Source organism: Streptomyces bugieae (assembly GCF_036352915.1).
GTDB classification, from domain to species: domain Bacteria; phylum Actinomycetota; class Actinomycetes; order Streptomycetales; family Streptomycetaceae; genus Streptomyces; species Streptomyces endophytica.
The window spans coordinates 452,763-567,845 of the sequence record NZ_JAZBJP010000002.1 but is presented as its reverse complement, the minus strand read 5'-3'; the positions used below and the strand labels follow the sequence as shown (position 1 = coordinate 567,845).

General features: G+C 71.8%; 98 protein-coding genes and 2 pseudogenes (1 of these 100 cut by a window edge). 52 read left to right on the top strand and 48 right to left on the bottom strand.

All coding sequences use genetic code 11. The features are described from left to right. From V2J85_RS07710 to V2J85_RS07695, 4 genes and pseudogenes are all read left to right on the top strand, one after another. Positions 1–19,119, top strand: partial view of a non-ribosomal peptide synthase/polyketide synthase gene (locus V2J85_RS07710; RefSeq protein ID WP_330821021.1) — the 3' portion only. It extends 960 nt beyond the left edge of the window; only the last 19,119 of its 20,079 coding nucleotides appear in the window; its start codon lies beyond the left edge, outside the window; it ends in the stop codon at positions 19,117–19,119. 98 nt (positions 19,120–19,217) lie between these two features. Further along, the gene (locus V2J85_RS07705; RefSeq protein WP_261957632.1) at positions 19,218–19,421 is read left to right on the top strand and encodes an MbtH family protein; all 204 of its coding nucleotides are present in this window, start codon (positions 19,218–19,220) and stop codon (positions 19,419–19,421) included. Positions 19,422–19,566: 145 nt separating this feature from the next. Beyond that, positions 19,567–20,091: a GNAT family N-acetyltransferase gene (locus tag V2J85_RS07700; RefSeq protein WP_261957633.1), complete on the top strand. Its 525-nt coding sequence runs from the start codon at positions 19,567–19,569 to the stop codon at positions 20,089–20,091. 29 nt (positions 20,092–20,120) lie between these two features. Then, a pseudogene (locus tag V2J85_RS07695) lies at positions 20,121–20,351 on the top strand (pyridoxamine 5'-phosphate oxidase family protein); the annotation flags it as partial. A 59-nt stretch (positions 20,352–20,410) separates the two neighbouring features. Here the strand turns inward: V2J85_RS07695 and V2J85_RS07690 are convergent. Together V2J85_RS07690 and V2J85_RS07685 are read right to left on the bottom strand one after the other, a co-directional pair. After that, positions 20,411–20,800, bottom strand: a complete 390-nt coding sequence (locus V2J85_RS07690) for a VOC family protein (RefSeq protein WP_261957634.1) — start codon at positions 20,798–20,800, stop codon at positions 20,411–20,413. Positions 20,801–20,903: 103 nt separating this feature from the next. Beyond that, positions 20,904–21,707, bottom strand: coding sequence for an amidohydrolase family protein (locus V2J85_RS07685; RefSeq protein WP_330821020.1), 804 nt, complete (start codon positions 21,705–21,707; stop codon positions 20,904–20,906). Positions 21,708–21,805: 98 nt separating this feature from the next. On the opposite strand from V2J85_RS07685, the gene V2J85_RS07680 reads away from it, so the two are divergent. Beyond that, positions 21,806–22,180, top strand: coding sequence for a MerR family transcriptional regulator (locus V2J85_RS07680; RefSeq protein ID WP_261957636.1), 375 nt, complete (start codon positions 21,806–21,808; stop codon positions 22,178–22,180). A gap of 5 nt (positions 22,181–22,185) precedes the next feature. Here the strand turns inward: V2J85_RS07680 and V2J85_RS07675 are convergent, their stop codons facing one another. Then, complete coding sequence (locus V2J85_RS07675; protein WP_199816279.1) at positions 22,186–22,338, bottom strand: hypothetical protein; 153 nt, start codon at positions 22,336–22,338, stop codon at positions 22,186–22,188. Positions 22,339–22,499: 161 nt separating this feature from the next. Between V2J85_RS07675 and V2J85_RS07670 the strand changes: the two genes are divergently transcribed. Further along, on the top strand, positions 22,500–22,634 hold the full coding sequence (locus V2J85_RS07670) for a hypothetical protein (protein ID WP_261957637.1): 135 nt from the start codon (positions 22,500–22,502) through the stop codon (positions 22,632–22,634). A gap of 58 nt (positions 22,635–22,692) precedes the next feature. Here the strand turns inward: V2J85_RS07670 and V2J85_RS07665 are convergent, their stop codons facing one another. Further along, positions 22,693–23,250, bottom strand: coding sequence for a TetR/AcrR family transcriptional regulator (locus V2J85_RS07665; RefSeq protein ID WP_261957638.1), 558 nt, complete (start codon positions 23,248–23,250; stop codon positions 22,693–22,695). A 92-nt stretch (positions 23,251–23,342) separates the two neighbouring features. On the opposite strand from V2J85_RS07665, the gene V2J85_RS07660 reads away from it, so the two are divergent. From V2J85_RS07660 to V2J85_RS41240, 3 genes and pseudogenes are all read left to right on the top strand, one after another. After that, positions 23,343–24,500, top strand: coding sequence for an FAD-dependent monooxygenase (locus tag V2J85_RS07660; protein ID WP_330821019.1), 1,158 nt, complete (start codon positions 23,343–23,345; stop codon positions 24,498–24,500). Between the two features lie 198 nt (positions 24,501–24,698). After that, a pseudogene (locus tag V2J85_RS07655) lies at positions 24,699–25,140 on the top strand (MerR family transcriptional regulator); the annotation flags it as partial. Between the two features lie 74 nt (positions 25,141–25,214). Continuing rightward, positions 25,215–25,658: a hypothetical protein gene (locus V2J85_RS41240; protein WP_419836763.1), complete on the top strand. Its 444-nt coding sequence runs from the start codon at positions 25,215–25,217 to the stop codon at positions 25,656–25,658. A 26-nt stretch (positions 25,659–25,684) separates the two neighbouring features. On the opposite strand, the gene V2J85_RS07640 is transcribed toward V2J85_RS41240, so the two are convergent. Continuing rightward, a complete protein-coding gene (locus V2J85_RS07640) occupies positions 25,685–26,083 on the bottom strand; it encodes a hypothetical protein (RefSeq protein WP_261957640.1) in 399 nt (132 codons plus the stop codon). A 442-nt stretch (positions 26,084–26,525) separates the two neighbouring features. Between V2J85_RS07640 and sbnA the strand changes: the two genes are divergently transcribed. From sbnA to V2J85_RS07615, 5 genes are read left to right on the top strand one after another with little or no spacing between them, the layout of a single operon-like run. After that, positions 26,526–27,494, top strand: a complete 969-nt coding sequence (gene sbnA / locus V2J85_RS07635; RefSeq protein WP_261958395.1) for a 2,3-diaminopropionate biosynthesis protein SbnA — start codon at positions 26,526–26,528, stop codon at positions 27,492–27,494. 17 nt (positions 27,495–27,511) lie between these two features. Next, a complete protein-coding gene (gene sbnB, locus V2J85_RS07630; protein WP_330821017.1) occupies positions 27,512–28,513 on the top strand; it encodes a 2,3-diaminopropionate biosynthesis protein SbnB in 1,002 nt (333 codons plus the stop codon). Beyond that, the gene (locus V2J85_RS07625; RefSeq protein ID WP_330821016.1) at positions 28,507–30,450 is read left to right on the top strand and encodes an FAD/NAD(P)-binding protein; all 1,944 of its coding nucleotides are present in this window, start codon (positions 28,507–28,509) and stop codon (positions 30,448–30,450) included. The genes sbnB and V2J85_RS07625 overlap by 7 nt, the downstream gene beginning before the upstream one ends. Then, positions 30,447–31,649, top strand: a complete 1,203-nt coding sequence (locus V2J85_RS07620) for a trans-sulfuration enzyme family protein (protein ID WP_261957643.1) — start codon at positions 30,447–30,449, stop codon at positions 31,647–31,649. The genes V2J85_RS07625 and V2J85_RS07620 overlap by 4 nt, the downstream gene beginning before the upstream one ends. After that, positions 31,646–33,013, top strand: coding sequence for a benzoate/H(+) symporter BenE family transporter (locus tag V2J85_RS07615; RefSeq protein ID WP_419836752.1), 1,368 nt, complete (start codon positions 31,646–31,648; stop codon positions 33,011–33,013). Before V2J85_RS07620 ends, V2J85_RS07615 begins: the two co-directional genes overlap by 4 nt. A 288-nt stretch (positions 33,014–33,301) precedes the next feature. Here the strand turns inward: V2J85_RS07615 and V2J85_RS07610 are convergent, their stop codons facing one another. Then, positions 33,302–34,039, bottom strand: a complete 738-nt coding sequence (locus V2J85_RS07610; protein ID WP_330821015.1) for a hypothetical protein — start codon at positions 34,037–34,039, stop codon at positions 33,302–33,304. A 341-nt stretch (positions 34,040–34,380) separates the two neighbouring features. Between V2J85_RS07610 and V2J85_RS07605 the strand changes: the two genes are divergently transcribed. Continuing rightward, positions 34,381–35,343, top strand: coding sequence for a quinone oxidoreductase family protein (locus tag V2J85_RS07605; RefSeq protein ID WP_261957644.1), 963 nt, complete (start codon positions 34,381–34,383; stop codon positions 35,341–35,343). Positions 35,344–35,515: 172 nt separating this feature from the next. Here V2J85_RS07605 and V2J85_RS07600 read toward each other — a convergent pair whose 3' ends face one another. Continuing rightward, on the bottom strand, positions 35,516–36,109 hold the full coding sequence (locus V2J85_RS07600) for a hypothetical protein (protein WP_330821013.1): 594 nt from the start codon (positions 36,107–36,109) through the stop codon (positions 35,516–35,518). A gap of 143 nt (positions 36,110–36,252) precedes the next feature. Next, positions 36,253–36,897 carry a sigma-70 family RNA polymerase sigma factor gene (locus V2J85_RS07595; protein ID WP_330821012.1) on the bottom strand — a complete coding sequence of 215 codons (645 nt, stop codon included), beginning with the start codon at positions 36,895–36,897 and terminating at the stop codon, positions 36,253–36,255. Positions 36,898–36,974: 77 nt separating this feature from the next. Here V2J85_RS07595 and V2J85_RS07590 point away from each other — a divergent pair, with 77 nt between their 5' ends. Both V2J85_RS07590 and cpt read left to right on the top strand, forming a co-directional pair. After that, complete coding sequence (locus tag V2J85_RS07590; RefSeq protein ID WP_261957647.1) at positions 36,975–37,814, top strand: alpha/beta fold hydrolase; 840 nt, start codon at positions 36,975–36,977, stop codon at positions 37,812–37,814. 57 nt (positions 37,815–37,871) lie between these two features. Next, entirely contained in the window at positions 37,872–38,405 is a 534-nt protein-coding gene (cpt, locus tag V2J85_RS07585; protein ID WP_330821011.1) for a chloramphenicol phosphotransferase CPT, read from the top strand. 52 nt (positions 38,406–38,457) lie between these two features. Here cpt and V2J85_RS07580 read toward each other — a convergent pair whose 3' ends face one another. Further along, positions 38,458–38,778 (bottom strand): hypothetical protein, encoded by a 321-nt coding sequence (locus V2J85_RS07580; protein ID WP_330821010.1) that lies wholly within the window; start codon positions 38,776–38,778, stop codon positions 38,458–38,460. A gap of 97 nt (positions 38,779–38,875) precedes the next feature. After that, entirely contained in the window at positions 38,876–39,319 is a 444-nt protein-coding gene (locus V2J85_RS07575) for a MarR family winged helix-turn-helix transcriptional regulator (RefSeq protein ID WP_330821009.1), read from the bottom strand. Positions 39,320–39,547: 228 nt separating this feature from the next. On the opposite strand from V2J85_RS07575, the gene V2J85_RS07570 reads away from it, so the two are divergent. Further along, positions 39,548–40,591, top strand: a complete 1,044-nt coding sequence (locus tag V2J85_RS07570; RefSeq protein ID WP_330821008.1) for an SMP-30/gluconolactonase/LRE family protein — start codon at positions 39,548–39,550, stop codon at positions 40,589–40,591. 59 nt (positions 40,592–40,650) lie between these two features. Here V2J85_RS07570 and V2J85_RS07565 read toward each other — a convergent pair whose 3' ends face one another. From V2J85_RS07565 to V2J85_RS07525, 9 genes are all read right to left on the bottom strand, one after another. After that, positions 40,651–41,211, bottom strand: a complete 561-nt coding sequence (locus V2J85_RS07565) for a hypothetical protein (protein ID WP_330821007.1) — start codon at positions 41,209–41,211, stop codon at positions 40,651–40,653. 114 nt (positions 41,212–41,325) lie between these two features. Then, positions 41,326–41,529, bottom strand: a complete 204-nt coding sequence (locus V2J85_RS07560; RefSeq protein ID WP_330821006.1) for a cupin domain-containing protein — start codon at positions 41,527–41,529, stop codon at positions 41,326–41,328. Positions 41,530–41,748: 219 nt separating this feature from the next. Next, positions 41,749–44,724: a condensation domain-containing protein gene (locus V2J85_RS07555; RefSeq protein ID WP_330821005.1), complete on the bottom strand. Its 2,976-nt coding sequence runs from the start codon at positions 44,722–44,724 to the stop codon at positions 41,749–41,751. Beyond that, a complete protein-coding gene (locus tag V2J85_RS07550) occupies positions 44,714–46,669 on the bottom strand; it encodes an amino acid adenylation domain-containing protein (RefSeq protein ID WP_419836751.1) in 1,956 nt (651 codons plus the stop codon). Before V2J85_RS07550 ends, V2J85_RS07555 begins: the two co-directional genes overlap by 11 nt. Position 46,670: 1 nt before the next feature. Continuing rightward, the gene (locus V2J85_RS07545; RefSeq protein WP_330821003.1) at positions 46,671–48,677 is read right to left on the bottom strand and encodes a non-ribosomal peptide synthetase; all 2,007 of its coding nucleotides are present in this window, start codon (positions 48,675–48,677) and stop codon (positions 46,671–46,673) included. Then, positions 48,677–51,994: a non-ribosomal peptide synthetase gene (locus tag V2J85_RS07540; protein ID WP_330821002.1), complete on the bottom strand. Its 3,318-nt coding sequence runs from the start codon at positions 51,992–51,994 to the stop codon at positions 48,677–48,679. Before V2J85_RS07540 ends, V2J85_RS07545 begins: the two co-directional genes overlap by 1 nt. Positions 51,995–52,182: 188 nt before the next feature. Further along, positions 52,183–53,508 carry a condensation domain-containing protein gene (locus tag V2J85_RS07535; protein WP_330821001.1) on the bottom strand — a complete coding sequence of 442 codons (1,326 nt, stop codon included), beginning with the start codon at positions 53,506–53,508 and terminating at the stop codon, positions 52,183–52,185. Positions 53,509–53,596: 88 nt separating this feature from the next. Then, positions 53,597–54,889: an MFS transporter gene (locus V2J85_RS07530; protein WP_419836750.1), complete on the bottom strand. Its 1,293-nt coding sequence runs from the start codon at positions 54,887–54,889 to the stop codon at positions 53,597–53,599. A 326-nt stretch (positions 54,890–55,215) separates the two neighbouring features. Next, on the bottom strand, positions 55,216–55,797 hold the full coding sequence (locus V2J85_RS07525) for an ATP-binding protein (protein WP_419836749.1): 582 nt from the start codon (positions 55,795–55,797) through the stop codon (positions 55,216–55,218). Between V2J85_RS07525 and V2J85_RS07520 the strand changes: the two genes are divergently transcribed. Then, on the top strand, positions 55,717–56,307 hold the full coding sequence (locus V2J85_RS07520) for a zinc-binding dehydrogenase (protein ID WP_419836760.1): 591 nt from the start codon (positions 55,717–55,719) through the stop codon (positions 56,305–56,307). The two genes, V2J85_RS07525 and V2J85_RS07520, sit on opposite strands and share 81 nt — an antisense overlap. A 43-nt stretch (positions 56,308–56,350) precedes the next feature. Further along, positions 56,351–57,754, top strand: coding sequence for a xylulokinase (gene xylB / locus V2J85_RS07515; RefSeq protein WP_330821000.1), 1,404 nt, complete (start codon positions 56,351–56,353; stop codon positions 57,752–57,754). Positions 57,755–57,875: 121 nt separating this feature from the next. Here xylB and V2J85_RS07510 read toward each other — a convergent pair whose 3' ends face one another. After that, positions 57,876–58,502 carry a TetR/AcrR family transcriptional regulator C-terminal domain-containing protein gene (locus V2J85_RS07510; RefSeq protein WP_330820999.1) on the bottom strand — a complete coding sequence of 209 codons (627 nt, stop codon included), beginning with the start codon at positions 58,500–58,502 and terminating at the stop codon, positions 57,876–57,878. A gap of 88 nt (positions 58,503–58,590) precedes the next feature. Between V2J85_RS07510 and V2J85_RS07505 the strand changes: the two genes are divergently transcribed. Continuing rightward, positions 58,591–59,268 (top strand): hypothetical protein, encoded by a 678-nt coding sequence (locus tag V2J85_RS07505; protein WP_261957660.1) that lies wholly within the window; start codon positions 58,591–58,593, stop codon positions 59,266–59,268. Between the two features lie 27 nt (positions 59,269–59,295). On the opposite strand, the gene V2J85_RS07500 is transcribed toward V2J85_RS07505, so the two are convergent. Further along, on the bottom strand, positions 59,296–60,231 hold the full coding sequence (locus V2J85_RS07500) for an NADP-dependent oxidoreductase (protein ID WP_410011403.1): 936 nt from the start codon (positions 60,229–60,231) through the stop codon (positions 59,296–59,298). A 121-nt stretch (positions 60,232–60,352) separates the two neighbouring features. Between V2J85_RS07500 and V2J85_RS07495 the strand changes: the two genes are divergently transcribed. After that, positions 60,353–60,796: a winged helix-turn-helix transcriptional regulator gene (locus tag V2J85_RS07495; protein WP_261957661.1), complete on the top strand. Its 444-nt coding sequence runs from the start codon at positions 60,353–60,355 to the stop codon at positions 60,794–60,796. Positions 60,797–60,814: 18 nt separating this feature from the next. Here the strand turns inward: V2J85_RS07495 and mmsB are convergent, their stop codons facing one another. From mmsB to V2J85_RS07465, 6 genes are all read right to left on the bottom strand, one after another. Then, entirely contained in the window at positions 60,815–62,035 is a 1,221-nt protein-coding gene (mmsB, locus tag V2J85_RS07490; RefSeq protein ID WP_330820997.1) for a multiple monosaccharide ABC transporter permease, read from the bottom strand. A 9-nt stretch (positions 62,036–62,044) separates the two neighbouring features. After that, on the bottom strand, positions 62,045–63,685 hold the full coding sequence (gene mmsA / locus V2J85_RS07485) for a multiple monosaccharide ABC transporter ATP-binding protein (RefSeq protein WP_330820996.1): 1,641 nt from the start codon (positions 63,683–63,685) through the stop codon (positions 62,045–62,047). Then, on the bottom strand, positions 63,682–64,785 hold the full coding sequence (gene chvE / locus V2J85_RS07480; RefSeq protein ID WP_330820995.1) for a multiple monosaccharide ABC transporter substrate-binding protein: 1,104 nt from the start codon (positions 64,783–64,785) through the stop codon (positions 63,682–63,684). Before chvE ends, mmsA begins: the two co-directional genes overlap by 4 nt. A 5-nt stretch (positions 64,786–64,790) precedes the next feature. After that, positions 64,791–65,765: a hypothetical protein gene (locus tag V2J85_RS07475; protein ID WP_261957664.1), complete on the bottom strand. Its 975-nt coding sequence runs from the start codon at positions 65,763–65,765 to the stop codon at positions 64,791–64,793. A 195-nt stretch (positions 65,766–65,960) separates the two neighbouring features. Then, complete coding sequence (locus V2J85_RS07470; RefSeq protein ID WP_330820994.1) at positions 65,961–67,019, bottom strand: zinc-dependent alcohol dehydrogenase; 1,059 nt, start codon at positions 67,017–67,019, stop codon at positions 65,961–65,963. Next, positions 67,016–68,170 carry a mandelate racemase/muconate lactonizing enzyme family protein gene (locus V2J85_RS07465; RefSeq protein ID WP_330820993.1) on the bottom strand — a complete coding sequence of 385 codons (1,155 nt, stop codon included), beginning with the start codon at positions 68,168–68,170 and terminating at the stop codon, positions 67,016–67,018. Before V2J85_RS07465 ends, V2J85_RS07470 begins: the two co-directional genes overlap by 4 nt. 205 nt (positions 68,171–68,375) lie before the next feature. On the opposite strand from V2J85_RS07465, the gene V2J85_RS07460 reads away from it, so the two are divergent. Beyond that, positions 68,376–69,152: an IclR family transcriptional regulator gene (locus V2J85_RS07460; protein WP_330820992.1), complete on the top strand. Its 777-nt coding sequence runs from the start codon at positions 68,376–68,378 to the stop codon at positions 69,150–69,152. After that, positions 69,149–69,991 carry an SMP-30/gluconolactonase/LRE family protein gene (locus V2J85_RS07455; RefSeq protein ID WP_330820991.1) on the top strand — a complete coding sequence of 281 codons (843 nt, stop codon included), beginning with the start codon at positions 69,149–69,151 and terminating at the stop codon, positions 69,989–69,991. Before V2J85_RS07460 ends, V2J85_RS07455 begins: the two co-directional genes overlap by 4 nt. A 74-nt stretch (positions 69,992–70,065) precedes the next feature. On the opposite strand, the gene V2J85_RS07450 is transcribed toward V2J85_RS07455, so the two are convergent. Continuing rightward, a complete protein-coding gene (locus tag V2J85_RS07450) occupies positions 70,066–70,287 on the bottom strand; it encodes a hypothetical protein (protein WP_261958401.1) in 222 nt (73 codons plus the stop codon). Between the two features lie 71 nt (positions 70,288–70,358). Then, entirely contained in the window at positions 70,359–71,081 is a 723-nt protein-coding gene (locus tag V2J85_RS07445; protein WP_330821424.1) for an HNH endonuclease family protein, read from the bottom strand. 210 nt (positions 71,082–71,291) lie between these two features. Here V2J85_RS07445 and V2J85_RS07440 point away from each other — a divergent pair, with 210 nt between their 5' ends. After that, entirely contained in the window at positions 71,292–72,494 is a 1,203-nt protein-coding gene (locus V2J85_RS07440; RefSeq protein WP_330820990.1) for a CaiB/BaiF CoA transferase family protein, read from the top strand. 88 nt (positions 72,495–72,582) lie between these two features. Then, positions 72,583–73,752, top strand: coding sequence for an acyl-CoA dehydrogenase family protein (locus tag V2J85_RS07435; RefSeq protein WP_330820989.1), 1,170 nt, complete (start codon positions 72,583–72,585; stop codon positions 73,750–73,752). A 16-nt stretch (positions 73,753–73,768) separates the two neighbouring features. Here the strand turns inward: V2J85_RS07435 and V2J85_RS07430 are convergent, their stop codons facing one another. Next, positions 73,769–74,599: a helix-turn-helix transcriptional regulator gene (locus V2J85_RS07430; RefSeq protein ID WP_330820988.1), complete on the bottom strand. Its 831-nt coding sequence runs from the start codon at positions 74,597–74,599 to the stop codon at positions 73,769–73,771. Between the two features lie 101 nt (positions 74,600–74,700). Between V2J85_RS07430 and V2J85_RS07425 the strand changes: the two genes are divergently transcribed. The 5 genes from V2J85_RS07425 (at position 74,701) to V2J85_RS07405 (ending at position 78,406) form a co-directional block, all read left to right on the top strand. Continuing rightward, positions 74,701–75,408, top strand: coding sequence for an SDR family NAD(P)-dependent oxidoreductase (locus V2J85_RS07425; protein ID WP_261957672.1), 708 nt, complete (start codon positions 74,701–74,703; stop codon positions 75,406–75,408). A gap of 101 nt (positions 75,409–75,509) precedes the next feature. Further along, entirely contained in the window at positions 75,510–75,695 is a 186-nt protein-coding gene (locus V2J85_RS07420) for a hypothetical protein (RefSeq protein ID WP_261957673.1), read from the top strand. A gap of 82 nt (positions 75,696–75,777) precedes the next feature. Beyond that, positions 75,778–76,197 carry a hypothetical protein gene (locus tag V2J85_RS07415; RefSeq protein ID WP_330820987.1) on the top strand — a complete coding sequence of 140 codons (420 nt, stop codon included), beginning with the start codon at positions 75,778–75,780 and terminating at the stop codon, positions 76,195–76,197. Between the two features lie 82 nt (positions 76,198–76,279). Continuing rightward, positions 76,280–77,173 carry a DUF2268 domain-containing putative Zn-dependent protease gene (locus V2J85_RS07410; RefSeq protein WP_261957675.1) on the top strand — a complete coding sequence of 298 codons (894 nt, stop codon included), beginning with the start codon at positions 76,280–76,282 and terminating at the stop codon, positions 77,171–77,173. A gap of 66 nt (positions 77,174–77,239) precedes the next feature. Further along, positions 77,240–78,406 carry a winged helix DNA-binding domain-containing protein gene (locus V2J85_RS07405; RefSeq protein WP_330821423.1) on the top strand — a complete coding sequence of 389 codons (1,167 nt, stop codon included), beginning with the start codon at positions 77,240–77,242 and terminating at the stop codon, positions 78,404–78,406. Positions 78,407–78,448: 42 nt separating this feature from the next. Here the strand turns inward: V2J85_RS07405 and V2J85_RS07400 are convergent, their stop codons facing one another. Continuing rightward, the gene (locus V2J85_RS07400) at positions 78,449–79,336 is read right to left on the bottom strand and encodes a LysR family transcriptional regulator (protein WP_330820986.1); all 888 of its coding nucleotides are present in this window, start codon (positions 79,334–79,336) and stop codon (positions 78,449–78,451) included. 166 nt (positions 79,337–79,502) lie between these two features. Here V2J85_RS07400 and V2J85_RS07395 point away from each other — a divergent pair, with 166 nt between their 5' ends. Continuing rightward, positions 79,503–79,898 carry a tautomerase family protein gene (locus V2J85_RS07395; protein ID WP_261957677.1) on the top strand — a complete coding sequence of 132 codons (396 nt, stop codon included), beginning with the start codon at positions 79,503–79,505 and terminating at the stop codon, positions 79,896–79,898. A gap of 35 nt (positions 79,899–79,933) precedes the next feature. On the opposite strand, the gene V2J85_RS07390 is transcribed toward V2J85_RS07395, so the two are convergent. From V2J85_RS07390 to V2J85_RS07380, 3 genes are read right to left on the bottom strand one after another with little or no spacing between them, the layout of a single operon-like run. Further along, positions 79,934–80,506, bottom strand: coding sequence for a TetR/AcrR family transcriptional regulator (locus V2J85_RS07390; protein ID WP_261957678.1), 573 nt, complete (start codon positions 80,504–80,506; stop codon positions 79,934–79,936). A 9-nt stretch (positions 80,507–80,515) separates the two neighbouring features. After that, complete coding sequence (locus V2J85_RS07385; RefSeq protein ID WP_330820984.1) at positions 80,516–81,955, bottom strand: amidase; 1,440 nt, start codon at positions 81,953–81,955, stop codon at positions 80,516–80,518. Beyond that, positions 81,939–82,178, bottom strand: coding sequence for a hypothetical protein (locus V2J85_RS07380; protein ID WP_261957680.1), 240 nt, complete (start codon positions 82,176–82,178; stop codon positions 81,939–81,941). The genes V2J85_RS07385 and V2J85_RS07380 overlap by 17 nt, the downstream gene beginning before the upstream one ends. 213 nt (positions 82,179–82,391) lie before the next feature. Between V2J85_RS07380 and V2J85_RS07375 the strand changes: the two genes are divergently transcribed. The 4 genes from V2J85_RS07375 to V2J85_RS07360 all read left to right on the top strand — a co-directional run bounded on the left by V2J85_RS07375 (position 82,392) and on the right by V2J85_RS07360 (position 85,897). Continuing rightward, positions 82,392–83,318 carry an MBL fold metallo-hydrolase gene (locus tag V2J85_RS07375; RefSeq protein ID WP_330820983.1) on the top strand — a complete coding sequence of 309 codons (927 nt, stop codon included), beginning with the start codon at positions 82,392–82,394 and terminating at the stop codon, positions 83,316–83,318. Positions 83,319–83,603: 285 nt separating this feature from the next. Next, a complete protein-coding gene (locus tag V2J85_RS07370) occupies positions 83,604–84,515 on the top strand; it encodes a helix-turn-helix transcriptional regulator (protein ID WP_330820982.1) in 912 nt (303 codons plus the stop codon). A 159-nt stretch (positions 84,516–84,674) separates the two neighbouring features. Beyond that, entirely contained in the window at positions 84,675–85,430 is a 756-nt protein-coding gene (locus V2J85_RS07365) for an SDR family oxidoreductase (RefSeq protein ID WP_330821422.1), read from the top strand. 80 nt (positions 85,431–85,510) lie between these two features. Further along, positions 85,511–85,897, top strand: coding sequence for a hypothetical protein (locus V2J85_RS07360; protein WP_261957683.1), 387 nt, complete (start codon positions 85,511–85,513; stop codon positions 85,895–85,897). A 93-nt stretch (positions 85,898–85,990) separates the two neighbouring features. On the opposite strand, the gene V2J85_RS07355 is transcribed toward V2J85_RS07360, so the two are convergent. Then, positions 85,991–87,484, bottom strand: coding sequence for a hypothetical protein (locus V2J85_RS07355; RefSeq protein ID WP_330820980.1), 1,494 nt, complete (start codon positions 87,482–87,484; stop codon positions 85,991–85,993). 420 nt (positions 87,485–87,904) lie between these two features. Here V2J85_RS07355 and V2J85_RS07350 point away from each other — a divergent pair, with 420 nt between their 5' ends. Beyond that, positions 87,905–88,495: a hypothetical protein gene (locus V2J85_RS07350; protein ID WP_330820979.1), complete on the top strand. Its 591-nt coding sequence runs from the start codon at positions 87,905–87,907 to the stop codon at positions 88,493–88,495. A gap of 44 nt (positions 88,496–88,539) precedes the next feature. On the opposite strand, the gene V2J85_RS07345 is transcribed toward V2J85_RS07350, so the two are convergent. From V2J85_RS07345 to V2J85_RS07335, 3 genes are all read right to left on the bottom strand, one after another. Beyond that, complete coding sequence (locus V2J85_RS07345) at positions 88,540–89,697, bottom strand: permease (protein ID WP_330820978.1); 1,158 nt, start codon at positions 89,695–89,697, stop codon at positions 88,540–88,542. A 141-nt stretch (positions 89,698–89,838) separates the two neighbouring features. After that, entirely contained in the window at positions 89,839–90,600 is a 762-nt protein-coding gene (locus V2J85_RS07340) for an SOS response-associated peptidase (RefSeq protein WP_330820977.1), read from the bottom strand. Positions 90,601–90,753: 153 nt separating this feature from the next. Then, a complete protein-coding gene (locus tag V2J85_RS07335; protein ID WP_330820976.1) occupies positions 90,754–91,602 on the bottom strand; it encodes a MerR family transcriptional regulator in 849 nt (282 codons plus the stop codon). Positions 91,603–91,769: 167 nt separating this feature from the next. On the opposite strand from V2J85_RS07335, the gene V2J85_RS07330 reads away from it, so the two are divergent. Then, on the top strand, positions 91,770–92,963 hold the full coding sequence (locus V2J85_RS07330) for a macrolide family glycosyltransferase (protein ID WP_261957689.1): 1,194 nt from the start codon (positions 91,770–91,772) through the stop codon (positions 92,961–92,963). Positions 92,964–93,169: 206 nt separating this feature from the next. On the opposite strand, the gene V2J85_RS07325 is transcribed toward V2J85_RS07330, so the two are convergent. Further along, positions 93,170–93,688 carry a hypothetical protein gene (locus V2J85_RS07325; RefSeq protein ID WP_330820975.1) on the bottom strand — a complete coding sequence of 173 codons (519 nt, stop codon included), beginning with the start codon at positions 93,686–93,688 and terminating at the stop codon, positions 93,170–93,172. A gap of 33 nt (positions 93,689–93,721) precedes the next feature. Between V2J85_RS07325 and V2J85_RS07320 the strand changes: the two genes are divergently transcribed. The 8 genes from V2J85_RS07320 (at position 93,722) to V2J85_RS07285 (ending at position 99,799) form a co-directional block, all read left to right on the top strand. Next, the gene (locus V2J85_RS07320; protein WP_261957691.1) at positions 93,722–94,132 is read left to right on the top strand and encodes a RidA family protein; all 411 of its coding nucleotides are present in this window, start codon (positions 93,722–93,724) and stop codon (positions 94,130–94,132) included. 226 nt (positions 94,133–94,358) lie between these two features. Beyond that, the gene (locus tag V2J85_RS07315; RefSeq protein ID WP_261957692.1) at positions 94,359–94,517 is read left to right on the top strand and encodes a hypothetical protein; all 159 of its coding nucleotides are present in this window, start codon (positions 94,359–94,361) and stop codon (positions 94,515–94,517) included. Positions 94,518–94,637: 120 nt separating this feature from the next. Then, positions 94,638–96,431, top strand: coding sequence for an ABC transporter ATP-binding protein (locus V2J85_RS07310; RefSeq protein WP_330820974.1), 1,794 nt, complete (start codon positions 94,638–94,640; stop codon positions 96,429–96,431). Further along, positions 96,428–97,495, top strand: coding sequence for a serine/threonine-protein kinase (locus V2J85_RS07305; protein ID WP_330820973.1), 1,068 nt, complete (start codon positions 96,428–96,430; stop codon positions 97,493–97,495). The genes V2J85_RS07310 and V2J85_RS07305 overlap by 4 nt, the downstream gene beginning before the upstream one ends. Then, on the top strand, positions 97,476–97,901 hold the full coding sequence (locus V2J85_RS07300; RefSeq protein ID WP_330820972.1) for a hypothetical protein: 426 nt from the start codon (positions 97,476–97,478) through the stop codon (positions 97,899–97,901). The genes V2J85_RS07305 and V2J85_RS07300 overlap by 20 nt, the downstream gene beginning before the upstream one ends. Positions 97,902–98,018: 117 nt before the next feature. Further along, positions 98,019–98,690 (top strand): RNA polymerase sigma factor, encoded by a 672-nt coding sequence (locus tag V2J85_RS07295; RefSeq protein WP_261957696.1) that lies wholly within the window; start codon positions 98,019–98,021, stop codon positions 98,688–98,690. Between the two features lie 7 nt (positions 98,691–98,697). Beyond that, positions 98,698–99,447: a hypothetical protein gene (locus V2J85_RS07290; protein WP_261957697.1), complete on the top strand. Its 750-nt coding sequence runs from the start codon at positions 98,698–98,700 to the stop codon at positions 99,445–99,447. Between the two features lie 157 nt (positions 99,448–99,604). Further along, a complete protein-coding gene (locus tag V2J85_RS07285; RefSeq protein ID WP_261958404.1) occupies positions 99,605–99,799 on the top strand; it encodes a DUF1918 domain-containing protein in 195 nt (64 codons plus the stop codon). Between the two features lie 349 nt (positions 99,800–100,148). Here V2J85_RS07285 and V2J85_RS07280 read toward each other — a convergent pair whose 3' ends face one another. Together V2J85_RS07280 and V2J85_RS07275 are read right to left on the bottom strand one after the other, a co-directional pair. Next, positions 100,149–100,580, bottom strand: coding sequence for a DUF4440 domain-containing protein (locus V2J85_RS07280; RefSeq protein WP_261957698.1), 432 nt, complete (start codon positions 100,578–100,580; stop codon positions 100,149–100,151). Between the two features lie 251 nt (positions 100,581–100,831). Next, complete coding sequence (locus tag V2J85_RS07275; RefSeq protein WP_330820971.1) at positions 100,832–101,833, bottom strand: zinc-dependent alcohol dehydrogenase family protein; 1,002 nt, start codon at positions 101,831–101,833, stop codon at positions 100,832–100,834. A 231-nt stretch (positions 101,834–102,064) separates the two neighbouring features. Between V2J85_RS07275 and V2J85_RS07270 the strand changes: the two genes are divergently transcribed. After that, positions 102,065–102,403, top strand: coding sequence for an ArsR/SmtB family transcription factor (locus V2J85_RS07270; RefSeq protein ID WP_330820970.1), 339 nt, complete (start codon positions 102,065–102,067; stop codon positions 102,401–102,403). A gap of 123 nt (positions 102,404–102,526) precedes the next feature. On the opposite strand, the gene V2J85_RS07265 is transcribed toward V2J85_RS07270, so the two are convergent. From V2J85_RS07265 to V2J85_RS07250, 4 genes are all read right to left on the bottom strand, one after another. Then, positions 102,527–104,521 (bottom strand): hypothetical protein, encoded by a 1,995-nt coding sequence (locus V2J85_RS07265; RefSeq protein WP_330820969.1) that lies wholly within the window; start codon positions 104,519–104,521, stop codon positions 102,527–102,529. Further along, positions 104,518–105,417 carry a leucine-rich repeat domain-containing protein gene (locus V2J85_RS07260; protein WP_330820968.1) on the bottom strand — a complete coding sequence of 300 codons (900 nt, stop codon included), beginning with the start codon at positions 105,415–105,417 and terminating at the stop codon, positions 104,518–104,520. The genes V2J85_RS07265 and V2J85_RS07260 overlap by 4 nt, the downstream gene beginning before the upstream one ends. A gap of 180 nt (positions 105,418–105,597) precedes the next feature. After that, a complete protein-coding gene (locus V2J85_RS07255; protein ID WP_261957703.1) occupies positions 105,598–105,864 on the bottom strand; it encodes a DUF3761 domain-containing protein in 267 nt (88 codons plus the stop codon). Positions 105,865–106,046: 182 nt separating this feature from the next. Continuing rightward, on the bottom strand, positions 106,047–106,913 hold the full coding sequence (locus V2J85_RS07250; protein ID WP_330820967.1) for an alpha/beta fold hydrolase: 867 nt from the start codon (positions 106,911–106,913) through the stop codon (positions 106,047–106,049). Between the two features lie 64 nt (positions 106,914–106,977). Here V2J85_RS07250 and V2J85_RS07245 point away from each other — a divergent pair, with 64 nt between their 5' ends. Beyond that, on the top strand, positions 106,978–107,514 hold the full coding sequence (locus tag V2J85_RS07245) for a helix-turn-helix domain-containing protein (RefSeq protein ID WP_261957705.1): 537 nt from the start codon (positions 106,978–106,980) through the stop codon (positions 107,512–107,514). 34 nt (positions 107,515–107,548) lie between these two features. Here V2J85_RS07245 and V2J85_RS07240 read toward each other — a convergent pair whose 3' ends face one another. From V2J85_RS07240 to V2J85_RS07230, 3 genes are all read right to left on the bottom strand, one after another. After that, on the bottom strand, positions 107,549–107,944 hold the full coding sequence (locus tag V2J85_RS07240; protein ID WP_261957706.1) for a nuclear transport factor 2 family protein: 396 nt from the start codon (positions 107,942–107,944) through the stop codon (positions 107,549–107,551). Between the two features lie 213 nt (positions 107,945–108,157). Then, the gene (locus tag V2J85_RS07235; protein ID WP_261958405.1) at positions 108,158–109,048 is read right to left on the bottom strand and encodes an RNA polymerase sigma-70 factor; all 891 of its coding nucleotides are present in this window, start codon (positions 109,046–109,048) and stop codon (positions 108,158–108,160) included. Between the two features lie 56 nt (positions 109,049–109,104). Continuing rightward, positions 109,105–110,262 carry an NAD(P)/FAD-dependent oxidoreductase gene (locus V2J85_RS07230; RefSeq protein ID WP_261958406.1) on the bottom strand — a complete coding sequence of 386 codons (1,158 nt, stop codon included), beginning with the start codon at positions 110,260–110,262 and terminating at the stop codon, positions 109,105–109,107. A 354-nt stretch (positions 110,263–110,616) separates the two neighbouring features. Here V2J85_RS07230 and V2J85_RS07225 point away from each other — a divergent pair, with 354 nt between their 5' ends. From V2J85_RS07225 to V2J85_RS07210, 4 genes are all read left to right on the top strand, one after another. Further along, entirely contained in the window at positions 110,617–111,405 is a 789-nt protein-coding gene (locus V2J85_RS07225) for a DUF6333 family protein (protein ID WP_261957707.1), read from the top strand. Between the two features lie 146 nt (positions 111,406–111,551). Further along, positions 111,552–112,250 carry a hypothetical protein gene (locus V2J85_RS07220; protein ID WP_261957708.1) on the top strand — a complete coding sequence of 233 codons (699 nt, stop codon included), beginning with the start codon at positions 111,552–111,554 and terminating at the stop codon, positions 112,248–112,250. A 241-nt stretch (positions 112,251–112,491) separates the two neighbouring features. Beyond that, the gene (locus tag V2J85_RS07215; RefSeq protein WP_330820966.1) at positions 112,492–114,033 is read left to right on the top strand and encodes an alpha/beta hydrolase; all 1,542 of its coding nucleotides are present in this window, start codon (positions 112,492–112,494) and stop codon (positions 114,031–114,033) included. A 114-nt stretch (positions 114,034–114,147) separates the two neighbouring features. Next, positions 114,148–115,050, top strand: a complete 903-nt coding sequence (locus V2J85_RS07210; protein ID WP_330820965.1) for a PaaX family transcriptional regulator — start codon at positions 114,148–114,150, stop codon at positions 115,048–115,050. Positions 115,051–115,083: the final 33 nt, after the last annotated feature.

The following is a 115,083-nucleotide window of genomic DNA, read 5'->3' as shown; positions in this document are numbered from 1 at the left end:
GGATCCCTGACCCCCGGGCGCGGCCGCACCGAACTGGAGCGTGCGGTCGGCTTCTTCGTCAACACGGTCGTGCTGCGCTGCCCGGTCGACACCGCCCGCCCCTACCGCGACCTGCTGGACACCGCGGCCGCCACCGTCCTCGACGCCTTCGCGCACGACGACACCCCCTTCGAACGGCTGGTGGAGGCGGTCGGCACGACCCGGGAAGCGGGCCGCAACCCGCTCTTCGACGTCATGGTCCTGCTCCACCCCGCCCCGCCCGCCGCCCCCGGCCTGCGCGGGCTGACCGCCGAGAACGTGCCCGTGCCCCGCCGCTCGGCCACCTTCGACCTCAGCGTGGAATTCGTGCCCGACGGGGACGGCCTCACCGGGCTGCTGGAGTACCGCACCGACCTCTTCGACGCCCCGACCGCGGCGCGGATGGCCGAGCAACTCGTCCTCCTGCTCGACGGGGTGGCCGCCGAACCCGACCGGCCGCTGGGCGAGCTGCCGCTGCTCGCCGAGGACGACCGGCGGCGGCTGACCACCGAGTGGAACGACACCGCCGTGCCGGTCGCCCCCGCCACCTACCCCGGCGTCTTCGAGGCCCGGGCCGCCCGCACCCCGCACCACACGGCACTGGTCGCCGGTGACACCACCCTGGACTACGCCGAACTCAACGCCCGCGCCAACCGGCTGGCCCACCACCTCATCCATCGCGGCGCCGGCCCCGAACGGCTCGTCGCGCTGCGGCTGCCGCGCACCGCCGACCTGGTCGTGGCCCTCCTCGCCGTCCTCAAATCCGGTGCCGGCTACCTGCCCCTCGACCCCGAACTGCCCGCGGAACGCGTGGAGTTCCTGCTCGCCGACGCCCGGCCGATGCTGGTGCTCGACGAGGCCGCGCTGCGCGCCGTACCCGGCGACACGCCCGCGACGAACCCCACCGACGCCGACCGCCGCGCCCCGCTGCACCCCGGCCACCCCGCCTACGTCATCTACACCTCCGGCTCGACCGGCCGTCCCAAGGGCGTCGCCGTCGAGCACCGCTCCCTGATGAACCTGCTGGCCGCACACGAGCACGGCTTCGTCGCCGACGCCGGCGGCGGGCCCCTGCGGGTCGCCCTGACCGCGTCGTTCTCCTTCGACACCTCGCTGGAGGGCGTCCTGCTGATGGCCGGTGGCCATCAGCTGCACCTCGTCGACGAGACCACCCGGCTCGACCCGGCCGCGCTGGTCGAGTACGTCGTCACCCATCGGCTCGACTTCCTCGACCTCACCCCCTCCTACCTGCGGCAACTGCTGCCCGCCGGATTGCTCAGCGACCCCCGCCACCGGCCCCGGGTGCTGATGCTCGGCGGCGAGGCCGTCGGCCCCGCGTTGTGGCGGGAGCTGTCCGCGCTGCCCGACACCGCCGCGTACAACTTCTACGGCCCGACCGAGTGCACCGTCGACGCACTGGCCTGCCGCATCACCGGCACCGGCCGGCCCCTGGTGGGCCGGCCGCTCGCCAACGTGCGCGCCTACGTCCTCGACGACCGGCTGCAGCCGGTGCCGCCCGGTGTCGGAGGCGAGCTCTACCTCGCCGGCGCCCAGATCGCCCGCGGCTATCTGCACCGCCCCGGCCTGACCGCCGCCCGCTTCACCGCCGACCCGTACGGGCCGCCCGGCAGCCGGATGTACCGCACCGGCGACCTCGCCCGTTGGACGGCCGACGGACGGCTCGACTACCTGGGCCGCGCCGACGACCAGGTCAAGATCCGCGGCCACCGCATCGAACCCGGCGAGATCGAGGCGGCCCTGCTGGCCCTGCCGGACGTCGCCGTGGCGGCCGTCCTCGCCGTCGAAAACGACCAGGGCCACTCCCGGCTGGCCGCCTATGTGGCGCCCTCCGCCACCGGACGGCCCACCCCGTCCGGCCTCCGCGACGCCCTCGCCCGCACCCTGCCCGGCCACATGGTGCCCGCAGCCTTCGTCGTCCTCGACGCCCTGCCGCTCAACAGCAGCGGCAAACTGGACCGGCGCGCCCTGCCCGCCCCCGACCTCGACGCGGCCCCGCGCGAGCGGGAGTTCGTCGCACCGCGCACCCCGGCCGAGCGCGAGCTGGCCGCGATCTGGTCCGAGGTCCTCGGCCTCGCCCGGGTGGGCGTGACGGACAACTTCTTCGAGCTGGGCGGCGACTCGATCCTCAGCATCCAGGCGGTCTCCCGGGCCCGCGCCGCCGGCTGGCTGCTGACCTCCCGGGACGTCTTCCGGCACCAGACCGTCGCCGACCTCGCCGCCGCGGTCACCCCGCGCACCGCCCCGGCGACCGCGCCCCGGCCGCAGCAGGACACCGGCCCGGCCCCGCTCACCCCCATCCAGGAATGGTTCTTCGCCACCCACGGGCCGCAGCGGCACTTCACCATGTCGATGCTGCTCGACCTGCCGCACGACCTCGACCAGCCCGCCCTGGAACAGGCCCTGCACGCCGTCGCCGCACACCACCCCGCGCTGCGCACCCGCTTCCTGCGCACCGGCGACACCTGGCGCCAGCACCCCGGAGCCCCCGTGGCCCCGGGCCTGCTGACCCGCCACGACCTCTCCGGAACCAGCGGTACCGCCCGGGACGCCGCCCGCACCGAGGCGGCCGACGCCGCCCGCGCCGCCCTGGACCCGGCCGCCGGCACCCTGCTGCGCGCCGTCCTGTTCCTGCCCGACCCCGGCGACCGCCCCCAGCTTTTCCTGACGGCCCATCACCTCGCCGTCGACAGCGTCTCCTGGCGCATCCTCCTCGCCGATCTGGAAACCGCCTACCGCCAGGCCGCCGCCGGCCGGCCGGTCCAACTGGCGCCCACCGGCACGCCGTTCACCACCTGGGCGGCCTCCCTGGTCCGCCATGTCCAGGACGGCGGTCTCGACGACGACCTCGCGCACTGGAGCGCGCAGAGCGCCGTACCGCGCACCCCGCTGCCGGCCGACCGCGACGGCACCCCGGTCGCCGGCTCGGTCCGCACCGTACGCGCCCGCCTCGACCGCGACACCACCGAGGCCCTGCTCCGCCGGGTCCCCGGCGTGTACCGCACCCAGGTCAACGACGTGCTGCTGAGCGCACTGGGCCGGGTCCTCGCCGACTGGACGGGCACCGACCGGGTGACGGTGGCACTGGAGGGCCACGGCCGGGAGGACCTCGGCGGCACCGAGGGTGACGCGGGCGCCGGTGACGCGGCCGCCGCCGACGCCCCCGACCTGTCCCGGACCGTCGGCTGGTTCACCACCCAGTACCCGGTCACCCTCACCCCGGCCGGCCCGGCGGACGAGCCGGACTGGGGCGGCACGCTCAAGGCGGTCAAGGAACAGCTGCGGGCCGTCCCGCGCCGCGGCCTCGGCTACGAGGCGCTGGCCCGCCTCGGCTCGCCCGACCCGGCCGCCCGCGCCCTGCAGGCCCAGCCGCTGCCCGAGGTCTGCTTCACCTACCACGGCCAGTGGGAGACCCCGCAGGACGCCGACTTCGCGCCCGCCGGCCCGGCCCCCGGCCGCGACCTGGCCGCCGACGCCCGGCTGGACCACCTGCTGGACGTCTCCGCCGTGGTGGCCGACGGCGTGCTGGAACTGACCTGGCACTACAGCGACCAGGTGCACCACGAGCGCACGGTCCGCGACCTGGCCGACGGCACGGTCCGGGCACTGACCGGGATCGTCGCCCACTGCGCCCGGCCCGACGCCGGCGGCCGCACCCCCTCCGACTTCCCCCTCGCCCAACTGGACCAGGCCGGCCTCGACCGCCTCGTCGGCGACGGTCACGGCATCGAAGACCTCTACCCCCTGACGCCCCTTCAGGAAGGCATGCTCTTCCACCGCCTCGTCGGTCAGGACGGCGGGAACGGTGGGGACGGCGGGAGTGGCGACGTCTATCTCGACCAGGCCGCCCTGCTGCTCGACGGGGTGACCGAACCGGAGACCTTCGCCCGGGCCTGGCAGCGGGTGGCCGACCGGAACCCCGTCCTGCGCACCTCCGTCGTCTGGGACGGCGTGCCCGCCCCGCTGCAGATCGTGCACCGCCGCGCCACCGTGCCGGTCGTCCACCTGGACTGGCGCGACCTCGACGACGCCACCCGCGCGGACCGGCTGGCCCGCCTGCGGGCCGACGACCTGGCGCAGGGCCTCGATCTCGGCACCGCACCGCTGATGCGGCTCACCCTGATCCGGCTGCCCGGCGGGCAGCTGCGGCTGCTGTGGACCTCGCACCATCTGATCCTGGACGGCTGGAGCCTGGCGCAGGTGCTGACCGAGGTGTGCGAGGAGTACGCCGCCCTGGCCACCGGCCGGGACGCGACGCCGCCGGTCCGCCGCCCCTTCGCCGACTACGTCCGCTGGCTCGCCACCCGCGACGGCCGCGCCGCCGAGCAGCACTGGCGCACCGTCCTCGCCGGCTTCGCCACCCCCACCCCGCTGCCCTGCGACCGCCCGCCGCGCGAGGCCCACCGGGCCCGCTCCGCCGAGGTCGTGGCCGCCGGCCTGACCCCCGAGCGGTCCCGCGCGCTGGAGGACACCGCCCGGCGCGCCGGCCTGACCCTCAACACCGTGGTGCAAGGCGTCTGGGCCCTGCTGCTGGCGCGCTACAGCGGGGATCCGGACGTGGTGTTCGGCAGCACCGTCTCCGGCCGCCCCGACGAACTGCCCGGCGCCGAAGCCATGGTGGGCATGTTCATCAACACCCTGCCGACCCGGGCACGCGTCGAAGGACACCGCACGGCCGCCGACTGGCTGCGGGACCTCCAGGACGCCCAGTCCGAGTCCCGCCGCTTCGAGACCGTCTCACTGGCCCAGCTGACCTCGCTCAGCGACGTGCCCGCGGGCACCGCGCTCTTCGACAGCATGGTCGCCTTCGAGAACTACCCCTTCGACGAGGCCCGGACCTCCGGCGCCGGCGTGCGCATCCTCGACGTCACCTCCCTGGACGCCACCAACTTCCCGCTGGTGCTCCGCGCCCACCACGGCGACCGCCTCGGCTTCGACCTCGCCTACGACCCGGGCCTGTTCGACGAGGCCACCGTCCGCTCCCTCGCCGACCGGCTGTGCCTGCTGCTCGACGAGATCGCCGCCGGCCCCGAACGGCCGCTGCGCGACCTGGCCTGGACGACCGCCGAGGAACGCCGGCGGATGCTGGTGGACTGGAACGGCTCCGCGCACGGCCGGCCCGAGCGGACGCTGGTCGACCTGTTCGAGGACCAGGCCGCACGCACCCCCGACGCCACCGCCGTGACCTGCGCCGGCGACACCCTGACCTACGCCGAACTCGACGCGCGGGCAGGGTGGTTGGCGCACCGGCTGGCCGCGTCCGGAGCCGGCCCCGAGCGGTTCGTGGCGCTCGCCCTGCCCCGCTCGACGGACATGCTCGTGGCGATCGTGGCGGTGCTCAAGACCGGCGCCGCCTACGTACCCGTCGACCCGGAACTTCCCGGGGACCGCATCACCCACCTGCTCACCGACGCCGCCCCCGCCCTGCTCGTCACCACCACAGCGGCCGCCGGACGCCTGGGCGACACCGCCGTGCCGCGCCTCCTCCTCGACGACCCCGAGGTCCGCGCCGATCTGGCCCGGCGCCCGGCCGCCGCCCTCGCGCCGGAGCACCGCCCGCTGCCGGAGAGCCCCGCCTACGTCATCTACACCTCGGGCTCCACCGGCCGGCCCAAGGGCGTGGTCGTCCCGCACGCCAACGTGGTGCGGCTGTTCTCCGGCACCCGCGACCGGTTCGGCTTCGACGCGCACGACGTGTGGACCCTCTTCCACTCCTACGCCTTCGACTTCTCCGTCTGGGAGATCTGGGGAGCCCTGCTGCACGGCGGCCGCCTGGTCGTCGTCCCGCACGACATCGCCCGTTCGCCGGCGGACTTCCTCCGTCTGCTGGCGGACGAGCGGGTCACGGTGCTCAACCAGACGCCCTCCGCGTTCTACCCGCTGATGCGCGCCGACGCCGAACACCCGGACTTGGGCGGGGAGTTGACGCTCCGCTACGTCATCTTCGGCGGCGAAGCCCTCGACCTCGGCCGGCTCACCGACTGGTACGAGCGGCACCCGGACACCGCCCCGGCCCTGGTCAACATGTACGGCATCACCGAGACCACCGTGCACGTCACCCACGCACCGCTCGACCGCGCCACGGTGGCCGGCGCCACCGGCAGCGCCATCGGCTCCGGCCTGCCCGACCTGCGGCTCCATGTGCTCGACGCCGGTCTCGCCCCGGTGCCGCCCGGTGCCGTCGGCGAACTGTACGTGGCCGGCGAGGGGCTGGCCCGCGGCTATCTGAACCGGCCCGGCCTGACCGCCGCACGGTTCGTCGCCCACCCCTTCGGGCCGCCCGGCAGCCGGATGTACCGCACCGGCGACCGCGTCCGGTGGCGGCGCGACGGCACGCTGGAGTACCTGGGCCGGGCCGACCAGCAGGTCAAGATCCGCGGCTTCCGCATCGAACCCGGCGAGATCGAGGCCGCGCTGAACGCCCACCCCGCGATCGGCGCCTCGGTGGTCTCCGTGCGCGAGGACACCCCCGGCGTGCGGCGGCTGGTCGCCCATGTCGTCGGCACCGGCCCGGACGCCCCGCCGTCCGCCGCCGCACTCCGCGCTCACCTGGAACGGACCCTGCCCGCCCATATGGTCCCCGCCGCCTACGTGCCGCTGGACGCGCTGCCGCTGACCGTCAACGGCAAGCTCGACCACCGGGCGCTGCCCGCCCCCGGTCCGGACGGCTACGCCACAGGCGGGCGGCGCACGGCCCCGCGCACCGCCGCGGAACGCCTGGTCGCCGGTGCCTGGGCCGAGGTCCTGGACACCGAGGAGATCGGCGTCGAGGACAGCTTCTTCGCGCTGGGCGGCGACTCGATCCTCGCCATCCGCGTCACCTCCCGGCTGCGCGCCGCCTTCGGCGTGGACGTCTCGCCGCGGCTGCTGTTCACCCGGCCGACGGTGGCCGCCCTGGCCGCCGCACTGCCCGACCCGGCCGCGGACCGCCGGCCACCGGCCGACCCGATCCCGCCGGCCGACCGCGACCGCGCACTCCCGCTGTCGTTCGCCCAGCAACGCCTCTGGTTCCTCGACCACTTCGAACCCGGCAGCACCGAATACCTGACCTTCTTCGTGCTCCGCCTGCGCGGCCGGCTCGACGAGGCCGCACTGCACACCGCCCTGGACGCCCTGGTGGCCCGGCACGAACCGCTGCGCACCACCTTCGCCGAGCAGGACGGCCGTGCCCGCCAGCAGGTCCACCCGCCCCACCCGGTGGACCTCCCGACGCACGACCTGTCCGCCGTCCCGGCCGACGCGCGGCCGGGCGCCCTCGACGAGCTGCTCGCCGACGAGGCCGCCACCCCCTTCGACCTGGGGCACGGGCCACTGCTGCGCACCCGGCTGATCCGCCTCGCCCCGGACGAGCACGTACTGACCCTGGCCCTGCACCACATCGTCACCGACGGCTGGTCCACCGCCGTCCTCGGCCGGGACCTGGGCGAGCTGTACGCCGCGGCCCTGGAGGACCGCCGGCCCGACCTGCCCCCGCTGCCCGTCCAGTACGCCGACTACGCCGCCTGGCAACGCGCCCGGTCCGCCGACGCCGAGCGGCAACTCGACTACTGGAAGGAGCAGTTGGCGGACGTCGCCCCGCTGGAGCTGCCCACCGACCGGCCCCGGCCCGCGGTGCGCACCAAGAACGGCGCACTGCTGGAGTTCGCGCTGCCCGCCGCGCTGACCGACCGGCTGCGGGAGACCGGCCGGCGCACCGACGCCACCCTCTACATGACCCTGCTCGCGGCCTGCCAGGTGCTCCTCGCCCGCTGGGCCGGCCAGGAGGACATCGCCGTCGGCACCGTGACCGCCGGCCGCGATCGCCCCGAACTGGAGCATCTGGTCGGCATGTTCGTGAACACCCTCGTGCTGCGCGGCCGGGTGCGCACCGATGAGCCGTTCGACGCGCTGCTGTCGCGGGTGCGCGGCACCGTGCTGGACGCCTTCGCCCACCAGGACGTGCCGTTCGAGCGGGTCGTCGACGCGCTCCAGCCGGAACGCGACACCAGCCGCACCCCGCTGTTCCAGGTCATGGTCGCCCTGCACAACCTGGGCGGCCGGGCCCCGCAGCTGCCCGGCCTGGACGTCGAGACGGTCCAGCCGCCGGGCCGGAGCGCCACCTTCGACCTCGGCCTCGACTTCGTCGAGCAGGACGGCGGCGGTCTCACCTGCTTCGTCGAGTACCACACCGACCTGTTCGACCGGGACACCGTCGAGCGGCTGACCGGCCGGCTGCGCCTGCTGCTGGAAGCGGTCGCCGACGACCCCGGGCGCCCGGTGGGCGAACTGCCGCTGCTGTCCGACGCGGAGCGCCACCAGGTCCTGGAGGAGTGGCAGGGCGCCGCACTGCACGTCCCGGACACCACGTTCCCCGAGCTGTTCGAGGCCCAGGCGGCCCGTACCCCGCACGCCACCGCACTGGTGGCACGGGACGCCACCCTCGACTTCGCGGAGCTCAACACCCGCGCCAACCGGCTGGCCCACCACCTCATCGCGCTCGGGGTCGGCCCCGAGCGGGTGGTCGCCGTCCAACTCCCGCGCACCTCCGAGATGTTCGTGGCGCTGCTGGCCGTCCTCAAGGCCGGCGGCACCCAGCTGTCCGTCGACCCGGAGCTGCCCGCTGACCGGGTGGCGTATCTGCTCGCGGACGCCGCACCGCAGACCGTGCTCACCCCCGAGGCGCTGCGCGACGCCCCGCTGGACCGGCAGCCCACCCACAACCCCACGGACGCCGACCGCATCGCCCCGCTGCACCCCGCCCACACCGCTTACCTCACCTACACCTCCGGCTCCACCGGCCGCCCCAAGGGCGTCGCCGTCGAACACCGCCAGCTCGTCAACCTCTGCCACGACCACCGGGACGGGCTGGTCGCCCCGCATACCACGGACGGCACCCCGCTGCGCGCCGCGCTGAGCGCCGCCTTCTCCTTCGACACCTCCTGGGAGGGCCCGCTGCTGCTGGCCCTCGGACAGCAGGTGCACCTGATCGACGAGGACGTGCGGCTGGACCCGGCCGCGTTCGTCGCCCGGATCGCCGCCCACCGCCTGGACTTCCTCAATGTGACGCCGTCCTTCCTGCACGAGCTGCTGGCCGCCGGGCTGTTCACCACCGGCGGCCACCGCCCCCGGATCGTCCTGGTCGGCGGCGAGGCCGTCGGCACCGCCGCCTGGCAGCAGCTCCGCGCGCTGCCCGGCGTCACCGCGTACAACATCTACGGCCCCACCGAGTGCACCGTCGACGCCGTCTACGGACGCTTCACCGACCACGCGACGCACCCGGTCATCGGACGGCCCGGCCGCAACCTGCGCGCCTACGTGCTCGACGGCTCCCTGCGGCCCGTACCCGTCGGCGTGCCCGGTGAGCTGTACTTGGCCGGTGCGCAGGTCGCCCGCGGCTACCGGGGCCGGCCGGGCCTGACCGCCGGGCGGTTCGTCGCCGACCCGTTCGGCCCGCCCGGCACCCGGATGTACCGCACCGGCGACCGTGCCCGCCGGCACCCCGGCGGACTCCTGGAATTCCTCGGCCGCACCGACGACCAGGTCAAGATACGTGGCTTCCGCATCGAGCCCGGCGAGGTCGAGGCGGCCCTCCTCGACCACCCCGAGGTGGGCGACGCGGTCGTCGCGGCCCGCACCCAGGCCGGCCGCACGATGCTGGTGGCCTACGTCGTGCCGCGCGGCGGCCGGCAACCCGCCGCGGACGCACTCCGCGTCCACCTGCGCCGTACGCTGCCCGACTACATGGTCCCCGCGGCGTTCGTCCCGCTCGCGCGGGTGCCGCGGACCAGCAGCGGCAAGACCGACCGGCGCGCCCTGCCCGCACCCCCGCTCCAGCCGGACACCGACACCCCGTACGTGGCCCCGCGCACCGGCACCGAGACCCTGCTCGCCGGCATCTGGGCCGAGGTCCTCGGCACGCCCCGGATCGGCGTCGAGGACAACTTCTTCGCCCTCGGCGGCGACTCGATCCTCAGCATCCAGATCGTCTCCCGGGCCCGTCAGGCCGGACTCGCCCTCACCTCCAAGGACGTCTTCCGCCACCAGACCGTCGCCGAACTCGCCCTGCGCACCGACCAGGTGGCCGCCCCGCCGGCCGCCGACGCCACCGCCCCGGCCGGGCCGGCGCCGCTCACGCCCATTCAGCGCTGGTACCTCGACGGCCGCCGGCCCGGCGACCGGCTGCACTTCACCATGACCCAGCGGCTGGAACTCGCCCCCGGAACCGACCCGGAGGCACTGCGCCGCGCCGTCGACACCCTGATCTCCCACCACCCGGCGCTGCGCACCCGGTTCCGCCGGACCGACGGCACCTGGCACCAGGAGGTGCTGCCCGCCGCACCCGGGGACGCGTTCGCCCACCACGACCTGACCGGCCTCGACGACCGCGCGCAGGAGGACGCCGTCCAGCGCGCGGCCGCCGACGCCCAGACCTCCCTGGATCCCACTGAGGGCCGCGTCCTGCGCGCCCTCCTCTTCGACCGTGGCCCCGGCCGTCCGCCCCAACTCGTCCTCACCGCACACCACTTGGTCGTCGACGGGGTGTCCTGGCGCATCCTGCTCGCCGACCTGGAGGCCGCCCACCGCAACGCCTCCGCCGGCCGCCCGGCCGCCCTGCCCCCGGCGAGCACCGGCTACCCGCAGTGGGCCGACCGTCTGCAACGGCACACCCGCTCCGGCGCCTTCGACGGCGACCTGCCGTACTGGACCCGGGTCTGCGGCACGCCCGCCGACCTCCCCGTCGACCGGCCCGGCGCCCACCCGCGGGGCGCCGCCGCCACCGTGACCGTCCGCCTGGGCCGGGACGCGACCGACGCCCTGCTGCGTCAGGTACCGGACGTCTACCGCACCCAGGTCAACGACGTCCTGCTCAGTGCCCTGGGCCGCACCCTGAGCCGCTGGAGCGGCCGGGACACCGTCCTCCTCGGCATCGAGGGGCACGGCCGCGAGGACCTCTTCGACGACCTGGACCTGTCCCGCACGGTCGGCTGGTTCACCGCGGAATTCCCGCTCGCCCTGACCGTCGACCCGGACGCCGACTGGCGCGACACCGTCCGCTCCGTCAAGGAGCAGCTACGGGCCGTCCCGCTGCGCGGACTGAGCTACGGCGCGCTGCGCCACCTCGCCCCCCAGGCCCCGCTGCCCGACGCGCCGCGGCCGCGCATCGGCTTCAACTACCACGGCCAGTGGGACGTCGCCGCCACGGACCGGCCGGCGGACGACGGGCTCTACCGCGCCGCCCTGCCGCCCGCCGGACAGGACACCGACCCCGACGAGGAACGCAGCTATCTGCTCGACGTGACCGGCGTGGTCCAGGACGGCCGGCTCGAACTCGGCTGGACCTACCCGCCCGCCGTCTACGACGAGGCCACCGTGCGCCGCCTCGCCGAGGACACCCTCGCGGCGCTGGACGAGATCGTCGCGCACTGCGCCCGCCCGGACACCGGCGGCCGCACCCCTTCCGACTTCCCGCTCGCCGGACTCGACCAGCACCAGGTGGACCTGCTCGCCGGCGACGGCCGCGACGTGGTGGACATCCACCCGCTGACCCCGCTCCAGGCCGGCATGCTCTTCCACCAGCTGGTCGACGACGCCGGCGCCTACTTCGACCAGATGGCGGTCCGGATCGCCGGCATCGCCGACCCGCACGCCTTCGCCGCGGCCTGGCAGCGGGTCGCCGACCACACCCCGGCCCTGCGCAGCAGCGTCCACTGGCACGGCCTGCCGCACCCCGTCCAGGTCGTCCACCGGCACGCCGACCTGCCCGTCACCCACCACGACTGGCGGACCCTGACGCCCGGCGAACGCGACCGGGCACAGGAGAAGCTGCTCGCCGAGGAACGCGCCACTGGCGTGGACCTCACCCGCGCCCCGCTCAGCCGGATCGCGGTGGCCGCGCTCCCCGACGACGAGATCGTCCTGGTGTGGTCCTCGCACCACCTGATGCTCGACGGCTGGAGCACCGGCCAGATCTTCACCGACGTGTGCGCGCAGTACGCCGCCGCGGCCCGCGGCACCACGCTCCGCCCGCCGGCCCGCCGCCCGTTCCGGGACTTCCTCCAGTGGCTGGCCGACCAGGACGAGGAGCAGGCCGAGCGGCACTGGGCCGACGCGCTGGGCGGATGCACCGCCCGCACGCCGCTCCCGTACGACCGGCGGCCCGCCGAGGCGCACCGCGCCCGGGCGACCGACAGCGTCGCCGTCGAACTCACCCCCGAGGTCTCCGACCGGCTGCGCACCATGGCCGGACGCCACGGTCTCACCGTCAACACCGTCGTCCAGGGCGCCTGGGCGCTGCTGCTGGCCCGCTCCGGCGGCCGCCGGGACGTGGTGTTCGGCACCACCGTCTCCGGCCGCCCGGCCGAGCTGGCCGGCGTGGCATCCATGGTCGGCATGTTCATCAACACCGTCCCGACCCGGGCCAGGATCGACGGCGCCCGGACCGTGCCGGACTGGCTGCGCGACCTCCAGGAGCAGCAGAGCGACTCCCGCCGCTACGACTTCGTCTCGCTCGCCCGCATCCAGGCACTCAGCGAACTCCCCGCGGGGGAGCCGCTGTTCGACAGCATGGTGGTCTTCGAGAACTACCCCTTCGACGAGACGGCCGCGGCCGACGCCGGCATCCGCATCACCGACGTGCGCGCCGACGACGCCCCCACCTTCCCGCTGTGCCTGCGCGCCTACCTCGCCGATCGCCTCGGCTTCGGCCTCGCCTACGACCCCGCGCTGTTCGACCGCGCCACCGTGGAGCGCACCGCGGACCGGCTGCGGGCCCTGCTCACCGCCGTCGCCGACGGCGCCGCCCGGACCGTGGACGACCTCGACCCGCTCACCGACGCCGACCGCGCCCTGGTGCACCGCTGGAACACCCCGGCACGCCAGACGTCGCCCGGTTCACCGGTGACCCTCTTCGCCGAGCAGGTGCGCCGCACCCCGGACGCCCTCGCCGTCAGCGACGACGAGCAGGAGTTGACGTTCCGTCAACTCGACGAATGGGCCGACAAGTTGGCTCATCGACTGCGCGCCGCGGGGCTGCCCGCCGAGGGGCGGGTGGCGCTGCTCATGGACCGTTCGGTGGCCCTCGTCGTGGCCCAGCTCGCGGTCCTCAAGGCCGGCGGCGCCTACGTCCCGGTGGACGTCCGCGCCCCCGAGGAGCGCCGCCGCACCCTGCTCCGGCAGGCGGGGGTCACGGTCCAGCTGACCGACCGGGACGTGACCGACGCCCGCGCCGACGGCCCGGCCGGCCCACCGCCGGCAGCGGCCACCGACCCCGACTGCCTCGCGTACGTGATGTTCACCTCCGGATCGACCGGTGAGCCCAAGGCCGTCGGCGTGCGCCACCGCGACGTGGCCGCGCTCGCCACCGACAGCCGCTTCCGGGGCCCCGACTGCCAACGCGTCCTGCTGCACTCTCCCGTGGCGTTCGACGCCGCCACCTTCGAGGTCTGGGCGCCGCTGCTGAACGGCGGCCGCATCGTGGTCGCCCCGCCGGGCGCCGTGAACGCGGCCTTGCTGCGGCGGCTGGCCGACGGGGGAGAGGTGACCGCGCTGTGGCTGACGGCCGGGCTGTTCCGGCTGCTGGCACAGGACGCGCCGGACTGCTTCGCGGGACTGCGCCAGGTGTGGACCGGCGGCGACGTGGTCCCGGCCGCGGCCGTGCGCCGGGTCCTCGACGCCTGCCCCGGGCTGACCGTCGTGGACGGCTACGGCCCGACCGAGACCACCACCTTCGCCACCACCCACGCCATGACCGACGCGGCCGCGGTACCCGACCCGGTACCCATCGGACGCCCCCTCGACGACATGCGGGTGCACGTCCTCGACGCCCGGCTCCGGCCCGTACCGCCCGGCACCGTCGGCGAGCTCTACCTGGCCGGCGAGGGCGTCGCCCGCGGCTACCTCGGCCGGCCCGGAGCGAGTGCGGAACGCTTCCTCGCCGACCCCTCCGGCCCGCCCGGCACCCGGATGTACCGCACCGGCGACCTCGCCCGACGGCACCCCGACGGCACCGTCGAGTTCCTCGGCCGCGCCGACGATCAGGTCAAGATCCGCGGCTTCCGCGTCGAACCCGGCGAGGTCGAGGGCGCCCTGGCCGCCCACCCCGCCGTCGCGGACGTGGCCGTGGTGGCCCGCGAAGGACGGTCCGGCGCGAAACAGCTCATCGCCTACGTCGTCGGACACGACGGACTCGACCCCGACGCGCTGCACGCCCACGCCCGCCGCACCCTGCCCGACTACCTCGTGCCCACCGCCGTCGTCCCGCTGGACGCACTGCCGCTCAGCACCAACGGCAAGGTCGACCGGGCCGCCCTGCCGGCCCCCGACGCCCCCACCGGCCGGCCGGAAGCCGTCGCACCGCGCACCGACGCCGAACGCCGCATCGCCGCCATCTGGTCCGACGTACTCGGCGTACCCGAAGTCGGCGTCACGGACGACTTCTTCGCCCTCGGCGGCGACTCCATCCTCAGCATCCGGCTCACCTCGCGGCTCGCGGAGGCGTTCGGCACCGAGCTGACCCCGCGGGCGGTGTTCAGCCACCCGACCCCGGCCGCCCTCGCCGCGCTGCTCACCGCGCCCGGGCAGCCCGCCGGCCGGCCGGGCGCGGCGCTGGTCCCGGTCGGCCGCGACACCCCGCTGCCGCAGTCCTTCGCCCAGCAACGCCTGTGGTTCCTGGACTCGTTCGCGCCGGAGAGCACCGAGTACCTCACCCCGCTCGCGCTGCGGCTGCGCGGCCGACTGGACACCACCGCGCTCGCCGCCGCCCTGACCGCCCTGGCCACCCGGCACGAATCGCTGCGCACCACCTTCGACTCCGTCGACGGCCAGGGCGTCCAGATCGTCCACCCGCCGCAGGACGTCCCGCTGCCGCTGCACGACCTGACGGAGCTGCCGCCCGGCGACCGCCCGGCGCGGCTGACGCAGCTGCTCGCCGAAGAGCGCACCCGCCCCTTCGACCTGCGCCGCGGACCCCTGCTGCGGGCCGGGCTGATCCGGCTCGCGGACGACCACCACGTCCTGACCCTGACCCTGCACCACATCGTCACCGACGGCTGGTCGACCGGCATCCTCACCGGCGACCTGGCCCACCTCTACCGCGCCGCGCTGACCGGCACCCCCGCCACGCTGCCGGCGCTGCCCGTCCAGTACGCCGATGTCGCCCAGTGGCAGCGCACCGCGCTCACCGGCCCGGCCGCCGAGGACCAGCTGCGCTGGTGGAAGGAGCGGCTGACCGGCATCGAACCGCTCCAGCTGCCCACCGACCGGCCCCGGCCGCCGGTCCGCACCCGGCACGGCGCCACGACCGGGTTCGTCCTGCCGCCGGAAACCGCCCGCCGGCTAGCCGAGTTCGGCCGGACCCGGCAGACCACCCTGTTCATGACCCTGGTCGCCGCGGTCCAGACGCTCCTCGCCCGGCTCTCCGGACAGCGGGACATCGCCGTCGGCACGGTCACCTCGGGCCGCGAACGCCCGGAAACCCAGCGCCTGATCGGCTTCTTCGTCAACACCCTGGTGCTGCGCTCCACCGTCGAACCGGAGCGGTCCTTCCCGGACTTCCTCGCCGACGTCCGTGACACCGTGCTGGACGCCTTCGCGCACCAGGACGTGCCGTTCGAGCGGGTCGTGGACGAGGTCCAGCCGGACCGCGACACCAGCCGCACCCCGCTCTTCCAGGCCATGGTGGTGCTGCAGAACGCCCCCGGCGCGCCGATGGACCTGCCCGGCCTCCGGGTCAGCGACATCGAGCCCGAGCGGGACGAGGCCGCCTTCGACGTCACCCTGGAGTTCGCCGAGGCGGACTCCGGCGCCCTGCACGGGCTGCTCACCTACCATTCCGACCTGTTCGACGCGGACACCGCACGCCGGATGGCCGACCAGCTCACCACCCTGCTCACCGCCCTCGCCGACGACCCCGACCGCCCCCTCGGCGCGCTCCCGCTGGCTCCCGCCGAGGAACTGCGGCGCCTGCTCACCGACCGGCAGGGCGACGCGCACCGGGTCCCGCCGGCCACCCTGCCCGAGCTGTTCGCACGGCAGGTCACCCGGCGGCCCGACGCTCCGGCCCTCGCCGAGGGCGACCGCGTGCTGACCTACGCCGAGCTGGACACCGCCGCCAACCGCCTGGCCCACCGGCTGATCTCCCGCGGCGTCGGCCCGGAACGCCTGGTCGCCCTGGCGCTGCCGCGCGGCGCCGACATGGTCGTGGCGCAACTGGCGGTGGCCAAGGCCGGCGGCGCGTTCCTGCCCGTCGACCCCGCCTACCCGGCCGAGCGCCGGGAGTTCATGGTCCGCGACTCCGCGGCGGCCCTGGTCCTCGACGACCCGGCGGACGTGTGGTGCCCCGACGGCCCCGCGACCGCCCCCACCGACGCGGACCGCCCGGCCCCCCTCACCACCGACCACCCCGCCTACGTCATCTACACCTCCGGCTCCACCGGCACCCCCAAGGCCGTGGTCGTGACGCACAGCGGACTCGCCGGCTTCGCCGCGGCCGCCGCCGACCGCTACGACGTACAACCCGGCGACCGGATCCTCCAGTTCGCCTCGCCCAGCTTCGACGCCGCCGTCCTGGAGCTGTGCATCTCCCTGCTCGCCGGCGCCACCCTGATCGCGGGGGAGGAGGGACCGCTGGTCGGCGACCGGCTCGCCCAGGTGCTCGCCGACCGGCGGATCACCCACACCCTGATCCCGCCCGCCGCCCTCGCCACCGTCCCGCCCGAAACGGCCGGCACCCTGCCGGACCTGCGCACCCTCATCGTCGGCGCCGAGGCCTGCCCGGCCGACCTCGTCGACCACTGGGCCCCGGGCCGTCGCATGATCAACTCCTACGGCCCCACCGAGGCCACCGTGGTGGCCACCTGGACCGGACCGCTCACTCCCAGCGCGGGCGCCCCGCCCATCGGCCACACCGTCGACGGCACCCGCGCCTACGTCCTCGACGCCGCCCTGCGCCCCGTACCGGTCGGCGTCACCGGCGAGTTGTACGTGGCCGGCGCCGGCCTCGCCCGCGGCTACCTGGCCCGCCCCGGACTGACCGCCGCCCGCTTCCCGGCCGACCCCTTCGGTCCGCCCGGCAGCCGGATGTACCGCACCGGAGACCTGGTGCGGTGGGGCGCCGATGGCCAACTCCGCTACGCCGGACGCGCCGACGACCAGGTCAAGGTCCGCGGCTACCGCATCGAACCCGGCGAGATCGAGAGCGCACTGCGGCGCGCCCCGCAGGTCCGGGACGCCGCGGTCGTGGTCCGCAGCATCGGCCCGTCCGGCGCCGAACCACCTGCCCCCGGCCGGCTGGTCGCCTACGTCGTCCCCGCCGACGGACCACCCGACGCCCTGGACGTCCAGGAACTGCGCGCGGACCTCGCCCACACCCTCCCGTCCCACATGGTGCCGTCGGTGTTCGTCCCGCTGGCGGAGCTGCCCCTCACCCCCAACGGCAAGACCGACCGCCGGGCGCTGCCCGCTCCCGCCCCGTCCACCGTCCCCACCGCCCACCACATCGCCCCGCGCACGGACACCGAACGCCGTATCGCGCAGATCTGGGCCGAGGTCCTCGGCCTCGACACCGTGGGCGCCGATGACAACTTCTTCGCCCTCGGCGGCGACTCGATCCTCAGCATGCAGGTCGTCTCACGGCTGCGCCGCACCGGACTGCACCTCGCGACCAAGGACCTGTTCACCCACCAGACGGTCGCCGAACTGGCCACCGTGGTCACCACCGGACCCGACCGGGCCGACGACGGCCCGGTCACCGGCGACCTGCCCCTCACCCCCATCCAGCACTGGTTCCTGACCACCCCCCGCGCCAACCACCACCACTTCAACCAGTCCGCACTGCTCGAACTCGACGGCGAACCCGACCCCACCGCACTGGAGGCGGCGCTCACCGCCCTCCTCACCCACCACGACGCCCTCCGCCTGCGCTTCACCGAACAGGACGGCCGCTGGCACCAGCACAACCCGCCCCCGCCCGCCACCCCGGACCGCCTCCTCGTCCGCCACGACCTGACCGGCCTCACCCCCGACCAGACCGACACCGCCCTCCGCACCACCGCCGACACCCTGCACACCGGCCTCGACATCGGCCGGGGCCCGCTGCTCCGCGCCGCACTCCTCACCGGTGGCCGGGACCACCCCGGCTACCTGCTCCTGGTGGCCCACCACCTCGTCATCGACGCGGTGTCCTGGCGGATCCTCCTCGACGACCTGGACACCGCCTACCACCAGGCCGCCCAGGGCCACCCGGTCACGCTCGGCGCCCGCACCACCTCCTTCCGCGACTGGGCCCGCGGCCTCGCCGCACACGTCGCCGCGGGCGCCCTGGACCACGAACTCCCTTACTGGGAAGAGGCATTGAACTCCGCCCCGCTTCCCGTGGACCACACCCCGGAGCCCGCCACCACCGCCGAAACCAGGACCCTGACCCGCACCCTGGACGAGCCCGACACCACCGCACTCCTCCGGGCCGCCCCCACCGCCTACCGCACCCGCATCAACGACGTCCTGCTCGCCGCCCTCGCCCTCGCCCTGGCCCGCTGGACCGATCGGGACCGGGTCTCCGTGGACCTCGAAGGACACGGCCGCGAGGACGTCCTGGACGGCGTCGACCTCTCCCGCACCGTCGGCTGGTTCACCACCGTCCACCCGGTCGGCCTGCACATCCCCGATCGCGCCGACCTCGGCCCCACCCGGGACTGGCGCGCCCTGGTCAAGTCCGTCCGACGCCAACTCCGCACCGTTCCCGGCAACGGCCTCGGCTTCGGCGCCCTGCGCACGTACGGCAGCCCGGACATCCGCCGGCGCCTGGAGCGCACCGGCCACGGCCGGCTCGTCTTCAACTACCTCGGCCAATGGGACTCCCGCCGCACGGGAACCGACACCGGCGGCGGCCTGATCCGCGCCGAGCACGGCAGCTTCGGCCAGGACCACGACCCCCGCGACCCCGGCTCCCACCTCCTGGAGGCGGTCGGCGCCGTCCAGAACGGCCGCCTCACCTTCACCTGGCACTACCGCCCCGACACCCACGAGGAGACCACCGTCCGCGCCGTCGCCGAGGACTTCACCGAGGCCCTCCACCAGATAGCCCGGCACGCCCGCAATAGCCTCTGAACCACAACCACCGGCCCACCAGAACCCTTCAACCCACCTCCACCCACCTCCACCCACCTCAATCCGGCTCAATCCGGCTCAATCCAAGGAGAATCGACATGGACGAGAACGCCCGCTACCAGGTCCTGCGCAACGACGAGGACCAGTACTCGCTCTGGCTCGCCGACCTGGAGATCCCCGCCGGCTGGCACGCCGTCGGCAAGGAGGGCACCCAGGACGAGTGCTCCGCCTACGTCGACGAGGTCTGGACCGACATGCGCCCCCGCAGCCTGCGGGAGCGCATGGAGAACGCCGACGCCTGACCGGCCGTCACCGGCACCGTGGGGGGCGGCAACCGCCGCCCCCCACGCCGACCGAGCGACACGTCCCCCCACACACCCCGCACCCTCGGACATCCCTATGTGGTCCTTCGCCCGCGGCCCTCCCATCGAGACAAGGACGTCTGCCATGACCCCGACCCTGCGTACCGCACGACTGGTCTTCCTCCCCTACCGCCCCGAGGACGAGGACGTCTTCGTCGAGCTCCTCAGCGACGAAGTGGTCTGTCGCTGGATGGGCCAGGAGAGATGCTCCGAACCGGAGATCCGCACCATCTACCGCTCGATCCTCACCGACGTCTACGGCAAGAACCTCTTCGACGTGTGGGGCGTGTGGTCCGACGGCGACTACATCGGCCACGCCGAGATCAAGAAGACCGGCAACGTCGACGGCCACGAGGCCATCGCCGCCCTGGTCAGAAAACACTGGGGCCAGGGCTTCGGCAGGGAGCTCGTCGAGGGCCTGTTGGCCTACGCCGCGGACACCCTCGGCGTCAAAGAGGTCTACGGCATGGTCGGCGCCGAGAACACCGCCAGCCTCGCTCTCTGCGAACGACTCGGCTTCCGCCATGTGCGCGACGTGGTCTCGGACACCGGGACGGTCACGAAGATGCTGGTGGTGTCCACGGTGAACGACACCCCGGGCTTCTCCTGAAGCGACCACCGGAGCCGTTGACCGCCGCGACTCCCTCCGGCCTGACAGGCTCGTTCGCGGTGCTCGACGAACGGCGGGTGGCCTACCTCGACTTCGCCGGCAGCAACGCCGAAACCATCGCCCACCTGCGGGAGAACGGCCGTATCACCCTGATGTGGTGCGCGTTCCAGGGCCCGCCGAACATCGTGCGCGTGCACGGTCACGGCGAGCCGGTCTTCCGCGACGACCCGCGCTTCGAGGAACTGCTCAGGCACGATCCTCCTCAGCCTGCCCGCCGGGGCCGCACCCCCTGCCGGGGTGCGGCCTTCGGCGCAGGTGCTTATGCCGGCCAGCCGCCGTACGGCACGGTGATGAGCTCCATCGCATGACCCGCCGGGTCCAGGAAATACACGCCCCGGCCACCGTCGTTGTGGTTGATCGAGCCGGGGTGCTGCTGGTGCGGATCGGCCCAGTGCTCGATGCCGCGCTGCTCGATCTGCGCGTACGCCTGGCCGAACTCCTCCTCGGAGACCAGGAAGGCGTAGTGCTGCGGGGTGATGTCGTCCGCGGGGATCGTGGCGAAATCCAGCGTGACGCCATTGCTCAGACCGACGGCGATGAACGGGCCCCACTCCGCGGTGATGTCAAGGCCCAGCAGGTCCGCGAAGAAGGTGGCGGACTCCCGGTTGTCCCGGGCGTGGATGATCGTGTGGTTCAACTCGACTGACAAGGAATGCCTCCGAAGGCATCTCCCGACACCTCCATGCCTCACCCAGCCGGTGACCGACACGCGATGTCGCCGCAGAGCGTAGCCGACCTGTCCGCGCAGTGCGTCACAGGCCCAGCAGCTCCGCCAGGTTCCCGCCCAGCACCCGCTCCCGGACCTCGCCGAGCGGCGTGACCCGCTCCACGGTGGCGCGGGACAGGACGGGGTCGCCGTACGGGGCGTCGGAGCCGAAGAGGGTGCGGGTGGGGAGTTCCTGGATGGCCAGGCGGACGGCGAAGACGATGTTCGCGGTGGACAGTTCCAGGTAGAGGTTGGGCGTGGCCCGGGCAAGTTCGATCGCTGCCATCCAGTGCGCCCCGGCCAGTTGGCTGATCACCAACGGCACCTTCGGGTAGCGGGCCGCAAGTTCCGCCAGGGTGCGCACGTCCGCCGACGTCGTGGGGGCGTAGCCGTGGACGACCACGGGGAGCCCGCCGTGGTCGTGGGCGGCCCGGAGCACCGGCTCGACCAGGGCCGCCCCGTCCGGGGGCGGGGTGAGCTCCCCGATGCCGTGCAGTCCGCGACCGGCCACTTCCCGCGCCACCCACGCCGCCGTCCCGGCCTCGTCCAGGCCCAGGGGCACGGAGCCGAAGCCCAGGAATCGGGTGGGGTGGGCGGCCAGCGCCTCGTCCAGCTCCCGCCACGCAGCGGCGTACCCGTCGTCACCGGCCGGGCCCGTACGGCCGTCGGAACCACCGCTCAGCGCGCGTTCCAGCACGCCCATCTCGTGGCGCAGGGAGGCCAGGTCCGTCGCCCGCTCCGGGTGCGGACGCGTGGGGAAGAGGACCGTGCGGTCCACGCCCGCGTCGTCCAGCGCGGCCAGGTGGAGGTCCAGCGGGTCGTGGACGTGGCTGTGGGCATCGATGATCATGTGGGCCTTCCTGAGGTGCCGGCCACCGGCGGAATGCGGGCGGCGGGACCAGTGTTGATCCCTGACACCGTGGGAAGGTCAAGCGAGAGGGGGAGGCCGTGCTGATCGGGGAGCTGGCCGAGCGGACCGGGACCAGCGAGCGGCTGCTGCGCTACTACGAGCGGGCGGGGCTGCTGCGGCCCGAGCGGCTGGCCAACGGCTATCGGGCCTACACGGACTCCGACGCCGCCGCCGTACGGCGCATCCGGGCCCTCCTCGCGGCCGGGCTGCCCACCCGGGTCATCCGCCAGGTGCTGCCCTGCACCACCGACACGGCCGCGGTACAGCCCTGCCCCGGCGTGCTCGACGCGCTCCGGGACCAGCTGCGTGCCCTCGACCGGCGGTCCGCCGAGCTCGCGGCGGCCCGCGAGGTGCTACGGGAGACGATCGCGGGCGCGGAGGGGCGGCGCGGGGCCGCCCCGCTCGGCCCGTGAACTCCTCACTCGTCGTCTTCCGCCCGGCGCTCGCCCTCCGCCTGGGAAGGCTGGGTCCGCATCGTCTCGGGGTGCTGCGGCTGGCCCGGATCCATGTCCTCCTCCAGCCGTTCGCCCTCGGCCTGCGACGGAGTCGTGTATTCGTCGTACTGGCTCATGGCCGCCTCCGCGTACTGGCTCGTGGCCGCCACTGCGGTCGGAACGCCTGCCTGCATCACGAGCGTAACGCTTCCGGTGACCCGCGGCCCGTGCTGGCCGGCGACCCTCGCGACCGGCACCCCGCCGCACACGCGGACGAGGGGAGGAGGAAAATCGGGCCATGGCAAATAGCGCAGGGGCAAAGGCAGTTGTGATCGGAATCGCCGCGCTCGGGGTGGTCGCCGCGCTCGCCGTGCTGTGGGTGCTCAGCCTCTTCGGATCGATCTTCTTCGGCTGGGAGCCCGTGGGGCCCTGAGCGGCCGTGCGGGGCGGCCGCGCAGCATGCCTCCCCGCGACCGCCGCCCTCCGCGGGGCTACCGCAACGCGGTCCCGATCAGCCCCCGGATCTCCTCCTCCAGCACGCCCCCGCCGCCCAGCAGCCGGTCGAAGACCAGCCCGTCCACGCAGGCCAGCAGGGTGAGCGTGCGGCCCTCGGCATCGGCCACACCCTGCGCGGCCAGGAAGTCGCGCACGGTGTCCCGGCCGGCGTTCTCCCGCGGTACCAGGATCTCCCGCAGCTCCGGATGGCGCGCGCTCTCCAGGGCGCACGCATAGCGCGCGAGGGACCGCTGCCGCCCTTCTCCGGTGAGCCGCTGCTCGACGAACGCACTGATCTGAGCGGCCAGTTCGTCGGCGTCGCGCGGCGCAGGCAGCTCTTCCCCCGCCCTTTGCAGTTCCGCCTGGTCGCGTGCGACGAGCCGCCGGACCAGCGCGGTGAGCAGCGCCTGCCGGGTGCGGAAGTACGCGGAGGTGGTGCCCGGCGGCAGGTCCGCCGCGCGGTCCACGGCCCGGTGGGTCAGTCCCCGCATCCCGTCATCGGCGAGTACGTCGATGGCGGCGTCGGCGAGGACCGTACGTCGATCTGTGGTCACCCCTCCTTTCTACACCTGTAGAGGAAGGGGCTACGATCTTCTACATCTGTAGAAGGCCATAAGGGGCCTGCGGGGGAAGAGAGGGGACCGTTGTGGGCAGCAGTGCGGTGGTGGTCGGGGGAGGCATCGGCGGGCTGGCCGCGGCGCTCGGCCTGCGCCGGATCGGCTGGGAGGTGACCGTCGTCGAACGCGCCCCGGTCCTCGACGACGCCGGCGCGGGCATCTCCCTGCACGCCAACGGCATCCGCGCCCTGGACGCCCTCGGCGTCGGCGCAGCGGTACGGGCAGCCGCCCGGCCGCAGTACGTCGGCGGCACCCGCACGCCGGACGGACGCCGGCTGGCCCGTATGGACGGCGTCGCGCTGGAGCGCGAACTGGGCACCCCGATCGTGGGCATCCCGCGCGCGGCGCTCCACCGGGTGCTCCGCGAGGCCTTGCCGGCCGAGTCACTCCTCATCGGCGCCGAGGTGACCTCCGTCGACCGCACCGACCCGGCCCGGGTGCGGATACCCGTGGGGGAGACCGTTCTCGACGCGGATCTGGTCGTGGCCGCCGACGGCATCAACAGCCGGCTGCGCGGCCGGCTCTTCCCCGGTCACCCCGGCCCCGCCTACAGCGGCTCGACCGTACTGCGCGCCATCACCGAGCACCCGGTCGCGCTGCGCACCGACTTCGAACTGACCTGGGGCCCGGGCGCCGAGTTCGGCCACATCGCCTTCACGGACGGCCGCGCCGAATGGCACGCCGTCCTCAACTCGCCCGCCGGCGTGCGCTTTCCCGACCCGCTCGCCGAGATGCGCCGCCGGTTCGCCGACTGGCACGACCCCATCCCGGCACTGCTGGACGCCACCCGTCCCGAGGCCGTCCTGCACCACGACATCAACGAACTGGCCATCCCGCTGCCCGCCTACGCCGTGGGCCGGATCGCCCTGCTCGGCGACGCGGCGCACGCCATGACCCCGAACCTGGGCCAGGGCGCCTGCCAGGCACTGGAGGACGCGGCCACACTCGCCGCCGCCCTGGCCACCGAGCCCGGCGTCGAGGCGGCGCTGACCCGCTACGACGCGGAACGCCGCCCCCGTAGCCAGTCCGTCGCCCGCGCCGCCCGCCAGGCCGGCCGGATGGGACAGCAACTGACCCACCCCGTGGCCCTCGCCCTGCGCAACACGGCCCTCCGACTCGCCCCGCCCCGCGCCACCGTCCGCACCATCCTGCGCCATGCCGACTGGACACCGCCGCGACTGCCCTGACGGGGACGTGGGGAGGTCGGGGGACTGACGGGGTACGTACCGGACGCGCGTCAGGCCGTGACACCTGGTGGACTTGAGCCTCCAGTAAGGGGAGACGCAAAGGTAAGGACATGCACGGCGACACCCTCCGCTCCAATGACTCCGACGGCTCCCCTCTGCGGTCCTGACGTTGACCCCGAACGCCCGGAATTCACGGCGATCGTGCGCTCGATGCCCCCCGAGCTGCCCGACGACCCCGACGCCGAGCAGGTCCGGGCCTGGGTGGAACTCGCCGAACTGTCCCTGGACAGGGACTTCCGGGCCGCGGTGCGCCGGATGGTCGAGGAGTACGCCGCCGAACAGCCCGGTGCCGCCGTGGGCCCGCGCCCCGACCTGGCCGCGGCCGTCCGCGCGCACGTCGGTCCGGCTCTCGCCGCGGGCATCGACCCGGCCGCCGCCCCCGGCCGATCCGGCCGTCGCGGCCCTCACGGCCCACTACGCGGCCGTGCTGGGCGGCCCTGACGCCCCCGAAGACGCCCCCGCAGTCCACCGGCAGCTGCTGCGCCGCCTGGAATCCATGAACGACCCCCGCAGGGACCGCTACTTCCAGCTGCTCGCGGCGATCAACGGCTGGCCGGCCCCGGACGCCCTGGCACCGGTGTCCTCACCTTCGGCGGCCACGGGCTGCAGCGCCTCGAACTCCTCCAGCAACTCGACAACCAGGCGTCGTGCCGCGTGGCGGAGAAGGCCCACTTCGCCTTCGACCGCGTCCTTCCGGCCGCGCCGCCCGGGCAGGCGGTCAACGCCGCCGCCGCGGAGATGGCCGAGTACGTCAAGATCGTCGCAGCGGGCGGCAAGGGCTGGATCGGCTACTGGTTGCATCCCGACGAGCCCGCGGGCCGCCCTTGGCCCGTGATCGAGCTCGACACCGAGTTCTCGTACCGGGGCATGGTGGGCGGCACCCTGGCCGAAGCCTGCCTCGCCGAGCACATCCGCTACCAGGACGAGCCCGACGAACAGCTCGCCTTCTCCCGTCTGTCCGCCCGGCTCGCGGACCTCGGTCTGCGCCTCGGCGTGCAGGACTACGACGCCCTCCACGAGCCCGAGTTGACGGTGGCCCCGGAGGAACTCACCGAGGAACTCCTCGACATCGAGCGCGCGAGGCGCGGCCTGTCCTGAGTGCCGCACCGCCTCGGGCGGCCGGGCTATTCCGGTCGCTGCTCGCCGCGGCGGCCGGACACCGTGTCGAAGAGGCGCCAGCCGTCCATCTCCTCGGTCAGGGGATCGTCGGGCTGCCAGCCCTTGGCCAGGGCCTCGTCGAGGAAGGCGCGTACCGTCCCCGGCTCGTGCAGGTTCAGCAGGGGGCCGTCGGCGGTGCCGACCGCACCGGAGAACATGAGGTAGCCGTCCGGGACGAGCCTGCCGGGGCCGCTCCGGAACACGATGCGCAGCCGGCCGCGCGCCTTGAACGGGCGGATGACAAGGATTTCGCAGCAGCCGTGGTACTGACCGTTGCCCACCGCGTCGTGTGTGTGGTGCAACGACCACAGAAAGGTTTCGCCCTCCACGACGAGGCGGCGTGCTGTCTTTTCCCTGCGGGGCATCGGCAGATGGTAGCCGCATCCGCGTGCCGGCCGGCATGCGACCGGCAAATGGAGACTGGAAATCCACTTCCGCTGTGCATGATGTGTGGCGGAGGGCGTAGCCGGACGCGTGCGACGCGCCTCGGATCTGCATATTGCCACTCCATTCAAAATGTTGAGTTCTGAAGCAGATTTGGAATGTCAAATTCCGGACGATCCGGAACCGGGTGAAACGTCCCTAGTCGAAAAAATGTCCTGTACGAACCGTGCTGGCGTGTGGCACCATTTGAGCGTCGCGGACTCGGGGGACAAGTAGGCGACAAACGGGGGGAAACCATCTTCTGCATGTCTGCGTATTGACCGGGCGCAGTGAGTACGCCCATGGGTTCTCGCAATTTCGGACCGGGCCGCACGTCTGCGTGCCCGCACTCAACAGTGTTGGATTTCCGTGATAGCAGAAGAAATTTATGATCTGGTCTTGGATGACTTGTTCATCCGGGCCGATCATCTCGTACCTGGAAGTTCAGTCTTCCTCAAACTTGAGGGCCTGAATCCGGCAGGCTCGGTCAAGCTCAAGACGGCCATCGCCCTGGTGGCCCAGGCCGAGGACTCGGGGCGTGAATTTCCGCGTACCCGCCTCATCGAATCGACATCGGGGAATCTCGGCGTGGCCCTCGCCATGGTCTGTGCGGCCAAGGGGTACCGCCTGACCTGTGTGACGGATCCCAATGCCAACGCGCAGTCCGTGCGGCTGATGCAGGCGCTCGGCGCAGAGGTCGTCGTCATCGACATCCGCGACGGCAACGGCGGCTATCTGCAGTCCCGTATCAACTACATCCGCGACCGCCTGGCATGCGAGCCCGACACGTACTGGCTGAACCAGTACGCGAATCCGGCCGGCCCCCAGGTGCACCGCGACCGCACCGGGCGCTCCGTCCTCGACGAGATCGGCCACGTCGACTACGCCTTCATCGGGGCCGGCACGACCGGGACCCTGATGGGATGCGCGGAGTACTTCCGGCAGCACAGCCCGGCCACCCGGATCATCGCCGTCGACGCCGTCGGGTCGGTGTCCTTCGGCGGCTCGCCCGGCCGGCGCCACATCCCGGGGCTCGGCACCAGCCGGCGTCCCGAAATCCTCGACGAGCGCCGTATTGACGAAGTCGTCATGGTGCCCGAAGCGGATGCCGTGGAAATGTGCAGAATGCTTGCCGAAGAACGTGGGCTGCTGCTCGGTGGATCCAGCGGGACGGTGCTGTCCGCGGTACGGGCCAAGGCCAAGGAAATCCCCGAGGGAAGCGTCGTGGTCGCCCTTTCACCGGACTTCGGTGAACGCTACCTGGAGACCATCTACAACGACTCCTGGGTGGCCGACCGTTGGCCCGAACTCATCTGCTCGGAAATTTCGGAAGTTTCTCAGGCCGGCGCCTGAGGAGAGGTGTGTTTTTCATGTTCGACTTCGACGTGGTGGCGGGCGAGACCGTACGCGAGATCCTGAGCGACCAACGGGCCGAGGTCCTCGGCATCGTCAGCCAGGCATATCGCAGCCATGAGGCCGGGGAAAGCATCAACCCCGACAGCTATTTCCTCCGGTTCCCGGAGAAGCCCGACTCCCGGATCATCGCGCTGCCCGCCTACCTCGGCGCCGACGTCCAGCTCGCGGGCATCAAGTGGATCGCCAGCTTCCCCAAGAACACCCAGGTCGGGAAGCCCCGCGCCTCGGCCGTGCTCATCCTCAACGACTACGAGACCGGCTACCCGATCGCCTGCCTGGAAGCCGCGAACATCAGCGCCGCCCGCACCGCGGCGTCCGCCGCCGTGGCCGCAACCACCCTGCGCCCGGGCGGATTCGAGGGCACGCGGATCGCGATCGTCGGCGGCGGTGTCATCGCCCGCAACATCTGCGACTACCTCCACGCCGCAGGCGCGACCCCGGACGCCTACCTCGTGCACGACCTCCACGAGGAGTCGGGTCAGGCCCTCGTCGACCACCTGCGCACCACCCAGCAGCGCCCCGCCTCCTTCACCCCCGACCTGGGCACGGCGCTGGAGGCCGAGACCGTGGTCTTCGCCACCACCGCCCTGGAGCCGTACGTCACCACGCCGTTCAAGCCCGGCCAGCTCGTGCTGAACATCTCGCTGCGGGACCTCGCGCCCGAGGTGGTGCTCGCGGCGGACAACGTCCTCGATGACGTCGACCACTGCCTGAAGGCAAACACCTCGCCGCACCTCGCGGAGCAGCTGACCGGCTCGCGGGACTTCGTGACCGGCACGCTCGCCGGCGTCCTGAACGGCGAGGTGACGGTGTCCGAGGAACGCCCGGTGATCTTCTCGCCGTTCGGCCTCGGCGTCCTCGACCTGGCCGTCGGCGCGTACGTCCTGCAGCAGGCCCGGGAGGCCGGCTCGGCCATCGCGGTCCCCAACTTCTTCGGGGAGACCCGCCGGTGGTAACGACGGAGCAGTACGCAGACCACGGGCAGCGCGCGGGGGCCCCGTCGGCCACCCCGGCGGGCACCTGGGACGCCGAACGGCACACCACCCTCGCGATCGTGGGGGCCGGTTCGCGCGGGCTGGGCATCGTGGAGCGGCTCGTCAGCCAGTGCCTGGCGGAGCCCTTCCCGGTCACCGTCCACCTCGTGGACCCCCAGCCCCTCGGCCCCGGTTTCCACCTCCGCGACCAGCCCGACCACCTCCTGCTCAACACGGTGTGCGCGCAGATCACCGCCTTCGCGGACGACGAGATGGTGGACGGCCCCACGCGGATCAGCGGCCCGTCCCTCCACACCTGGTGCCAGGAGAGGGACTTGCGGCTGGGCGCGGACGGATACACCGTACGGGCCGGGGAGGGCCGGGAGATCCGGCCGAACGACTTCCTCCCCCGGAGGCTGCTGAGCGAATACCTCACCTGGGCGGCCGAACGCATCGTCGCCGCCGCACCGCCCTGCTTCGTCCTGATGCGGCACGCCACCACGGCCACCGACATCCGCCCCGGCGAGGACGGCGGTGAGGTCGTCCGCCTCGCCGACGGCACCCACCTGGAGGCCGACGCGGTCTTCGTGACCGTCGGCCACCACACCCTGCACCTCCCGGCCGCCGCGCAGCCCGAACCGCCCGCCGGCCATGGCCTGATCACCCGCCCCTACCCGCTGCCCGGCGCCCTGGACAGCATCGCCCCCGGCGACGACGTCGCCGTGCTGGGCATGGGGCTGACCGCCATGGACGTGATCGCCAGCCTGACGCTGGGACGCGGTGGCCGGCACGAGCCGGCGGACGACGGCGGACGGCTGCGGTACGTACCCAGCGGCCGCGAACCGCGGATCGTGCTGGTCAACCGTTCCGGGATGCCCTCGCGCAGCCGTCCGCACCTCAATCCGGGCCGGGCCCGCCTCGCGCCCCTCGTCCTGACGACGGACCGGATCGAGGCCCTGCGCCGGCAGCGTGCGGACGGTCGGCTCGACTTCCTCGACGACGTACTGCCGTTGGTCGAGGCCGAGATGGAACTGACCTACTACCGCACCGTCCTGGCCCGTAGGACGGGCGATGCCGCGGCCGCGGCCGCGGAGTTCGCCCATCGGGTGGCCACCTCGGGCGGTGACCGGGCGCTGGCCGCCGCACGGGAGGAGTTCGGGCCGTACCCGCTGCACGGCGTGCTGACCGAGGAGCCCGCCGACCGGCAGTGGGCCGACGCGGAGGCGTACGCCGAGTGGTTCGCCGCCCGGGTCGCGGACGATCTGGCCGAGGCTCGCGAAGGACTGGGCGCCAGCCCGGTCAAGGAAGCCCTGGAAGTGCTGCGCGACCACCGCGACGTCCTCCGGGCCGTCATCGACCCGCCGGGTGTCGACGACCCTTCGCTGGACCACTTCTTCGGGGAGTTCAACTCCGCCGTCAACCGCCTGGTGATCGGCCCGCAGTTGGACCGGTCGGCGGAACTGCTGTCGTTGTTGGACGCCGGTGTGCTGCGGCTCGGCCCCGGGCCGCGCCCGAAGGTCATCGCCCCGAGCGGCCAGGGCCCGTGGCGCCTGGAGTCCACCTGCCTGGCCGGCCCGGAGAGCGTCGAGGTCGGGCATGTCGTGCACGCCCATGTCGCCGAGCCGAGCGCGGACCGGCTGCCCACCTCGCTGCTGGGCCGGCTCGTCGCGGCCGGCCGCGTCTCCACCCTGGCCCGGCGCGGCACCCGGGTTGCCGGACTCCACGTCACCCGCGAGGGACAAGGCATCGGTCCCGCCGGGGAGGTCCGGCGCACGCTGTTCTTCCTCGGCCCGCACACCGAGGGGTCCAGCTACTACAACCACTACGTTCCCTCGCCCGGCGCGCCGTCGCGCGCGCTGAAGGACGCCGAACTCGCCCTCCGCACCGCCCTGCCGGCCCTGACCAAGAGGACATCATGAGCAACCGCGAGACCTACACTCCCTGGACCAGGGAGTACCGCGTCGAGACCCGAGCCGCCCAGGGCGACGGCTGGCGCTGCCCGACCACCGGTGCCGTGCCGCCGCCGGTGAGCATGGGGGCGACCTTCGCCCGCGACGACCAGTACCGCACCCCGGCCGGCCTCGCCTATCTGCGGGACCAGGGCACCCCGGGCTACGAGCAGGTCGAGGGCGTCGTCGCCGGGCTGGAGGGCGGTTCCGACGCGCTGGTCTTCTCCTCCGGCATGGCCGCCGCCACCGCCGTCTTCCAGGTCCTGCCCGCCGGGGCCCGGGTCGTGGTGCCGCAGACCATGTACTTCGGCCTCACCAAGTGGCTGCTGGAGTTCGGGCAGCAGCGCGGCCTGGAGGTCGTACGCGTCCCGATGGACGACCTGGACGCGGTGGCCCAGGCGGTCAACGCGGCGCCGACCGCCCTGCTGTGGGCGGAATCCCCGGCCAACCCCACCTGGCTGGTCACCGACCTCGAAGCCTGCGCCGAGATCGCCCACCGGGCCGGCGCGTTGTTCGGCGTGGACAACACCGTCCCCACGCCGGTGCACACCCGGCCCTTCGACCTCGGCGCCGACCTGATCATGCACTCCGGCACGAAGTACCTGAACGGCCACAACGACGTGGTGGCCGGCCTCCTCGTGGCCGCCCCGGACCCGACCGAGGAGCACCAGGCGCTCTGGGAGCGGCTGCGCCTGCACCGCCGTCTGACCGGCCCGATCCTCGGCCCCTGGGAGACGTACCTGCTGCTCCGCGGCATACGGACGCTCTTCCCGCGCATGCGCCAGATATCGGCCTCCGCCATGACCCTGGCCGAGCACTTCTCCGCCCACCCGCTGGTCAGCCGGGTCGCCTACCCGGGCCTGCCCACCGACCCGGGGCACAAGGTCGCCTCCCGGCAGATGACCGGCGGCTACAGCGGCATGCTCTCGCTGCACATCGCCGGGGACTGGACGCGTTCGCTGCGCGCGGCCGAACATTGCGAACTGTTCATTCGCGCCACATCCCTGGGTGGGGTGGAAAGCCTGATCGAACACCGCTACACATTCGAGGGACCGGACAGCACATCACCCAAGGACATGCTCCGGCTGTCCATCGGCGTCGAGGACCCGGCCGACCTCATCGCCGATCTGGAGCAGGCACTGGAACGCGCCGCGAAGGACGCCCCGTGAGCTCAGACACCAGCAACACCAGCACCACCGACAGCACCAGTTCAAGTACCAGCACCACCGGCAACACCAGCACGAGCACCACCAGTAGCGCGAGCACCGGCACGACGGGCGGTACGGGCACCCCGGCACCCACGAATTCCGGCCAACCCGCCGCCCGACGGGGCGTGATGGGCGACCTCTCGCTGTCCGCGGTCCTCGCCGGGTTCGTGGCCGTCGTGGTCTCGTACTCCGGCCCGCTGGTGATCGTGCTCGCCGCCGCCACGGCCGGCCATCTGAACCAGGCACAGACCGGCTCCTGGGTCTGGGCCATCTCCATCGGCAGCGGTCTGACCTGCATCGGGCTCAGCCTGCGGACGAAGATGCCGGTCATCACCGCCTGGTCGACGCCCGGCGCGGCGCTGCTGGTCACCAGCCTGGGCGCCTACTCGTACCCGGAAGCCATCGGCGCGTTCCTCGTCACCGGTGTCGTGATCACCCTGGTGGGACTCACCGGGGTGTTCGGGTGGCTCATCCGGCAGGTCCCCACGGCCGTGGTGTCGGCCATGCTCGCGGGCATCCTGTTCTCCTTCGGCACCGGTCTCTTCACTTCCTTGAAGACCGCGCCGTGGATCGCCGGGCCCGTCCTGCTGGCCTATCTGCTCGGCAAGCGGTGGCTGCCGCGGTACGCCGTGCTGATCGCGCTGGCCACGGGCGTGGTGTGCAGCGCCGTCACCTCGCGACTGCACATCAACCTGCACAGCATCGAGCTGGCCCGCCCCGTGCTGACCACTCCCGAGTTCTCGGTCGCCTCGCTCATCGGCATCGCGGTGCCCATGATCCTGGCCACCCTGGCCTCGCAGAACGCCCCCGGGATGGCGGTCCTCACAGCGTCCGGATACCAGCCCAAGGACCGGCTGCTGATCGGCTCGACCGGCCTGGTGTCCACGCTGCTCGCCCCGTTCGGGTCGCACGCCATCAACCTCGCGGCCATTACCGCGGCGATCTGCACCGGACCCGAATCCCACCGCGACCCCAAGCGCCGCTACATCGCCGGCGTCGCGTGTGGAGCGTTCTACCTCCTGATCGGCGCGTTCGGCACCACCCTCGTGGTCTTCTTCGCGGGCCTGCCCAAGGAACTGGTCGCCGCCATCGCCGGCGTCGCCCTGCTCGGGGCGCTGGCCGGCGGCCTGACCGGAGCGGTCACCGAGGAGAAGGACCGCGAGGCCGCCCTGATCACCTTCCTCACCACCGCATCGGGAGTCACCCTCCTCGGCGTCGGCTCCGCCTTCTGGGGCCTCGTCTTCGGCGTCGTCTCGCACCTCGTCCTCACCCGCTGGCGCAACACCCGCAACGGCGCGAACACCCCGCAACCCGCCACCAAGTAACGGCGCACGTGGCACGGCCCGTTACCGGGACCGACCCGCCACCCGCTGAGCGGCCGCCCCGACCATCCGGTGGGGGCGGCCGTTACGGTTTCATCGCCCGTGCCCGTGCCCGTGCCCGTGCCCGTGCCCGTGCCCGTGCCCGTGCCCGTGCCCGTGCCCGTGCCCGTGCCCGTGCCCGTGCCCGTGCCCGTGCCCGTGCCCGTGCCCGTGCCTGTGCCCGCGCCCCCGGCGTACGCGAGTACCGGGAGTCCACCGCGTCACCCGTACGTCCCCCCCGGCACCCACCGCCTACTCCTCCCTCTCGCTCCCGTAACTCTCGAACCAATGGCTGTCGAAATAGCGGGCCGTGGAGAACGGGTGCTGCCGGTCGGTGAGCATGCGGTAGATGAATTCCGTGGTCGTGCCGTCGAAGCGGACCCATGAGTCGGGGATGTCTTCCGTGATGAGGATGGGCCACCTGTCGGGGTCGGTGCCTTCGGTGAGCCAGAAGAACCCGTCGGCCTGTTCCGTGCTCGCCCACTGCAGGAGCCCGCCGGGTGCGGGGTACAGCTCGTACGGTTCCCACAGGCGGCTGCCTCTCGCGCTTGCCCACTCGCTCAGCCACTCCGTGTGCCGGACGAGGTCAGTGGTCTTGAAGCAGGCGCCGGGAACGTGGAGTTGGAGAAAGTCGTCGAAGGCGCCGTCCCCGAAGAGGTCGACGAGGCGCTTGTAGTCACTGGGCAGCCGGGTCCCGATCCGGTCCTCGATCGCCGCCCAGTCGACCGTACGTGTGCCGGAGACGTCCCATCCCGTCACGGCGACGACCCCGTCCACCCAGGAAGAGCCCTCCGGTACGTCCGCGGCCGGATCCTGCCCTTCCGCGACCAGCACCACGGACCGTATGCCGTCGTCGAAACGGGCGCTACCGCAGCCGATCCACCGGCCCCCGTGCGCCCAAGCGCGCATCTCGACGAGCCGTTCACCGAACGGGGTCAGGAGTGGCAGCCCCGTCCGCAGGGTGACGGTCGGATCGGTGTACCCGTCCATCGCCAGATTGCGCGGCTGCCCGTAGCGTCCGCTGAGCGCCTCCTGGAGTGCGGAGAGGTCGGGCCGGCGCGAATGGTCCGATGGGCGCGAAGATCCCGAAGGGTGCACAGGGGGCGAAGGTGGCCACAGGCATACGTGTCCCGACGGGTGGCCCGCCTCTTCGCACGCCAGGTCGCCGGTGCCCGGCCAGGACAGGCGGTGGATGGCCGAGAGGAGTGCTTCCTGGGCGGCCTGATCTTTCCGTTCGTTCATGGCAGGCAGTGAAGCGGACCCCACTGACATCGGGGCCGTGAGCGACACTGAGGGCAGGCGTGATGATCAGTACGGGGAGAGGTGTGTCCATGCGCGCGATGCAGTACGAGCGGTTCGGTGGCCCCGAGGTCCTGCGGGAGGCCGATGTGCCGGACCCGGTGGCGGGGGCGGGCGAGAGCCTCGTGGTGGTGGAGGCCGCCGGCGTCAATTTCGGCGACATCAAGCAGATCGCCGGCGAGCACACCGAGGGACCGTACGCCCCGGAGGGGCCGTTGCCGCGCATCCCCGGCATGGAGGTCGTCGGCCGGACCCCGGACGGCCGACGGGCGCTCGGCTATGTGGCACAGGGCGGTTACGCCGCGAAGACGGTCGTCGCCGACCGCGACCTGGTCGCGCTACCGGACGGGGTGAGCGCGGGCGAGGCGCTGGCGTTGCTCGTCCAGGGGCTGACGGCCTGGCATCTGCTGCGCTCGGTCGCGCGGATACGGCCCGGTGAGAGCGTGGTGGTCCACGCCGCCGCGGGCGGGACGGGCAGTCTCGCCGTCCAGCTGGCCCGGGAGTTCGGCGCCGGGCGCATCATCGCCACCGCGTCGTCCGACGAGAAGCGTGCCTTCGCCCTGGAACTCGGCGCGGACGTGGCGATCGACGGTGATCCGGAGGGCTACCGGGAGCGCGTCCTCGACGCCAATCACGGACACCCGGTCGACATCATCCTGGACGCCATCGGTGGCCCCGTCCTCGACTCCGCACTGGACGCACTCGGATACCTGGGTCGCCTGGTGACGTACGGCGCCTCCTCCCGGCAGCCCGCCGCGCCCCTCGCCCCCGGCCGGCTCGCGGTGGACAGCATCACCGTCGCCGGCTTCTGGCTCATCCCGCTGATCGCCCGGAAGGGGGCCGGTGGCCCGGCACTGGAGGAACTGCTCGACCTCGTCGCGCGGCGACGCCTGCGGCCGCTGGTGGGTGCCGCATACGACCTCGGGCACGCGCGCGACGCCCAGGAGGACCTGCTGGCCCGCCGCACCAAGGGCAAGTTGATCCTCCTCCCTTGAGGCCGAGGGACTGTCCTTCGGACGGACGGACAGACGAACGGACGGACAGACGAACGGACGGATAGACGAACGGACGGACAGACGGACGGCCGGCTCGCCTCGCAGGGCTGGTTGTATCGCCCCCCCGGCAAGGCTGGTGGCCGGCCGCCCCTCGGCGCGGGCGGCTGTGGCGTCATGCCGCGAGTGATGTGCCGATCGGCTGGTGCGTGGCCGGGCGGCGACGGTACAGCGGGGCGAAGGAGACCAGCAGGAGTGCGGCTCCGAGCGGTATGAGGTCCTTGTCGGCGAAGGGCAGGGTGGTGTCGATGAGGACGAGGACGGGCGCCCAGGGCTTGAGGATGCGCCGCACGGCGAGTTGGGCGACGAGGATGAGCTGGCCGACGAAGAAGAGCAGCGGCCCGAAGTCGTAGAACGCCGGAAGTACTCCCGGTATCGCCTGGATGCGGGCGAAGAGCTCCTGCATGGCGCCGTGGTCGGCAGAGACGAATCCGACGGCGAGGTCGATGAGGAACTGCACCGCGACGGCGACGGCTCCCGCCGTGCCGGTCCAAAGACCCACCGTGGCCAGCCGGTTGCGACCCGCCCACGCGCGCATCATGCCGAAGCCCCGAACGAAGAAGGCGATCCCGCCGAGGAAGCACAGGTGGCCGGCGGTCCATGCGGGGCCCGGTCCGCGGCTGCCGTCGAGGCCGTCGATGATGCGGAGCACGCCGTACGCGCCCATCAGGATGGGGGCGGTGAGGAATGCGGTGCGTGGTGAAGTCATGATCAAAAAGTACGGACTCGGCACCCTGAGCTACATCAGGTACCGGCCCTGAGACATCCCCGAGATCCGGCGCTGAGGTCCACTCGCGCGACCGCCCCGAAGGTCCCCTCCCCAGGTCATGGTGACGGGCGCACGATCCGCGCTCAGGAATCGCCCCGGAGTCGGTCACGCTGGATCTGAGCGGCGAGGGTTCGCCGCGCGGAGGGGGATCCGGGGGAGGTGGCGGCGCCTGTGCCGGACGTGGCCTTTGAGGGGACGTCGAGCGCCCGGCTGATCTGGTCGTAGGCGTCCCGATGGCTGCCGGGCAGCAGCGACCGATGCAGCCTCAGGTCCTCCTCGACGAGGCGACGCAGCTCATCGACGTTCTGCGGAGTGAATCGCTTCCGGCCCCGGGCAAGGGCGTTGACGTAGCGGGTGCAGCGCGCGGTGTCGTAGCAGGCCTCCGAGATCTCCTCCGCGAGGCCCCAGAGGCGTCCTTCGAGCCATGGGGTGTCGCGCTGGTCGAGCGAGAGGTCCATCGGGGGCGGTGAGTCGCTCAGCTTCGACTTCGTCACCTGCTTGGACACGGCGGGCTGGCTCATCTCGGTGAGCTGGGCGATCTTCTCCTGGGTCCAGCCCGATCCGGCCAACATCTTGATCATTTCGGTGCGCAGCTTCCGCATCTCCTCGCCCGCACGAATGACCTCGTTCATGCCGGCGAATATCCGCGCGGCCTGTTCCTCGGTGAGGGTCTGCGAAGGCTGGTGCGCGCTGCTGCCGTTCCGGTGTCCGTTGTCCTTGCCTGCCACAACACGGTTATACACCTGCCCCGTTCGTCGTCATAACCAGGTTGTATAACCTGGTTATGGCTGCAAGGATGCGCATCATGTCTCTCACCTTCTCCGCCTCCGATGGCACCCGACTCGCCTACCGCATACAGGGCGAGGGCCGGCCGGTGGTCTGCCTCCCGGGCGGTCCCGCGGATTCCCGCTATCTCGGCGACCTCGGCGGCCTCTCGGCGCACCACCAGGTGATCTTCCTGGACCTCCGCGGCACCGGTAGGTCCGCGATTCCCGAGGACACCTCCACCTACCGCTGCGACCGCCTCGTCGGCGATGTCGAGGCCCTGCGCGTACACCTCGGACTCGCCCGGATCGATCTGCTGGGCCACTCCGCCGGTGCGAACCTGGCGACGCAATACGTGGCCCGGTACCCGAAGCACGTCAGCAAGCTCGCTCTGATCGCCCCCAGTACTCGCGCCGTCGGCATCGCGATCACCGGGGAGACGCGACGTCAGCTCGCGCAACTACGGGAAAGCGAGACGTGGTTCCCCTCGGCGTTCGCCGCCTTGGAAGCGATCACCGAGGGCTCGGGCGGCGACTGGGAAGCCATCGCGCCCTTCTTCTACGGCCGGTGGGACACCGCCGCGCAGCAGCACCACGTGGCCGGCCGGCCCGACAACCAGGAAGCCGTCGCTCTCTTCGCGGCCGAGGGGGCCTTCGCCCCGGAGGCCACGCGTGCGGCACTCGCCGCCTACGAGGGGCCCGCCCTGCTGCTCGCCGGGGAGTTCGACCTGAACAGCCCGCCGCAGTCGGTCGCGGAGTTCGCGGGGCTGTTCCCCGGCGCCACGCTCTCCGTGCAGCCGGGGGCGGGCCACTACCCCTGGCTCGACGACGCCGACCGGTTTGTGGCGACCACCGCGGCGTTCCTGGGGGAAGCCGCCTGATCGCCGTCCTGCCGATATTGGTTTCGTGCCGTGGAGGAGGCGCCGTACTGTGGCGCGGTGGCGACTCAGGTGATCATTCTCAACGGCGGTTCCAGCTCGGGGAAGTCCGGGATCGTTCGGTGTCTGCAGGCCGTATTGCCGGATCCGTGGCTGGCGTTCGGCTGTGACTCGTTCGTCGACGCCATGCCCGCGAAGATGCGGGCGTCGGGCGAGGGGATCGTGTTCGCGGCGGATGGCGGGGTGAGCGTCGGGGCGGAATTCCGGGCCCTGGAAGTGGCCTGGACGGAGGGCATCGTGGCGATGGCCCGGGCGGGTGCCAGGATCATCGTCGACGATGTCTTCCTCGGCGGCACGGCGTCCCAGCGGCGGTGGCAGAAGGCGCTGGGCGATCTGGCCGTGTTGTGGGTCGGCGTCAGGTGTGAGAGTGCGGTCGCCGCGGGGCGGGAGGTCGCACGAGGAGATCGCACCCAGGGGATGGCCGCGGCGCAGGCGGATGCGGTCCACCAGGGCGTGTACTACGACCTGGAGGTGGACACGACGCGTACCGAGTCCCTGGTCTGCGCGCACACCATCGCCGCCCACGTCGGCTGACCGCCGGACCGGCGTGATGCGTCGCGGAGTGGTCCCGGAGGTCTCCGCATCGTCACCACGACCACGGCACCCGCTCGTCGTTGACTCTCCAGCCGTCGCCCAGCTCCCGCCGTAGGGCTTCCAGTGCCGCGTCCGATTCCTGGTCGAAGAGGTCCATCTCCGCGCTGGACCACGGAGAAGGGCCGGCTGGATTCTTCCAGTCCATGGAGGACTGGAACCGCTCGCACAGTCGCGTCAGTTCGGTGCGGGTGGCCGAGCTGATCGGCAACCGTTGCAGATCGGTGGGGTAGCCGTACGGGCTGTCGATCTCGTGGGGCCACAGCGGGGTGTGCGGGACGCCGGCTTCGAAGAAGAACCGCAGGTGCTTGGACATGCTGCAGCTTCTCACGGCGGATGAGAGACCCCACCCTGGTTTTTCCCGTCGGCGTCCGGTCGGTGGGGCCGTCGGTCCAGGCCGTCAGTCCGGGCCGTCAGTCCGGGCGTACGGAATCCAGGAGCGTGGCGCAGCGGCCGAGCAGAGCCACCAGCGTTGCTCGCTCCTCGTCCGTGAACTCCGCGGCCAGGGCGCGCTCGACGCGGATGGCGCGCGCGTCGGCGTCGTTCATCACGGCCCGGCCCTGGTCGGTGAGCCGGGTTTCCAGGACGTTCCGGTGCCACTCGTGCGGGGTGCGCTCGATGAGGCCGCGCTCCTGGAGGTTCTTGAGCACCGTGTTCATGGTCGGCGGTGTCACTGCGCAGGCCCGCGCCAGCGCGGCCGCGGAGATCCCGGGACTCTCGGCGAGGAAGAGCAGGGCCGCGTACTGCGGAACCGTCAGACCGGCCGGCTTGAGCGCCGCGTGCTTGGCGCTCTGCAGCGCCCGCTCGGCGAGCTTGATGGAGGATCCGAGGCGCTCGGAGGCGGGCATGGACGTCATCTCCGCATCGTAACGGCTGTGTGGAGGAGGAGACTCCGCGCGTAGGTGAGGGTCTACCTAGCAATTCGAATCTTGACGAGCATTAGAGTTCTAACTTAGGTTCGTGTTCATCGCCGGTGGGGGCCCTGCGGTTCCCGGTCCGTGCGTGCTCCGGTCCTGACGTCTGGGACCTGGATCTCCATCTGCTACCGAGAGGCGCTCACGTTGTCCCGAGAGGCATCCACCTTCTTGTCCCGCACCAACCGGCGCCGTCGCCAGGTGCTGGGCGCGGCCGCGCTGGCCCTGACGGCCGCGTCCGCCTCGGTCACCGTCGCCGCCACGGCCCAGGCGCACGTGCCCGCCTCGCGTCCGGCCGGCGCCCAGCAGGACGCCCATGCGCGGGTTTCCGCCGCGTACGACCTGCCCGGTGACCGCGTCTATCCCGAGGGCATCGCCGCCGATCCGGTGAGCGGCGACCTCTACGTCGGCTCGTACACGACCGGTGCCGTGTACAAGGCGACGCCCGGCCACCGCACGGCCGAGGTCTTCCTGCCGGCCGGTACCGACGGTCGTACCACCGCCAACGGCCTCAAGGTCGACCGTGCCGGTCATCTCTGGGTCACCGATTCGACGGCCGGCGTCGCCGTCTACGACCTGCGGAGCCGGGCACTCGTCGCGCGGTTCGACGTCACGGGGTCGGCCAAGTCGTTCGTGAACGACCTCGCGATCACTCCTGACGGGACCGCGTATCTGACGGACAGCTACCGGTCCGTCCTCTACCGGGTCACCCCGCAGCAACTGGCGGCGGCCGCGGCGCACGGCCGGCGGGCCGAGCTGACCGCCGCGTACGACCTGACCGACGCGCTCGGCCCGCGCCCGGCGGACGCCGTCACGCTGAACGGCATCACGGCCGACCGGTCAGGCCGCTATCTGCTGACCGTCGACATGACCGCCGGGACGCTGTACCGCGTCGACCTGCGCTCCGGTGCGGTGCGCCGGGTCGCGCTGCACGGCGGGAACGTCCTCAACGGCGACGGTCTGGAGCTGCGCGGCAATACGTTGTGGGTCGTCCACAACGTCACCAACACGATCAGCCGCTGGCACGTCTTCGACGACGGCGCTTCGGCGCGCCTGGAGCGCAAGGTCACCGACAAGGCGCTGCAGATCCCGACCACCCTGGTCCGCAGCCACGGGCGCACGCTCGTCGTGCGGTCCCAGTTCGACAAGGGCGGCCCCATGGGGTCGGGAACGCCGCAGATACCGTTCACCGTGGCAGTGGTGTCCGGTATCTGAAGCGGAAGCCTGCGGGTGGCGCCGGCCGACCCTGCGGCCGGCGCCGTGCCCGGGAGGGCTCAGGGGTGCCAGATCTCCTTGATGCTGTTGATCTGACCCTCGGAGTCCAGGGTGATGTCGTAGATGTTCCCGGAGCAGGTGTAGGGCGCCTTCACGGCGCCGGGGTTCGTCATGCAGTCGCCGGCGTGCATCCACAGCTGGCCGACCGGAACCGACTTTGTGCGGCCCGGCCCGGTGGACAGTTCCGCCTTGACGTCCTGGGCGAAGAGGTAGTACTTGGCCTTGCCCTGACCGTGGTAGATCCAGTCGTTGGGCGTGCAGACCGGCTTGGCGTCCTTGGCGGACAAGGAGCCCTTCGACGGGGGAACGGCGGGCTCGACCATCTTGTGCCCGGCCGGCAGCTTCGGCGGCGTCCCGCAGTCGCCGGGGCCGTCGGCCCGGTCCGTGGCCTTGTCGCTCGGAGCCGGCTTCTTCGACGGCTGGGCGGAGGCGCTGGAGCCACCGCTGCCGGAGCCGGCGCCGTCGCCGTAGGGGTCGTCCTCCGGGCCGCAGGCGGTGAGGCCGACACCGAGCGTGGCGACGACCGCAAGCGTGCTGATGAGTCGTTGAGTTGGCTTCATGCCGAGAGTCCCCCGTGATGTGCAGAATGACGTGATCATGATTGATCGGGAGAGTTCTACACCAGGGAGCTGTTCGCAAGCCAATCGCGGGGGCGGCGTCCGCCGGAACCCCCTTCACCGCTCCGGTACTTCGACCGTCACCAGGGTGCCGTGGCTGCCCGGGCGCACGGCGTGGCGGGTGTCCGCCGCCACCAGGTACATCTCGCCCGGGCCCACCGTGACCTCGACGTCGTCGACGGTCAGCTCCAAGGCGCCGTCGAGAACGAGCAGTACCTCCGGTGTGCGGTGGGCCTCCTCCTCCAGGGGGAGCTCGTTCATGCGGAGCACTTTGACGGTGGCCGTTCCTACCTCGGCCAGGGGGCGGGAGCTCCAGGCGTCCGGCAATGCGGCCGCGGTCCGGAAGAGGTTGCTGACATTCAAGACATGCCTCCCGGCGGACCCCTCCGGTGTGGCGGGAGGAGTCCGCGCATCGCGATCAATGGATGCGGGGAAGCTATCCGACCTGCGACGACAAGTGGTCGACCGATCGGTAAAGCTTCATGTTCGGGTGGGCTGCCGGTCCAGGGACGGGGTGATCATCGAGGCGAGGACCGAAGCGAGGTCTTCGCCAGGTAGGGGGCGCAGGGCGCGTGCCAGGCGGTCGGAGCCGTAGTGCCAGTGGTGGTCCAGGTCGGGGTGGATGTCGTCCGATTCCTCCAAATTGCCTTTCAAGCCGAGGAGTTGGGAGAGCTCGGCGGCGAGGTCCTGCCAGGCGACGTGGCCGCTGATGGCGTTGGCCACGCCGTGGACGGGGGTGTCCAGGCAGGAGACCACCGCCCGGGCCAGCGCCGCGCCGTGCACCCAGGCGGCGCCGTACCAGGCGTGGCCGCCGGCGCCCGGGCGGGGGACCGCCAGCGGCCGGCCCTCGCGGATCGCCTGGTAGAGCACCCCGGTGGCGCCCCAGCGCAGCTGGTCGCGCAGTCGGTCGTGCGGGCCCCAGACCAGCGGGGAACGGACCGCGCTCGCGCCGCCCCGCCCCGCGGTGCCGGCCGCCCGGAGCAGCCGCGCCTCACAGTCGAGCTTCGCCCGGCCGTAGGGGCTGAGCGGTTCGTGCGAGGGGGACTCCTCGGCCACCTGACCGCCGCCGGGATGCCCGTACGCGTCCACGCTGCTGACGAAGACGAACGGGCCCCGCGACCAGGCGTCCACCATGGCGTCCATCGCCGCCACATCCACCTCGGGACGGGTGAAGGTGCTGGCCGCGTGGATGACGGCGTCCGCGCTCCGGACGGCGGTGCGCAGCCCGTCGAGGTCGGTGAGGTCGCCCTCGACGACGTCCACCCCGTCCGCCGCGACCAGGTGCGCGGATTCGGGACGCGCCAGGGCCAGTACGGGGCGTCCCTGGGCGGCGAGTTCCCGCAGGAGGAAGCTGCCGACGCCGCCGGTGGCGCCGGTGACCAGTACGGTGCCCGTCCGCGCGCGGCCCGGCTGTCCCGCCGCTGTCCGGCTCGTCCGCCCCGTTTGCCCCGGGCGGGTGGCCGGGCGGAGGGACGCGGCGGCGCGTTCCGCCGCACGCGCGTCGAGGAGGGCGGAGACCGCGCGGGGAGTGCGGGCCTGCATGATGTCCAGGCCGGTCAGGGGCAGGGTCAGCGCACGACGCAGGCGTTCGGCGAGCTGTACGGCGGCGAGCGAGTGGCCACCGAGGGCGAAGAAGTCGTCGTCCGGGGCGGGAGTGCGGCCCAGCAGCGCCGCGAATCCCTCGCGTACGGCGTCGGCGTGGGGTCCCTCGGGTGCGGGCAGCGAGGGGAGACCGGGAAGGCGCACCGGGTCCACCGTGCCGTCGGCGGCGCGAGGGAGAACGTCGAGCAGGGTGACGGCGGCCGGGACGAGGTCGGCTGCCAGGCGGTCCCGGAGATGGGCACGGAGCTCCGCGGGTGACGGGCCACCGATCTCCCGCAGGACCGCGTAGGCGAGCAGCGGACCACCGGGAGGGGAGACCACCGCGGCGTCGGAGAGGTGGGGGTGGGAGCGCAGGATCCGTTCGGCCGGGTGCGCGTCACTGTCACCCAACTCGACGGCAGCGGAGGGAAGTTGTACTCCCTCCGCCTCGGTCAGCTGAGAGAGCGGCAGGTCGTCCGGGGCGGTCGCGAGCGCGGTGAGGAGGGCCGCGTAGGTGGCGCCGAGGCCGGTGGCCGCCTCCTCGTCCAGTGCGGCGCGGCGGTACTGGACCAGGGCGGCCGGCCGATCGGTGTCCACGAGACCGAAGGAGAGGTCGAACTTTGCTTCGCCCACGCCGACTTCGACGTACTCCGCGTCCGTCCCGGGCAGGCGCAGCGTCGTCGGTGCGCCGAGGACGTCCGCGGTCACCCGCACCAGGGACGTTCCGTCCGCGCCCCGCGCGGCGGCGCCGAGCCGGTCCACGATGAGGTCGAACGGTACGTCGGTGTGCTGCTGGGCATCGAGCAGTGCGGCACGCACCCGCTTCAGCAGCGCGCCGAAGGACGGGTCGCCGGAGGCGTCGACGCGCAGCGGGAGGGTGTTGACACACAGCCCGACCAGTCCGCGCATGGCCGTTCCCCGGCGGTGCGTACCGGCGATGCCGATCACCAGGTCGTCCTGCCCGGTACCGCGGTGCAGGGTGGCGAACGCGGCGGTGAGCGCCACGGTGAACGGCGTGGCCTGGTGGCGCCGGCCCAACTCACGCAGCGCGGCCGGCACCTCGGGGGCGAGCGGTGTGGTGTGCGATCCGGTGGGCCGGGCGGTGAGGTCGGTGGGCGGGTGCGCCGGGCCGGGGAGTCGCGGGGGAGCGGCGCCGTCGAGGAGGGCGTGCCAGTGCCGCAGGCCCTCGTCGAGACGGCCGGGCGCGGCTCGGTGCTCGTGCCGGGCGAAGTCGGCGTACTGGGGCGGTCGGGGCCGCGGCTGTGCGGGGTGGGATCCGGGGGCGGTGGCGGAGGCCTCCCGGGAGCGGGCGGCGGTCTCGTAGAGCGCGGCGAGTTCGTCCGCCACCATCTCCAAGGACGGTCCGTCGATGGATATGTGATGGAACGTCAGCAGCGCCGTGTGGTCCTGTGGGCCGTGCCGCAGGACGAGTGCGCGGGGCACGGTCCCGGTGGCGAGGTCGAACGGGCGGCGGGCCTCCGCGGCCAGCAGCCGTGCGGCCTCTGCCGGGTCGGCCGGGACCACCGGCACCGCGATCGACTCAGGTGCCGGAAGCACCTCCTGGCACGGCTCGCCGTTCCGCTGTACGTAACGGGTGCGCAGGATCTCGTGCCGGCGGACGAGCCCGGTCAGTGCGGAGGCCAGCGCGTCGACGTCGAGCGGGCCGCGCAGCCGGGTGGCGAACGGCACGCTGTACGAGGCGCCGTCGTGACCGAGCCGGTCCATCAGCCACATGCGGTGCTGGGCGCGGGAGAGCGGTGCCGGGCCGCGGTCGGTGGAACCGGGGCCGGTGGCGGTGCGGGCCGCGGCGCGTTCCCGTGCCCGGCGCAGCAGTTCCTCCTGGAGGGCGGGGGCGGCGGGGCGGTCAGTGGCCATCGGTGTCCTCCGGGGCGTGCGGGTGAAGATCACCGTGCGCGGCGAGCAACGCCCGCTCGACCAGGGCGGCCTGGCCGGCCACGGTGGGGAAGCCGAAGAAGTCGGCGAGCGACAGCTCGACGCCGAGTTCCTCGCGGAGGTCGTCGGTGACGGCGAGCGCGAGCAGGGAGTGGCCGCCGAGGGCGAGGAAGTCGGCGTCCGGCCGGGTCACATCACAGCCGAGGGAACGACTCCAGACGTCGGCGACGGCCTGCTCCAGGGGCGTCAGCGGTCCGTCCGGGGCGGACGCCGGCGACCCGTCCGACGCATCCGCACCGCTTGAACCATCCGAACCCACGGAACCATCGGGCTCGTTCGCGGTGAGCAGGTCGGCCAGCGCGCGGCGGTCGACCTTGCCGGAGGCGTTGAGCGGCAGGTCGGCGACCACGGTCAGTTCGTCGGGTACCAGGTGGGCGGGCAGGGCCGCGGCCAGCCGGTCGCGCAGGGCGTCCGGCCGGGGGACGGGGCCGGGTGCGGCGACGACGAAGGCGACCAGCCGGGCGTCGTCGGGGGAGGGGCGGTGCACGGTGACGGCCGCATCGGCCACCTCGGGCTGCTCCCGTAGCGCGTACTCGACCTCCTGCGGCTCGATCCGGAAGCCGCGCACCTTGACCTGGTCGTCCGTACGGCCGTGGAAGTCGAGCACGCCGTCCGGGCGCCGGGAGACGACATCGCCGGTGCGGTAGAGGCGGCCCCACTCGGGGTGGGTGGTGAAGCGTTCGGCGGTCAGCTCCGGACGGCCGGTGTAGCCCAGCGAGAGGCGACTGCCGCCGACCCACAGTTCGCCCCGCCCGCCGTCCGGGACGGGCCGGCCGGCCTCGTCCAGGACGTGCGCGGTGGCCCCCGCGAGGGGACGGCCGATCGGTATCTGTCCGGCACAGTCGGCGGCGGTGACCCGGTGGGCCGTGGCGAACGTCGTGGTCTCCGTCGGACCGTAGCCGTTGATCAGCTCCAGCCAGGGGAACGCCTGCAGTACCTCGCGGGCATGGTGCGCGGCGAGCGCCTCGCCGCCGACCACGACCGTGCGCAGCGGCGCGAAGATCCGCGAACGGCGCACCGCGAGCTGGTGGAAGAGCGCGGTGGTGAAGAAGGCCACCGTGACGCCGTGCCGCTCCACCTCCTGTGCCAGGTCCTCGAGCGAGGGCCGCTCGACGGTGCACACCACGACCGCGGCGCCGTTGGCGAGGGCGCTCCACACCTCGAAGGTCGACGCGTCGAAGGTCAGCGGCGAATGGAACAGCACCCGGTCGCGGGGCGTCAGGGTGAGGTACGCCGGGGCGCTGACCAGCTCGGCTATCGCGCGGTGGGCGATCGCCACGCCCTTGGGGCGACCGGTGGAGCCGGAGGTGAACATGATGAACGCGGCGGTGTCGGGGAGCGGCCCGGCAGCCTGGGGGCCGCCGGCCCGCACCTCGTCGGGCTGCGGTTCTTCCGTATGCGGTTCGTCGGGCAGGGCGAGGGTCGGGCCGGCCGGAGCGGCGGATTCCAGCAGCTTGGCGTCCCCGACGGTCAGCGTCACACCGGCCTCCGCGGCCAGTGCCTCGCTCCGCGGGCGCGGGTGCGCCGGATCGAGCGGTACGCAGACGGCGCCCGCCCACCACAGCGCGAGCTGGGCGATGACGGTACGGGCCGAGCGGGGCGTCAGCAGCGCCACCGCGTCACCCCGGCGGACTCCCCGACGGCGCAGATGCCCGGCGAGCGTACGGGCGGCACGGGCCAGCTGCGCATACGTCAGCGTGGAGTCGCCGTCCGCCACGGCCAGCGCGTCCGGGGTCCGTTCGGCGTGCCACGCCACGAGTGCCGGGAGGCCGGTCGGGGCGGGCTCGCTCGACGGGGTGCTTTCGGTGGGCACGGGCCCTTCCTTCCAGGTGTCGTCGGTGTGCGGAGCCGGCGGAGTGGTGGTCATCTCAGTCCCGCCCCGGCTTCGGGTCCGCATCCGCGCGGCGGGCGTCCACCAGGGCCGCCACGGCGCGCAGATCGGGCTGGCGGAGCAGCTCCGGAGCGCGCAGCCGGATGCCGGTCTCGCGCTGGATGGCGGCCAGCAGACGGGCGGCGATCAGTGAGGTGCCGCCCGCCGCGGTGAAGTTCTCGGCCAACGTGGTCTCCGGGCGGGCGAGCAGATCGCGCACCGCGCCGAGCACGAGCCGTTCCCCGGGGGTGGCCCCGTCGGAGAGCACCTCGGACCCGGAGGGCTCCGCGGGGCCGGACGGGCCGTGCGAGCCCGGTGATCCGGCCGAGCTGCCCTCCTCGGTCGCCCGGCGCACCAACTCCGCCCGGTCCACCTTGCCGTTGGCGTCCAGGGGGAAGACGTCGACGAGGCGCACGGCCGAGGGGACGGCCTGCTCGGGCAGCCAGGCCCGGACCGCCGTCAGCAGCCCCTCCGCGAAGCCCTCCGCCGACGGCGCCGTACCGCTCGGGGTGGTGCCCCCGGCCGGCCGCACGTACGCCACCAGGCGGGCGCGGCCGTCGGACGTGCGGGGCGCGACGACGACGGCGCTGCGCACCGCCGGGTCCTGCTCGAACGCGGCCGCCACCTCGGCCGGTTCGATCCGCACACCGCTGATCTTCACCTGGTCGTCGAGGCGTCCGAGGAACTCCAGCTGCCCGTCCTCCCGCATCCGCACCCGGTCCCCGGTGCGGTACAGCCGGTCCACGCCGGGCGGCAGGGCGAGGCCCGCGGGCGGGGCGGTGAAGCGGCGCGCGGTCAGTTCGGGGTCCAGGTAGCCGAGCGCCAGGCACTGCCCGCCGAGACGCAACTCGCCCTCGGTGCCGCGGGGGACGGGGCGGCCGTCGGCGTCGGTGACCACCACGGTGACGCCCGGTACCGGTCCGCCGATCGGCGGCGCGCTCTCGACGTCCTCCGCCCCGGGGGCGTCCGTACCGCGCATGGCGTACGAGGTGGCGAGGACGGTGGCCTCGGCCGGGCCGTAGGCGTTGTGGACGGTGGCCGTCACCTCCGTGCCCGGGCGACGGCGCAACCGGTCGCCACCGACCATGAGATGACGCAGTGTCAGGCCGCGGGGCCAGGGGCGGTCGAGGAGCGGCTCGATCATCGGGGTGGCCCCGATCGCCACCGATACCGCCGCCTCGCGCCACCAGTCGGTGAGCACCTGCGAGTCCCAGCGGACCTCGTCCGGGGCCGGCACCAGCGCGGCGCCGGACGTCAGTCCGGCCCACAGTTCCAGTACGTGCGGGTCGAAGGCGACGCCGATGAGCAGGGAATGGCGGTCGCCCGGAGCCAGGCCGGTCTCCGCGCGGTACCAGTCGAGCAGGGTGCCGAGGCCCGCCTCGGCGACCGCGACCGCCTTGGGGCGGCCGGTGGAACCAGAGGTGAGTACGGCGTAGAACGCCTCGGCGGGGGCACGGCGGGCCCCCTCGCCGGGTCCGTCCGCGAACGCTGCGACGGCCTTCGCGGGGGCATTGGCACCCACCACGGGCAGGGGCAGCACCACCTCGTCGACCAGCTGGTCGGACGTCCGGAAACGGGGCGGCAGCAGCGCCGGATCGCCGATCAGACAGGCCACGTCGAGGTCCTCGGTGACGGCCTCGACCCGGCGTTCACCGGGCTGCGGGCCGAGCGGCAGGTAGACCGCGCCGAGCCGGGCGAGGGCGACGGCGGTCACCACCAGCGCGGCCGACCGGTCCAGGCAGACACCCACCAGGTCGCCGGGGCGGACCCGGTCGCGGAGCGCGTCCACCACCTCGTCGGCGGCGGTGCCGATCTCCCGGTACGTCCAGGTGTGCGCGCCGTCGACGACCGCGGGTGCCTCGGGTGTGCGGGCGGTCCACTCCGTGAAGCGGGCGAGCACACCGGCCGGGGCGCCGGCCGCGGGCGTGGCGCCGTGGGCGATGCTCAGCGGGCCGTCCTGGGCCCGGGAGGCCTGGGGTGCCTGGGGGGTCGGGTTCGGGGACATCACGCCTCCGTCGCAGTGGTCGCAGCAGTCACAGTGGTCACAGCGGTGGTGGCCGTGGTGGTCGTAGGAGCCGCGGCCGCCGTGGGCGCGGCGGCGAAGGCCGCGAGGGCGCCGGCCTGGTCGGCGAGTACCGGGTTGCGGAAGAGCAGCCGCAGCGGCGGGCGTTCGCCCAGGTGGGGCTCCAGCCAGGCGGCCAGCTGCGCGGCGAGCAGCGAATGCCCGCCGACGTGGAAGAAGTGCGAGGTCGCGTCGAAGCGGCGGTGGCCCAGGACCTCCTGCCAGCCGTCGCCGACCAGCGCCGTCAGCGGATCGTCGGACACCGGGCCGGCGGCGTCGCCCTCTCCGGACGGGCCCGCGGACGCCGGCGCTTCCACCGGAACCGTCGGCTCCAGCGCGGCGGCCGTACGGGACAGCGCCACCCGGTCCGGCTTGCCGCCGGCCAGCCTCGGCAGCACGTCCAGCCGCGCCCACCGCCCCGGCACCAGCGCGGCCGGCAGCCGGCGGCTCAACTCCGTGTGCAGGGCCTGCTCGTCCCACTCCGCGCCCGGTGCGCCCGGGACGGTGCGCTCCAGGAAACCGACGAGCCGGGGCCCGCCGGGGGCCTCACGGTCCAGGACGACGGCGCAGGACCGGCCGCCGAGCACGGCCGAGGCGGCGGACTCCACCTCCTCCAGCTCGATGCGGTAGCCGCGCAGCTTGACCTGGTTGTCCCGGCGGCCCAGGAAGTAGAGCAGCCCGTCACGGCCGCGGTAGCCGAGGTCACCGGTGAGGTAGACCCGTTCCCCGCCGAGCGCGTCGACCGTGACGAACCGGGCGGCGGTGGCCTCCGGGTTGCCGACGTACCCCTCGGCGAGCCCGGCCCCGGCGATCGCCAGCTCGCCGACCGCGCCGTCCGGCAGCGGACGGTGACCCGAGTCCAGCACGTGGACGCGCTCGCCGGGCAGTTCGGTGCCGAGCGGGATCTCCGCGCCCTCGGCCAGGCCGTCGCGGGTGATCTCGTGGACGGTGGAGCTGATGGCGGCCTCCGTCACCCCGTAGACGTTGAGCACGGTGGCGTCGGTGTCGGCGAGGAAGGTGCGCATGACCTCGGCCGGGAGGCGCTCCCCGCCGAGGACCAGCAGCCGCGGCGCCCACCGGCCGTCGCGCAGGGCGGGTGCCATCTCGTCACGGGTGGCGAGGAAGTAACTGGTGGGCAGGTTCGCCACGGTGACCCGGGCGGCGGACAGCAGCTCGGTCAGCTCGGCCCCGGTGGGCACCTCGTACTCGGGCACGACCAGGCACGCCCCGGCGTACAGCGACGGCAGCACCTCCTCCAGCGCCACGTCGAACGACGGCTGGGCGAACAGCAGCGCCCGGTCGCCCGGCGCCAGGCCGAACCGCTCGGCCGCGCCGGTCAGATGGTTCGCCAGCGCCGCCCGTCCGACGGCCACGGGCTTGGGCACACCCGTCGAGCCCGAGGTGTGGATGATGTACGAGGCGCCCGGCACCACCTCCGCGTTCCGGGCCCGGGGAAGGACCGGCGCGTCGACCGGGGCCACCGGAAGACCGGCGGGGACGGCGACGAGGGAGGGGTCGAAGGGGACGGTGGCCGCGGCCTCGGCGGGGGTCAGTACCAGGGCCGGGGAGAGCCGCTCCAGCAGCAGCTCCCGCCGCGCCGGCGGGTCGGACGGCGACAGCGGGCAGTACACCGCTCCGCTCCGCAGACACGCCAGCAGCGTCACGACCGAGTCGACGCCGCGCGGCAGCACCGCGGCCACCGGCTGACCGGCCGTCACCCCCGCGGCGCGCAGCCGCGCCACGAGCGAGTCCACCTGCGCGTCGAGGTCGCCGTAGGTGATCCGGCGGGCGCCGACGAGCAGCGCCGGCAGCGACGGGTCATGGGAAGTGGCGGGGTCCAGCGGGTCACGGGCGGCACCGTCGTGGGCCGCCGGTGCGAGGGGCGTGCCGGCCGGTGCCGGGACCGGCTCGGGGGCCGACGGCGGCGCCAGGTCGGCGAGAACGGTGCCGGGGGCGTCGAGGTAGGCCCGCAGCAGGTCGCGGAAGCGCCCGGCGAGCAGCTTCGCCACGTCCTCCCCGAACATGTCGGCGTCGTAGTCCCACACCAGCGTCATGCCCGGCGCACCGTGCCGCGGGGTGACCCCGCGCCGGTCGTCCGGGAGCAGTACCACGTCCAGGTCGAAGCGGGTGGTGCCGGTGTTGAAGCCCTCGAAGAGCGTGATGTCCAGACCGGGCACGTCGATCTCGGGCAGCTCCGCGTCGTGGGCGCTGAACATCACGCTGAACAGCGGGTTGTCCGCCCCCGAGGTGTGCAGACCGAGCGCCCGGGTCAGCTCCTGGACCGGCACCTCCTGATGCGGCAGCGCACGGATCAGGGTGTCGGTCACCTCGTCCATGGACTCCTCGGCCGGTGCGTCCGGATCCAGCCGGAGCGGCAGCGGGATCGTGTTCACGAACATCCCCACCGCGTCCTCGAACCCGCGCGGACGGTTGCCGACCGCGGTGCCGATGACCATCTGGGTGCGGCCGCTGTGCCGGCGCAGCAGCTCGGCGAAGAGCCCCAGCAGCGCGGCGAACGGCGTCAGGCCGCGCGAACGGGCGTGCTCCCGCAGCCGTTCGGCGAGGTCGGCGCCGATCGACTGGCGCAGCTGCCCGCCGTGGTGCCGGCGCCGCGAGCCCGGCCGGGTCAGCCCGGGCAGCGGCATGTCGTAGGAGAAGTCGCGCAGTTCACCGGTCCAGAACTCGAGGCCGGCCCGCCGCTCCTCGTCGCCCGCGGCACCGCTCTCCCGCTGCGCCCGGACGTGATCGGCGTACGAGGACGGGGCGGGCAACTCGACCGGCTCGCCCAGGACATGGCCCCGGTAGACGGTGAAGACCTCCCGCAGCAGGATCGCGAAGGAGTGGCCGTCGTGGATCAGATGGTGCTCGACGTGGATCAGCCGGTGCCGGTCCTCCGCCAGCCGGACCAGCGTCCAGCGCAGCAGCGGCGCCTGATAGGTGTCGAGCGGGGTCTCCGCCTCGGTGCGCAGCAGCTCCTCGAAGGCGCCGTCGGGGTCGTCCGCCCCGCTCAGGTCCACCGTCCGCAGCCGCGGCGCACAGCCCTCGGCGACGCGCTGGCCGGGCACCGCGCCGGGGACGGCGACGAGTTCCAGCCGCAGACCGGGGTGCCGGTCGAGGACGGCGGCGAGCCCGCGGCGCAGGGCCTCGGCGTCGAGGGTGCCCCACAGGTCGAGGGCGGCGGTGAAGTTGTACGCGCGGCTGCCCGGCTGCACCTGTTCGTGCAGCCAGACGATCTCCTGCGAGGAGGAGAGCGGAAGCATGGGCGGTCCTTGATGAGTGGTCGGATCGGAGTGGCGCGGCCGGGCATGGTCGGGCCGGCAGCGCAGTGCGCAGGCCGGGCCGCGGATCGCGCGGCCGGCTGCGATGGCTCCAGGGGAGCCGGATCGGACGAGGAAGGAGCGAATGGAGGGAAAGGAGCGAATGGAGGGAAAGGAGGGAGGCGGCCGGGTCAGCCGACCGCGGCGGCCGGGGCGCCCAAGGCGCCGGTCAGCGCGGCGAAGGCGTGCTCGGCCGTCTCGTCGGAGTGCACCGCGCGGTCCCACACCATGCGCAGCTGCAGTTCCGGACCCTGGGTGACGGACACCGCGAAGGGTCCGCGTACCGCTCTGCCGTCGATGTGGATCTCCCGGCCGTCGACGCCGCCGAGCCGGAGCGGGGGCCGCCGCCGGGCGTCGTCCACGGTCAGCAGCCCGTCGAGACCGCCCCGCCAGCCGGACCCGGCGGCCCGTGCCGCGTGCACCACCGCGTCGAACGGCGTGCCGGCGTGGTCCAGGTCGTCCCACCACGCGCCGGCCGTCTCCTCCGGCGTCGCCGGGCCCGTGCCCGTCGCGGTGGGGAAGACCACGGTGTTGAGGAAGCAGCCGAGCACCGGTGCGGCGCCGGACGGACGACCGCCCCACGGGTAGCCGAGCGGCACCACGTGCCCCTTCCCGTACAGCACCTCCGCGGCGGCGCGGCAGGCGTCCAGCAACTGCGGGAAGGACGCCCCGGTCTCCGACGCGGGTATCCGCCGCTCGGCCGAACCGCTCGGCAGCCCGTACCGCGCCAGGCTCTGCGGCCCGTTCGTGGACCGCGCCCGTTCACCCACCGCGCGGAGCCGGTCGCCCCAGTACGCCATCGCCGCCGGCGAACCGGCCCGGTCCTCCGCGGCCAACTGCAGGAGCACGGCCTCCCGGTAGGCGTCCAGCTCGGCGGCGGCGTCGGCGGTCGACGGGCCGTCCGCCGCGCGGTCCTCGGCGTAGGCGGCGCCCAGCTCCTCGACGATCCGGTTCAGCGACTGGCCGTCGCACGCGGTGTGCTCCAGCACGACGGCGAGCACCTCCCGCGGCCCCTCGGCGTCCGGCGCGTCCGCTCCCTCCGCGCCGTCCGCCGTGAGGAACAGCCGCAGCGGCGCCCCCTGCGGGGCCCAGTCGCGCAGGACCCGCCGCAGCGCGGCCGCCGCGTCCTCCCCCGGCGCCCGGGAGACCCGCGTCACCGGCACCTCCGGCGGCCCCAGCCGGAGCACCGGGGTACCCCGCAGTACCTCAGGACGGGCGCGCAGCACGGGATGCAGTGCGGCCAGGCGCCGGGCGGCCGCGGCGAGGCGCGCGAGGTCCACCGTGCCGCGCGGGAAGGAGAAGAACATCGGCACCAGGTCGGGCCGCCCGGCCGGGTCCATGGCCCGTACGAGGACGAAGCGCCGCTGGGCACCGGTGACCGGCAGCAGGGCCGGTGCCCCGTCGCCGTCGTCGAGCCGGCGGAAGCGGGCCAGGTACTGGCTCGTGATGCTGTGCACGGAGGCCTCTCTGGGGAGGGAGAAGTGAGGTGGGGGAGGCGGGGAAACGGGGGAGACGCAGGGGGCGGCGGCTCGGGCGGAGCACGCGCTAACCGCGTCCGGCGGCCTCGACCGGCTGGCCGGCACCGGCGGCGCCGCTCTCCTCCGAGGCTTCGTCGATGACCGGCAACTCGCCCTCCCCGAGCGGGAGTTCACGCATCCGCCGCAGCGGTGAGAGCAGCAGCGGCAGGGGTACGAGGAGGAATCCCACCGCGCACCACACCAGCGCCACACGGGCGCCGAACGCATCGGCCAGGGCACCGCCGGCCAGCGCGCCGAGGGGCAGGGTGCCCCACATCACGAACCGCAGGGTGGCGTTCATCCGGCCGAGCAGCCCGGGCGGGCAGACCGCCTGCCGGAAGCTGACCTGGGCGACGTTGTAGACGACCGCCCCGAAGAAGACCACGCCGGAGCCGAGCGCGAACAACGACGCTCCCACGCCGCGCCCGGACAGCGGCCACAGCACCGCGAACGGGCCGGTGACCAGTGCGGACAGCCAGATGATCCGGGCCCGGCCGAGCCGTGCGGCGAGCGGGCCGGCGCACAGGGCGCCCGCCAGGCCGCCGAGCGCGGCGGCGGACAGCACCAGGCCGACCGCCGCGGGTGCCAGCCCCAGCTCCCGCACCAGGAAGACGGACTGGGTGGCCATCAGCATGGCGGAGAAGAGGTTGGCCAGCCCGGTGGCCGTGGCGATCACCCGGAGCAGGCGGTGGCCGAACACGAAGCGCAGCCCCTCGCCGACGTCCTTGCGGAGCGAGGCTCCCGGTGCGCGTTCCGGCAGGCTCTCCGGCCGCTTGATGCGCCACAGGAACAGCGCGGAGAGCGCATAGCCGCAGGCGTCCGCCACGATGGCCAGCGGCGCGCCGAGCAGCTGCACCAGTCCACCGCCGAGCCCGGGGCCCGCGACCTGCGCCGAGGAACGGACGGTCTCCAGCGCTCCGTTGCCGGCGACCAGCTGGTCCTTGGGCAGCAGTTGCGGTACGAAGCTCTGGTGGGCGACGTCGAAGAAGACCGTCGCCACACCGGTGACCAGGGCGACGACGTACAGCTGGGCCATCGTCAGCACCCCGGCGACGGCGGCCAGGGGGATGCTCGCCATGGCCACGGCCCGCACCACATCGGCACGGATGAGCAGCGGCAGCTTCCGCATCCGGTCGACCCAGGCCCCCGCGGGCAGACCGACCAGCAGGAACGCGGCGGTCTCGGCCGCGGTGAGCAAACCCACCTGGAACGCGGGCGCGTTGAGCTGGAGTACGGCGACGAGGGGCAGCGCGACCAGGGTGACCTGGGAACCGAAGAGTCCGGCCGCGGCTCCGGTGAGGAGCAGGCGGAACTCGGGCATGCGCAGCGGGCCGCTTGTGGCGGCTCGGGGTCTGACGGGCATGCCGATGACATTCGAGGACCCGGCGATCCCCAGTCAAAACGAAGAGCGCAGTTTCAGACGGTTTTCTTCACCAATTGTGCACACGGACCGGAAATTTTCCGTCAGATCCTGGCAACGGCGGGATGTCCGGCACCTGTGGTGCCTGGTCCGTCGGCAGGTCCGGTCGGGCTGACGGGGACTCAAGATCCCTCCGGTCCGCACGCAACGTCACGAGTCGCACTCTGACCGAAAACTGCCATCGATGTCCCCTTATGAACGGAACCCGCGCTTCACCCGCTATGTGGTCACCGGCCCGTGCGGGAGACGGTGGCACGGACCCACTTGCCGCCCTCGGCGGCCGGTCCGCAGGACCAGGAGTCGGCGAGCGCATCGACGATCAACATCCCGCGGCCGCAGTCCTCGTCGCGGCCGGCCGTGCGCTGTACCGGCAGCAGCGCGGAGCCGTCGTGCACCTCGATGTGGAGTGCCTCGGTTTCCGGCACCAGCCGGAGAGTGATCACGGCGTCCCGGCCGCGCCCCCGCTCGCGGCATCCGGCCGGCAGCCGGCCGCCGTGGCGAATGGCGTTCGTGGCCAGCTCGCTGACGATCAGCACGGCCGCTTCGATGAGCTCTTCGCCCTCGCCCCACCGACGCAGGGCCTTCGCGGTGAAGGTCCGCGCCTCGCGGGCGGCGGGCAGGACTGCCGGCAACGTGAGCGACGCAGACGTCAGCTCGGCATCCCGGGGGATGGCGATTTCCGCCGTAGCAGTCATTTTCTTTAACCCTTCAAGCAGGCCAGGCATGTCATCGACGCGGCCGCGCTGATCGAGCCGCTGTCCTGCGCGGTACGCGGCTTCGACGTCCTGCCGCGCCGCCTCGGGGACCATTACCTCATCTACGGCGCCGGCACGATGGGCCTGATGATGCTCCAGCTCGCCAAGGCGGCCGGCGCGGCCTCCCTCTCGGTCGTCGACATCAACAAGGGCCGGCTGGAGATCGCCGAACGGCTGGGCGCGGACGCCACCGCGACGGACGCCACCGCCCTGGACCGGCCGCAGAGCTGGGAGACCGTCATCGACTGCACCGGCGTCATCCCCGTCATCGAGGACGGCCTCACCCGGGTCCGGCGCGGGGGCACCTTCCAGCAGTTCGGCGTCGCCCCCTCCGCGGCCAAGGCGTCCTTCTCGCCGTTCAGCGTCTACAACGACGAGATCACCATCGTCGGGTCGATGGTCGTCCTGCACAGCTTCGGCCGCGCCGTGGACCTGATGGCCAAGGGCGTCCTCGACGCGGACACGATGCTCACCCACAGCTTCGGACTGGACGACTTCGGCACCGCCCTGCAGACCTTCCGCGACGGCTCCGGCCGCAAGATCCAGCTCCGCCCGCAGGCCTGAACTCCCTTACCGTCCCGTCTCGTTGCACGGAAGCGACATCGTCATGCCCACAGTTGCCGGGGTGGACTCCTCTACCCAGTCCTGCAAGGTCGTCGTCTGTGACGCCGACACCGGGGAGATCCTCCATCGGGGCCGCGCCACCCATCCCGAGGGCACCGAGGTCGACCCCGAGGCCTGGTGGCGGGCGCTCCTCGAAGCGGGCAACGGCCTGCTGGAACACGTGGACGCCCTCGCGGTCGCCGGACAGCAGCACGGGCTGGTGGCGCTCGACGCGGCCGGGCAGCCGGTGCGGGACGCGCTGCTGTGGAACGACACCCGCTCGGCGCAGGCCGCGGCGGACCTCATCGACGACCTCGGCGGGCCGGAGAAGTGGGCCCGGGCCGTCGGCACCGTACCGGTCGCAGCCATCACCGTCGCCAAACTGCGCTGGCTGGCCGAGCACGAGCCGCGGCACGCGGACCGCACCGACCGGGTGCTGCTGCCGCACGACTGGCTGACCTGGCGGTTGTGCGGCGGCCCCGGTACGCCCGCCGAACCGGTCACCGACCGCGGCGACGCCTCGGGCACCGGCTACTGGTCACCCGCCGAGGGCGCCTACCGCCGCGACCTCCTCGCCCTCGCCTTCGGCGGCCGCACCCCCGAACTGCCGCGCGTCCTCGGCCCGTACGAACCGGCCGGCCGCACCCCGCACGGCGCCCTCGTGGCGTCGGGGACCGGAGACAACATGGGCGCGGCCCTCGGGCTGGGCATCCGGCCGGGAGACGTGGTGATCTCCCTGGGCACCAGCGGCACCGCCTTCGCCCTCGCCGACCACCCGGTCGGCGATCCCACCGGCGCCGTCGCCGGCTTCGCCGACGCCACCGGCCGCTTCCTGCCGCTGGTGTGCACCCTCAACGCCGCCCGGGTCCTCAGCTCCACCGCCCGCATGCTCGGCATCGCCCTCGACGACCTCGACGCCCTCGCCCGCGCGGCCGAGCCCGGCGCCGGCGGACTGGTCCTGCTCCCTTACCTCGGCGGCGAGCGCACCCCCAACCTCCCGGAGGCCGCCGGCAGTCTCACCGGCATGCGCAAGGCCAACATGCACCCGCCGAACTTCGCCCGGGCCGCCGTCGAAGGCATGCTCTGCAACATGGCCGACGCCCTCGACCGGCTACGGGCCCAGGACGTCAGCGCCCGGCGCGTCCTCATCATCGGCGGAGCGGCCAAGGCCCCCGTGGTCGGCGAGATCGCCGCAAGGATCTTCGGCACCCCCGTCACCGTCCCCGAACCGGAGGAGTACGTCGCCCTGGGCGCGGCCCGGCAGGCCGCCTGGGCCCTCGCCGGCACTCCCGAACCCCCGCACTGGCCCCTCGCCGCGGCCCGCCGCATCCCCGCCCCGGCCGACGGCTCCACCGGCCGTCGCATCCGGGAGGCCTACGCCGACGCCCGGGCGACGATGTACGGATGAGCGGAGTCGGCCGCCCGGCCCCGGCCCGCAGGGTCGGTCGGCGGCCGAGGCGATGGAAGAGGTGGCCGAGGAGGTGGACGGCCCCCGCAGTCACTGCGACGCGTCGGCTGCGGCCGGGGAGTCAGCCCTCGATGAGGGTGGCCACGGCCCGGCACAGGAGGTGCACGCTGCGCCGGAACTTCTCGTCCTGGTCCCGCCGGGGCATCGTGGTGAGCAGGAGCGGGAAGCGCGCGTACAGGTCCGCGTAGACCTCTTCGGTGACGGGGGCCGTCCGGGCCTCGCTCTGTTCCTGCAGCACGAAGCCGGTGAGGTGGCTGAGCAGGGTGTCGGCGGCGGTGCCGGCGTGTTCGGCGGGGACGCCGGCGTCGAGGAGGGTGTGCAGGAGGCGTTCCATCAAGGACAGGCCGCCGGTGCTGAGCATCCTGGGGCTGTCGGCCAGTAGGAGCGCGCCGCCGGGGTGCTGGAGCAAGGCCTGGCGCAGGGTGGTGGCCTGGGCCTCGATGCGGTCCTGCCAGGTCGCCCCGGGCGGCAGGGCGGCCAGCGCGGCGCTGCCGTCGTCGTGGGCCTGCCGGCAGACCCGGTCGGCCATCAACGCGAGCAGTTCGTCCTTGCTGCGCACGTGGTAATAGAGGCTGCCCGCGTGCGCGCCGAGCCGTTCGGCCACCTGGCGCATGGACAGGGCGTGGTATCCGACCTCGGCGAACGTGGCCATACCGGCGTCGATGATCCGCTCCTTGGTGAGCTTCATCTGTTTACCGTAAAGGTTTTCCAACGGTGTTCGAAAGCTGTGTTAGCCTCCCGCCGACCATTTCGAACGGTGTTGCAGGGGGCGGGACATGGACGCGGTGCTTTTCAACGTGACCACGGCCGCGTTGATGGTGATGATCATCAACAGCGGGCTCGGCGCGATCGGACGGGACACGCTGCGCGGGCGCCCCGTCCCGTGGGCCGCGGTCGGCCTGACCGTCCTCGCGGTGGCCGGCGTCGTCCTCCAGCTGTGCTGGTCGGGCGCGATGGCCGCGCTCGACAACGACCCCGCCAAGAGCGGCTGGTGGCGGGTGCTCACCTCGGTCTTCCTGCAGAACGGCGGCCCGGGCGGCGCCCTGTGGAACATCGCCACCCTCGCCCTCGCCGCCGCGCTCGCGCAGTGGCTCTGGGGCGGCACGCTGACCCTGGTCTTCTTCGCCGCCGGCATCCTCCTGCCGGAGCACCTCGACGCCCTGCTCGGTCTCGGCAGCGGCCCCAGCACGGACCCGCGCAACTTCGCCGGCAGTTCCGGCGCGACCTACTTCCTGGGGGCCACCCTGGCCCTGGCTCTCCTGACCCGCACCCGCGTCAAGAAGCAGCAGGCCCTCGCGATCGCCGTCCCGGTGCTCGGCCTGCTGATGTGGCTCCTGCAGGAGAACGGCCACGGCCTGGTCACCGTGTACGGCTTCGCGCTCGGCGCGCTGGCCTGGGCGGTACGCCGCTTCCTGGGCCGCACGGAGACCGAACCGTCGCCGCACTCGGCGTAACAGGCAGCCGGGCGCCGGCGATCGGCGTCAGCGCACAGCGAGCACGATCTTCCCCTTGGCGCGACCGGTCTCACTGAGCTCATGTGCCTTGGCGGCCTCCTCCCAGGGCAGCGCCTGATCGACGACGACGTTCAGCGCGCCGCCCGACACCAGCTCGCCGATCCGCTGGAGGTCGGAGCCGGACGGGGTGAAGCCGAACTCGACGTAACGACGGCCGAGTTCGGCCGCCCGCTCCCTGACCGCAGTGCGGTCCGGCCCGGTGCCCCGGACGTCGAGCAGCACCCCTTGTGCGGTGAGGGTGGTCAGCGAGCGCGGCCCGTACGCGCCGCTGATCGGATCCAGCACCACGTCGATGTCGCGCGCCACCTCCTCGAAGTCGACGGTGGTGTAGTCGATCAGCTCGTCGGCACCCAGCCCGCGCAGGAAGTCGTGCTTGTCCTGCCGGGCGGTGCCGATGACATGGGCGCCACGGGACTTGGCGATCTGCACCGCGAGATGTCCGATGCCGCCGGCCGCCGCGTGGACGAGCACCCGCTGACCGGCATGGACGTCGGCGACCCGGACGAGCGGCTGCCAGGCGGTGAGCGCCGCGGTCGGGAGCGCCGCGGCGTGCAGATGGTCCAGGCCCGGCGGGACGGAGGCCAGGGAGTCCTCCGGTACGGCCACGTACTCGGCGTAGGTGCCGCGCGGCGGCAGGACGGCTGCGAACACCGCGTCACCGGGCCGGAACCGCGTCACCTGCTCACCCACCGCTTCCACCACACCGGACAGGTCCAGCCCCAGGACGAAGGGCGGCTCGCCCAGCCTGGCCAGCAAGCCCGAACGCCGCTTCCAGTCGGCCGGGTTGACCCCGGCGGCATGCACCCGCACCAGCACCTCGCCGGGTCCCGTCGCCGGCCGCTCGGTCTCGACGACCTCCAGGACCTCCGGACCGCCGAACACCCGCTGGCTGACCGCCCGCATACCGCCGCTCATCTCGCTGCCTTCCGCACCCACTCCGCCGTGGCCGGCCGGCCACGTCTCCATCCTGGAAGAAGGCGGTACCCGTTGTGAAGTAGGCACCTGTTTGATATCTAGGTACCTCATGGATACCACTGCGCACGCCGACCGGACCGACCCGGCCGGCCGGGCGGAGCGACCCGACTGGAAGCTCACCTATCGCCGGGACTGCCCCTCGCGGACCGTCATCGAAGTGCTCGCCAACAAGTGGGCGTTGTACGTCCTGGGCGCCCTGCGGCGCTACGACCGGCCGATGCGGTTCAACGAGCTGCGGCGGGTCCTCGACGGCATCACGCAGAAGATGCTGACCCAGACCCTGCGGGCCCTCGAACGCGACGGCCTGGTCAGCCGCACCGTCTATCCGACCGTACCGCCGCGCGTGGAGTACGCGTTGACCGCGCTCGGGGTCGAGGCCGGGCAGCTCACCGCCGCCATCGCCGACTGGTCCGTGGCGCACGCCCGGGAGATCCTCACGGCTCGCGAGCACTTCGACGAACGGGACGCCACACAGCCGGCACCGGTGCGGTAGCACGCCCCCGGCAGGTCCCTAACGCCCCGCCCTGCGCTTGTTCCAGACGTCGAAGCCGACCGCGGCGAGCAGCACGAGGCCCTTGATGACCTGCTGGTAGTCGGTGCCGATGCCGACCAACGACATGCCGTTGTTGAGGACGCCGAGGACCAGGCCGCCGATGACCGCCCCCATGACCGTGCCGACGCCGCCGCTCATGGAGGCGCCGCCGATGAACGAGGCGGCGATGGCCTCCAGTTCGAAGTTCAGGCCGGCCTGCGGCGTACCCGCGTTGAGCCGGGCGGCGTAGACACATCCGGCGAGCGCCGCCAGGACACCCATCGTGACGAAGACGGCGAAGGTGACGCGCTGGTCCTTGACGCCGGACAGCTGCGCGGCCGCCTTGTTGCCGCCGAGGGCGTACACATGCCGGCCGACGACCGCGTTGCGCATCACCTGACCGAGGGCGAGCAGCAGCCCGCACATGAGGAGCATCACGACCGGCACGCCGTGGAAACTGGCCAGCGTCAGAGCGAGGGCCACCACGGCGGCGGTGATCGCGGTGCACCTGGCCACCCACAGACCGGTCGGCAACACGTCCAGCCCGTGGGCCAGTTGGCGGGAGCGCTGCCGCCCTTCCCGTAGCAGGAGGAGGACGACGGCACAGAGGCCCAGCGTCAGGGTGGGGTTGTGGTACTGCGTGTACGGGCCCACCTCCGGGAGGAAGCCCTTGGCGAGGTCCTGGAAGCCGTCCGGGAACGGCGCCAGGGACTGGCCCTCCAGGACGAGCTGTGTCGCGCCGCGGAACAGCAGCATGCCGGCCAGCGTCACGATGAACGACGGGATCCCGAGGTACGCGATGAAGAAGCCCTGCCAGGCCCCCGCGACCGCGCCGATCAGCAGCGAGAGGAGCAGGGCGGGCACCCAGGGCAGACCGTGCTTGACCATCAGCACCGCGGCCATCGCTCCGACGAAGGCGACCAGCGAGCCGACGGACAGGTCGATATGGCCCGCGATGATGACGATCACCATGCCCATGGCCAGGATGAGGATGTAGCTGTTCTGCTGGATCAGGTTGGAGACGTTGTTCGGCAGCAGCAGCGTGCCGTCGGTCCAGATCTGGAACAGCACGACGAGGAAGACCAGCGCGATGAGCATGCCGTACTGACGCATGTTGGCGCGGGCCCCGTGGATCAGGAGCGCCATCGCCGGCGGCGAGGCGGGCGTGTCCTCGGGGGGAGTGCTTGTGAAGGCGGTCATGGCGGGGCCTCAGCTCCCGTTCTCGGTCATCTGGCGCAGGGTCATATGGCGCATCAGGACTTCCTGGGTGGCCTCGGCACGGGTGACCTCACCGGTCAGCCGGCCCTCGGCCATGGTGTAGATCCGGTCGCACATCCCGAGCAGTTCGGGCAGTTCGGAGGAGAGGAGGAGCACCGCCTTGCCGCGGGCCGCGAGGGCGTCGATCACGGTGTAGATCTCGTACTTCGCACCGACGTCGATGCCGCGGGTCGGCTCGTCGAGGATCAGCACCTGCGGGTCGGTGTGGATCCATCTGCTCAGCACGACCTTCTGCTGGTTGCCGCCGGACAGCCGGCCCACCCGCTCGGCGACCGTGGGCGTCTTGATGTTCAGGGACGTGCGGTAGTGCTCGGCGATCCGGCGCTCGCGGTGTTCGTCCACGAAGCCGCGCACACCGTTCCGCCGGCCGGCGTCGCTTCGCCGCATGCCGGGCAGCGAGGCCAGGGAGATGTTGCGCTGCACGGTGTCGAGGAGGTTCAGACCGTAGCGCTTGCGGTCCTCGGTGACGTAGGCGAGGCCCGCGGCGATGGCCGCCGGTACGGTCCTGGTGTCGACCTCACGTCCGCCGACGGCCACCGTCCCGGCGACGTACTGCCCGTAGGAGCGCCCGAAGACGGACATCGCGAGTTCGGTGCGGCCCGCGCCCATCAGCCCGGCGATGCCGACGATCTCGCCGCGGCGCACGGTGAGCGACACCCCGTCGACGACCGTGCGCCGGTGGTCGGCCGGATGCCGTACCGTCCAGCCGTCGACGGCGAGGGCGATCCGGCCGGCGTCCTCGCCCCGGTAGGGGGTGCGGTCGGGGAAGCGGTGGTCCAGATCGCGGCCGACCATGCCCCGGATGAGGCGTTCCTCGGACAGTTCCGGTGCGGCGGACGGTGAGTGACGTACCGTCAGGGTCTCCACCGTCCGGCCGTCGCGCAGGATGGTCACCGAGTCGGCGATCGCCCGGATCTCGTTGAGTTTGTGGGAGATGACGATGCCGGCGACGCCCTGGTCGCGCAGCTGAAGGAGCAGTTCGAGCAGGTGCGCGCTGTCCTGGTCGTTGAGCGCCGCCGTGGGCTCGTCCAGGATGAGCAGCTTCACCTCCTTCGACAGGGCCTTGGCGATCTCCACCAGCTGCTGCCGGCCCACGCCCAGCTCCGATACCGGCGTCTGCGGCTTCTCGCGCAGCCCCACCCGCGCAAGCAGCCGGATCGCCTCGCGGTAGGTGCCGTTCCAGTCGACGGTGCCGCGGGCCGAGCGCCGCTCGTTGCCGAGGAAGATGTTCTCGGCGATCGACAGCTGCGGCACCAGCGCCAACTCCTGGTGGATGATGACGATGCCGTGCCGCTCGCCGGCCCGGATGTCCTTGAAGGCCACCGGCTCGCCCTCGAAGCGGACCTCGCCCTCGTAACTCCCGTGCGGATGCACCCCGCTGAGGACCTTCATCAACGTGGACTTCCCCGCGCCGTTCTCCCCGCAGACGGCGTGGATCTCACCGGGCCGTACGGCCAGATGCACGTCGGACAGCGCGGTGACGCCGGAGAACGTCTTCGTGATCGCGCGCATCTCCAGAACGGGGCGCGGTTGGCCGGCGACCGGCCCCGGCTCCCCGGCGGGCCGGGTCATCGCAGCTGTCCCGCGGTGAAGTACCCCTCCTGCACCAGGAGTTGGGTGTTGCTCCTGTCGATGCTGACCGGCTTCAGCAGATACGCCGGCACGGTCTTCCTGCCGTTGTCGTAGTCGGTCGTGTTGTTGACCTCGGGCTTGCGGCCGTGGAGCACGGCATCGCCCATCTGCACGGCCCGCGCGGCGAGTTTGCGGGTGTCCTTGAAGACGGTCTGGGTCTGCTCGCCCCGGATGATGGACTTCACCGATGCCAGTTCCGCGTCCTGCCCGGTGACGATCGGCAGGTCCGCGCCCCGGTAGCCGGCGCTCTTGAGCGCGGAGATGATGCCCAGCGAGATGCCGTCGTACGGGGACAGCACCGCGTCAACCTTCTCCTCGCCGTAGTTCTTGCTGATCAGGTCGTCCATCCGCTTCTGTGCGGTACCGCCGTCCCAGCGCAGCGTGGTGGCCTGGTTCATCCTCGTCTGCTTGCTGCCGACCACCAGCTGGCCGCTGCGGAGGTACGGCGTGAGGACGGCGAGGGCGCCGTTCCAGAAGTAACGGGTGTTGTTGTCGTCGGGCGAGCCCGCGAACAGCTCGATGCGGTAGCTCGTGCCCGCGTCCCTGCGCGGCCTGCCCAGTTTCAGCTTGTCGACGAGGTACTGCCCCTGGAGGCGGCCGACGCGTTCGTTGTCGAAGGACGCGTAGTAGTCGACGTTCTTCGTGCCCATGATCAAGCGGTCGTACGCGATCACGGGGATGCCCGCGTCGTGCGCGCGCTGCAGTACGTCGGTGAGCGCGGAACCGTCGATGGCGGCGACCACCAGCAGCCGGTGTCCCTCGGCGATCATGTTCTCCAGCTGGGCGACCTGGTTCTCGACCTTGTCGTCGCCGTACTGAAGGTCGGCCTGGTACCCGGCCTCGCGGAACTGCTCCGCCATGTTCCGGCCGTCGGCGATCCAGCGCTCCGACGCCTTGGTGGGCATGGCGATGCCGATGGTGCCGCCGCTTCCGCGGTCGGGCCGGTAGCGGCTGCCGCCCCTGGCCTCCTGGCCGCAGGCGGTCAGCGAGACGGCGAGCAGGGCGGCGCTCGCGGTGACGAGAAGCGTGCGGGATCGCATGGGGATCAGTCCCTTTCCGGTACGGGGAAGCGGTCGAGCCGGCCCGGGTGGCGGGCGCCCAGCGGTGACATCCCGCCGTCCGCGCCGTGCCGGGCCAGCAGGTCCAGGACCAGGCGTCCGCGCCGGACCCGCTCCCGGGCGGTGGCGAGGGCGTGCTCGCGCAGATGCGCGCCGTAGGGGTAGATGCCGGACGCGTTGCTCAGACCGAACTTGAGGTACACGGGGGCGCCGCGCCGGATCAGCTCGGCCGCCTCGTACATCCGCACATAGCCGCCGAGGTCGTCGGGCGCCTCGACGTACATGTCCAGCGGGGCACCGCTGACCCGCCGGATCTCGGTGAGGTGGTCCGCGGTCAGATCGGAGGGCACGTTGAGCGAGTCGGCGCCGAGCCGCTCGTACACGGCGAACGAGGCGGGATTGACCGGCCCGGACAGCGCGGACACCTTGAAGGTGGTGTCGGCGGGCAGCAGCCGGGCCGCCCGCAGCCGGTGCAGCGTCCACAGCACGCCCTCGTCCGCCACGAGCAGACAGCGCACCCCCAACTCCGCGGCGCGCAGGGCGTCTTCGACGCAGCCGGCGAGGCCGTCATGGCCGCGGGCGCGCAGGCCCGCACCGCCGGAGCAGGTGCGGGTGGAGCCGCCGATGTCCCAGGTGCCGCGCGGCCCGGTGAACAGGCACAGCTCGATGTCGCGCTCGGCGCACGCCCCGGCCATCTCGGTGATCTCCCCGTCGGTGAGCAGCCACACGCCGCTGCCCTGACTGATCCGGTGCACCGGCACATCGAGGCGGGCACTCTCCGCCAGCACGACGGACAGCGCCTCCGGGCCCTCCACGGAGGGGATCTCGGTACGCCAGACACCGCCGTCGGGAAAGGTGTGCGGTGAGGCGTCCGCGGGGTGGACCGGGGGAGTGGGGTGGCCGATGCGGGCGAGGGCGCCGGCTCCGGGGCGACGAGGTGCTGACTCTGATGGGGCGGTCACGAGGCTCCCATGGTCGAGTGTTCGGTATGTCGGACGGCGTTCGGGATCACGGGTGTGCGGAGGCCGTGCACCTGCGGATGCGTAGGAGGGGTTGGGGTGTGCGGAGGCATGGGGGGTGCGGTGGTACGGGGCGGGCGCTGCTCCGTACCACCGCACGTCTCAGGACCGCGCCAGCGGCTCAGGCACGGGAGTGACTCAGGGGCGCAGAAGCACTTTCCCTGTCGCCGGGTCGCCGTCGCCGACCAGGGAGATGGCCTCGGCGAACCCTTCCAGGGGGAACTCATGGGTGATCAGCGGTGCCGGGTCGAGCAGCCCGCGGCCGAAGGCGCGCACCGCGTACGACCAGGCCGACGACGGCGCCCCGAAGATGCTGCGGATCTCCAGCTGGCTCAGGGACAGGTGCACCGGGTCGATCCCGTCCGCATCCGACGGGAACATCCCGGTGAGCACCACCCGGCCGCCCCGGCGGGCCAGCAGACAGGACGAGGCCGCGGTCGAGTGCGCCCCCGCCGTCTCCACGACCAGGTCGAAGCAGCCGTTGCGCTGCGTCGCCTGCTCGGGGGTGCACACCGCGCTCGCGTCGCACCGCAGTGCCTGGGCGCGACGCCCGGACCGCGGATCGACCACCACGAGCTCGGCGGGTTCCGTCGCGGCCAGCAATTGCAGCGCGAGCAGCCCGAGCGTGCCCGCCCCGACCACCGCGATCCGCTCCCCGGGCCGCGGCCGCCCGGCCCGCACCGCGGCGGCGACCACCGCGGCCGGCTCCAGCAGCGCGGCCGCCCGCAGATCGGCGTGGTCGGGCAGCAGGTGCAACAGCGCTGCGGGCACGGTGAGATGGTCGGCGAAACCGCCCGGCTCGGTGAAGCCGGTCTCGGCGTAGCCGCTGGTGCACAGGCTGGTCTCGCCGGCCCGGCAGCGCTCGCACTCCCGGCACGCCCGGAACCCCTCGGCCACCGTCTTGCGCCCCACCAGCGCCGGATCGACCCCCGCGCCGACCGCCGCCACCGTGCCGGACCACTCATGACCGGGCACGACGGGATAGTGGACGTACCCGGCGTCGCGCCGGCCGTCGTAGACCTCGCGGTCGCTCCGGCAGATCCCGGCGGCGGCCACCCGCACCAGGACCTCGCCCTCCCCGGGCTCGGGCACCGCGCCGTACACCAGTCGGTGGTGCCGGGGCCGCTCGACGACGATCGAGCGGCTGACTTCCGACCCGCGGTCCCGCCCCACCGCGTCCCCGCCCGCCCGGCTCATCGCGGCCGCCTCTGCTCCCAGCCCTCGGCCCAGAGGTCGAACCGGGCCGGCTGCTGCGGGAACTCGGCCGCGGCGTCCACGTCGAACTCGACACCCAGACCGGGCGCGTGCGACACCGCGAAGCAGCCGGTCTCCGGATCGACGTACGGCGCACCCCGCACCACCTCCGTGATCTCCGCGTCCGCGAAGTCGTTGAAGTGCTCCAGCACCTTGAAGTTCGGTGTGCAGGCGGCGAGTTGGAGCGAGGCCGCGGTCAGTACCGAACCACCGACGTTGTGCGGGGCCACCAGCACGTAATGCGTCTCGGCGGTCGCGGCGAGCTTGCGGGCTTCGAGGATGCCGCCGATGTGGCCGAGGTCCGGCTGGATGATGTCGGCGGCCTGCGCCTCGAACAGCTCCCGGAACTCGATCCGGTCGTGGATGCGTTCCCCGGTCGCCACCGGCAGGTCCACCTTGTCCGCGACCTTCTTCAGGGCCTTGAGGTTCTCCGGCGGCACCGGCTCCTCCAGCCAGGCGGGCCGGAAGGGCGCCAGCTCGCGGGCGAGCCGGACCGCCGTGGCCGGGCTGAAGCGGCCGTGCATCTCCAGCATCAGCTCGGTGTCCGGGCCGACGGCGTCGCGTACCGCCTCGATCAACGACACGGCGTACAGGGTCCGTTGGTGGTCCAGCTCGAAGTGGCCGGTCCCGAACGGGTCGATCTTCAGGGCCCGGTAGCCGCGCGCCACCACCTCCTGCGCCGCCTTGTGGTACGCCTCCGGGGTGCGCTCGGTGGTGTACCAGCCGTTGGCGTACGCCATGACGCGATCGGTGACCCGGCCGCCGAGCAGCTGCCACACCGGGACCCCGAGTGCCTGGCCCTTGATGTCCCAACAGGCCATCTCCACACAGGCGATCCCGGACATCACGATCTCGCCGGCCCGCCCGTAATCCCCGTACTTCATGCGACGGACCAGGTCCTCGACCGCGAACGGGTCCGATCCGCGGATGTGGTGGGCCTCCGCCTCGCGCACATAGCCGAGCAGGGCATCGGTGCGGCCCAGCATCCTGGTCTCGCCGACCCCCGTCAGCCCCTCGTCAGTGTGGACGAGTACATAGGTGAGATTGCGCCAGGGGGTTCCGACGACGTGTGTGCTGATTCCCGTGATGCGCACGGCAATTGCCCCTCCATGTCGTTCGAAATTTCGTCACTCGTTCGAAATGGTGGCGTGACCGTAGTCAGGTCCCGATGGGGGTGTCAATGGGTTGCGCAGCGGCCGGTCCGTCCCCACCATTGCCCGGCGAACCCCCCTGTGCATAGCCTGCGTTCGGCATACCGGTCAGCGACCGGCTCCTCGAACGAAACGGGTGGTGAGGCACATGGGACGTCTGGTCCCCGCGGTGACCAGGGCGCTCGACATCCTCGAGCTGTTCCTGGAAGGCGACGGAACCCTCTCCGCGCCCGACATCACCCGCAAGTTGCAGCTGCCGCGCACCACCGTGCACGAGCTGCTCACCACCCTCGCCGCCCGCTCATACCTGGTGCCCGCGCCCGGCCGGCCCGGCCACTACCGTCTCGGCGTCCGCACCTACCAGCTCGGCAGCCGCTACGCCGAACAGCTCGACCTCGCCGCCGAGGGCCAGCAGGTGGCCCGCGAGGTGGCCGAGACCTGCGACGAGACCGTGCACGTCGCGATCCTGGAGGACCTCGACGTCATCTACATCGCCAAGGTCGACTCCATCCACGCCGTCCGCATGGTCTCGGCCGCCGGCCGCCGCCTCCCCGCCCACTGCACCGCGGTCGGCAAGATGCTGCTCGCCGCCCTGCCCGCCGACGAACTCGACCTCCGCATCGAGGAAGCGGGCCCGCTGGACGCGATGACCCACCACAGCATCACCGACCCCGAGGCGCTCCGCGCCGCGCTCGCCGTCGTCCGTGAGCGCGGCATCGCCGTCGAGCACCGCGAGTCCAACCCGGACGTGAACTGCGTGGCCGCGCCCGTACGGGACGGCACGGGCCGGGTCGTCGCCGCCCTGTCCATCTCCGTACCCGTGATCCGCTGGAGCGAGCAGCGCGAGGCCGAACTCGCGGAGCTGGCCGCCAAGGGCGCGAGCGACCTGTCCGTACGCCTGGGCCACCGCGGCGGCCACCGGTGAGGGCCGAGGTCGCGGTCCGCGCCGCGGCCACCCTCGGCGAGGGCCCCACCTGGGACCCGGCGACGGACCGGCTGATCTGGGTGGACATCCTCGGCTCCCGCATCCACACCTACCAGCCGGGCGGCGGCCGGCGCACCGTGATGGCCACCGAACAGCACGTCGGCGCAGCCAAACCGCGCGCGGCCGGCGGCCTGGTCGTCAACCTGCGGGACGGCATCGCCCGCTACGACGCCGACGGGGCGTTCTCCTGGCTCGTACGCGATCCCGTCCCCGGCCGCCGCGGCAACGACGCCGCTGTCGCCCCCGACGGCTCGCTCTGGGCGGGCACCATGCGTGACGACGAGGCCGCGGGCGGCGGCACGCTCACCCGCATCGCCCCCGACGGTGAGACGCGGGTGCTCTTCCCCTCCGTCGCCGTCAGCAACGGCCTCGCCTGGAGCCCGGACGGCACCCACCTCTACTACATCGACTCCCCGACCCGCCGCATCGACGTCTGCCGCATGGAAGGTCAACGTCCCTCGGATCGCCGCCCGTTGGTGGAGATCGAGCCCGGTGCGGGCTTCCCCGACGGACTGACCGTCGACGCCGAAGGCTGCCTCTGGGTCGCCCTCTGGGACGGCGGCCAGATCCGCCGCTACACCCCCCACGGCCGCCTGGACCGCACCCTCCGCCTCCCCGTCCCCCGCCCCACCGCCTGCTGCTTCGGCGGCCCGTCGCTACGCGACCTTTACGTCACCACGGCCGGAGCCGGCTCTCCTCACCCCCACCCCCTGGCGGGCTCCCTCCTGGTGGTCCCGGACGCGGGCCAGGGGATGCCGGCGGTGCCGTTCGCGGGCTGAACCGCTCCGAGGCCCCACAAGCGGCGCATCGTGGCCGGGCTGGTGGGACGGGCCGCCCGGGCGCACCTGAGGTGTCAGGTGCCCGGTACCACGGCGCCGCGGCCCGCCCGGACCGCCTGGAGTACGGCCCGGTGGAGCGCGCGGAGGCCGCGCGGCGGGAGCGGGACCGGGCTGCCTTCGAGGTCGTAGCACTCCTCCGCGCCCGTGTACCGGACGGTGACGCGCGCCGTGCCGTCGCCCCGGTCGGCGGTGGTGACGGTCAGGTCGCCGGTGATGATGCCGACCTGGACCGTCATCGCCCCACCGGGGCCGGCGGTGATCTCATCGGTGAGCGCGTCACCGTCGTGGGTGTTCACTGCGTGGGTGGTCACTCTTCGCAGGTGTCCAGCATCTCGTCGAGCTTGTCCTTCTCCGGCTCGGTGACGTTCAGTTGGTAGAGGTGCTTGATGTCGGTCCAGGCACGGGCGTAGACGCACCAGTAGGCGTGCCGCGGCGGAGCCCACTGGTCCGGGGACTGGTCGCCCTTCTGCCGGTTGGAGGAGGCGGAGACCGCGATGAGCTGTGCGTGGACGAGGTCGTTGGCGAAGGTGCGGCGCTTCGGGGTGGTCCATTCATCGGCGCCGGAACGCCAGGCGTTGGCCAGCGGCACGATGTGGTCGATGTCGAGCTGACCCGACGCGTGGAAGACCTTGCTGTCGTATGCGCTGAACCAGGTCCCCGAAACGGCCCGGCACTTCTCGTCCTGCTGGACGTCCGTGCCGTCCCGGGAGAGGACGACTTCGCGGGTGTCGCATTCGCCGTACTGCTTGATCCAGTGCGGGAATTTCGCGCGGCTGTATCCCTCCATCGAATGGGGTGTGTCGATGTTGAGGTCGGCGAGTTCTTCGCGCGCCACATCGGCGGGCGGCGGCTCCGGCAATTCCCGCGGAGAGGTGGGGAATACGGTGTCGGCGGGGCGGATGACGGCGGCGGGATGAGAAGGTGAATGAGGGGCGGCAGCGGCGGTTGCGGTGGCCGGTACCGCTGGGACAATTGCGGTGGCGATGAGAGCGGTTGACGTGGCGACTCGGCGCCACCAGGCGTTGGTCATCACTCGGAAAGCATCACCCGGGGAAACGATTTGCCATGCCGCTATTCACTCTTTGGTGGGGAATTCCGGAAATTGGCCCTCATATCGAATTGCGGGCGAGGGTGGCTTCGTAACCGGGCCGACCACGTGCTCCCGATTCCCTCACGGAACCCATAGGCTCCCGGAGTACGCAAGCACCACGGGATTCCCACCCTCCTGGAGGTCACACCCATGACCGAGCTCCCCGAAGGCGGGCTGCCGCTGGCCGGCATCACCGTCGTCAGTGTCGAGCAGGCGGTAGCGGCTCCCTACGCCTCCCGCCAGCTGGCCGATCTCGGCGCGCGCGTCATCAAGGTGGAACGTCCGGGCGGGGGCGACTTCGCCCGGCGCTACGACACCACGGTGCACGGGGAGTCCAGCTACTTCGTGTGGCTCAACCGGTCGAAGGAGTCCGTGACCCTCGACCTGAAGTCGGACCGCGGCCGGAAGGTGCTGGAGCAACTCCTGTGCGGCGCCGATGTGTTCGTGCAGAACCTGGCCCCCGGCGCGGCCGCCAGGCTGGGCCTGGGGGCGGACGCCCTCGCCGAGCGCTTCCCGTCCCTCATCCGGTGCTCCGTCTCCGGCTACGGCACCAGCGGCCCGTGGGCCGACCGCAAGGCGTACGACCTGCTGGTGCAGTGCCAGACGGGCCTGGTCTCCCTGACGGGCACCGCCGAGGAAACCGCCCGGGTGGGGGTGTCGATCGCCGATATCGCCGCCGGCATGTACGCCTACTCGGGCATCCTCACCGCACTCTTCACCCGGGCGACCACCGGCGTCGCCCGCGCCGTGGAGGTCTCCCTGTTCGAGGCGCTGGCCGAGTGGATGGGCCAGCCCGCCTACTACACCCGCCACGGCGGCACCCAGCCCCCGCGCATCGGCACCCAGCACGCCACCATCGCCCCGTACGGCGCCTACACCGCGGCGGACGGCAAGGACGTACTGTTCTCGATCCAGAACGAGCGGGAATGGGCCGCCCTGTGCCGGCAGTTCCTGCGCCGGCCCGGGCTCGTCGACGATCCGCGCTTCGCCACCGGCTCCGACCGCGTGGTCCACCGCGCCGAGCTGAACGCGATCGTGGCCGAGCGGTTCGGTGAGCTGGACAGCGACCAGGTGATGAAGCTGCTGGACGAGGCGGGCATCGCCAACGCCGGCGTCAACGACGTCCAGGAATTCCTGGCCCACCCGGTGCTCGGCGCCCGGAACCGCTGGCGCGAGGTACGGATTCCCGGGGGAGCCGTGGTGCCCGCGCTGCTGCCCCCGGCGGACCTGGCCGGCACCGCCCCGCGCATGGACGCCGTACCCGCCGCCGGCGAGCACACCGAGAACGTCCTGACGGAACTGGGCTACAGCACGGCCGACATCGCCGCCCTGCGGACCGACGGCGTCATCTGACCCCTGGCCCCACCCCGGCGGTCCTGCGATCCCGTGCGATCCCTGCCCTGCCTTCCCCTCCCCGCCCGCCAGCAAGGAGCGTCACAGCGTGAGCACCCTCGACGTCCTGTCCGAGGACGAGCAGCTCGTCGTCAGTACGGTGCGCGACTTCGTCGACAAGGAAGTGCGGCCCGTCGTCCGCGAACTGGAGCACGCCAACACCTACCCCGAGGCCCTGATCGCGCAGATGAAGCGGCTCGGCATCTTCGGTCTCGCCATCCCCGAGGAGTACGGCGGCACCCCGGTCTCCACGCCCTGCTTCGTCCTGATCACCGAGGAACTCGCCCGCGGCTGGATGAGCCTGGCCGGTGCGATGGGCGGCCACACCGTGGTCGCCAAGCTGCTGCTCCACTACGGCACGGAGGAGCAGAAGCGCCGCTATCTGCCGGCGATGGCCACCGGCGAGACCCGGGCGACCATCGCCCTCACCGAGCCGAGCGGCGGCTCCGACCTCCAGGCCCTGCGCACCGTCGCCCGCAAGGACGCGGACGGCGGATACCTCATCAACGGGTCGAAGACCTGGATCACCAACTCCCGGCGGTCCGCGCTGATCGCCCTGCTGTGCAAGACCGACCCGGAGGCCGAGCCCGCCCACCGGGGCATCTCGATCCTGCTCGTCGAGCACGGGCCCGGCCTGACGATCTCGCGCGACCTGCCCAAACTCGGCTACAAGGGCGTCGAAAGCTGCGAGCTCTCCTTCGACGACCACCGGGCACCGGCCGATGCCCTCCTCGGCGGGACCGAGGGCAAGGGCTTCGCACAGATGATGAAGGGCCTGGAGACCGGGCGCCTCCAGGTCGCCGCCCGCGCGCTCGGGGTCGGCCGGGCGGCGCTGGAGGACGCCCTCGCCTACGCCCAGGAGCGCGAGTCGTTCGGGAAGCCGATCTGGCAGCACCAGTCGGTCGGCAACTACCTCGCGGACATGGCCACCTCGCTGACCGCCGCCCGTCAGCTGACCCTGTACGCCGCCCGGGAGGCCGAGGCGGGCCGCCGGGTGGACATGGAGGCCGGCATGGCGAAGCTCTTCGCCTCCGAGACGGCCCTGCAGATCGCCGTCAACGCCGTCCGCATCCACGGCGGTTACGGCTACTCCACCGAATTCGACGTCGAGCGCTACTTCCGCGACGCGCCCCTGATGATCGTCGGCGAGGGCACCAACGAGATCCAGCGCAACGTGATCGCGAGCCAGCTGGTCACCCGCGGCGGACTCGACAGGTGAGGCCCGGCCATCGCCCCTACCCGACCATCGTCTGGGTGCCCAGTACGGAGAGGAGTTCCAGCCGTTCGGCGTCCTCGGTGCCGGGCTCGGCCGTGTAGACCATGATGCGCAGGTCGCTGCCGGCGACGCTGAGCAGGTCGCAGTCCAGCGTCATGGTGCCCACCTGCGGATGGTCGATGGTCTTGCGCGACGCCTCGTGCCGGCCCACGGCCCCGGAGTCCCACAACTCGGCGAACCGGGCACTGTGCGCCCGCAGCTCCCCGATCAGCTGTCGCAGCCGCTGGTCCGCCGGATACCGGCGCGCCGCCGCCCGCAGGTCGGCGACCACCGCGGTCTCCAACGCGCGCCGGGACCGCGTGGTGTGCCGGACCCGCCCGCCCGAGCCGAGGAAGGCCCGCCAGGCGCCATTGCGCTCCCGGCCCTGCCGCTCGCCCATCAGCGCCGTGTACAGCGGGTTGGCCAGCAGCAGCGTCCACGACGCGTCGGAGACCGCGACCGGCGTCCCGGTCAGCCGGTCCAGCATCCGGTGCACGCTCGGCGTGATGTACGCGGGCACCGTGCCCTGCCCCGGTGGCACCAGCCCGGCGACGTGGAACAGGTGCTCGCGCTCGGCTCCGGACAACCGCAGGGCTCGCCCCAGGGCCTCGACGACCTGCTCGGAGGGGTGGGTCGCCCGGCCCTGTTCCAGGCGGGTGACGTAGTCGACCGAGATCCCGGCCAGCATCGCCAGCTCCTCACGGCGCAGTCCGGCCGCCCGCCGGTGGCCGCCCGCGGGCAGCCCGGCCGCCTCCGGGGAAGCGCGGTCGCGCCAGCGCCGCACCGTCCGCCCGAACTCCGTACTCGCCATGCCCCCACTGTGCACCGCGCCCCCCGGATCTTCCTGGTACCGCCAGTCCCAGGAAGACCGGACTCCTGGCTGCTCCCGGCCGGCCGCCGCAGTCTGGAGTCATGACCACCACACTCATCACCGGAGCGAACAAGGGCCTCGGATTCGAGACCGCCCGCCGTCTCATCGCCGCGGGCCACACCGTCTACGTCGGCAGCCGCGACGCCGCCCGCGGCCGGCGGGCCGCCGAACGGCTGGGCGCGCGGACCGTCCAGCTCGACGTCACCGACGACGCGTCCGTGGCGGCCGCGGCCGAGGCCATCGAGGCCGAGGGAGGGCTGGACGTACTGATCAACAACGCGGGCATCGAGAGCCGGGACGCCGACAACAACGTGCCCGGTGCCGCGGAGATCACTGCCGATGCGATGCGGCGGACCTTCGACACGAACGTCTTCGGCACGGTCCGCGTCACCCACGCGTTCCTCCCGCTGCTGCGGCGCTCACCGGCCCCGGTCATCGTCAACGTCAGCAGCGGCCTGGCCTCCCTGAGCCACGTCAGCGACCCGAGCAGCCCTGCGTACGCCTACCCGGGCGTCGCCTACCCGACGTCGAAAGCCGCGGTCAACATGATCACCATCCAGTACGCGAAGGCGTTCCCGGACATGCGGATCAACGCGGTCGAGCCCGGCTTCACCAAGACCGACCTGAACGGCAACACCGGAACCCAGAGCGTGGAGCAGGGCGCCGAGATCATCGTGCGCATGGCCCAGGTGACCCCCGACGGCCCCACCGGCGGCTACTTCGACGCGGCGGGCACCCTGCCCTGGTGAGTGGGCTCCGACGCGCCCATCTCCCGTATTCCGCCGCCCACTTGACCTTCCTTCCGTAGGGTTGTCGCAGCCGTACCACTGACTTCCTCGAAGGAGGAGCGATGACAGCGGAGAGCCTCAGCCGCTTGACCTCCCGCGTGGCGCACTTCGTGCTCCACGGGCGCCGACCCCGGCTCGACCATCCCGACTCGCACCGGGCCGCCCGGTCCAACCAGCACGCGGGCTTGATCCACCACTACCGTCCGTCCTCCCCGACGGGAGGCGGCGGCCTGCAAGGACCGCTCTGACGGTCCGGCCGCCCTCCGGCCCGCTCGACCGGGAGCACGGGCCGTGTTGCTGCCGGTCCGCGCTCTCGGGTTCGATGACCGGATGACGCGCAACACGACGGCAGGGACCCCACGAGCCGCGAAGGCCTCCGGCGGTTTCGCCGGAGGCTGTCTGGCCGTGGGACTGATGGTGCTCAGCGCCCTGCTGATCCTGGTGAGCTTCGGGGCCACCACCGAGCTCGACGCACCCGATGCCTTCCCGGGGATCAAGGACAACCGCAGCGGCCTCGTACTGATGATCCTGATCCTCGGGCTGGCAGCCTTGCTCGGGGCGATGGCGACGGCTCTGCGCGCCTCCCGCAACGCGCTCCCCACGGCCGCGGCCGGCCTGGCCTGCGCCGTCCTGCTCGCCGCGGCCGGCTACCGCGCGTACACCCTCGCCCCGATGCTCACGTGCTGGGGCCACGAGTCCCTCGCCCACAACCCGGACGGCTCCTACACCTGCCACGACCGCAGGACGTGACCGCACGGGTCGCTTGCGAGGACTTCCTGGACACTCAACGACGCTTGACCCTCCTGTAACAGGAGGCCCTACGTTCCCTGGCATGAAGATTGTTGTGCACGACACCGCGTCCGCCATGATCGATCTCCTGCAGCGGCCGTTGGACGAGCGGCCCGAGGCGCTGCGGGAGATGCTCAGTCCGCTGCAGGCGGTGATGGGTCCCGTCATGGGGGGCGTGGATCTGGTGCAGATGCATACTGCGATGGGTAGTGGATTTCGGCTTGATAGGGAGGATGCGCGTTATCTGCCCGCCGTGCGGCGGATGCGGGACGCGGGGGTGTGGGAGCGGATCGAGGAGTCGCTCACGGCGGCATGGGAGAGGATCAGCGGCGCGGTGCCCGGGATCAAGCATGCCGAGACCGTGCATGTCGTCCTGGTGCTGGGCGATCCGGATGATGACCACCTGACGGTGCGGAGTGCGGGCTACTTCGGGCTGGGAGGGATTCCGGGGGCGATCCATCTGGTGATGTGGCCCACCGAGACCAGCCTGCAGAAGATCGGCCACGCTGCCGCGCACGAGCTCCATCACAACGTGCGATATGCGAATGTCGCCTGGAACCCGATGGCCGTCACGGTCGGGGAGCAGGTCGTCGCCGAGGGGCTGGCCGAGGCGTTCGTGCGGGAGTTGGCCGGGGACGAGGCCATGGGACCGTGGGCGACGGCGCTGAGCGGTGCCGGACTGGACAGCGCGTACGAGAAGATCACTGCCGATATCGACGTCGCCGGGATGCAGAACCTGACCGGGTACGTGCTGGGCGATGCCACGGCGCGGCGGATGGGGCAGCCCACCGTGGGGCTGCCGGACTTCGCCGGGTACGGAGTCGGACTGCGGATCGCGGACGCGCATCGGGCGGCCACCGGACTGACCGCCGCCCAGAGCACCGCCCTGCCGGCGCGTGAGGTCCTCCGCAACGCGGGTGTGGCGACCAGCGCGTGAGCGCGGAGCGGCGGAGGAGAGTGCTGGCGCCCGGGTGACCGGGCACGGCACAATTCGGCCGTGAAGATCACCGTTACCGCGCGCGAACTCAACCGGGCCACCTTGAGCCGCCAACTGCTGCTTGAACGAGCGCAGTTGGGCGTCACGGACGTGATGCGTCGGGTGGTCGCGTTGCAGGCTCAGCACGCGGCCTCGCCGTACCTCGCGCTGTGGAACCGGATCGAGGGGTTCAAGGCGGAGGACCTGGATGACGCGTTCGCCGGGGGCGCGGCCGTCAAGGCGACCCTGCTGCGGATGACGCTGCACGCGGTCCACGTCGAGGACTACCAGGTCTTCCGCGAGGCGATGCAGCCCACGCTGTACGCCGCGCGGCTCGGCTACCACTTCGCCGCGACGGGGCTCACCCCCGCGGACGGCGACGCGCTGGCCCCGGAAGCGGTGAGGTTCGCCGAACAGGCCCGCACCGCCGGCGAGATGGAGACGTGGGTGGGGCAGCAGGTCGGGGCGGAGCGGAAAGCGGGGGCGTGGTGGGGGCTGCGGGCGTACGCGCCGCTGCTGCACGTCCCGACCGGCGGACCGTGGTCGTTCGGCGCCCGGCCGTCGTACGTCGCGGCGCGCACCGGCCCCGTCCCCGCGGGCCGGGAGACGAGGACGGAGGCGCTGACCACCCTCGTGCTGCGCTATCTGGCAGGGTTCGGGCCGGCGTCGGTGGCGGACGTGGCGCAGTTCGCCACGGTCCAGCGCACGCCGATCCGCCAGGTGCTCACCGCACTCACCGCTCTCGATGCCCGCGACGGCGCCGTCGAGAAGCTCCAAGGCCCCGACGGCGCCACGCTGTTCGACCTCCCCGGCGCCCCGCGCCCACCCGCGGACGTGCCGGCCCCGCCGCGGCTGATGGCGATGTGGGACAGCGTCCTGCTCGCCTACGCCGACCGTGGCCGCGTGATACCCCCGGCCTACCGCCGGCTGGTGATCCGTACCAACGGCGACGTGCTGCCCACACTGCTGGTCGACGGGTATGTCGCCGGCGTGTGGCGCCCGGTCGAGGGAGGCGTCGAAGCGACGGCGTTCCACGCGCTGCCGCCCGCGGTGTGGGACGGGCTCGCGGCGGAGGCACGTGCGGTGACGGCTCTGCTGGGCGACCGCGACGCGGAGGTCTATCGCCGCTTCCACCACTGGTGGGGCAAGCTCACGCTCCCCGGTGAGGCACAGGTACGGCTGTTGCCGGGGTAGTCGCCGGGATGGTTGCCGGTCCAGGGGGGCCGCAGACGTCCGCTAGACGTTTGACTGGGACGTGGTACGGGCCAGGTGGTTGGCGGCCGACTCCGCCAGGGTGCGGAGCGCGGGGTGCCAGGGGCGGGCCTGCGGGCCGGTCAGCACGAGGCGGCGCGAGGTCTCGGGCGTCAGGGGCAGCAGGACCAGGTCAGGAGGGACGAGGGTGCGGGAGACCTCGGAGAGGATCGTCACGCCGATGCCGGCCTGCACCATGCTGATCAGGGTCGCCAGGTCGCGTACCCGGTGAGTGGGGTCGAAGCGCAGCCCGGCCAGTTTGTGGATCGTGCGGACGCGGGCCTCGCATCCGTTGGGTGAGATCAGGAACTGGTCGTCCTCCAGGTCGCGGATGTCCACGGCCGGCTCGCCCGCCAGGGGGTGGTCCCGGGGCAACAGGGCGCGGTACCCGTCCACGGCGAGCTGGATGCCGGGGCCGGGCTCCGGATCGATCAGGATGGCGGCATCGGCCGTTCCGTCGTCCAGCCAGGTGGTGGCCTCGGCGCTGTCCCCCTCGAAGACCCGGACCGTGATGCGCGGTTGGTCCTCGCGCCAGTGCCGGAGCAGGCGGGGGACCAGCCCCTGGCAGACCGCCGGTGTGGCGGCCAGCCGGATGATGCCGGACATGGTCTCGGTGGCACTGGCCGCGATCTGTTCCACGGACCGGGCCGCGGACACGGCGAGGCGGGCGTGCGGCAGGACCCGTTCGCCGAGCGCGGTGGTACGGGCGGGGGTGGCCCGGACCAGCAGCGGGGCGGACAGTTCGCGTTCCAGGGAGGCGACGGCGTGCGACACCGCCGACTGGCTCATGCCCAGCTCCGCGGCGGCCGCACTGAAGCCGCCGGCGTCCACGACGGCGAGGAAGGCCCGCAGTTGGGGAAGGTTCACAGTCATGCGTCAGCCTCATATGCGTATGACAGCTATGCGTTGGATCTATGGTGCCAGGTCGGGGACGCTGGCTGGGTGCCGCGCCGGCGTCGGCGAAGAGCCGCGCACAGGGCGCAGAGCACCCAGACGCAGAGACCGGGCGAAGAGCCCAGACGAAGAGGAGAGGCTTGCCATGCCGTACTTCCGGGTCACCGTTCCCGACCCCGACCTCCCGGCCGACGTCCAGCGCGCCCTCGCCGAGGGGCTGACCCAGCTGGCCGTCTCGGCCCTGAACAAGTCCAGCGCGCGCACCATCGTCCAGATCAACCTGGTGCCGGCCGGCAGTTATTTCGTCGACGGCAAGCCGCTGAGCGGCCAACGTGACGCACACGTGGAGGGCAGTCTCACACTGGGCACCAACAGCGCCGCGGAGAAGGCCGACTTCATCGCCCGGGCCGGTGACCTGCTGTCGGAGATCCTCGGCCCGCTGCCCCGGGCCGGCATCGCGCTGCACGAACTGCACCCCGAGAGCTACGGCTACCACGGAATCACGCAATTCGACTTCTACCGCCGGCCGGCAGGCACGTAGCCGGCGTCCCGGCACCCCCGCGGCCCGGCACCGCGTCAGGGCAGCGGCATGAGCCGGTAGAGGACGGTGGCGACCAGGTCGCGGGCGTACTGCGGGTCGAGGAGCCCCGGGCGGAAGAGGATGCGGTACATCACGGGCGCCACGACGTGGTCCATCACGGTGTCGGTGTCCGGCACGTGTTCACCGCGCTCCGCGGCCCTGCTGAGGATGGTGTCCACCTGGTCGACGGCGTAGGCGGAGCACTGCCCGGAGTTGCTGCCGTCCGGATCGCCGGCCAGGGCGTCGCGGATGTACGAGCGGCCCGGCGGGGACGACATCTCCTCCAGGAAGGCGGCGGCCCAGTGCTCCAGGTCCGCGCGGAGGTTCCCGTGGTCGGCCGGAGGTGCCTCGGGCCGCAGCCGCTCCACCGCGACGTCCGAGAGCAGCTCCTGGAGGTCTCCCCAGCGGCGGTAGAGCGTCGACGGGGTGACGCCGGCCCGGGCGGCGATCTGGGGGATGGTGAGGTCGCCGCGCCCCTGCTCGGCCTGGAGTTCGCGCACCGCTGCGTGCACGGACTGCTGTACGCGGGCACTGCGGCCTCCAGGCCGGGCAGCTGGTTTGGGACTCATGCCTCCAGCTTAACGCAAAATCGTTGCATCAGCGGGTGGGGTGGATGGGGCGACGGGGGTGGACGCGGGTGTCCGGTGGCCGGCTTCCGGACCGAGGAGGGTGACGGGCGGGTGGGCCGTCTCGTAGGCGCGTCCGGCGCGCAGGAGGGTGGCCTCGCCGAGCGCCCGGCCGATGAGCTGCATACCGATGGGCAGCCCCGCGCCGTCGAGTCCGACGGGCAGGGAGAGCGACGGCAGACCCGTGAGGTTCGCCGGGGCCGACAGCCTGACGTACGCGTCGGACACGCTCTCGGTGCCTCCGGTGGCCGGCCAGCTGACCTCCTGCTGGTCACGGTGGACGGCCGTGCAGGGCACGGTCGGCGCGGCGATGAGGTCGACCTCGTCGAACAGCCGCGCCCAGGCACCCTGCATCAGGGTCCGGGCCCGCTGGGCGCGCAGGTAGTCGGTGGCCGGTGCGAGCCCGCCCGCCTCCAGCAGGACGCGGACGTCGGGTCCGTACAGCTCCGGGGACGTGCGCAGGGTCTGTTCGTGCGCGGCGGTGGCCTCGGGCACCATGACGCCCCACTGGGTGGCCTGGACGTACTCGGTCATCGGAATGTCGATCTCGGTCAACTCGGCGCCGAGGGCCGCGAGTTGACCGATGGCCCGGCGGACGGCCACTTCCACCTCGGGTGCCACCCGATCGAAGTAGTAGGTGCGGGGAACGGCGACGCGCAGGCCGGCCAGGCTCTCGTCCGTGCGGGCGGGCCCCTCCGTGGGGTGGTGACCGGTGAGGGCGGCGAGTACGAGCTCCGCGTCGCGCACCGTGCGGGTGATCGGGCCGACGTGGTCCAGGGACCAGGACAGTGGCGTGACGCCGTCCACGGGGACGAGCCCGTAGGTGGGCTTGAGCCCCACGACGCCGTTCAGGGCGGAGGGGACGCGGATCGAGCCGCCGGTGTCCGTCCCCAGCGCGAAGGTCGCCTCACCCGCCGCGACCGCCACCGCCGAGCCGCCGCTGGAACCACCGGCCACCCGGTCGGCGGCCCAGGCGTTCCGCGTCTGAGGCGTCGTCAGTCCGTAGGCGAATTCATGGGTGTGGGTCTTGCCCAGCAGCACCGCCCCGGCGCTGCGGAGGCGTGCCGCGACGGTGCTGTCCTTGCGGGCCGTGTGGTGCGCGCGCACCCGGGAACTGGCCGTCGTCGGCAGCCCGGCGGCGTCGATGAGGTCCTTCAGGGTCATCGGGATTCCGTGCAGCGGTCCGCGGTGTCGCCCCGCCGCGATGTCCCGTTCGGCCTGCGCGGCGGCCTTCCGGGCCTCGTCCGCGCACACGGTGACATAGGCCCCGAGATCGCCCTCCACCTCCGCGATGCGCTCCAGGACCGAGTCGGTCAGGTCCACCGGCGAGAGCTCGCGAGCGGCGATCGCCCGCGCCGCATCGGCGAGCGAGAGTTCATACGGCAAGCGCATCTGCCTGCTCCTCTCCGGGGGTGCGGGACGACGGGTGGGTGAGGGTCGGCCGGGTGGCGGCCGGGGCGGCGTCCGACAGGTCCAGGTCGCGGAGCGGGCGCAGGACGTGCTGGATGTGGTTCGCCGTGGCTGCGATCACGTCGAGCCGTCCAGGTTCCACGGGCAGGCCCGCCCGCAGGGCCCAACGGGCCGCCTCCTGCGGGGAGAGATCTTCGGTGGTCATTGCGGAACATCCCTTCCTGGGGTGTGAGTGTGTGGGCGTGAGTGCCCGGGGTGTGAGGGTGTGGGGCGCCGGTGTGCGGGTGTGGCCGGTGCCGCACGGTATCGGCGCCGAGGGGCCACTAAGGCTAAATATTTGCGTTAGTGGACCGTACGGCATACCGTGCGACTAACGCAAAGAAACTGCTTTAGCTGAAGAGGGCCGAGGGAAGAAGCCATGCATCAGTTCACGCCGCCCCCGCACGCCATCACCCACGGATCCGGGCCGGCCTGGGCCGTCGGCGATCTGCTGGTGCACCGTGTCGACGAGACCGAACTCCCGCCGCCGACCGGTGCCTGGCTGCTGCCCGACGCCATTCCCGACGTGGTGGATGACGCCCCCTGGCTGCGACCCGACTTCGCCACGTCCGACGGCGCGTTGCAGCTGGCCAGCCACAGCTTCGCGATCGAGGCGGACGGCCTGCGGGTGCTGGTCGACACCGGCATCGGCAACGGCAAGACCCGCGCCAACCCGGCCTGGGACCACCTGGACACCCCCTATCTCCGACGACTCACCGCGGCGGGCTTCGCGCCCGAAAGCGTCGACCTGGTCATCCTGACGCATCTGCACACCGACCACGTCGGCTGGAACACCTTCGAGCGCGACGGGAGTTGGATCCCGACCTTCCCCCACGCCCGCTATCTGGTCGCACGCGCCGAGTGGGACTACTGGGCCGGCGTCGAAATGGACGAGCCGCGCCGGCAGATGTTCCGGGACTCGGTGCACCCGGTGCGGGACGCCGGGCTGCTCGACCTGGTCGACGTCCCGGCCGCGGGCGGCGAAGTGGCCCCCGGCATCCGCCTGCGGCCCACTCCCGGTCATACACCGGGTCAGGTCGCCGTGGAACTCCACAGCGGTGCCCACTCGGCCGTCATCACCGGTGACTGCGTCCACCACCCCGTCCAGCTGCACCGCCCCGCCATCACCAGCTGCGTGGACATCGACCCCGCCCAGGCCATCCACAGCCGCCGCGAACTGCTCGCCTCGCTCGCCGACACCGAAACCCTGCTCCTGGGCAGCCACTTCCCCCCGCCGACCGCCGGCCTCGTCACCGCGGAGGGGGGCACCTACCGCCTGCGGCCCGTCCCTGGGGCTTCGTCCTGACCCGTCGCGAGCACGGCAGTGCGTCGAAGAGCTCTGGCCCGTACCGACGCAGCCGGTAGATGAGTTGCCGCACCCTCCGGCCCTGGCGTTCGTGAAGCCGAAGCGGGGCGCAGCGGATCGGGGGAAGCCGATCCGGTGCCCGAAGCCGGCTGACAACTGCCGTACTCCGACGGGCATCGCCATCGCGGTCCCTGTCGCGGGGGCGTTCAGAGGAGCGGAAGGTGGGAGTGGTACGCCCACCTTCCGGGGTCGTGCGCCCCCGGCTTCCGGCCTAGCCTCGATGCCATGGAGATCGACACGGAGAACCTCCTCGGGCGCTTCCTGCGGGCCCGCCGCGAGCTGCTCCGGCCCGAGGACCTGGGCCTACCGGCGGGCGCCCGCCGCCGCGTGGCCGGGCTGCGGCGCGAGGAGGTGGCGCGGCTCGCCGGTGTGAGCACCGACTACTACGTACGGCTGGAACAGGGCCGCGAGTGCCACCCCTCGGCCCAGGTGGTCGACGCACTGGCCCGGGCCCTGGAGCTGGAGGACGACGCGGCCGCGCATATGCACCGGCTCGCCCGCCCGTCCTCCGCTCGACGCCACCGGCCCGCCCGGCGCGGGCAGGTCAGCCCCCACCTGTTGCGCATGATGGCGGCCTGGCCGCACACCCCCGCCGTGGTCCTGGACCACTGCCTGACCGTACTGGCCGCCAACTCCCTGGGGGAGGCCCTGTTCGACGGCCACACCTACAGCGGGGACCTGGTCAGGCTGGTCTTCCTCGACCCGGACGCCCGCGACTTCTACCCCGACTGGGACCGGGTGGCGGCCAATACCGTTGCCGGCCTGCGCGCGGCCGTCGACACCGAATACGACGACCCCCGCCTCATCGAGGTGGTCGGCGAGCTGTCGGTCAGGAGCGAGACCTTCCGCCGCCTCTGGGCCCGCCACGACATCCGCCGGAAGACCCACGAGACCAAACGCTTCCACCACCCACTGGTCGGCGAACTCGCCCTGCACTACGAGTCGTTGACCGTGAACAGCGCCCCCGGCCAGCAACTCGTCGTCTACCAGGCCGCCCCGTCCAGCCGGTCCGAGGAGGCCCTCTCCTTGCTGGGAAGTCTCACCGCCGCTTCCGGCGCCGCCACTGACGCCGCGGCCGATCCCGTCGCCGAGCCCGTGGCCGATCGCGTCGCCGACGGGGACCCGCGCACGCGCTGATTGCGGTTCCTTCCGCGCATCGGCCCTTGACGGACGCCGCCGATGCGCCATGCCGCCGTGCCCGCGCGCCGCCCCACCACCCCCACTCAGGAGAACAGCGTGACCACGTCACAGCCACAGCCCCAAGCCGCTACCACCGCCCCGGAGGCCACCATCACCATGCCCGCGCCCGACCCCGCCACCACGTCCACCCCTGCCAAAGTCGTCCTCATCACCGGCGCGAGCAGCGGGATCGGCCGCGCCACCGCGCAACGCCTGGCCCGCGAGGGGCACCAGGTGGTCCTCGGCGCCCGCCGCGAGGACCGACTGATCGAGATCGCGCGGGAGATCGAGGCCGCGGGCGGCAGGGCCGATGTGCGCCGCCTCGACGTGACCGACCGCGCGGACGTCACCAGCTTCGCTGAGGCCGCCGCCGAACGGCACGGCCGGATCGACGTCATCGTCAACAACGCCGGAATCATGCCGCTCTCGCGCCTCGACGCCCTCCAGGCCGACGAATGGGACCGCATGATCGACGTGAACGTCCGCGGCCTCCTCCACGGAATCGCCGCCGCCCTGCCCTACTTCCAACGCCAGGGCAGCGGCCACTTCATCACGGTCGCCTCGATCGGCGCCCACCAGGTGGTGCCGACGGGGGCCGTCTACTGCGCCACGAAGTACGCCGCCTGGGCGCTCACCGAGGGCCTCCGCCTGGAACTCGACCCGAGCATCCGTGTCACCACGGTCTCCCCAGGCGTCGTGGAGTCCGAGCTGGCCGATTCGATCACCGACGAGGCCGCTCGGGAGGCGATGCGGGCGTACCGCGCGGACTCCATCCCGCCGAGCGGCATCGCCGACGCCATCTCCTACGCGATCGGCCAGCCGCCGGGCGTGGACGTCAACGAGCTCGTCATCCGCCCCGCCAAACAACGCTGACCCCCCGTTGTAGGTGGGGTGGGATCGGGTACGCGCACCGGCACGACGGTTCCCCGTACGAGGAGAGGTGGGAAGACGACGTGAGGGACCCAGAGGCGAGCGGGCAGGCCCGTGAGCAGGCGGCCCAGGTCCAGGTGGAGGTCACCGACTGCCGTGCCGAGGACGCCCATGCGGTGTTCGGCGCACTGAACGCGCTGTTCACCTCCAACCGGTCGACCGAGGACGTGCCTCGGGGCTCACCGGGAGCGAAGCCGACGGTATGGGCGGCGTCCGTTGACGTATCGGAGGCACCCGCCGAGGTGGAGCCGCGCCGGCTGGCCGAGCCGGTGACCGTCACCCTGCAGGGCGGCTACCGCGCGGTCCACCGCCTGCACGCGGGCCTGGCCCGCACATTCACCGTCCAGGACGTCGGATCGTCCTCCGGTGACCAGGAGCAGGAGTTGCAACTCCGTCTGCACTCGCGGTAGTTCACCACGTAGGCCGTAGCGCCGGGGCTCCGGTCGCCAGAGACGTTCGCGGGCGGCCGTGGAGGTGCCGGCTGCCCGTGGAGGTCCGGCCGTTCAGCGCAGTTCCAGGCCGAGCTGCTTCTCCAGTACGGTCGCCTGTTCGGGCGTGGCGAAGAGGTAATGCGTGTCGTAGTTGCTGTCCCGGATACGCACGAACTGGACCAGGTGGAACCGGCGTGGGTCGACCTCGGGGTCGGGATCGACGTGCTCGATGAACTCCATGATCGCCAGGTGGTCCAGGTAGTCATCCGACTCGTGCTCGGTCTGCTGGGTCACCAGGACGCCGTTGCGCCTGAACTCCAGGACCTCGCCGAGCTTCTCGTCCTCGCGCAGCTGGACGTCGGTGATGGTGACCGCGCCCTCGGTGAGCGCCTCGGCCTCCGCCAGGATCCGCGCATAGCTCCCTTCGAGGTCGTCGACATCGTCCCCGTGAGCCGATATCGCCACACCGAACGCTTTGAGTGTGTCCGGCACTTCATGGGGTGGCAGCTCGTCGTGCGCGAAGTCGGCGTACTCGACGAGGACGCTGTCGACCTTCTCCTGCGACACCATGCCCATCCGCGCCAGCAGCGCCCCCACGTGCGCGTACGAGGTCGCCCTGAACCAGATCAGCACGTCCCGGAGGCTTTCCTCCTCAAGGAACAGCTCACGCAGGCACCCCAGCGGAATCGCCGCACCCCCGACCCGCTTGTCCGGCTGGTCGATGAAGGGCACCTCGGTCCACGGACTCTCCCGCGACCCCGGGGCCCCGGGGTCGGCGTCCGGATCGAACGGGATGTACTGCCACACCGCCCCCTTGATGCGGCGGATCACCTCACCCATGTACCAGCAGGCGCCCTGCACGAACGGCTCATCCCGGGCCGCATCGAACTCCTCCGCCGTGGCGAACCGTTGCCGCACGACGGTTTCCAACCAGTCCAACGTGTCGGGGTGGAAATTCCACCGCCATGCTCCGTTGAACGCGTCCTCCGCCCAGGCGGAGAGTTCCTTGCTCCGCTCGTCCAGCCAGGCCGTCAGCACCGGGTCCTCCGGCATCGGCACCGTGGGGTCCACGCGCGGGGTGTGCTCCTTGACCGGCTTCCACCCCGGAACCGCCTCCTGCAGCGCGGACACCGCTTCCCGCAGTCGCTCCACCTCATGGGCGAACGCGGTCCCGGTACGGACCCGGAGGGCGTGCGCTATCAGCAACCTCGGTGCAATGGGCGAGAGTTGGAGATCCGGGTCCGGCCAGACGACCGGCTGCCCCGGACGATCGTCGACCGGCCGGGTGTTCCAGCCCCAACCACCGCCCGCCGTGCCGAGCAGCACCTCGCCGAGATAGGCCATCGCACTCCGCACGAACTCCGCCCGCCTCTCGGGCTCTTGAACGGAGTCGTGGTGCTCCAGCAGACGAGCCTCCAGAGTCTCCAGCGACTCGGGGGAGTAGTCGAAGGGAACGCTCCTGCCGAGATGCACCTTCTCCAACAGCAGCAGCTGATACGGCAGATCGCCGATCCACTGCTGAAGCAGCTGCTGGGGGGAGTTCTCCGGCTGTGTCTCAGGCACCATGCGAACACTGTAGGGGCGACCACTGACAGTGACCGTTCTCGCAGGTCAAGCCGGCTGAGGTGACCGATGTCAGGTGCTGAGCTGACGGCTCTCCGGGCACAGGACTCCCAGGCAAAGGACTCCCAGGTGAAGGACTCCCAGGCACGGGATCGCCAGGCACCGGACTCCGAGGCACCGGACTCCCAGGTGGATGGAATGGACATACCGGCCATGGAGGGAAGGGGCTGCGTAGCCTGGGTGGTGCCCCGCCCGCAGGTCAGGCGCCTGCGGCAGCTGCCGGCAGGTCAGATCTCGGCCAGGTCTCGGCGCGGCCACGCTTTGGGTGGTGCGGTCTCTCCGCGGCCCTCTGGCGTTGACTGATCCGCAGTACCTTAGGTAAGCCTTGCCTTCGTTATTTGCCCTTCTCGCCTGGAGCTCGACGTGCCATCGCTGTCCGCCGCCACCACCGCCGCAGATCGCCCCCCACGGCTGCGGCCGCACGACTCGTGGTGGGCCGTCGGCGCCGCGGGCCTCCTGGCCGTCCTCACCCTCACCTCCTGCCTGTGGGCCTCCGCCCACCTGCACCCCGACCCGGCTCTGCACACGGCGGCCCTCTTCGTCCACCTGGCCTCCATGGCGCTGGGGTTCGGCGCGGTCTTGGTGATCGACTACTACGGTCTGCTGTGGCTGACCGGCAGATGCACCCTCACCGAGGCGCTCACCACGGCCGACCGGCTCCACACACCGGTCTGGTCCGGCCTCGCGGGCCTGGTCGGCAGCGGCGCCCTGCTCCACCCCGACCTCGGCTCCGCCCTCACCCGCACCAAGCTGGCCCTCGTCCTCGTCCTCACCCTCAACGGTCTGCAGGCCCGAGTCCTCGCCCGGCGCCTGGCCGGCCCCGCGGCCATCGCGCACCCGGAGGTGCCGGCGCTGAGGCCCCGGACCCTGTTGTGGGGCGCCGCCACCGCGGCGGTATCTCAGCTGTGCTGGTGGGGAGCGGTCGCCATAGGCTTCCTCAGCAGTCGGCACTGAGCGGCGAAGCCGTCCGGGCCGGCCAGCGTGTACTCGTCACTCTGTCAGCCATGGTGGCCGGGGCCGGGACCGGGAGCTCCGCCCATCATGCGGAGCATGTCGCGTCCGCCGGTCCGGAAGAAGCGGATGAGGAGGGCGGCGGCCAGGACGAGGAAGACGATGTTGAGCCAGGTGGTGTAGTTCCACGTGACGCCTTCCATGGGGACCTCGGCGTCGGACTGGTCGGGGATGAGGCCGAGGCCGCCGAAGGCGAACTCGACGGCGTAGCCGGCGAGGACGGTGGCGAGGTAGAAGGTCCCGAGGAGGAAGAGGGCCATCCCGGCGCCGTAGTACTTCCGGTAGATGTTGAGGATCGGCAGGATCAGCAGGTCCGCGAAGATGAACGAGACGACGCCGCCGAAACTGATGCCGCCCTTCCACAGCACGACCGCGAGCGGGACGTTGCCGATCGAGCAGACGAACGAGGCGATCGCGACCAGCGGGCCGATGACCGGCCCCCACAGCTTGGCGGCCAGCGGATGGCCTTCGAAGAAGAAGCTGCGCCAGAACGCGTCCGGGACCCAGGCGGCGATGGCACCGGCGATGAGCAGGCCGAGCACCAGGTCCCGGAGGATCGCCGCCCACTCCATGACGAAGACGTGACTCGTGGCGGTGGCGCCCTCCGGGGACAGCAGCCGCCGGGCGAAGGAGCCCTTGCGCCGTACGGACATGTCCATCGCGGCGTGACCCTCCATGGCGCCGGACAGGCCGCGTTCGGCCTGCTCGCGCGCCTGCCGCAGGAGCCCGTCACGCAGCAGCAGGCGGAACAGCACGGCCAGCACGACGATCATGACGGGACCGCCGACGAACTCCGCGGCCGTGAACTGCCAGCCCATGAGCAGCGCGAGGATCACCCCGAGCTCGATGACCAGGTTGGTGGAGGCGATCTCGAAGGCCATCGCGGCGGTGAAGTGCGCGCCCTTGCGGAACAGGGAGCGGGCCAGTGCCACCGCGGCGTAGGAGCAGGAGGAGGACGCCGCGCCCAGGCCGGCCGCGAGCGCGAGGGTGCGGGGCCGGTCATCGCCCAGTAGTGAGACCACGGTGGATTTGTGGACGACCGCCTGGACCACGGCGGACAGGGCGAAGCCCAGGATCAGGGCCCAGGTGATCTCCCAGGTCATGGAACCGGCGATCGACAGCGCATGCAGTACGGAGTGGACCATCCCTGAAGCCTTCCCGCGGCAGTACGGGACGGGGGCGATCGACACGGCTGACGTGGCGGGCTTGCCGGTGGCGGGTGGCCGGCGGCTGGACTCGGCCTTGCGTACAGCGGGCCGGACCTGTGGTCGCCGGCCCGCTGTACGTCACGTATCCGGGCCACCCGAGCCACTCGGGTCGGCCGGTGCGTCCTCCAGGAGGTGGGGTCCGTTGTTGCGGACGTCATTGACCGCGGGGGAGACCGCGCGGGCGTTGAGGTGCCCGTCCGCCGGGGTGGTCAGGAGGGTGCGGAGCTCTTCGGGATCCTGGTGGGTGGGGTCGAGCCAGGCGTCGTAGTGCGCGGGGGCGATGGCCAGCGGCATGCGCGGGTGGACCCGGCCGGCCGCATCGGTGGCGTCGGTGGTGATGATGGTGCAGGTCGTCCACCACGCCGCCGGATCGTCGTCGGCCACGTCCGGGTCGCGCCAGAACTCGTACAGTCCCGCCATCGCCATCGGCTGACCGTCCTCGGGGCTGATGAAGTACGGCTGCTTACGGGGCTTGGCCCTCCCCTCCATGGGGACCGCCTGCCACTCGTAGAAGCCGTCCGCGGGCAGCAGACAGCGGCGCTTGGCGAAGGCACGGCGGTAGGCCGGCTTCTCGTGGACGGTCTCCATCCGGGCATTGATCATCTTCGCGCCGACGTCCACGCTCTTCGCCCAGGACGGCACCAGCCCCCACCGCAGCGCCCGCAGCTGCCGCTCCACCTCGCCCGTCCCGCGATCAGGGCGCTCCAGCACCGCCCACACGTCATCGGTCGGCGCGACGTTCCAGCTCGGCGCCAGCAGCTGCTCCGGGTTCCACCGGCTGACGTGGAACAGCCCGGCCAGATCCTGCGGACTGCGCGTGGCAACGTATCGACCGCACATACCCCCACTGTGACATGTGCGCCGTCTGGGGCGCGCGCTCTGGGATGTGGCGTTTGGTCCTCAATGTGAACCGGGCGGCGGCGTCAGCAATGAGTCGCATGGGGCCGGGCGGGTCTGCGCCGTCTGCGGGACGCCTGTCCGCTCGTACTGCGCTCACTCCCAGGTCGCGGATTCCGGGTCGACGCCGTGGGTCTTGGCATTGGCGAAGATGATGTCGCGCAGCCATACGGTCAGGCCCGGGGCGATCGCGTCGTAGTACTCGGCATAGCCGGGTTCGCTGACGTACAACCGCCCGATGCACGCCTGCCGCGCGTGAGGACAGTCGAAGTACGTGGAGATCAGCGCGCGGTGGCGTTCCGCGAGGGCATTCGCGTCGTCGGAGCCCGGGGCGACGCCGGCGCGGCACGCGGCACCGAGGTCTGCGTTCAGGGCTTCGGTCGTGGCCGCGACCCCTTTCCAGTCCTCCGGTGTCATCTCGGCGGCCCGCTCGGTGTATTGCGCCCACTGCGCGCTCTCGCCCCAGCGTTCCTCGGCCTCCTCCACCCAGGCGGGCTGCCAGTCGGCACCGAAGATTTCGACCTGCTGCTCCGGAGTCAATCGCATCCCCGTCCTGGATGCCTCCAGCATGCGATCGACCGCGTCGACCATCTTCTGCATGCGAGTGATGCGCTCCACGAGTTGTGACCGCTGCCGGCGCAGGTGGTCACGCGCTTGGGTAGTGGGGTCGTCCAGGATCCGGCCGATTTCGGCGAGCGGGATCCCAAGTTCCCTGTACACCAGGACCCGGTGAATTCGGGAGACATCGTCGCCCGAGTAGACCCGGTAGCCGGCCCAGGTGCGGCCGCTCGGGCGTACGAGGCCGATCGCGTCCCAGTGGTGCAGCGTCTTCACGCTGACCCCCACCAGCGCAGCCGCCCGGCCAACGGTGAGGCCCTCGGGGCCGATCGGCTCGGCGCCTGCGGTGGGGAGGGCCGATTGCGGCTCGTGGGCGTCGCTCTGCATCGGCTCAGCGTCTCACGTCGCCGAGAGCGAGCCCAAGCGATGGCGAGGCGACCGGGAGGCCGTCGCCGCCCTTGATTATCCGCCTCACATCCGCGACCGCCCGCTTGGCCGGCTGACCGTGCGCCCGAGCGCGGGGGGGAAATTGCCGCATCGGTAGAGTGTGCGATATGCCGAAACACCTGTTATTCGTGACCCTTGCCGGGCACGGGCATGTCAACCCCACCCTCCCGCTGGTCGAGGAACTCGTGCGGCGGGGACACCGAGTGGACTACGCCACCAGCGCGGAACACTCCGAAGCGGTCATCCGGGCGGGCGCGCGCTGGGTGGAACTGCCGCCGTGGGAAATGCTGACGCCGCCGCGCGAGTTCGGCCCCGCCGAGATCGCGAACTTCACGCGCAACCTGTTCACGGCAATGCGCTCGGCCTACCCCGTGCTGCTCGAGCACTGCCTCAGTGAGCTGCCGGACGCGATCTGCTACGACGCGATGAACTGGTCGGCCCGCGTCGTCGCCGAGAAGCTGGGCATTCCCGCCGTACGCTGTATTCCCAACTTCGCCTCCAATGAGACCTTTTCGCTCTTCGCCAACTTCATGGCAAGCCACGGCGGCGGCGACAATGCCGATGCCAACACCAACCCCTTCACCGCGGCCCTCGGTCCCGAGTGCGCGGAATTCTCCGCCGAACACGGTGTCGAGCTCGAACCGGCACACCTCATGGACGTGACGGAGAAGCTCAACCTGGTGTTCATACCGAGGGAGTTCCAGCCGGCGGGGGACTCCTTCGACGAACGCTTCCACTTCATCGGCCCCTCGCTGGGCAGCCGCGAGAAGGACGAACCGTGGTCGCCCGCCGACCCCAACGCGCCCGTGCTGTTCATCTCGCTGGGTACGGTTTTCAACGACCGGCCCGAGTTCTACCGCGCCTGCATCGAGGCATTCGGTCAGGGCCCGTACCAAGTGGCCATGACCGTGGGCAATGTGGACATCGCCGAACTCGGCGAGATACCGCCCACCATCGACGTACGACCCCGCTTTCCCCAACCGGCCGTGCTCCGTCATGCGGACGCCTTCGTCTCCCACACCGGGATGAACTCCACGATGGAGGCGCTGTATTACGGGGTCGGTCTGATAGCCGTCCCCCAGATGCCCGAGCAGGCCGCCAACGCCGGACGGGTACAGGAACTGGGGCTCGGTGAGCGGCTGGACGCCGCGACGGTGACGGCTGAGTCGTTGCGTGCCGCGGTCGCCCGCGTCGCCTCCGACCCCACGGTACGCGCCAACCTCGACCGGATGCGCAAGGTCGTCCGGGAGAGCGGCGGCGCCGCCCGCGGCGCGGACGTGATCGAGGACTATCTCCGCTGACCGCACGGCTGATCACTGCAGAACACCGCTTCACCGCAGAGGTGTTGCTGCCGGTCGAGGGCGGGTGTGCAACGGGCGCCATCACCCATACCCGTTGCACACCCGCCCTCCAGGGATACGCCCACCCTCCAGGCGTGAGCCCCTCGCGTTACCCCGCCTGCCCTGCCCGGCGGTCGGTTATGCGGCGTGGGTGGGAGGACGACGGCTCACGCGGCGACGGGTTCCGCGTGGGGAGTGCGGTCCAGTCGCTCCAGACGCTTGATCAGACGGCGAACGGCGAGCAGCGGGAGCACGCCGAAGACGCCGAACGGCATGTCGATGACCGACCACCAGATGGGGATCCCCCGGAGCGGCCCGCAGATGAGGGCGAGCGGGATGATTCCGGCGCAGGCGATCATGCCGAACTCGATGACCCAGATGTTGCGCACGGGATCGCGGTACGGCCCGTAGCAGGCGACGGCGATGACGAGGTGGGCGAAGGCCAGCCAGTCGGTGCCGTACAGCACGAACGGATACTTCGCGTCGGTGGCGTCGAGGCCGTCACGCACGCGCTCGATCCACTCGGCGAGCCCCGGGAGCGCCTCGCCGACGGACGCGGCCCAGGACGTCAGCGCGCCGTGGACCAGGTGCAGTTCGGTGACGAGGGGGTCTGGTCGGCCGGTTCCGCGGCGGTCGGCAGGCCGGGAAATTGCGTCGAATGTGGAGTGGTCCTTTGAGAGGGTCATGGGCGTCCCGCACACGCCGCGAAAGGAATGTCCGTGCCTCGTGCCGTCACGTTGATCCGTTCCGCCTCCCTGTCCGATGTCGCCGAGTACGCCTACGCGGCCACGGCCCCCGCTGAGTCCCGGCTGATCTTCCTCGCCGGGGCGTGCCCGTTGAACGACGACGGATCCACCGCGGCGATCGGAGACGTCGCCGGGCAGGCCGCCAAGGCCGTCGAGAACCTCCGGACCGCGCTGGCCGACGCCGGGGCGGAGCTGCACGACGTCATCAACACCCGCGTTCTGGTCGCCTCCAACCGCCAGGAGGATCTGGTCGCGGCATGGGAGGTGGTCCGGGACGCCTTCGGTGACCACGACGTTCCCAGCACGTTGATGGGTGTCACCGTGCTCGGCTACACCGACCAGCTCGTGGAGATCGAGGCCGTCGCCGCCGTGCTCGATTCCTGAAGCGCCGGCGTCGAAGGGCCGCGAGGCCCTGCTGACGGATGCCGGACGCTGGTTGAATCCCTTTTCAACTTTCCTCCGTATACGTGAGTGATGGGTGGTTCGAGGGGGGCTTGACGGAGGGGGAACGAAGAAGGGAAGAGCATGGGAGTCCTGCAAATCCTGACTCCCGCGCTGGCCGACCGCCGTCGTGACCGCTCGACGACGGGCAGGCGCAGGGACACAGGCGATGACGACTTCGACCGCCGTCGGCGTCGGCACCGGCGTCACGGTGGACACCGTGGTCACGACAGGGGCCACCGATGAAGGTAGGTACCGATCACTCCTGCTGACTGTCGGCGGCCGGGCCTTCGCCCGGCCGCATCAGTCGGTGCGGCGTGAGGCATGAGGCGGTATGAGCAGCGCGCGGCCGATCGCTTCCTCCCCCGGTGACGCGCACGGCGAGGACGGGGGAAAGAAGACAGCGCGTCCTTCCGAGCGGCCTCCCTCCCTGCGTTCCCCGGAACCCATGACGGACGGCATCGTCGCGCCCGCTCCGCCCGTGCCCCTGCGCGATGTGTTCCGGCGCTTCTGGCCGTACACGCGCGGCGGCCGGCGCTGGCTGGTGGTGATCCTGGCCTTCATCGTGCTCGACCCGGTCGTCGACGCGGCAGAGATCTGGCTTTTCAAGATCGTCATCGACGACATGCTGGTTCCGGGCAATCTGCATCTCCTGCTGCCGATCGCCCTCGCCTACCTCGCGCTCACGTTCTTCGCCGGCGTCCTCGCCTTCGCCGACGAGGTGACCTCCACCTGGGTCAGCGAACGCTTCCTGCTGGCCCTGCGGTCCGATCTCTTCCGCCACGTCGAAGGTCTGTCCCTCGGATTCTTCGAGCGGCGGCGGCTCGGGGACGTGCTCTCCCGCGTGACCGGGGACGTCGATGCGGTCGAGACGTTCCTGCTCTCCGGGATCGTGGACGCGATCGCCCAGGTGCTGCGGCTCGGGATCTTCCTCGGTGTGCTGTTCTACCTCCGGTGGGACCTGACCGTCCTCGCCCTCCTCATCGGGCCGCTGTTCTGGTGGACCGCCCGACGCTTCTCCCGGCGGGTGAAGGCCGCCTCGCGGGAGCGGCGGCGCCGCAGCGGCTCGGTCAGCGCGGTCACCGAAGAGGCCCTCGGCAACATCGTCCTCGTGCAGGCGTACAACCGGCAGCGCTGGGAGCACGGCAGGTTCGAGCGCGAGAACCTCGGCCGGTTCCGCGCGGCCATGGCGTCGGCCCGTATCGGTGCGGTGTACGCCACGGTCATCGACGTCATCGAGCTGGCCGGCGCGCTGCTCGTGATGGGCCTGGGCACCTGGGAGCTGACCCAGGGCCGCCTCACCCTGGGCGGCCTGATGGTCTTCCTGACCCTGCTGAGCCGGCTCTACAGCCCGATCCGCGGAATGTCCGGCCTCAGCAACACCTTCTACTCGGCGTCCGCCGCCGCAGAGCGGATCATCGAACTGCTCGACCAGCGGCCCCAAGTCGTCCAGGCCGCGACCCCGCGCGAACTCGGGCACGCCCGCGGTGAGGTCCTGTTCGACGACGTCTCCTTCCGGTACCCGGGGACGACCGAGCCGGCCCTCTCCCGCGTCTCCTTCGCCGTGGCCCCCGGCGAGATCCTGGCACTGGTGGGGGCGAGCGGAGCCGGGAAGTCGACCGTGGCCAAACTGCTGCTCCGCTTCTACGACCCGGACCACGGAACCCTCCGCCTCGATGGGAACGACCTTCGTGATCTGCGCCTGGACGACCTACGGAACAACGTCGCCGTGCTGCTCCAGGAGACCCTGGTCTTCCACGGCACGGTGCGCGACAACATCGCCTACGGCCGTCCCGACGCGAGCGAGGAAGACATCGTCGCGGCAGCTCACGCCGCGGACGCACACGGCTTCATCAGCCAACTTCCCCAGGGCTCCGACACGGTGGTGGGCCAGCGCGGCCGGCTGCTCTCCGGCGGGCAACGACAGCGTCTCGCCATCGCCCGTGCCATGATCCGCAACGCTCCGCTCCTCATCCTCGACGAGCCGACCACCGGCCTCGACGCGGAATCAGGCCGGCGCATCCTCGAACCACTGCGCCTGCTGATGAGCGGACGCACCACGATCCTGATCTCCCACAACCTGCTCACCGTCCGCGACGCCACCCAGATCGTGCTCCTTGAGGACGGCCGCATCGCCGACCAGGGCACGCACGGCCAGTTGCTCAGCCGCAGCGCGGCGTACGCCCGGCTGTACCGGCTGCACGGCCCCGACGACACCCCGCTGGCCAAGGTGCCGTCATGAGCCGTACGCCGTCCCCCGAGCCCCCGCCGCTGGCGGCCGGAGCGTACGTGGCCCCGGGCTACGAGGTCCTCGCCCACCTCTGCCGCACCGGCTGGCTGGACCTCTACGACGCCTGGAGCCAGGAGCGGGAGTGCCGATGCGTGGTGAAGGTGCTGCGTCCGGCCCGACGGGGCGAGCGGAGGCTGCGCGAGCGACTGCTGCAAGAGGGCCACTGGCTCCAGACCTTCACCCACCCGCACCTGGTCCGCGCCTACGAATCCGGTGAAACCCCGGAACCGTACGTCGTATTGGAGACGCTCACCGGCGAGACCCTGGCCCACCTCCTCGACCGCCGCCGGCGCCGCCTGGCCACCAACGACCTCACCCTGCTCGGCCTGCACCTGTGCTCGGTGCTGCACTACCTGCACGGCCAGGGCCTGCTGCACCTGGACATCAAGCCGTCCAACATCGTGGTCGGCTGTCGGCGCGCAATGGTCCTCGACCTGAGCATCGCCCGCCCTCCCGGCTCCGCCCCGCCGGGCATCGGAAGCTTCTGCTACCTCGCCCCCGAGCAGGCCCGCGGCGGAACGCTCACCCCCGCGACCGACGTCTGGGGCCTCGGCAGCACGCTGTACGAGGCCGCCACCGGCGATGTCCCCTTCGACGTCCCCCTCGACGACACCGAGACCGATCGGTACCCCCAGCTCGACGAACGAGCACCGTCCGTCAGCACACGCCGGCGACTGCCCCACACCCTCACCGCGGCGATCGACAGCTGTCTGGCCCCCGAACCGGGTGACCGGCCCTCCATGGCCCAAGTCACGGCAGCGCTGGAGGGCTTGCTGCCGTACGGCCGCCGCGGACCGCCGGTCGACGCATCGCCGACGATCATGAACCATTCACCGGGCTCGTTACGTACACCAGACATCAGACACGAGTTACCGAACACGAATTACCAGTCACCAGTCACCAACTACCAGTCACCAACTACCAGTCTCCGGACACGGTTCGCCGAGTGCCGGGTGCGTCCGATGCCTCCGACCCGGCGAGCTCCGGGAGGCACCGATGTCTTCTCACACAGTTGAGGCTTCGCTGAGGGGAGTTGCCGCCGTCTGCGCGCTCCTCAGCGCGGTGGCCCATCTCCTCCTCGTCCCCGAACATCTCGAAGAAACGCCGTACATGGGAATCCTGTTCGCCATCGGCAGTGTGGCGCTCCTCGTTGCCGCGGCAGGTCTCGCGCGGCGCAACCCCGTACCGGCGTGGCTGCTCGGCACGTTGGTCAGCGGTGGCATGGTCCTCGGCTTCGCGTTGTCCCGTACCGTCGGGCTGCCCGACTACCAGGAAGAAGGCTGGGATCCCCCTTACGGCGTCCTGTGCATGGTCGCCGAAGTGGTGTTCATCATCGCCTTCGTCGCCTGGTGCGGTGTGGCGAAGACGCCGACCCCGCCCGCTGAGGTCACCCACCCCACCGCATCCGTACACGCTCAGTAGCCACGGCCGGCATGTCGTGACCGTGGCAAGGGAGCGGTGACCCGGAGGGAGAATGAATGCGTGGTCTTCCATAACCGCCGGGCAATCCCCTGGCCGGGGCGGACCGTAGACAAGGGTATGCAGAGGTTGCAGCTCCCGGTCGGACGCATCCCCGACGAGGCGCTGCTCGCTGGCCTGGCCACGGGTGATCCGGAGCTCGCCGTCACGTTCGTACGGCGGTTCCAGCACACGGTCTTCGGCGTCGCGCTCGCGGTCACCCGCGATGCGCAGCTCGCCGAGGACATCGCCCAGCAGACCTTCGAGCGTGCGTGGCGGCACGCGCAGGTCTACGACTCGCGCCGCGGATCGGTGACGACCTGGCTGACGACCATTGCCCACAACCTCGCCATCGACGCCGTCCGGTCGCGTCGGCCCGAGCCGGTGGCCCCCGAGGACCTCGACGCGCTCCTCGGCGCGGTGACCGACACCCCCGAGGATCGGGCGCTCGCGGACGAGGCGTCGGCCGCCCTGCGGGCCGCGGTGGCGCAGTTGCCGGGCGAACAGGCCCGCGCCCTGGTGATGGCGGGCATCTACGGGATGACCGCTCAGCAGGTCGCCGACCGGGAGCACATCCCGCTGGGTACCGCCAAGACCCGGATCCGGACCGCCATGGGCAAACTGCGGACCACTCTCACCTCGCCGGGCCCCGGATCCGCGAACTCCACGGTCCACCCCACGCATCCCAATCCCGCACCTGCGAATCCCGCCGATCCGCATCCCGCGTCTCCGAAGCGAAGCGGCCATGAATGAGGCGGCCATGAACAAGGACCTGACCTGCGAACAGCTGCACGAGACCGGTGCCGAGCTGGCCCTCGGCGTGCTCTCGGGCCGGGAGCGGGCCGAGGCGGCCGCTCACCTGGACCGTTGCGCGGACTGTCGGGAGTACATCGAGCAGCTCGCCCTCGCCGGCGACGGGCTGCTGTCCCTCCTGCCCGGCCGCGAGCCGCCGGCCGGTTTCGAGACCCGGGTGGCGCGACGGCTGACCCGGCTCCAGGCCGCGCGGGACGGACGCGAGCCCGCGCGCAGTTCCGGGCTCCGCCGCACGGGACTCCGCAGAGGCGTACGGCTACGGGTCGCGTCCGCCGCGGCGGTACTCGCGCTGGGCTTCGGGTTCGGCGGCTGGGCCGTCGGTACCGCCATCGAGAACCTGGCCGCCGGCCCTGCGCCGTCCGTCCAGGCCGGGGCGGGAATGCTGCGGGCGAATATGACCGCAGCCGGTACGAACCCTCCACAACGGGTCGGCGAGATCTACGCCCATCCCGGACCACGCGGCTGGGTCTTCATGTCCGTCGACCTCGCCGACGCCGGCATCCGGTACAGCGGAAAGGCCACCTGCACACTGGAGCGCACCGACGGCACGACCGTCCGGCTAGGCACCTTCAACCTCCGCAACGGCTACGCCTACTGGGGCACCCCGGCCTCCGTGAACCCCTCCACGCTCTCGGGCGCCCGCCTCACCTCGACCGACGGCCACGTCCTCGCCACCGCGCACTTCACTGCCCGGTGATCACTCCCGGCGGAGCGGCCTCCGCACGGGGAGACAGACGTTGCAGCCTCACCCCTGGCAACGTGACGCTACGCCCGATCCGGTGACACCGTGCATAGCGGCGTGCTGCCACGGGGATGCCATGCGGGCCGGAACCGGTCTTCAGAAAGGCATGATCATGCAGGTCAGCGTAGGTGACAGACTGCTCATCCACGGGCGCATCGTCGGGCAGCGCGACCGGACAGCCGAGGTCATCGAGGTGCTGGGAGCGAACGGCGGCCCGCCGTATCGGGTGCGCTTCGAGGACGGTCACGAGACCATCATGTCTCCTGGCCCGGACACCGTGGTGCGGCCTTTCGCGGCCGAAGCATGAGGCCGTCGCGACGCTGAGCCGTCGATCGGACGGGCCGTGGAGGCGTCGAGGCGTGGAGGCGTCGAGCCGTCAGCGCCGCGTCATTGACACGACGGCACCCCTCAGACGCCTCTGCTCCCCGTCCTTGCCCCTGTCACTGTCCCCGTCCCCGTCCCCGTCCCCGTTCTCGTTCCCGTTCCCGTTCCTGTCCCCGTCTCCGTTCGGGTCACCGCGAGCAGAGCCATGTCATCGGGTACGACGACGGGCAGCGGCTGGAGGTGGCGCACACACCGGCGTCTGACCGTGGTGCGCCCCGCACTCGGTGCCCTCGCGAACCCGCCCCCGCTCCGTCGTGCCGTCGGCCCGGGACTCAGCCGAGGTTGTCGCCCCAGCCGCCCTGGATCATCGTTTGGAACGCCCACGTTCCGTCCCGCCTGATCAGGATGTCGGCGTACCGCAGCTGTCGGGTCTCGCCCTGGACCGTCATGGTCGAGTCCGTGAAGACCACGGCGATGGCGGGGGAGAGGAAGACGGGCGTGCGTGTCGACTCGAACGTGATGTCCTCGCCCCCGTCCCCCATGACATGGGTCATCGTCGCGATGAACCGCTCGCGGTCCCACTGTGCCGAACGGCCGTTTCCGGCCGCGTCGTCACTCACGAGATTGAGGGGGAAGGCCGCCATGTCGGCCATCCGCTCGACGTTGCGCTTCGCGCTCTGGGCGTCGTACTCCGCGAACCAGGCGTCCAGGCTCGCGCGGTCCTCGGCGGTCGGGACATAGCCGGTCCGGGGCAGAACGGTCACGCTGGCTCCTCCTCTTCAAGGCTTTCGGGCACGCGTCGCGTACGCACGCATCGAGAGCTCATCAAGTTTGACTACGAACGGAGGGTAAGTGCTGTGAGTGCTCTAGTCAAAGTTGAATAGACGAGAAATGGCGGCGGCCCAGTCGTTGGGTGTGGGCGTGGTACGCATGCGGGCCACCGGACGCGGCCGTCAGGAGCCGCAAGGCAGCCTCTTGCGGCTCCGGCCCGTTCGCCCGATCTGCGCAATAAGGCTCAGTGGTCGACGGTGACGACGATCTTGCCTACCTGGGTGCCCGCTTCCAAGTAGCGGTGGGCTTCGGCGATGCCGTCCAAGGGGAAGGTGCGGTCCACGAGGGGGCGGAACGCGCCGGTGCGCAGGCCGGAGGAGACGAACGCGACGGCGCGGCGCAGGCGTTCCGGGTCGGCGGTGGTCTCCTGCGTGACGGTGTAGGTGCGCATGTTCAGGGCGGGCATGCCGAGTTCGAACCCCGGGTAGGGGGTCGGATCGCCGCTCAGTGCGCCGTACAGGAAGAGCGTGCCGTCCGGGGCGACCGCCTTGGCCAGGTCCACGACGCCGGGGCCGGCGATGGCGTCGAAGACGAACTCGGCACCCCGGCCTCCGGTCAGGTCGAGCACTCGCGCGGTGACGTCCTCCTCGTCGGTGACGATCACGTCGGCCGCCCCCGCCTTGAGCAGCGCGTCCTTCTTGGCGCCGGTGCGGGTGGTCGCGATGGGCACCGCCCCGACGCGGTGGGCGATCTGGATCGCGGCGAGCCCGACACTGCTGGAGGCCGCGGTCAGTACGACCGTGTCCCCGGCACGCATCCCGCCGACCTCCACCAGCGCCCCGTACGCGGTCAGGTACGGCATCCATACCGCTGCGCCCCCGACCGCGTCGAGCTCGTCGGGGCGGTGTACCACCGCGGACGCGGGGACGAGCGCGCGCTCGGCGTAGACGCCGTAGTCGTTCATCGAGAACGCGGGCACCACGCTGACCTGCTGGCCGACATCGAATCCGGTCACGTGCGTGCCGACGGCCTCGACCACGCCTGCGGCCTCGGTGCCGAGCCGGGCGGGGAACTCCCTTACGGGTTCGATGTAGTTGCCGTCGCGGAACAGCACCTCGGCACGGTTGAGGCCGATCGCGTCGACCCGGATCAGCAGCTCACCCGGGCCGGGTGTGCCGACCTCCAGGTCCTCCAGCCGCAGGACCTCCGGGCCACCGTGCTCATGGAACCGCACTGTTCTGGTCATCGTGCATCCCCCTGTTCATGGACGTGAGTTGCGACCCGCGTGCGTGGTCGGCGAGACAACTGCCGCAACCGCGCCGCCGTGTCGGGCCTCACTCAAGCGGAAGGTACGACAGCTGTCAAACTTCGACATGGATCGTACTTTGACTGGTGTCATATTTTGATGGATGTCGTATGTTGATGGGTGTCAGGCTTTGCTGGACTTCGTAGGACGAGCGTGGGAGGTCAACGCGCGATGGCGGTAGCACGACGGAGCGGGCCGGAGCGGGTCCCGTCCCACCCGGACATCCGGGAGATCAGCCTGCAGCAGGTGCTTGAGGCCCTGGTCGACCCGATACGCCGGCGGATCGTCCGCGAGTTGTACGCCGCTCGCCGGGAGCTCGCCTGCGGCACGATCGACCTGCCGGTCAGCAAGTCCACGGCCACCCGCCACTTCCACGTTCTGCGCGAGGCCGGTCTCATCAGGCAGTACTACGCGGGTACTTCCCGCATGAACGCACTGCGCAGCGAGGAGTTCGAGCAAGCCTTCCCGGGGCTTCTCCGCGCCCTCATGGAGCAGCGCGAGCGGGAATGAAACCCGGGCCATGGCCGGCGGGCGGTTCGGGCTGGGCGGCGGTCGGGAGTGGGAAGAAGCAGGGGCAGGTGCGCCCCCGCCTCCTCCCGCTCCCTCTGGTTCCTTCCAGTAGGCGTCCTCGCTTTAGTAGTCGTCCTCACCGTAGAACTCATGGCGTTCGCTGATGTGCTCGTAGAGCTCGTCGACGAGCGGGGACTCGTCGGCCCACCAGGGGGTACGGGCGGCGGGTTCAGCGGAGCCGCCGGTGACCAGCGAGGGATCGACGGCGTCCATCCACGGGAACGCCTCCTCGTCGTCGAGTTCCTCGGCATCGATCTCGCTGAGCCGGCGGATCATGGGGACGGGCACGGTCGACTGCTGGTGCCGCACCATCCAGGTGTTGCGGAAGAAGTCGAACTGCAGGTGGTAGCAGTCGTCCGATTCGCTGAAGACGATCGGGGGGACGAGGAAGTGCGCCGCACCGACCGTGGCCGCGACGTCGATGTAATTGTCGGGAGTCCCGCCGGAATTCCAGCACGCGGCGAAGTTCACGGGCGTCAGCGGGTCTTTGCTGAGGATGTGTATCTGGTTGCCCCGGATCACGAACTTTTCCGGGTCGAGGACCACGTCCTCGCCGAGCATCAGGATCGGCGCCGGCATGATGTGCGCCTTGGCGAAGGACTGAGCGCGCTCGTAGAGATCGACGATCTCATCGAAACGCGTGGCGTCGAACCTGCCGAAGTCATGGAACGGGCAGCACACGTTGTCCGTTTCTTCCCCATCCGGGAAGAAGGCCGACTTGTCGAACGACGACACGGGCGAGGGCGACGGTATCGACGAGTCCGAGGGACCCGGTGAGCCCGGTTTCTCGGAGTACTTGGCATTGAGGAAGGCGGGAATCCATGTGCCGTCCGGGCCTTCCGCCTCGACCACCGCCGTGTCGCACAGATCGCGGAACGCCGTGTCGCCGAGCTTGCAATTGAAGTAGTCGAGCAGGGTGATCGCGGCGCATTCGGCCAGCGACAGGGTGTCGCTCTTCGGGAACCAGAAGTCGTAGCCGTTCGCGAGGAAATGCACGCCACGGAACTGCTTGTGGACGAAGGGCTCGCCGGTCTCTCCGGAGGTGAGGCCGTTCCAATGCGCCGCGGCGACCTGGTTGTAGTAGGCGTCGGCATGGCGGGCGAGCTCGGGAGCGAAGACGCTTTCGCCGGTCCAATAGCAGGCCTTGCTGAACAGCGCGCCGATCTCGGGATCGTGCGTGACGTCCGGTTCGCTGAAGACGAGTTCGGTCCGCAGGAAGACTTTGCGGCCGTCGCGGAAGGGCGCGCCCTCGTGCTCGTACCGCTGGTCGAAGATCACGCAGGTGAGGGGCTCGATCTCGGAGACCGCCGGCCCACCGACCAGGTCCAGGGCGGGATCGGCGGAGCCCCCGGTGAGGTAGAGCAGGACGGTGTAGCGGGAGACATGTCCGCGGGCGGCGTCGTAGTAGGGCGTATCGCGGTGGTGGTGGAAGTTGCTGTCGCCGGGCTCGAAGCGATTGCAACGGAACACCGGATTCACATGCGAGAAGCCGTCGAGCGTCGCCTCCGGCATCGACGCCGTCACTGCCTTGGTGAGCGCCTCGGCGAGCAGCGCCGAGTGGAAGATGAAGCGTTCGCCGCCGCGCGAGGAGGCGTTGAGCGGCGGGACGTAGAGGTTGAGCGAGTCGAGCCGTTCCAGGCCGGCGCGGGTGGCATCCGGCAGCCGCAACGACAGCGCGTACGCGTCCTGCCCGAGCTCGACGGGCTCGGCGAGCTCCAGATCGAGGGGGACGTCCGCAAACAGGTGGTCCAGCGGAACGATGTTCTCGAACGTACGGAACGACAGCTCGCGGGGATCGACGAAGACGGCGGCCAGGTGCGGCGCGCCCTCGCTGGGCCGGGCGAACAGCTCGCGCACATCGGCGTCGATGCGCTCGGCGTCGACGAAGCGCACCGACTTGTGGCGCGCGGTGGGGTGCCAGGAGACCGACAGCCCGTCGAGCGTCGCTGCGGGCTCGGTGTCGGTCGCGTCGACCTCGGCGCGGTAGCGGGCGACCTCTTCGCCGGTGGCCTCACCGGTCGAGAGGGCGAAGAATCGGTCGCGGAGTTCGGCGCTCACACGCTCCTCCAGTAGCTGCGCAGGGTGGTCGGGAGCTGAGGGGCGGAGGCGAGCTTCTGCACGCCCGCCTCGGAGACGTCGTCGCGGTACAGCAGGAGGCGCTGGAGCGAGCCGATGAACGGTGCCGACAGCAGGGCGTCAGCGCCGTCCTCGCCGATGTCGTTGTACCGGAGGTCGAGCTCGATGAGATTCGTCAAACCGCTCAGCGAGCGCACGCCCTCCGCGGTGACCGCGTTGCACTGGAGGTGCAGGCGCCGCACCGCCGCGAATTGCGGGGATGCGGTGAGGGCCGCCAGACCGGAGTCGCCGATGGCGCAGTACCGCAGGTCCAGCGTCTCGATCCGGCCGCTCCCGGTCGCGGCCGCGAGGGCCTCGGCACCGGGGTCACCCATGCGGAAGTACGAGAGGTCGAGGGCGGTGAGCCGGCCGAGGTCGACGCTCGCGAGACCGTCCGCCTCGATGGGCGGCGGCATGAGCGGTCCGTTCTCGTCCCAATGCTCTTCTTCGTGCCCCCACTCCTCGCCTTCCGGGTCATCACCCGCCTTGATCCGCAATGCGGTCACGAAGGGGCCCTGCAGGGCCTCTGCTATCAACGCGGGTGCCTCGTCGGACCAATCGACGGCGACCTTCGTGGCGAACCCGTGCCGACGCGCCTCGACGGATACCCCCGACGGCAACTCCGCGTCCCAGCTGTCCTGGTGCTTCTCCGACAACAGCTGTATTTCCGACGCCAGTTGCTCGCGCTCGGCGCTGCCCGCCACTCGGGAACGTCGTTCCCATTCGATCAACTTCCCCCGGACATCGCCTCGTTCGTGCAGCGCGTCGGCATAAGCGCGCCACGCCGCAACGTCGTCGGGATGCTCGCGCAGTCTCTGTTCCAAAGCCGTGGCTTCCATGTGGATCACCCTAGAGCCGGCCACTGACAATCGAGTTCCGCCCGAGGTCCTTCTCCGCAAGCAGGGCGAGAACTTCACCGTAAGCAGAGCGGGAACTTCACCGTCCCGGCACGTCGTTGCCCCCGTCCACAGGGCGGACGGGGGCAACGCGGCACCACGTAACGGTGGCTGGTGGCTACCTCACTTCCACCAGTACTTCACACCGCGGTGGTGTGAGCAGGTGCCGCTGGAGTGGCGCGAGTAGGAGTGGCTGTTGTCCTTGCAGCGCGCGGTCTCGTAGCGGTCCGCCGGCCTTTTTCCGGCCTTCCACCCGCATACGCCGGTGGTGTGGTGCACGCACCTGTGCGCGCTGTTCGTGCGCGGCAGCGTCGTCGACGCTTCCGCCGTGCCGGCGGCCCCGAGAACCAGGGCAACGGCAGCCGCAGCGGCGGCGATATGGCTCTTCAAGAATTCCCCCCACAGGAATGGTGCTCAATGGCGCTCAATCGCGCTCTATTTCCGCCGTATCGTACATAGGTGGTGAAGTCCGCCACCCGCGGTACGGGAAAAAATCATGGCCGGATTCTCGCCGTAGCTGCGATACGGCGCTCCAGGTGGAGCGGCGCGAAGCCGTCAGGAGCCGGCGACCGTCACCGGGCGGGCCGGTCCGGTACCCGGTCGAGGAGGTGGCCGACCTCGTCGGCGACGATCCCCGGCTGTTCGGCCTGGAGGAAGTGACCCGAGTCGACTTCTCCGAACCGGCCGTCCGGCAGTGTCTCGACCCAACGGCGCTGGTGCTCGGCGATGACGGCCTGCTGCTGTTGGCGGCCCTTCCCGGGGCGGGACGCCGAGAGCAGGACCGTGGGGCATGTCGGGAGGGCGGGCGGCGCGGCGCTGAGCTGGGGAATGGCCGCGGCCACGGCCTTGAACTCCTTCCTCGTCTGCGCGATGCCGGCCGGGACGAAGTCCTCCGCGAGCATCGTCGCGTAGGTGTCCGCGGGGAAGACCCGGCGGATGTTCCCGCTGGCCATACGGGCCAGCGGGCGGAAGCGGACCAGCGCCTGCGTCACGCCCAGCGCACGGTCGACCTTGCGGGCGGTCTGGTCGAACGTGTCGTAGACGGGCGCGCTCTCCGGTGTCGGGTCGAGGAGCAACAACCCGCGTAGCCGAGGCCCCAGACTCTCCGCCGCGCGGCGCGCGACCAGCCCACCCATGCTGTGCGCGACGAGTACCAGGGGCGCGGAGCCGGGTACCAACGCGTCAACCAGCGCGACCAGGTCGGCGGCCATGTCGTCGATCCCCAACTGTCCCGTCGCGCGATCGCTCCGCCCGAAGCCGGCGCGGTCGTAGGCCAGCAGTCGTGCCCGGTCGGCCAGCAGCGGCACCACCGGATCCCAGCAGGTCCGGCCCAGGCCCTGACCGGCCTCGAAGACGACCCATTGGGTGCCCCGCCCCGACTCCTCCACATAGAGGGACCGCCCGTTCACGGTCACCGTCCGCCCCGTCGTCCGCCTCATGGGTCCCCCGTCCGTCGAACGATTTCATTTTCGATAACGGTATCACTTGTGAAATGGTAGGGGGATGGATACCGCGGACCTGCTTCTCCATCCGGTACGCCTGCGGGTGGTTCACGCCCTGTCAGGCGGACGCGAGCTCACCACGGGCGAGCTGTGCGCCCGGATGCCCGAGGTGTCGAAGGTGACCGTCTACCGGCACGTTTCCTTGCTGACGGAGGCGGGCTTCCTCGAAGTCGCCGGGGAACACCGTGTGCGCGGCGCGGTCGAGCGTCGGTACCGGTTGCGCCAGAACCGTCCCTCGATAGACGCTGACGGCGCCGCGGCCATGTCCTTGGACGACCATCGCCGCGGTTTCGCCGCCGCCATGGTCGTCCTCATCGCCGAGTTCAACGCCTATCTCGACCGGGAGGGCGCGAACCCGACCGCCGACTCGGTCTCCTACCGCCAGGGCACGCTCTGGCTCTCCCCGGACGAACTCAGCGGTCTCCTGGGCAAATTGGCCGAGGTACTCCAGCCCTGCCTAGGCAACGAACCCGCCCCGGGGCGCGTCCCGTACCTCCTGAGCCCCGTCCTCTTCCCTGCCGAGCCGCCGGATTCCTGACGGCGACCGACAGGACGTGCCTTCTCCGCCCAGGTCAGACCGCGGCGAAGAAGGCACTCATGCCGTCGATGTCCGAGAGGTAGCTGTCGATGGCGGTGATACGTCCGGACCGGATGGTCAGCACGGTCGCAAGGTGTTCGTCGAGCTTGCGGCCGTCGGGGGCGGTCGCGGTGTTGCGCAGCGAGAGCGCCGCGCCGTGTGCGCCGATGAGCACGTGCAGCAACTCGGTCCGCACCCCCCGATCCGCGATCTGCCGGGCCCGCTCCACGGCCAGGTCCGCCCCGCGGATGGTGCCGGAAATGGTGCCGGCCCCCGGCATGGACCAGGTGATCTCGTCGGCGAACAGATCACGCAGTGCCTGCCAGTCACGATCCTTGAAAGCGGCGAGGAACCGTTCGGCGATCGCGGGATCTGCGGTGTTCGTGGACATGGGCCGGCATCTCCTGTTCTTCACCGAGTGCTGCCGGCGGCAGGTAGCCGCAACGGCAGACTCGCGGTGGGTCGAGCGATGAGTCGAGCCTAGGCCGCGGCGCCCGGTGGTGCGGGACGGCAGCGTGGTGCTCTCGCCACCCGCCAACTGGGGTCGAACGGCTGCCTGTTGTGTGCAGGGTGCCCCGGGAGGAGGGGGCGGCGCGCTCCTGACTTACCGGGTGGCGACGTCGTGCCTGGTGCCCTCCGTGATGGCCCTGAGTTTGTCCGGGTTGGCGACGTTGTGCAGGGTGGTGATGCGGCCGTCGGCGTCGATGTCGAAGGTGACCGTGGCGATCACGCGGTCCGGTCCGCTGAACATCAGCCCCGGGCCGCCGTTGATCTCGACCAATTCGGCGTGCATGTCGTCAGGCGCGATGCCCTGGTACGTCACGGTGCCGATGGCGGCGAACCAGGAGGCCACCGTGTGCGCGCCCACCACCGGGCGCAGGGCCTGGCGGACCTTGCCGCCGCCGTCGGTCCACAGCGTGACGTCCGGAGACAGCAACTCCATCAGGGTGTTGATGTCCCCACCGGTCGCGGCCGCGAAGAACTTCTCGGTGACCTCGCGCTGCCGCGACCGGTCCGCGGCGAAGCGCGGCCGACGGGCCTGTACGTGCTCGCGGGCGCGGTGGGCGGCCTGCCGTACGGCGGCTTCGGAACGCTCCACCGCCTCCGCGATCTCGGCATGGCTGAAGCCGAAGACCTCCTTCAACACGAACACCGCGCGTTCCAGGGGGCTCAGCGTCTCCAGCACCACCAGCATCGCCATCGACACCGACTCGGCGGCCGTGACGGAATCGGCGGTGTCGCCGACGGTGAGGATGGGCTCCGGCAGCCATGGCCCCACATACGTCTCCCGTTTGTGCCGGGTGGACCGCAGCCGCTCCAACGCCAGATTCGACACGATCCGCGTCAGGTACGCCTTGGGGTCGGCCACCTGCGAACGGTCGGCGGCAGACCACTTGAGCCAGGCGTCCTGAACCGCGTCCTCGGCGTCGGCCGCCGTCCCGAGGATGCGGTAGGCCACCGAGAACAGCAGGTTGCGATGCCGGTGGTACACCAGGTGGTCCGGGTCCGGATCCGTGGGCTGGTTCGGTGCGGGGGCCGCGGGCGGGTAGGTCACCGCGCCTCCCGTATACGGGTGAAGCGGCCGCCGCGCGGCCAGATCGCGCCCGAGGCGGGCATCTTCTTCATGCGGCCGTAGGTCGGCCAGGGGGAAGCACTCACCGTCTCCTTATACCGGGCCGCCAGACGGCCGGTCAGATAGAGGCGCCGGGGGCTGTCGTCGGGGTGCGTGAACTGCACGACCGCCTCGTGCCGGCCCAGGCTCACCGGCGTGTGGTAGTAGCCGAAGCGGAACGGCTTGGGCTGCCTGCCCTTGAGTGCGCGGGCGATGGACACCGCCGCGTGCACACCGGTCGGCATGCCGCCCTGGCAGGTGCCGTGCATGACCCCGTAGCCCTGGCGGATCGCCGCCGCGTCGCCGACGGCGTACACATCCGGGTGCGACACCGAACGCAGCGCGGCGTCGGTGACGATGCGGCCGTGCGCGTCGACCGTCAGCCCGGCGGCGGCCGCCAGCGGCGACACCCGGGTACCGCTGGTCCACAGCACCGCATCGGCGGGAACACTCTCGCCACCGGCCAGTTCGACCGCGTCGGGCAGTACCTTCACCACCTCGACCCCGGTGCGCACCCGGACGCCGAGGCGGTCCAGCGCGGCCCGCAAATACGCCCCGGCCTTCGGGTGCATCGCCGCACCGGGCTCCTGCCGGCCCAGCAGTACGACCTTCAGCTCCGGGTGCCGCTCGGCGATCTCCGCGGCCGCCTCGATGCCGGTCAGCCCGCTGCCGCCGATCACCGCCGTGCCGCTGCCGAGCTGCGCCAGCCGGTCGGCCAGCACCTCGGCGTCCTGGGCGCTGTTGAGGGTGTACGCGTGCTCCTCGACACCCGGCACCGCCGCGGTGTCGGCCACGCTCCCCAGCCCGTACACCAGCGTGTCGTAGTGCAGCACCTGGTCGTCATCGACCCGTACGGTCCGTGCGTCCGCGTCCACCGACGTCACCCAGCCGCGCATGAAGCGCACGCCGGTGCCTTCCAGCAGTGCCGGGATGCTCAGCTCGGCGAGCTGCTGCCCGGTCGCCGTCATGTGCAGCCGCAGCCGCTCGGTGAACCGCTCCTGCGCATTCACCAGGGTCACTTGCACGTCCTCGCGCCGGCCGACCCTGGCCCCGAGCTGGATCGCGGCGGCCATGCCTGCGTAACCCGCGCCCAGGATGAGGACGCGGTGGGTGGCCGACTGATGTGGGTCCCTCTGAGGGGTGCCTGATTGAGGGGGGCCTGACTGATAAGTGGCGGTGTGGTGCGCGGTCGACCGGCTGGTGATCGCCACACCGGCTGCTGTTTCGTGCGGGGTGTTCATCTTCTCGCCTGCCTTCACTTTCCTTCGCTCGCCTGCTGACGACCACCAGATGCAAGCTCCCCGTCCATTCGTGACATGGGGTCGATGTGACCTGCGACACGGTCGAGTTGCGGCGTGGCCAGGGGGGTGGGAGTGGCACAGGGGAGGCGGCTGAGACGTCCGAAGTGCGTTGTCAGTGGCGGGAGTTAGGCTCCGATCATGGTGACTGAGATGAGTGATATGCAGGACGAACGGCCCGGAGAAGACCCGGGGGAGGGGGGCAGGAACGGGACCGACAACGGGTCGGATGAGGTGTTGCCGAAGCTGGGCAGTCATGCCGTACTGACCATGAGTTTCCCGCCGTTCCCTCCTCCGGGCGGGTCGGACGAGCCGGGCCTGGTGCCGCATGACCCGGTGCGTGCCCGCCAGGTCGTTGAGGAGCTCGGCACCGTGGAGGAGGTCCTGGAGCAGCTGCCGGACCGCCCCATCGCGGACCTGCCCTATCCGGAGGTGCGCGCCGATCTCGAACTGGTCGCGGTCGGATGCTGGGGCAACGTCGTCCACATCATCGAGCCGGCCCTCGGCAGTGACCTCCTTACGGATGCCATGACGGAGGAGGTCCGAAGGCAGCGTGCGCGGCACCCGGAGGCCCGGATCGTCGGGTCGGTCGACATGGACTACGGAAACAGCTTCCTCGAAGACGTGGTGGACCTGCCCGGCGGCGTGGAGTCCTACGCCGGGGGATGGGACTGCGATGACGAATGGGATGTCGTCGGCGATCCGGAAGAGGTGTTGCGCGCCATAGGCATCGACCGTGAGGCGGCAGCGGAAGCGGGGTTCGACCTCGACGAGGAGCCTTGCGACCGTGTCTGGTCCGATCTCGGTGTCCTCGCCATCTGGGGACTCCCGGGCGGTCCCGGCGTCGGCCCCGGTGCCGGGGGTCGGCAGGTTTCCGTGTTCCGCGTCCGTCGCACCTCGGGGGCCGCATTCGACCTGGAGGAGGTGTGGTTCGGGCGCTGATGTGGATGACCCTGGACCAAAGGGAGTTGGACGGATGGCCCATGCCCCAACGGACGCTGGCTGCAGAGACGATTTCGGCCGACCCGGCGCTTCCGTAGGTTCGTTGCGACCACCACATGCATCACTTCCGCAACGGAGGAACCTTTATGCCCACCCGCACCGCCAGCCGCCGCCTTGTCACCGCGGCCATAGCCGTCGGCGCCTCCGCGGCGATCCTCGCTCCCACGGCGCATGCCGCTGACGCCTCCGAGGTCGTCGCGAAGAAGCCCGCCAAGCTCACCGTCGCGTCGTACCAGGCGTACCTGAAGAAGCTGAAGACGCCCGAGGCGAAGAAGACCCTCAAGGGCTTCAGTGCACTGACCGGCGGTCAGAAGGCGACCTTCGTCAAGGACCTGCAGAACCGCAAGATCTACGAGGCTCTCGTCGCTCAGGTGGAGGGGCGGATCGGTCGGCCGCTCACCCTCATCGACCCGTACAACAGCGAGGTGCGTGTCGTCACCAAGGCCGCCACCTCGGTGGGCAAGGACAAGCGCCGCACCACCACCGTCCGCTTCACCGTGACCGAGGAGATCTTCAAGATCCCGGTCACCTCCGAGACCATCAGCATCGCCTACCCGACCGCCGGCAACGGCCCGAAGCGGGCCACCGCCACGGCCAAGGTCTCCAACGTCAACGCGGCCATAGCGATCAGCCACAACCGCGTCAGCGTCAAGGGCTACGGCGCCCAGACCTACTGGTCCGCCGAGCCGCAGGTGTCGTCCTTCGGCAAGGCCGTCTACAAGAAGGAGCACGTCCTCGGCTCCAAGGTCACCTACCGGGCCAGCCTGACGAACAACGAGGACTGACCCGCGGTCGAGCTCCTGGCTCCTGGGAACGGTCACTTCCCTGGGAACCGGGGCACTGTGAGGCCCAGGACGCCGCGTCCTGGGCCTCACGCCCGGGCGAAGGGCCCGACACCCCGTGATGGTGGCGACACCCGGTGAGGGGGATGGTGCGGGCGATGAAGTGATGTTAGGCAGTTCATTGACTGCCGCAAGTGGATTGCCTACTGTCGATTCTCCGTCGCCAGCCGCCCACGGAGTCCTCATGACATCGCCAGGCCCCGGTCATCGCGCTCATCGCACCCGCCGCCCCCGAACGGCGACCGCAGTGCTCGGCTGCTGTACGGCGCTGGCGGTGACCGCCGGCTGCGGGAGCTCCGACGGGGCGGGTGCCGGGGGCGCCGATGCCACCCAGGCTTCCCATGGCGCCACCCACCCGGGTCAGGCTGCCCATGCCGAGCACTACACAGGTGAGCTCGCGGACGGTGCGCAGTGGATCGCTGACGTGCCCCAGGACTTCAACGGCACGCTGATGCTGTTCTCGCACGGCTTCGGACCGCTCCAGGCGCGGAACGCCCCCGATCCGAAGACCCGCGACGCGCTCCTCAAGCGGGGCTATGCGCTGATCGGTTCCTCGTATTCCGGTAGTTCCCTCTGGGCGCTGAACGTCGCCGTGAAGGACCAGTTCGACACCCTCAGCGCGGTGAGGAAGAAGGTCGGTGCGGTGCGCGAGCCGAAGCGCACCCTTGCCTGGGGGGAGTCGATGGGCGGGCTGATCAATGCGCTCGTCGCGCAGCGCGGCCGGGGCCGGGTCGACGGTGCGCTCTCCGCCTGCGGAATCCTGGCGGGGGGCATCGACTTCAACGAGTACCAGACGGATGGCGACTACGCGATCAATCAGCTCCTCGTCTCCGGCAGTTCCGGCAGTTCCGGCGGCTCCGGCGGCTCCGGCAAACAGATCAAGGTCAGCGGCTTTTCCTCCGACGAGGAGGCCACCGCTTCCGGGAAGGCCCTCGCCGACGCCGTCCGGCGTGCCCAGTCGACAGTGCGGGGCCGCGCCCGTACGGCGCTCGTCGCGGCCCTGCGCAACCAGCCCAACTGGTCCAGCGGCCGGCAGCCGCCCACCGTCCACGACTACGAGGCACGCGAGGAGCAGCAGGCCGAGGGGCTCGTCAGGATGTCCCTCCCCTTCACCCTCGGGGCGCGCTATCAGGTGGAGAAGGCCCAGGGCGGACCCGTCTACTCCAACGTCGGCGTCGACTACGCCCGGCTGCTCCGGCACAGCCGCGATCTCCCCCAGGTCCGCGCCCTCTACAAGAAGGCGGGCCTCGACCTGGACCAGGACCTGGCCAAGCTCACGCGCAACGCCCACACCGAGGCGGACCCGGACGCCGTACGGAACATGGAGCGCACCGCCGTGCCCTCCGGCCACCTCGCCGTACCGCACCTCACCCTGCACACCACGGACGACCCGCTGAACCCGGCGCCCCAGGAGAGCGAGTACGCCCGCACGGTGCGCAGTGCGGGCGACGGCAGCATGCTGCGCCAGACATACGTGCACGCCACCGGCCACTGCACCTTCCGGCCCGGCAACTGGCTCGCCGCGCTGAACGCCCTTGAGCACCGTCTGGACAGCGGCAGCTGGGGATCGGCCACCGAGCCGCAGAAGCTCAACCAGGCCGCGAAGGAGGCGGGGGAGGGCAACTACCCCGCGTTCCTCCGCTACACCGCTCCGGAGCTGGTCGGTGTCCGGGAGCGCGAAACGAAGGCGCACGACACGAGGGCGCACGACACGAGGGCGCACTGATCGCAGACGTGCGCGCGAACGCGAACGGCGCGCGAAGACGATGGCCGCAGTCGGCTCGTACCGCCAGGTCACGCACTGATCGGCGAGGATTCGGAGCGGGCTACGGTGGACCGCGTGAACACGGAAGAGTCGCTGCGGCCCCAGTCCCTCATGCTGACGTTCCTGGGGGACCAGGTGCTGGGGCGGGACGTCTGCGTGTACTCGGGCAGCGTCATCGACGTGTTCGCCCGCGCCGGGATCGGTGAGCAGGCGACGCGTTCGACGCTGACCCGCATGGTGAACCGCGGCCTGCTGCGCCGCCAGCGCGAGGGCCGCCGGATGTACTTCGGTCTGACCGAGTACTCGGCGGCCGTGTTGCGCGACGGCGAACGGCGCATCTGGCAGACCGGTGCGGTGAACCGGGAGTGGGACGGCACCTGGACCCTGCTCGGTTTCTCGCTGCCCGAGTCCTGGCAGCGCCAGCGCCACGACCTGCGCGCGAAGCTCGCCTGGAGCGGCTTCGGACCGCTGTTCAGCGGCCTGTGGATCGCACCCGGTGAGGTGGACGTGTCGTCGCTGGTGGCCGAGCTCGGCCTGGCCGCCCATGTGAAGATCTTCCGGGCGCACGCCGACACCGGTATGGACATCGGCGCGATGATCGAGGAGACCTGGGACCTGGCCGAACTGGCCGGGCATTACGAGGGGTTCGTACGGCGCTGGCAGCCGTGGGAGACGCGGCTGCCGGACGACGCTTCCGCTGCCTCCGGAAGCGGGGAGTCCGCTCTTGCCTCTTCGCCCTCCTCCGGCCGGGAGGAGCCCCATCTCGCCGCGCTCGCCCTGCGGCTACGGCTGCAGGCCGAGTGGCTGCAGGTCATCCGCCGCGACCCGCGCCTGCCGGTCCGGCACCTGCCGGACGACTGGCCGGCCGAGCAGGCCGAGAAGACGTTCCGGGCGGTGTACGACCGGCTCACGCCGCTCGCCCAGGGCGCCTCGGAACGCCTTCTCGACCTCGTACCCGTACGGCCCGACCAGGTGTAGAAGCCCCTACCCGCCAGTCAGGTGCAGAAGTCC

Coding starts and splice junctions, on each gene's coding strand:
- V2J85_RS07370 (WP_330820982.1), top strand. CDS start 83,604: ATGGAGATCGACACGGAGAACCTCCTCGGGCGCTTCCTGCGGGCCCGC.
- V2J85_RS07705 (WP_261957632.1), top strand. CDS start 19,218: ATGGACGAGAACGCCCGCTACCAGGTCCTGCGCAACGACGAGGACCAG.
- V2J85_RS07670 (WP_261957637.1), top strand. CDS start 22,500: ATGGCAAATAGCGCAGGGGCAAAGGCAGTTGTGATCGGAATCGCCGCG.
- V2J85_RS07500 (WP_410011403.1), bottom strand. CDS start 60,231: ATGCGGGCGGTCAGCCAGCGGGTGTTCGGCGGTCCGGAGGTCCTGGAG.
- V2J85_RS07305 (WP_330820973.1), top strand. CDS start 96,428: ATGAGCCGTACGCCGTCCCCCGAGCCCCCGCCGCTGGCGGCCGGAGCG.
- V2J85_RS07225 (WP_261957707.1), top strand. CDS start 110,617: ATGAGTGATATGCAGGACGAACGGCCCGGAGAAGACCCGGGGGAGGGG.
- chvE (WP_330820995.1), bottom strand. CDS start 64,785: ATGCGATCCCGCACGCTTCTCGTCACCGCGAGCGCCGCCCTGCTCGCC.
- V2J85_RS07555 (WP_330821005.1), bottom strand. CDS start 44,724: ATGGCCACTGACCGCCCCGCCGCCCCCGCCCTCCAGGAGGAACTGCTG.
- V2J85_RS07215 (WP_330820966.1), top strand. CDS start 112,492: ATGACATCGCCAGGCCCCGGTCATCGCGCTCATCGCACCCGCCGCCCC.
- V2J85_RS07340 (WP_330820977.1), bottom strand. CDS start 90,600: ATGTGCGGTCGATACGTTGCCACGCGCAGTCCGCAGGATCTGGCCGGG.
- V2J85_RS07275 (WP_330820971.1), bottom strand. CDS start 101,833: ATGACCAGAACAGTGCGGTTCCATGAGCACGGTGGCCCGGAGGTCCTG.
- V2J85_RS07675 (WP_199816279.1), bottom strand. CDS start 22,338: ATGAGCCAGTACGACGAATACACGACTCCGTCGCAGGCCGAGGGCGAA.
- V2J85_RS07450 (WP_261958401.1), bottom strand. CDS start 70,287: ATGACGGTCCAGGTCGGCATCATCACCGGCGACCTGACCGTCACCACC.
- V2J85_RS07415 (WP_330820987.1), top strand. CDS start 75,778: ATGACGCGCAACACGACGGCAGGGACCCCACGAGCCGCGAAGGCCTCC.
- V2J85_RS07425 (WP_261957672.1), top strand. CDS start 74,701: ATGACCACCACACTCATCACCGGAGCGAACAAGGGCCTCGGATTCGAG.
- V2J85_RS07575 (WP_330821009.1), bottom strand. CDS start 39,319: ATGACGTCCATGCCCGCCTCCGAGCGCCTCGGATCCTCCATCAAGCTC.
- V2J85_RS07440 (WP_330820990.1), top strand. CDS start 71,292: ATGACCGAGCTCCCCGAAGGCGGGCTGCCGCTGGCCGGCATCACCGTC.
- V2J85_RS07550 (WP_419836751.1), bottom strand. CDS start 46,669: ATGACCACCACTCCGCCGGCTCCGCACACCGACGACACCTGGAAGGAA.
- sbnB (WP_330821017.1), top strand. CDS start 27,512: ATGTTCGACTTCGACGTGGTGGCGGGCGAGACCGTACGCGAGATCCTG.
- V2J85_RS07285 (WP_261958404.1), top strand. CDS start 99,605: ATGCAGGTCAGCGTAGGTGACAGACTGCTCATCCACGGGCGCATCGTC.
- V2J85_RS07345 (WP_330820978.1), bottom strand. CDS start 89,697: ATGGTCCACTCCGTACTGCATGCGCTGTCGATCGCCGGTTCCATGACC.
- V2J85_RS07385 (WP_330820984.1), bottom strand. CDS start 81,955: ATGCGCTTGCCGTATGAACTCTCGCTCGCCGATGCGGCGCGGGCGATC.
- V2J85_RS07400 (WP_330820986.1), bottom strand. CDS start 79,336: ATGACTGTGAACCTTCCCCAACTGCGGGCCTTCCTCGCCGTCGTGGAC.
- V2J85_RS07395 (WP_261957677.1), top strand. CDS start 79,503: ATGCCGTACTTCCGGGTCACCGTTCCCGACCCCGACCTCCCGGCCGAC.
- V2J85_RS07600 (WP_330821013.1), bottom strand. CDS start 36,109: ATGACTTCACCACGCACCGCATTCCTCACCGCCCCCATCCTGATGGGC.
- V2J85_RS07380 (WP_261957680.1), bottom strand. CDS start 82,178: ATGACCACCGAAGATCTCTCCCCGCAGGAGGCGGCCCGTTGGGCCCTG.
- V2J85_RS07605 (WP_261957644.1), top strand. CDS start 34,381: ATGCGCGCGATGCAGTACGAGCGGTTCGGTGGCCCCGAGGTCCTGCGG.
- mmsA (WP_330820996.1), bottom strand. CDS start 63,685: ATGACCCGGCCCGCCGGGGAGCCGGGGCCGGTCGCCGGCCAACCGCGC.
- V2J85_RS07430 (WP_330820988.1), bottom strand. CDS start 74,599: ATGGCGAGTACGGAGTTCGGGCGGACGGTGCGGCGCTGGCGCGACCGC.
- V2J85_RS07495 (WP_261957661.1), top strand. CDS start 60,353: ATGGATACCACTGCGCACGCCGACCGGACCGACCCGGCCGGCCGGGCG.
- V2J85_RS07330 (WP_261957689.1), top strand. CDS start 91,770: ATGCCGAAACACCTGTTATTCGTGACCCTTGCCGGGCACGGGCATGTC.
- V2J85_RS07290 (WP_261957697.1), top strand. CDS start 98,698: ATGAACAAGGACCTGACCTGCGAACAGCTGCACGAGACCGGTGCCGAG.
- V2J85_RS07470 (WP_330820994.1), bottom strand. CDS start 67,019: ATGAGCCGGGCGGGCGGGGACGCGGTGGGGCGGGACCGCGGGTCGGAA.
- V2J85_RS07620 (WP_261957643.1), top strand. CDS start 30,447: ATGAGCAACCGCGAGACCTACACTCCCTGGACCAGGGAGTACCGCGTC.
- V2J85_RS07545 (WP_330821003.1), bottom strand. CDS start 48,677: ATGTCCCCGAACCCGACCCCCCAGGCACCCCAGGCCTCCCGGGCCCAG.
- V2J85_RS07580 (WP_330821010.1), bottom strand. CDS start 38,778: ATGTCCAAGCACCTGCGGTTCTTCTTCGAAGCCGGCGTCCCGCACACC.
- V2J85_RS07220 (WP_261957708.1), top strand. CDS start 111,552: ATGCCCACCCGCACCGCCAGCCGCCGCCTTGTCACCGCGGCCATAGCC.
- V2J85_RS07310 (WP_330820974.1), top strand. CDS start 94,638: ATGACGGACGGCATCGTCGCGCCCGCTCCGCCCGTGCCCCTGCGCGAT.
- V2J85_RS07610 (WP_330821015.1), bottom strand. CDS start 34,039: ATGGACGGGTACACCGATCCGACCGTCACCCTGCGGACGGGGCTGCCA.
- V2J85_RS07365 (WP_330821422.1), top strand. CDS start 84,675: ATGCCCGCGCCCGACCCCGCCACCACGTCCACCCCTGCCAAAGTCGTC.
- V2J85_RS07245 (WP_261957705.1), top strand. CDS start 106,978: ATGGATACCGCGGACCTGCTTCTCCATCCGGTACGCCTGCGGGTGGTT.
- V2J85_RS07325 (WP_330820975.1), bottom strand. CDS start 93,688: ATGACCCTCTCAAAGGACCACTCCACATTCGACGCAATTTCCCGGCCT.
- V2J85_RS07355 (WP_330820980.1), bottom strand. CDS start 87,484: ATGGTGCCTGAGACACAGCCGGAGAACTCCCCCCAGCAGCTGCTTCAG.
- V2J85_RS07685 (WP_330821020.1), bottom strand. CDS start 21,707: ATGATCATCGATGCCCACAGCCACGTCCACGACCCGCTGGACCTCCAC.
- V2J85_RS07270 (WP_330820970.1), top strand. CDS start 102,065: ATGGCGGTAGCACGACGGAGCGGGCCGGAGCGGGTCCCGTCCCACCCG.
- V2J85_RS07530 (WP_419836750.1), bottom strand. CDS start 54,889: ATGCCCGAGTTCCGCCTGCTCCTCACCGGAGCCGCGGCCGGACTCTTC.
- V2J85_RS07700 (WP_261957633.1), top strand. CDS start 19,567: ATGACCCCGACCCTGCGTACCGCACGACTGGTCTTCCTCCCCTACCGC.
- V2J85_RS07240 (WP_261957706.1), bottom strand. CDS start 107,944: ATGTCCACGAACACCGCAGATCCCGCGATCGCCGAACGGTTCCTCGCC.
- V2J85_RS07300 (WP_330820972.1), top strand. CDS start 97,476: ATGTCTTCTCACACAGTTGAGGCTTCGCTGAGGGGAGTTGCCGCCGTC.
- V2J85_RS07390 (WP_261957678.1), bottom strand. CDS start 80,506: ATGAGTCCCAAACCAGCTGCCCGGCCTGGAGGCCGCAGTGCCCGCGTA.
- V2J85_RS07420 (WP_261957673.1), top strand. CDS start 75,510: ATGACAGCGGAGAGCCTCAGCCGCTTGACCTCCCGCGTGGCGCACTTC.
- V2J85_RS07560 (WP_330821006.1), bottom strand. CDS start 41,529: ATGAACGAGCTCCCCCTGGAGGAGGAGGCCCACCGCACACCGGAGGTA.
- V2J85_RS07315 (WP_261957692.1), top strand. CDS start 94,359: ATGACGACTTCGACCGCCGTCGGCGTCGGCACCGGCGTCACGGTGGAC.
- V2J85_RS07410 (WP_261957675.1), top strand. CDS start 76,280: ATGAAGATTGTTGTGCACGACACCGCGTCCGCCATGATCGATCTCCTG.
- V2J85_RS07335 (WP_330820976.1), bottom strand. CDS start 91,602: ATGCAGAGCGACGCCCACGAGCCGCAATCGGCCCTCCCCACCGCAGGC.
- V2J85_RS07375 (WP_330820983.1), top strand. CDS start 82,392: ATGCATCAGTTCACGCCGCCCCCGCACGCCATCACCCACGGATCCGGG.
- mmsB (WP_330820997.1), bottom strand. CDS start 62,035: ATGACCGCCTTCACAAGCACTCCCCCCGAGGACACGCCCGCCTCGCCG.
- V2J85_RS07565 (WP_330821007.1), bottom strand. CDS start 41,211: ATGAAGCCAACTCAACGACTCATCAGCACGCTTGCGGTCGTCGCCACG.
- V2J85_RS07460 (WP_330820992.1), top strand. CDS start 68,376: ATGGGACGTCTGGTCCCCGCGGTGACCAGGGCGCTCGACATCCTCGAG.
- V2J85_RS07590 (WP_261957647.1), top strand. CDS start 36,975: ATGTCTCTCACCTTCTCCGCCTCCGATGGCACCCGACTCGCCTACCGC.
- xylB (WP_330821000.1), top strand. CDS start 56,351: ATGCCCACAGTTGCCGGGGTGGACTCCTCTACCCAGTCCTGCAAGGTC.
- V2J85_RS07510 (WP_330820999.1), bottom strand. CDS start 58,502: ATGAAGCTCACCAAGGAGCGGATCATCGACGCCGGTATGGCCACGTTC.
- V2J85_RS07445 (WP_330821424.1), bottom strand. CDS start 71,081: ATGACCAACGCCTGGTGGCGCCGAGTCGCCACGTCAACCGCTCTCATC.
- V2J85_RS07250 (WP_330820967.1), bottom strand. CDS start 106,913: ATGAGGCGGACGACGGGGCGGACGGTGACCGTGAACGGGCGGTCCCTC.
- V2J85_RS07260 (WP_330820968.1), bottom strand. CDS start 105,417: ATGGAAGCCACGGCTTTGGAACAGAGACTGCGCGAGCATCCCGACGAC.
- V2J85_RS07525 (WP_419836749.1), bottom strand. CDS start 55,797: ATGGTCCCCGAGGCGGCGCGGCAGGACGTCGAAGCCGCGTACCGCGCA.
- V2J85_RS07640 (WP_261957640.1), bottom strand. CDS start 26,083: ATGCCCCGCAGGGAAAAGACAGCACGCCGCCTCGTCGTGGAGGGCGAA.
- V2J85_RS07295 (WP_261957696.1), top strand. CDS start 98,019: ATGCAGAGGTTGCAGCTCCCGGTCGGACGCATCCCCGACGAGGCGCTG.
- V2J85_RS07505 (WP_261957660.1), top strand. CDS start 58,591: ATGGACGCGGTGCTTTTCAACGTGACCACGGCCGCGTTGATGGTGATG.
- V2J85_RS07540 (WP_330821002.1), bottom strand. CDS start 51,994: ATGCTTCCGCTCTCCTCCTCGCAGGAGATCGTCTGGCTGCACGAACAG.